Raw genomic sequence first — 115,343 nt, forward strand, 5'->3', positions numbered from 1 at the left:
CGAGCTGGCTGATAAAGGCACGCTTTTTCTCGACGAGATTGGGGAGATTTCAGGGCCTTTTCAAGCGAAGCTGCTGCGGGCGCTACAACAGCAAGAGTTTGAGAAGGTGGGGGGTACACACACGATAAGAGTCGACGTTCGGATCATAGCAGCCACTAACAAGAATCTAGAAGTGGCCGTTTCGGAGACGCAATTCCGCGCGGACCTCTATTACCGCCTGAGCGTCATTCCGCTACTGGTCCCGCCACTGCGGGAGCGCCGCGACGACATTCCATTGCTCGCGGCTGGGTTTCTCCACTCGTTCAACTCCGAGAACGGTCGATCGTTAACTTTCGATTCCAGCGCGCTCGACGTACTGACGGGCTGCGAATTTCCTGGCAACATCAGAGAGCTTCAGAGTTGTGTTCAACGAACAGCCACCATGGCGATTGGTCCATCAATCACCAGTCGCGATTTAGCCTGCAAATCCGGTGGGTGCTTTTCCGCTCGGCTCTGGAAGAACAAGCAGTGGCAGCAGATGCCACAACAATCGTCCACTGATGAGCCGCATAGGGTATCAGGCGATGCACTATTTCAGCGAGTTCACCTGGACCACCCTTCCCACGCAACCAGATCTTCGAACTCGCAGTTTACGAGAAGTGAGCGAATAATTGATCGCGAGACCCTCATTGCGGCCTTGGAAAAGGCTGGGTGGGTACAGGCGAAGGCAGCGCGGTTACTCAAATTGACGCCCGGCCAAATCGGCTACGCACTCAGAAAACACGGAGTCGAGCTAAAGAAGCTATGATCGTACTTGACCGGAGGCGAGCTGCAACTTCATCAGGTCTGGTTTGTAGGCATGAGATCTCACCTTGCCCCGGCCATAATCCAGTTCGAAGCTCGTTTCGGCGCCCAGTGAGGACCGGAAGGAGCATGAGGCTGACGCTGGTCCGTGGCGGAAGCCGAGCGCAAGCGACGCCAGCATCTACCAGTGGAAAGCCAAGTTCGGCGGAACGGACGTCTCGGAAGCCAAGCGGCCGAAGACGCTGGAGGACGAGAACACGCGGGTCAGGCAGGCGAATGATCATGCGCTTCGTGCCGATTAAGACGCTGGGATTGACGCCACAGTCTCATTCAAACGGAGGCAAACAGCGGCTGGGACGAATACCGAAGATGGCAAGTCCGGAATTCCGCCCTCTCCTCGTTGCCAGGGAACGGCCGTCTTGCGGGTTCTCCGAACCGGCGCTTGGGCGCGCCGTGGCTGAAGGCGCTTCTTGCCAGACGGCCCTTTAAGGTCGTTGCTGTCCCGCAGGCCAATAAGATGAGCGGATCACCTGGGCGCTCCTGAACGAGGGCGAAATTGGCGTCCTGACCCCCAATAGCGATTACCGCGGTCGCCGTCTGATGGACGCCATGACCGCCAAAACGATCTGATCGGCGCAGGCCGGCAGAGGCAAGGTGCAACAACAGGCGATGAACCCATGGGACGAAATCCCGAAAGAAACGTGGCACTCACCGAATGTCGGCCTCGACGACACTCTGGAGTACTGTCGCCGCCATAAAGGGCTCTTATTGTGCTACCAGGTAGATGCGGCAAGACACAGGAAATAGGGTTGCAACGGCCCGCCATGCCGGTTCGGCCGACCCATTGAGAATGTGGATGCCCTTTATCATAACAATCGATTTCACCGACGCCGGTCAAGCTTGCTACTGGTGACACGGCGTCGGATCTGCTGAGAGTTATACGTTGAGAAATCGCTCCCGTGACGGCGTCGCTTCGGGAAGGCTCGCTGGCCTCCAAACGGAACCTTATAACGAGTGCTCATGACGACCATGATGAATAGTATCAGAAACGCAACCTCGACGGAAATAATGGGAATGCGAGATCAGGCATTGGCGTGGTGGCTACCGAAGCTGAAACACTATGCATCTTGTTTGCGGCTGCTAGAGAGCGCCTTACCCGTTCGTCGGCCTCACCTTGAGTCGCTTGCTGACCCGCCTGCTCCGGTCGGTTGCAGCACTTCTCATGAACATCTCAGGCAAAGTATCGAGTCGCGAATCGCAGAGATTGGAAGGTTAGTAGGCGAAGGTGAAAAGCCGGTCGAAGCAACCCGGCATCTCGCTGACCTGGCGAACGCGCTCATATTCGCGCAGCTCGGCATCTTTTCCAAAGTCAAATTGGTCAGTACCGAGACAGCCGGCGGCCTCACGAACCGTGCTCCCTTAGAGACGAGCGGGATCTATGAACCGGATGCGCTTTTGAGGCTTGGCCATTTGTTCGACAAAGCTGTATTGGCGTTAACTCCGAATTTGCGAACGCAAGCCAATAAAGCAGAGATCGCAAAACTTATCCTCGGCCGGGCATCTGAAAGCAAAGCCGAGCAATGTCTTTTCATTAGGCTTGTCATTGCGATTGTTGCCGCCGCCGAAGGGATGTAACGCCTGGCGGCCATTGTACGTTACGCAATATGATTTCGGCACCCGCAAAGCAGCTGTCGAGGTGCTCAACCTCGGCATTTGCTGTGTCTCCCGCCGTGGCGAGGTGCGGCGAAGCCAGACCTGAGCCTCCCCTAATTCGGTGGACACCGAGCTTAGGCAGCAAGAGGTGTCAGATGGCGAAACGGCAGCGACGGTCCTATTCGGACGAGTACAAGCGGCAAGCAGTTGACCTGGTTTTGTCGAGCCGGCGCTCGGCGAAGTCGGTCTCGAAGGAGCTCGGGCTCGACGGCTCGGTGCTAAGCCGATGGGTGGCGGAGCGGGGCACCGTGGCAGCCGGCGGCAGCGCCGAGGCTCCCACACGGCAAGCGGCGGTGCCGTCGGCGGACCAGGCTGACGTGATCGCGCGGCTGCAGCGGGAAAATGAGCAGCTGCGGATGGAGCGCGACATTTTAAGAAAGTCGATCGCGATCTTCGCTGGACCCAAGACATGAGATTCCGCTTCATCGAAGATCGCCGCGCGGATTATCCTGTCAAGGTCATGTGCCACGTGCTCGGGATCTCTCCTGCAGGCTACTATGCTTGGCGGGCGCGCCCGGAAAGCTCTCAGGCCGCTGCCAATCGCGAGCTGCTGGAGAACATCAGGCGGGTTCATCGCGACACCCATGGTCGCTATCGCAATCCGCGCATTCATGCCGAACTCAAGGCCCAGGAACACCATGCAAGCCGTGGCCGGATCGAGCGGCAAATGCGCTGCCATCTCGGCCGGCCTGCGGCGATGCCGCACCACCGATAGCGGGCATGGCTTCCCGATCGCGCCAAACCTGCTCGACCGGAACTTCTCGGCCGCCATGCGCAATCAGGTCTGGCTCGCCGACATCACCTATGTCTGGACCGGAGAGGGCTGGCGTACCTGGCCGCCATCATGGATCTGTGCACTCGCCGTATCGTGGGTTGGGCGATGGACGAGCATCTGCGCACCGAATTGCCGCTCGCCGCATTACGAATGGCCATCAAGGGACAAGGGCCCGGAGCCGGGCTGATCCATCACTCCGATCGCGGCACCCAATATGCTTCGACCGAGTACCGCCAGGCGCTGCAAGCCGCCGGCTTCCGGCCCTCGATGAGCCGTAGAGCCGACTGCTACGACAATGCCCCGATGGAAAGTTTCTTCCATACCCTCAAGACCGAACTGGTCCATCACCGCAAATATGCAGCTCGCGATGAAGCACAACGCGACATCTTTGCCTATATCGAGGGCTTCTATAATCAAACCCGCAGACACTCGGCCATCGGCTATATCAGCCCGATCGAGATGGAGCTAAAATCGGCTTGATCCCAGTCCACTTTTTTGGGGCAAGATCAGGCCGCGCTGCCACCGCGTCGCAGAGGGCACCAACCTCAATTCACTCCGCTCCGCTGCTAATGGATAGCACTTCGGCGCGAGGTCACTGAAACACCGCTTCATTTTCCACATGCCATCCGAGGTACGTCTTGCGGCGTTGTGCGATCCGCTCATGGCCCTGGAACCGGAAAAGCTCGCGTGTCGAATCAGGAGAGAAGCCAGAGGATAGCACGAAAGATAAGTATCCACGTTGTAAGGCAGAAAAGTACCCCGAACAGCCATACTCTCGCTCTGAATCGGCGGCGCCAGTTTACAAGTTCCGATGCACAACCGTTGAAGCGTCGACCGCGGACGACGTCAATCATTTCCCGGTAATTGCCAAAAACAAAATATGAGCGATTACTTCGGATGTACCTTATCCGATCTTGAGGTGAAAGGCACCATTCCCAGACGTACTGCGCCTCCTCCAGCACACTGTCCAACCTTGGCCTATACTTTCGGGAGTTGGGTGCACGCCGCTCAATGAGCGGCGAGTTGGAGTGAAGCGATCGCGGGCTCTCGGTAAGCGTGAACATTTGCCGAAACATCAAAGTGAACCTTTTCGAAATACTTCGGACGATGCGTACAATGTGACGTAACGAGAGAATCAAGAGGATCAGGCGCAGTGCATCATCTATTTCTGTACAAGGCCGGTGGCGGGGACCTCGAGTTCGAGTGCCAGCACCGGATAACGGCCGGATGTGAGCACGGGTACTGTGGCCGGCATAGGCCGGGCGCCGCTGGCTAACGGACTTTCAGCTCCTGAGGCAGCAGATAGTGCGTATATTGTTTATCGTATAAGTAGCGGCCAGTTGAGCTAGCCCCCGGGAACGTAGGACATGGGCGATGCGGCCTCGCCGAGAAAGAATGATCAACTGATTAGGAAAAGGCTTGAATCGCACGCGACTGGAGATCGTACGATGCAGGGAAATGGTGAACTGCGAGACGAGTCACAGGAAGCGGTGACCCAGCCCGGATGCCCCTCAAACTGCCGCTCGTGGCGCGGCTGACCGTGTAGGCGGCTGCAAATGGACAAGGTTTGAATGGCTCAAGATGAACCGCTTGAACGTTATTGTCGTAGCACTTGTATACGTTCAACTGCACCTGCACACGATATGACGATACCGCGCCAGCACTCAACGGTCCTAACCTCCTAGAGGACATAATGCATCAAAGGCAACTCAACTGGTGCCTCTGGATCTGTAAAATGAACTGCTGTTTGATCGCGTTCAGTATTGTTGCAGCGATGAGCATTTTGTCAGTACGGTGTGCCAAAGCCAACGAATCGCTTCCAGCTGCGCAGGAAACGCAGGCGTGTATGCCCGAGCGTCGTTCGTTTCTGTAGAAGCGACATACCTGATGCGATCGCAATTATTAGGTGTCTCAGACCTACCGTGGCCAGTACGAGCACGGAATGCCATCTCGTTATGTCTCGAGAGCGGCCGAACGGCTGTCAAAATGACTTGGCGGCAGATGGACCGAGAGCGGTATGCTGCCGTCTAACACTCTTAAGGCGACCCTTTTCCGGAATATGACGCGCGGTGACCGAATGGATAAGAACTTCCGATTTCGGCATTGCTGATTGAGTGTACTGTCTAAGTGGGTTGTAGTCTTGTTGAAGAAAACTCTCCGACGCCAGTCCAGCTGAACCCGATTATGTTTGACTGAGCAGTAGCGGAACTGGTGGACAGGAGCATAGATGAGCGGCTTTGTTAGCAGGTGTCGGAAAGTGGTTCGCCATGACAAAGCATTTGAGGATCGACGATCGGAACTGTTTCCAGTGTGCTGTGGTCTAAATGATCGCGTGAATAGCGCGCTTATTTTGAAAGCTGTCTGCCTTGTGAGTAGAATCCGGAAGAGTTTGCGTGTGGTTTGTTCATGCCTTAGCGGCCCGGTGAGCTGATAAATGAGCGGACCTTGCCCCCAAGTTTTATTCAGGTCTGAGTTCGTGCGGGCGGTTGGATCTGCCCATGTGGGCGGTGGTAGCGGCGGGAGCTGGCGCGGAGCCTTCGACAAAACCGCAGCGCCAGATCCCGTCGCGAAGTGCAGGTGGAGGCAACCTCGGATGGCGTCTTCCGTCCGAACTGGGAGTGCGGCCGGGCGTCGTATTGTCGGCCCGCCAGCACCGGAGCGCGACGCGGGACTGGGCGAACGAGGTCAAGAGTGTCTCATTCCACAGCTCATACCGCAGGCGGCCGTTGAACCTTTTGATGAAGCCGTTCTGCATGGGTTTGGCGGAGCGATGTAGTGCCAGGCGACACGGTTCTGATCGGTCCAGGTCAGGATCACAAGGCTGGTGAGCTCGCTGCCGTTGTTGGTCACCACCATCCTGGGCTTGCCGCGCCCGGCGACCAGCCGTTCCAGCTCTCGAGCGCCCTGGGCACCCGAGAGTGAGGTGTCGGCCATCAGCGCCAGGCACTGGCGGGTACAGTCGTCGACCACGGTCAGGATCCGGAAGCGCCGGCCACCGGTCATCTGATCCGACACGAAGTCGAGCAACCAGGGATCTTCGGGAGCAACGGCGCCGTCATCAGTGCTCGTGTGCCGAGGTCCGCTTGCGACCACCTCTGCGGCGCACCGCGAGCCGTTCCTCCCGGTACAGCCGGAACAGCTCCTTGTGATTGAGCAGGTAGCCTGTAGCGGAAGCGACGCGCGTCGGCCAGCCCGGGGTTCGCCGGGCTCGTGACTAGGGAGGCCTAGCCCAACCGGAGTTACGAGCCCGGCGTCGGCGCGATCCGTGAGGGACCGCGCCGACTGGTGATCCCGGCCGGCGGGCTTATGCAAGTGGTTCTTCCGCCAAGAGGAATCACTCGCTTGCCCGGCCGATAAATCACAGATGACCAGATGGGGTTCTACATGAAGTGCCGTCAGACCGATAGCCCGCCAGTGGCGGCGGCCAAGGCGTCATTCAGTGCGCCCACCGCCTATCGGATTGAGAGAGACCCCTGACTTCCATCGCAAAGGAAGGCTCCCCGCAGCCCGCGACGACCTGACCCGTTGAGCGAGGTGTTCCAGACCGAAATCGTCCCGATCCTGAAGGCGGCACCTGGCTTACGCCCGGTGGCGGTCTTCGAGGAGATGCTACGACGCATCCGGATCCGGTATCCGTCGTACCGCGACGTATCCGTGCCTGGCGCGCGATCCACGGGGATGAGCAGGAGGTGATCTTCCGCCAAACCACGAGCCTGGCCAGCTCGGCCTCTCCGACTTCACAGACATGGGCGAGTTGGTTGTGACAATCGCGGGAGCCCCGCTCGATCATCGTCTCCATCACTTCCGTTTGGCCTATTGCAGGTTCGAGCACGCCCACGTCGTAATTGGCGGCGAAAGCTTCGTTGACCCGGCCGAAGGCCTGCAGGGCCCTCTGGTCGCTCGGTGGGGCGCCATCGGACCGACTGTCTGTCGGCCACATTCTGCAATCTCGATCGTGATGCACGGGACGATCTGACGCAGCCATAAAGAGGTCCGTGATGGCAGCCGGGTACAGCCAGCCCTCTGCCGTCGGAACGTAGGTGATATCGGCGAGCCAGACCCGATTGAAAGCCGCGGCGGTGACGTCGCGTGCGATGAGGTTCGGAGCGATCGGCAGATCGTGACAACTATCGGTCGCGCGCGGACCCGACGTGGCGTTGACATGATCGCCCGGATGACATGCCGTCGCATCAGTCGTTCGATCCGGCCACGGCGGCGCCACGTCCCCGCATAACCCCGGACCGCCATAGCGTTGGCCGCTCTCACGATGGACCTGCCGGATCTCGGGCAACAGCATGGAATTGGACGTTGTGCGACCGCTCGCCGGGCGCTCGTGCCAGGCGTAATAGCCGGCCGGCGACACCTCGAGCACGGCACACATCAGCCGTACCGGATAGGCCTCCCCGTGATCTTCGATGAAGCGAAAGCTCATGTCCGGGTTCCGGCAAAGATCGCGATCAACTTTTCTAAAATGTCGCGCTCCATGCGCAGCCGTTCGTTCTCCTGGCGCAACCGGGCTATCTCCGAAGCCCGGTCCGCTGGCATCGGCGTCGCCTGCGTCGTGGCGCGCGACGCTGCCGATGCCGGTTCCTGCCGGAGCTTATCTGCCCAGCGCCGCGACACCGACCCGCGCAGATCGAGCTCCTTGACCACCGATCCGATAGACCGACGGCTCTAGCCCCCCTCAACCGCTTGCCGCTTATAGTCCTCAGTAAGAACCGACGTTGACGTTCCATTCGACACCTCCGGGCTCTCCGAGCCTTGGTGTCCACTCGTTCGGGGGAAGTTCACACGGCGGTGCCGAGGCGCGAGATGGCCTGCTAGCTTACGCCGCTGTCGGCGGTGCGTATCAAGGGCAAGAGCTGGCGGTCTGCAATCCTGTGCTCGAGGCGCCAAAACAGTAGGAGAGGCGATCGCAGACGGGGCCTGTCCAGCTAGTGAACTTGTCGCCTAAGCCATGGCAGACCGTACCAGCCTACTGGCCGATGCGGACCTCCTAGATCAGCCCTATGCCGCTGGCGTCCTCACAGACGCGTACATACATGCTCAGGTGAACGATCAGCAGACCATCAACGCGAGCGAGTGTGTCGCCGCCACCGCACAGATTACGGTTGAAGTGCCGCACTCACCGCGTCCGCCATGCCGGATTGAGAACTGCAGCAAACGTAGGGCAGGGGAGACTTACCTGTCGGCTGTTCTGCCGCGCTAGTCTCAAAGATCAAGGAGACGCGGCCCCTATGGCGCACAGGGGCCGGGCCGATACGCCTCGTCCTGACGTAATGCTGCCGTGTCTTGCAAACTCAGCCCCCGACTCGGGCACGGAAACGGCAGCTTTACGCGATAGCTTCAGACGTGATCTCCTTGCGCTCGCTATACTTGAGCAGGGATGAGGCGGAAGTGGCCTTCCTTGATGATCTGACGCCATCGGACGGAAATCGGCCGATGAGGCCGTCACCGGGGGATCCCTGTCAGGCGCCAGCCGCTTAATGACACGCGCGCCCTAGAAGCCGATGCGCCATCAATGATTTAGATGAGGCCTATCCAAACACTCGATTTTACGAAACTCGAACAATATCGGATAAAAAGGACGGGCATCTGATTTCGGGCGCGACCTAATTGCTTCTAAGAGGCCCCTTGAAGGACTTCGGTGCAAGTCACCTACACAAGGACGTCGATTGACCGAGGCCGCAGGCCGGAAGCAGAAGACGATAGACCAACCATGTTTCGTCCAAATTCACAAAAGGGCCGACCTCTCGACCCCTTTCGGGTCCCGAGCGCGCCCCAAGCAGCAACGGCGCCTATCGGCCTCGCTCCCCGCCAGCCGCGTTTTTTTTGGGATCCACCTGCCCGCATGACCACACGTCCTGATGCGCTTCAACATCGATCGTACGCTTTCATCGCACGCTCGTGACTCTTTAGACATTTACGCAGCCGGACTAACCGCGCGCACTTGAGTGCCGACAAAGGCAAAGGAGGGGCGATGGCCGCCCGTTTAAGTTTTCCTACAGCCCTCTCTATACTCTCAGTCTCGTTGTTCTGCACCGCGTCTCAGGCAAAGGACCGCCGCAACGTCACGGAACCGGCCGCCCCTGGAGAAGTATGCGCCCATCTGGAGCCATCGGGGGGTATTGACACCGCCAGATTGCAAACCGCGATAGATCACTGCGTCGCAGGGGCCGCGGTATATCTGCACCCCGGGACGTTTCTTTCAGGTCCACTCGAAATGACGTCCGGTACAACACTCTGGCTTGCTCGGGGCGCAACGCTGGCCGCTGTAACGGACCCCCAAGCATACCAAAAGAGCTCGGGACGATGTGGCCACATCACCAGGACCGGCGATGGCTGTCGTCCCCTCATCAACTTCTTGAATACCCAGGGCGGCGGCCTGTATGGGGAAGGAACGATCGATGGACAAGGAGGGGCCTTGATGGAGGGCACAACCGAGACTTGGTGGCAGCTGGCGCGTCGCGCACAAAGAGAGGGCGCAAGACAAAACGTACCTCGATTGATCCAAATGGATCATGCGCATGACATCGCCGTTCATGGAATCACCTTACGCAATGCAGCAAACTTCCACATTGCGATGAACTACGTCAAACGCGCAACCATCTGGGCCGTCATCATTGATACGCCCCCTGATGCCCGCAACACCGACGGAATCGACCCGGGAGCGAGCGAGGATGTGACAATCATCCACTCTTCCATCCGCACCGGTGACGACAACATTGCAATCAAAGCCGGCACAAACGGCCCCACGCGCTACATTTCCATTTTGGACAACCAGTTCGGCTGGGGGCACGGAATGTCAATTGGTAGCGAAGTGAATTCAGGTGTCAGCGACGTAACGGTTAGCGGCCTGACATTGGACGGCACGACATTTGGCCTACGAATCAAAAGCGATTCAAGTCGAGGCGGTCTGGTTGAGCGCGTGACCTACGAAAACGTATGCATGAGAGATAACAAATGGCCCATACACCTCGACACACACTACGATCCTTCCGCTCACGGTGCTAACGTGCCTGTTTATCAGCAGATCGTCTTCAAGCACGTCTATGGGACCGATGGCGCGCTCGTTATGCGAGGGTTTGATCGACACCACCCATTGGATATCTCAATGGAAGATGTGCACTTTTCCCGCCGTGCCAGTTGGCAAGTTGAGAATACAAATGTGACCTCGGTCAATGTACTTCCGTCGCTGCCAGGTGGCGTTGCGACGGCCTTCTCCACCGCATCGAACGCGTGCGCAGCTACTTTCCGCCCCTTCCCCGAAAGCGGCAGTAGCAAACACGGCGAGAGCACCGTATGGCCAGCAGCCCCAGTCGGCCGCTGATGATCACGACGGACCGGCCGGTTTACACGGCGCGATCGACAAGAATTCGGACCGCACCGTCTATACCGAGCACTGTATCTCACGATCTGCACGTGACTCTCACATGCTCACGCCTGTCAGATGACATTAGAGCACTACTGCCCTTCCAGGGCAGTGCACCTGCAGGCCCGCTGCTAAACCGCCGCACTACGTGAGTGGAACTGCTATCCCACACCTACGCTGCTATCGCGGTTGGGAGATCCAGCTCGTATCACGAGAAAAGAATGACTGGAGCGACCACTGCTTCACCTCGCGGCCACTGAGCTGGTGCGCATACCTTTCTCTGCCTGTAGGATCGGCACCGATACCTAAGGATCTATATTCCGCATAGTAGGCGCTCATTAGACTGCGGCTCTTGCCTGGGTCCCATTCTATCCACCCCTCGGCCATCACCGGCGCATCGATCTGCGCCGACAAGAAGATCACCGCAGCATAGGGTCGCCATGGCCGTCCGAGCGCAACGTTGCGTGCGGCTGAGTCAGCCGTGAGCGTGCAATGATCGAACACAAAGGCACTGTCTTCGTCCTCGGAGGCTCTGCTTTGTGCAGTATAGACGACTGCGTGATTCGCGACGCCGTGCAGCTCACACTTTCTGAAATAGGCCTTAGCATTGCCGAATATGAAATCGACGTGGCCCTCGATATAGCAGTCCACGAAGAACTGACGACTCATTCGGCCGTTGGCGCCCTTGTTAGCGAACAATGTGTCTTGCGCACCAAGTATCCTGACGTTTGCAATAACAACCTTATCGCCTGTCACAGACAATGCCACCGCCTGAGATGCTGGATTGGCTGGGTTGGCAGAATAATCATTACGAACGGTGAGATTTTCGAGCCGGAAGCTATCGCCCGACGCATCCAAAGTCGCCGAAAGGCGAGTCCCACCCGCGGTGCCGGCGCTGTTTCCATAGACAATAACTACCTCATCAGGCCTCTTGCCGCCTCCTCTGACATAGACATTCGGCTTCGCCACCCCAACCTTCCCGCGATATATCCCCGGCCCAACTAAAATGCTTCCACCAGTTGAAGGTAACGCGTCTACTGCTTCTTGTACGGACCTGTACGCACCCTCTTCAGATAGAGAGACCTTCAGCGCCTCCGCATGGACCGGCAGAACATTCCCAATCGCCGCAAATAGCGCGGACACGCTCAGCGCCTTATGCAACCTGATCACCTCCTGTTTAGGCGCGGCGCCTTACCGGCGCCCTCATCGTCCCACGAGCCGGGCCTGCTAACTTTTCCACCGGGTTTCTAACGACGATCGCCAGACGTCGCAACGCTTTCGGCACGCCCACCCAGCTTGCCCTATTCGGTGAAACGCATCATCAAGGAAGCGGGAAGGGGACAGCCATGTCGCTTTGCCCTTTCCTCAGCCTTCGAGAGCGCTCGCACCTTTGAGGCTACTCAGATTCTACAGTGTTGGCGCGGCCTGACGTTAAATAGCGGCTGATGAAGCGCTCTTGAGGCTTAGTCGCACGGTGCGACGCTCTTTTAGGTGCAGGCAGGTCCTCCGTCAAGCGCAACCCCACTTTGGCGAGGGCATCGAGGATTTCCTTGCTCTATAAGATTGCTAACGCAAACGATCATGCGACTCTCTAGCTTGCGCGATAGGCGCCGAAGGTTTGGCTACCGCGCACCTCGCGTAGGGCGGAGAGTAAGCATCCGGCGTAGTGCTCAGCGGAGAGATACGGGCAATTGCACACGATGACGTAATTGCGATCGGCGCCGGTCATGGTCGAGTCGCTCAGCCCCTCGACTTTCGCATTCACAGATCCGGCCGCGACTTTCCCGCACCCGGCTCTTCCCGAAGGTAACCCGCGTCATATTCGCGGCTGCGCCCAAGTGTGTCATTCGACCTGCAATATTGACGAGGGGCCAAATTTGCAGACGACGACGTAATTGCGGTCAGCGCTCACGAACACGAGCGCTCCGTTATCATCTGCCTCTCGCAATCAAGCGATCGGAGGAACTGTCATGCGGCAATTCGTCGGGCTAGATGTCTCGCAGAGAGAGACTGCGGTTTTCGTAGTCAATGAGACTGGTGAAGCTCCTTTTTTGAAAGAAAGGCCAAATTTCATCCCGGAGATCTGTCAAAGTTACTTCATAAACCTGCTCCACGGGCAACGCGCATCGGCTTTGAGACAGGCGCAATGGCGAGCCGGCTTTGGCATGAGCTTCGTAGGGTCGCACTCTTCGTCGTTTCCATCGATGCAAGGCATGCACATGCAGCACTGTCGGTCCGCATGAATAAGAGCGATCGGGACGATGCTCGAGGCCTTGCTGAACTGGTGCGGGTTGGTTGGTATCGAGGCTTCACAATCAAGAGCGAGGAGAGCCAGACGGTCGAGCAATCCTCGCCGCGCGATACCGCCTTGCGTCCATGCGCCGAGATATCGAGAACCAGGTTTGTAGTCTTATCAAGGAATGTGGGTTGCTTTTTCCACGCAATCGGCCAGCAGTTCCGCAACTTAGTCCGTGAGCTGTTGAGCCAAGGCCATCAGCTCCTCGCGGGGATCGAACGGCTCCTGTCGATCCACGGAAACATCTGCCAGCCGCAAAGTAAATCTGACGACGAGGTTCGCCGATTGGCGAAGTCGGACGAGACGACGCGTCGCCTGATGACAATTTCTGGTGTCGGCGTAGTCACCGCTTTGACGTTCCGCCATACGATTGATGACCCGTTTCACTTCCGATCGGCATCGACTGTCGGCGCCTATCTCAGCCTCACACGTCGGCGCAGCCAATCCGGTGAGTCTGATACCAGTGGGAAGATTTCCCGATGGGGCGACAGGCTCCTCCGAACGTACCTTTACGAGGCAGCGGGACATCACCAGCCCGGCGGACCGGACCGGGAACTTACAAGATAACGTCAGGCCGACGCGTTGCTCCAGTCGAACGATGTGCCATCGACCCAGATGCAGTGGAGGACGACGGCGATCTTGCGGGCGATAGCAACCTTTGCCTTTTTCATGCCGATTATCGGCCTACTAGAAGCTGGCTATCGATCCACTAGCCGCGCTCGCCCTGTCTGCGCAATCCCGACCTGCTCCGCCGGGCCGAGCGCTACTACTTTGCCGAATGGCTACAAAAAGACAGTTGACAACAATCCGCAATTGTTGGGCCGATTGACATCGATACACCAACCTGCTCGTCGGCGCGAGCTGGGTTGCGGAATATGGCGACCCCAACAAGCCCACAGAATGGGAATGGCTCAAGGCCTATTCCGCCTACCACATTGCCAGACCCGGACAAGACTACCCGCCTATCCTGATCGGCACGACGCGACGGGACGTTCGCGTCCATCCCGGCCACGCCCGCAAGACGGTCGCCAAGCTCCAGGGGATGGGCTACGAAGCTTACCTTTACCAGCCGGCCGCCGGCGGTCACGGCTATGGCAGAGATCACGAGAAGAATACCGACTTCCCGGCGCTGGCTTACTGGGCCTATCTGGCCGATCTCAAGTCAGTGAATACAACGACGAGCTTGCCGGAGAAGGGACGCGCGGCGGAATTCGAACGGACCGCGCGCCGACAATGCGGCATTCCATCGAAGTTCCATCGCACAGGCAATGGCGCCTCGAATCGCGCTGGAGGCCGTGGCTGAATTCAGCTTCTGCCTCCTGGACGGTCAACGAGCAGCAATTTCGGTCGGAGCTTCCAGTCGCGCGACATGCTGGCTCCACCAATCTTTTTGTTGTCTGACAGCTGCGCTGGTCTCAGGTCGAGTGCTTCAGTGCCGAACCACGTTTTCGTGCCCAATCAAGGATTCTGAATTGGAAATGCCATTGGCACGATCGTTGCTGTTCACATTGGCACGATCGTTGCTGTTCAAATGCAGCAACAGTGATTAGCGGAACGCATTTAGATGCACGAGACGACCGACGTGCTCCTTTGCTTAAGCCCCGACAAAGAGAGCGTGCTCCAATACAGCTAAGCGCGCGACGAGACCTTACCTATTGCATTCGCACATTCGCCAAATGTCCCAGTCAAACGGCCAAGGATATCGCTTCCGCGCCCCGCGACGTCTCGGCGCTACAGATAGCGAGAGTTCGTCGCCCTTTACCCTGAAATCTGGCCGCTGCTCAACGTCGACGTGGAGAAGAGCTTATGCCGCGCAAGGGTAAGTGGCTCTCATTCGGACCACGATCGTACTCGGCCTGCTTCTGGGGTGGGAGGCCGGCGTGCGGCGTGGCTTGATCGACTCGGTGTTCTTACCCGCGCCGTCGACGATGGCCGCGCAGATCGTAAAAGGGATGTCGACACTGGGCTTCTGCACCCAGCCGAGGTGGTACAGCCCTTCATCAATATATTCAATGAACTCCCGCGCATGCTGCTTGTCGTTCGGCCTGCAATATTGCAAGCGATGATGCAATTGCGGTCGGCGTCCGCGGCTCGAAAGGTTCGGTATCTTCAATCCTTCCCGCAATCTCGCGAACCGGAGGGGGCTATGAAGCAATATGTTGGGCTGGATGTCTCGCAAAAAGAAACGTCAGTATGTGTGGTCGACGAAGTGGGTCAGGTCTTGTTCGAGGGAAAGGCCAAGTCCGACCCGGGTGCGCTCACAGCACTGCTTCGCAAGCGCGCGCCACAGGCGGAGCGCATCGGATTTGAGACCGGGGCGATGGCGAGTTGGCTATGGCATGAACTTCGTAGGGTTGATCTTCCGGTGGTCTGCATCGACGCGCGGCATGCCCACGCGGCTTTGTCCGTCCGCATGAACAAGAGCGATCAGAATGATGCTCGAGGTCTGGCCGAATTGGTGCGGGTTGGCTGGTATCGAGAAGTCAAAGTCAAGAGCGAGGAACGTCAAAAGATCCGCACGATACTCATCGCGAGATCTCGGCTCGTGGCCATTCGTCGAGATATCGAGAACCAGGTCCGCAGTCTAATCAAAGAATACGGCTTGCTCTTCCCACGAGCGATCGGACTGAAGTTTCGCAATCAGGTCTGCGAGCTGTTGGGCTAAGATCATCAACTCCTCGGTGTGATCGCGCCGCTTCTGTCGATCCATGAGCAGACCTGCAAGCAGCAAAGCAAGTTCGACGACGAAGTCCGCCAGTTGGCGAAGTCGGATGAGACGACGCGCCGCCTGGTGACGGTTCCTGGTGTCGGCGTGGTCACCGCCTTGGCCTTCCGCCATACGATCGACGACTCATCGCGCTTCCGATCGGCATCAAGCGTCGGCGCCTATCTGAGTCTTACGCCTTGACGCAACCAGTCTGGCGAAACTGATATCAATGGCAAGATATCAAGATGGGGCGACCGTCTTCTCCGCACTTACCTGTACGAGGCGGCGACCGTCCTGCTTTATCGAACAAAGAAATGGTCCTCTCAGGCTTGGGGCATGAAGCTCGCCAAGCGGATTGGCATGCGAAAGGCAAAGGTCGCCATCGCGCGCAAAATCGCCATCGTTCTTCACTGTATCTGGGTCGACGGCACATCGTTCGACTGGGGCCAGGCGAAGGAAGCCTGATCCGATCTGTAAAGTTCCTGGTCCGGTCTGCCCGACTGGCGATGTCCCGCTGGGACGGTGTTGTGGCGACCTCGGTCAATCGGCTGGTGGCAGCTCGTTCGCACTCCGCTGCAAACGTTGAGGTGCCCGACCCGGACATCATCATGAGGCGCTCTGCGACCTCGGAAAGGACCATGACCCAGCGAAGACATCAACCAGCCCCGGTGATCCAATGCCTAGCCAGCAAAGCACGTATCAGCCGCGCCCGCGCCGTCTCCGCAACCCGGACCAGCTCCGACGGCGCGAGCACTACCTCCGTGCCCTGGGCGAGTTCAGAAATGTAAGCTTGACAACAAACCGCAATTAAAGGGCCGATTGACACTGTGTCCATTCTAAGCCTAACGGTTCAAACAACCGCAGACTCGCAGATCACCCCGTCATCCGGTAGGTGGCCGACAGCTGCGCACCATTCGCAAAACTGGCTTCGGCCGCCAGATTCCGACGCCGCTCTACAATGGTAACCTCGCGGCCTTGCTCAGCAAGCTCCAAGCTGTTGTTAGCCCAATAGCGCCTGCGCCCAAAACGGTGACTCACATGTTGGTACCTGTCGTGGTCTCAGGAGGTTTGTTTCGCAAAAGGATGATGATCCGATAGATTCGCAAAGGCCTCGCTGCTAAATCCTGCATGCTGAGTGGAATTAGGCAACGTGACACTTCTACCAAGACTATCGGGGCGTTTAACGAGCTGATGGATCGCTAGGATCTCATTCAAACGATGTTCGATCGTGGTCGGGAATGGAACAACCTTGCGAGTCAATAGATCAACGTGCAGCGTCATGTTCTCGGAGGTGGCTGACAACCATCCATCTTCGGCATGGCGAATTTGACGCACTGTATGTATGCGCTTTTGATCGAAAGCAAGGAAAAGGACCGTCGCGCGCACCATGTCATTCACATGAACTTCGCGAAGATACCGGATGTGAGCTTCAGCGGCGAAAAGTGAGCAGTTTGTCTTTTTGACATAGAGTGATCCGAGCCCGAGTTCGATGCCAAACTCCTCAAATGCTCGATCCAACAAAACGTGGTAGTATGCCATATGCAAATGGCCGTTATGATCCATCCAGTCGGGCTCGACACGCATGGTGCTGGAGACAAAAGGTGCAGTCTGAATGTCGTGCATAGTTCGCTCCGAGGAGTGAGGGGAAGCGAGTAGCGCCATCGTCTACAGGTACAGGGCAATCAAGATCTGCGTTCAAGCGCAAACCAGCGCGGATCTACCGCCGGCTGTTCTCCCGCGATCATCTGCGCGGCTTGTCGTGCCGAGCCGCATGCCAAAGTCCAACCCAGCGCCCCATGCCCCGTATTGAGAAACAGATTTGAAATCGGCGACCATCCAATGATCGGCCTGCTGTCAGGTGTTGACGGCCGCAACCCGGCCCAGGGCCGAACGTCGCTTTCCAGATCGAGGCTTAAGAACTTTGCGGCTTGGCGCATCATCCCAGTTAATCGCCGATGATCGATGTCGCTGTCGAAGCCGACGAGGTCAGCAATCCCGGCTACACGGACCATGTCTTTGTACCCTTCTTTCAGCGGCGCGTAGACGATTTTCTGATTGAGATCCGTCACAGAGTGTTGGAGTGCCTGGGCTCCGCTCGCAAAGCGGGCCGTGATTGAATAGCCCTTCATTGGATACACCGGCAGGCCAAAGCCTGCGAATTTCGCAAAACGCGCCGCCGCAGAACCAAGCGTCAGAACAACGAGGTTTGTCTCAATAACCCCTTGGCTGGTCTCAATGCCAGACACGCGATTGGCGCGCATGACGAGTTTGCGTACATGTGTACCGAGTTGCCATGTTACGTTGGGTTGCTGCTGTAACCGGACAGCGAGTTCCTGGCAAAAGAGCCGGCAATCGCCGATTTGTTCGGTTGGAGTATAAATTGCGCCCGCAAACTCGTTAGGATGGATCTCTAGAGCCGGCTCCAGTTCAAGGCATTCGGAGGCCGTCAGTACCTGTTGTCCTTCCGCATTCTGAAGTGTTGCCTGACGCGCTACTTGTTGCCGGGCAGCGTCAAAACTGCTCCTCGTTCGGTGTAGGACAATCTTCCCGGCCGTGCGAAGCCCAAATGATAGGGCCTCGCGTTGGGCGAGCTCGGCTAGAGCTCCGCGACTGAGCGCACTAAGGGCGAGCTGCGCGCGTGTCGTTTCCGCTACCATTCTGTTATTGCAAGCCGCGAGAAATCTGAGGCCCCATCGAATAAAATCTGGGTCAAGGGTCGGCCTTATGCGGACAGGCGCCGCGGAGGACAGGAGTAGTCCTGGAATTTTTCGAAGCGTTTCTGGTGAGGCAAGTGGCGCCACAAAAGCGTATGATAGCTGCGCTCCGTTAGCGAAGCTTGTCTCGGCGGCCGGCTCGCGTCGCCGGTCAACGACCGCGACTTCATAACCGCGTTGGGCCAGTTCCCAGGCCGTTGTGAGACCGATGACACCGGCACCTAGAACACAGACTCGCATGAAGGTCATTCCGACGCATTGTTCGGGCTGGAATTAACCCGGCTCTTCTCGAGCGCGAACAAAAGAAATCTGGGTAAGGGCTAAATCTAGATACAGGACAGAAAAATGCCCCCGACAGGAATGCCGGGGGCTCAGTCGACAGACTAATCTAGGGAGGAGATAGTCTGAGCCACTTTCGCGGAAGTTAGAATCGAGCGCACGGACTCGAGTTGTTCGTTCGTGTAGGGAAGCAGCGGTTCGCGCGGAGCGCCAACCGGCTGTCCGAGGATCGTCATCACCGATTTTATGCCGGCGTAATAGCTGCCCACCTTGAAGCAACGATAGATGGCAAATAGTGCGGGCTCGAGGCGATCCATGGTCTGCGCATCGCCGGCCGCCGCCGCATCGTAGTAGCGACGCACGAGGCGCCCAGCGAGCTGGTGGGCCATCGCCACCACACCAGTACAACCGACAGGGAGTGCGGCCCGAACCATCGTCTCGTATCCGACGAAGACCGCGAGGCGATCTTTGACCGTCGCACAGAGTTCGGTAAGATGAACAATATCTGCCGACGAGTCTTTGATAGCGACGACGTTGTCAATCTTTGCGAGGGTATCGATCAGGCTAATGGGAAGGCTAATCCCGATCCTGACAGGGCTATTGTAAAGCATGACGGGCAGCTTTGTCGCGCCCGCAACACGGCGGAAAAACGTTTCGGTCTCCCGCGTGTCCGGCTTCGCATAGATGGGCGGAAGGGCGAGGATACCATCGCAGCCGGTCTCTTCGGCGTGTTTGCAAAGTTTAACGATCGTTGCATTCTGTAGGTCTGCGACGCCGGCAAGCACGGGCACCTTTTTCCCAGCGGCGACTACCGTAGCCTTGAAAAGCTCGGCTCGCTCTTCAACCGAGAGAGCGTAAAACTCGCCGGTACTACCAGCGACAATGATGCCGTCCGCGCCGTTCTTGATGTTGGACTGAATCAGCCCAGCGTGTTTCTGGAAATCGATTGAGCCGTCCTCTTTGAACGGGGTCACGACGACACTGTGAATTCCCTGCCAATCGGTCTTTTTCATCTTTCACCCTCTGGATCCGAACAATTCGCCGACAGGAGATTGTCGCTGGACGCGCAACATTGCACTGCCGACTTATTCAATACCTAAGACGGATGTCTAGCGCAACAGTTTTGTCATGCGACATTTGTAAAATGTCGTGGTGCGATTTATGTCTCTGTATTCGAACTCGTGAGAATTGTTTGCCGGTGAGAAGGCGATTGAGCGTCGTCGATCAAACTACCGAGAGCAAAAGTTGCGAGGGCCGCTCAACGACTTGCTTGAGTGCGAGCAACGTGCGCCGCAGATCCTCGCCTCTACAGGCACCCAAGCACAGACGAATGCCGTTCTCAGGCGTGCCTAGAAGGGTGGCAGAGCCAGGCGGCGTGACCAAAATCCCATGCTTCCGTGCGTTGTAGAACACGTCTTCAGCGCTCTGCCGGCCGTCGAGAGCGAGCCAGACATGATAGCCGCTCACCTCGCGCTGCGTCGGCGCTGGATTGTTAGGAAACACCTCTCGGAAAATCTCGAAACGACGATGCGCTTCGCGTCGTAGGTCATCGATGGTGCTCTGAAGCGCGCCGGATTCGATGAGATGGCTCGCGACTTCGAAAAGGAGAGGCGTCGCGCTCCAGGCACCGCCGCGCATAGCGAGCTGGGCGGTTTTGAGCAGCGCTGGCGGCACGGTGACAATTCCGGCTCGATAACCGAGCTCAAAGATTTTCGACAAGCTCGCCAGATAAACTGTACGGTCCGGAAGGAGGCCAGCGATTGGCTCCTGCTTATTTTGAGGAAGGAAGCCGTACACATCATCTTCGATGAGCAAAGCGTCACGCCGAGCGATGACCGCGGCGATGGCTCTGCGCCGATCGGTGGACATTGTCCGAGCGGTCGGGCTATGTAAGGTGGGCATCGCATAAACCACCTTGGCGCCAGTAGCTTCGAGCTTCTGGTCTAAGTCTTCGGGAACAAGCCCCTCTTCGTCCATCGCGGCGGTTACGAGGCTGAGTTCTCGAAGGCTGGCGGCGGGCTTGAAGCCAACGTAAGTGAGCTCCTCTACGATAACTGTGGAGCCTGGCTTGCAGACGATGCTCAGTGCCAAGTCGAGACCGTGCTGAGCTCCGTTGACCAAAAGCAGGTTGTCCGGCGAAGGCCGGAAATGTGGTGTTGAGATCCACTGAGCCAAGACATCGCGGTGCCTGGCTAGCCCGTGCGAGGCATCGTAAGCGAAGAAATCGCGCTTATCAGCGTTACTCGTCGTTTGGCTCAAACCATTGAGCAAGACATCGCGCTGACCGACGTCAGGTGCCAAATTGATGTCCAGTCGGACAGGCAAGTTAGGATGAACCGGTTCCTCGTTACGAGGTCGGGCAACGAACGTTCCCTGCCCAACGCGACCGGAGACAATGCCGCGGATGCTTGCCTCCCGGTAAGCCTTCGAGACAGTAGATAAGCTCCACCCGAGATGGTTTGCCAATGTACGATGGGGCGGCAGAGGGGTGCCGACCGCGAGCGATCCGTTCTGGATACTTTCCTCCAACGACTTCACCAGCGCAAGAGAGAGCGGCAAGTCGGGATCTAATTTTCCAGGAACCCACTCCAAAGCAACCGTGCTACGGCGGCCTCTCTTACTCTTTTGGGTGCGCGCGCCGATCAGGTGATTTTTGCCGCCAACTCGGCGAAGACGGCCGCTCTTCTCCTCCATAGTCAAGGGCCACCGTCTCCTTCGAGATCGTCCGGATTTTCGCGCAGGGTGTGATAATGCAATCTCAGAGCATGTCTTAGTACAAAGAAAAATGGATGACAAGCAAGGCCTTAGCTCGGCCCTGCTTGTCTATCCACTCAACAGTATTTCCCCGACTGCGGCACGAGCGAGAGGTCGATACCACGCTCCGAAAGGTATTTGGTGAAGCGAGCGCAGGACAGGCCAAGGGTGCGCTGCTGCATGGACCAGTTGGCGAGGAAGTTAATGAACCCCGCGTTGCCGTCTTTCCGCGGCAACGCCGCCATGACAGGATTGCGCAAGACTGGCGTCGGCACAATCGCCTTGCCAATACCTACCTTAGTCAACTGAGCCGCGTTTTGGTCTGCCAGGATGATGGCGTCAACTCGCTTCGACTGCATTTCAAGGACCGCTTGATCGCGAGTCTTGACGAAGACAAGCTTTGCCTGCGGCGTGAGGGTTTCCGCGATCGTCTGCATGGCACTACCGCTCTGGGCGGCAATGCGAACGTCCGGCTTGTTGAGATCGCGCCAAGTCTTGGGCTCAAACCCATCACGCGCCAGGATCGTCCAGATGCCCTCTACGACGGGCTCGAAAACATAGTCAACTACTACGCCGCGCTTGGGGTTTGGATTGACACCGAAGGCCACATCGAGCCGCCCCGCTTGGAAATCGGCGGCCAAGTTGCCCCATGTGGTTTCAACCCAATTGACCTTCACACCCAGCAGCTCAGCAATATCTTTGCCCATATCTGCGTAGGTGCCTGACCAATCGCCTGTCGTCGGGTTTTTGATGAAGTCGGGCTCCTCGCCAGACATCGCGGGGTAGTTGAGCACACCACGCTTCTGAATCTCTTTAATCACAGCGCCGGGATCTTCGGCTGAAGCCGGCACTGCAAGGTTACCAAAAGCTACGAGAAGAGCAGCAATGAACGCTGAAAGTCTGAACCTCATATCCGTTCCCCTATGCCAAGGTGCATGGTCGACTTACGACCCCGAGCCGCTTTGCACACCCGTTGGCGTTGACACGCTAATTGACTCGGTGCATTGTCATATAACGGAAATCCAAATGTCGTGCTACAAGCTTCTTGGCTTCGAGGACAAAATGCTCTGGGACAAGGCGGCACCTGGCAGTACCTCCCTTCGGAGGCGGCAAACTCCGTTTCTTGGGACCCAGCTTGTGAGCGGAGAGAACTGACTGTGATCGGATTGAGTTCATCTTTTTCGGTTATCGATACGCACACCGTCGGGCATCCAACCCGCGTTATTTTAAGCGGGATCCCGCCGCTGAACGGAAGGGACGTGCTTGAAAAGCGCGAAGATTTTAGTCGCCGGTTCGATCATTTGCGCGGGCTACTGTTGCACGAACCCCGCGGTCACGCCGCAATGTTTGGCCTGGTTCCGGTGCCTTCATCGAAGGCTGACTACGGCGCAATCTTTATTTCGTCCTACTCATATCTCGATATGTGCGGGCACGGCACCATAGGGCTAGCAAAAACGCTTGTTTCAACAGGTGAGATCCCATCGGGCCGCGAGAGTTTCACACTCGAAACGCCGGCCGGCGTAATAACGGTCGGGCTCATTTGGGATTCGAGCGGGCGGCTCAAGCATGTTCGTTTGCGTAATGTTCCCAGTTATGTCGGCATCGAAGGTCTCGAAGTCGATAGCGCCCAATTTGGAAAGATCCGTGTAGATATTGCCTATGGAGGCGTGTGGTATGCGCTCGTCGAGGCGAACCATCTGGGACTTCGACTTCGTCCGGAAAATGTCACATCGCTTCTGCAGACCGGATACAAGCTCAAGCAGGAAATAGCAGAGGCCATCAAGAGGCACCCTGACAGCGTGGGAGCGACATCTCCCAGTGTCCTCTTTTACGAGGAACTTTCGGCATTGGAGGCCACGCATTTTCTGGTGCTGGAGCTCAACAAGTTTGATCGCTCACCATGCGGGACCGGCACGTCAGCCCGTCTGGCGCAACTTGCTCATCGAGGGCGTATTACGGCCGACGGCGTGTACACCGCTCGTAATATCTTGGGAGTGCCATTCGAAGCGCGCATCGCAGAGCGTCAACCGGCTGCGATCGTCCCTGAAATTCAGGGTATTGCGCATCTCGTTGCGCAATCCACCATCCTCCTGGAAACCGACGATCCACTGAGCGCCGGCTTTCTTTGTAAGTAGGACGTCCAACGTTTCCTCGATCGGAAACCGCTGCTAGCCGAAAGAGTCGGAGCCCTCGATGGATATGTCTGTCGTTTACAACAACGCCCCCCTGCTGTGGTACGGCGTGCTTTACACGCTGTACTATACGCTAATTACTGTTACGGGCGGATTAGTTCTGGGTCTCGTTGTCGGCCTCATACAGTTTTCGCGATACAAGGCCTTGGTCTTCCTTGGCTGGCTGTTTGTGGAGTTTTTTCGTAACATTCCTTTGCTCGTGATCTTGCTTTGGACATACTACGCGCTGCCGATTTTCCTCAACATCAACATCGACAAGGGGATTGCGGGCTTCTTGGCTCTTACGTGCTACGGCGCTGCATTCTATGCGGAGATTCTAAGAGCCGGCATCCAATCGATCGATGTGGGGCAATCTGACGCCGCCGTTGCGCTCGGCATGTCTTACGGTCAACGCATGCGGCGGATCATTCTGCCGCAAGCTTTCCGTCGCATGATCCCACCACTGGTCGGTCAATCGATCATGCAGATGAAGAACACAAGCCTGCTCTCGACCATCACGGTTCCGGATCTGCTGTATCAAGCGGGGTACATATCGAGCTTCACTTACAAGCCGATGGAAGTCTACACCGCCGTTGGCATTCTCTTCTTGATCATGCTGGTACCGCTCACCGTTTTATCCCGCATGCTTGAGCGCCGTCAGAGCGCCGTGAAGTGAGGCCCGCTATGAACGCAGACCAAGCCCGCACCATTCTAGAACTGGAGGGGATCCACCTCTCGTTCGGAAGAAAGGAAATTCTTCGTGGAGTCGATCTTAAGGTTCGAGAAGGAGAGGTTGTCGTTCTGATCGGAGCCTCAGGCTCAGGCAAAACCTCGCTTTTGAGGTGTATTAACTTACTCAATACGCCGCGCAGCGGGCGCATCGCCATTAATAGTGAGCCGATCTTTGAGGCTGGTCCGACGGATAACGGAATCTCGAAGGTAGCCCCGACAGAGGTGAATCGAATTCGCGCGAAGACGGGCATGGTCTTTCAGCAGTTCAACCTCTTTCCGCATATGACTATTCTTGAGAACATCATGGAAGGCCCCGTGATCGTCAAGAGGGAGACGCCTTCGGAGGTTGAGACAAGGGCTCGCGCCTTGCTCGATCAGATGGGCTTGGCTGACCACGCATCCAAGAAGCCAGCGCAGCTCTCTGGTGGACAGCAGCAGCGCGTTGCCATCGCTCGAGCGCTTGCAATGCGCCCAACTCTCATGCTGTTCGATGAGCCGACATCAGCGCTCGACCCGGAACTGGTGGGCGAGGTCCTGAAGGCAATGGTTGAGCTCGCTCGCTCTGGCATGACGATGGTTGTCGTCACGCACGAGCTTGGCTTTGCGTTTGAGATCGCCAATAGGATCGTGTTCCTTGACGGCGGTGTTGTCGTCGCCGATGGCTCGCCACAACAACTTCTGCTTCATCCCGATCATCCTCGGTTGAAAGGTTTCGTGAATCGCTTCCACGAAACAGCTGACATGTTGCGCCCATTCCTTGAGGCAAAGTAGCAGAGCTTGCAGGTATGAGCGATCGCAACTCGAGCGAGGCCGCGAAGTTATTGGACCGTGGCCGCAGCGTATCCATCATCGGGGCCGGAGCGGTAGGCGTCTGCTGCGCAAACTATTTGCAAGATGCGGGCTTCGATGTCGTCATCATCGACCCCGTCGAGCCGGGAGATCCGCAACAGTGCTCATATGGGAACGCTGGCGGCCTGTCTCCGGGCTCCTGCATTCCCAATGCTATGCCCGGGATTTTGCGTGAGCTTCCTGGGTTATTGCTGGATCCAGACGGCCCAGTGAGCCTTCGGCTTCTCGATCTCCCGCACGCACTCCCATGGCTGTTGCGGTTTCTTTGGTCAAGCCGAGCGAGTCGCGTTGGCGAGATCGCCGACGCGATGATCGCGCTGAACCGTCTTACATTCGAATACTACAACCCTTTGATCGCCGAGGCGGGGTGTATGGATCTCATCCAGCATCGGGGGCAGCTGTTCGTCTATGAGGATCCAGCGGCGCCCGCACGGATGACCACGTCGACGAAGATGCGTCGTGATCGTGGTGTCAAAGTTGAGCTGCTGAATGAATCGCAGCTTCGTGAACTCGAGCCATCGCTGAGTTCTGCTTACAAGGCTGGACTCTTCCTTCCCGAACAGGGTCAGTGCGGAAATCCAGGTCGGCTCATCGCAAGCCTCTGGCGTTTAGCGGCACAGAAAGGGGTCCGGCAGCTGCGCGCTAAGGCGAAAGGCTTCACTTTTGGACCGAATGGTCCGGTAGCAGTCCTAACAGATGATGGGCCTGTGCAAGCGGACTACTTTGTCATTGCTGCCGGCGTCTTCTCTGGCCCACTCGCACAGCAGTTAGGCGTTCGCGTACCGCTTATTGGCGAAAGGGGGTACCACGTCGTTCTGGAGAACGTTGACGTCGGCCTGCGCGCAAACACTTGCTGTGCAGCTCGCAGGTTCGTCGCGGCTCCGATGGAAGGTGGCCTGCGTTTAACCGGCACGGCTGAATTCGCGAAGCCGTCGGCGCCCCCACGCTGGGAACGCTCAGAGATCCTCGTCCGACAAGCCAAGTTCATGTTCCCTTCGCTGGGAGAGTCGATCGTACAGCGCTGGATGGGCAGTCGACCAAGCACGCCGGATAGCATTCCCGTAATTGAGCGCACACCTCATCATCCCAATGCAATTTTGGCATTTGGCCACGGGCATCAAGGCTTGATGGCTGCCGCAACAACCGGAAAGCTCGTATCGCAGTTGGTCTCTGGCGAGACCACGCGGATCGATCTTTCGCCATACCGATCAAGCCGCTTTTGAAGGCGGTCTTGTCTTAAACGCTGGAGAAATGGACATGTACGACGAGAAGATTGAGCTCTTTATCGATGGCGTGTGGCGCCAAGGCAGCGGCGGGAAATCCCAGCCTCTTCTGAACCCGGCGACGGGCGAAGAGATCGCGCGAGTGCCACACGCGAGTGAGGATGATCTTGAACAAGCGCTGGTTGCCGCCGAGAAGGGCTTCCGCGTCTGGAAAGCAAGGACTGCGATCGAACGCTATCGTATTATGATGAAAGCTGCCGATCTGATTGATGCTGAGAACGAGCGTATTGCGCGCGTGCTTACCATGGAAAACGGCAAGCCGCTTGCGGAGTCGCGCGCCGAGGTCGGCTTTGCGGCCGACGCAACACGGTGGTACGCAGAAGAGGGGAAACGAGCCTATGGACGCATAGTCCCTGGCCGTCTTTCGAACCAACGGCAGATCGTCATAAAAGAGCCAGTCGGCGTCGTCGTTGCCTTTGCTGCGTGGAACTTTCCTGCATCGAACGTGATTCGCAAGGTCGCGGGCGCGCTGGGTGCGAGTTGCTCGATCATTCTGAAGACCGCTGAGGAGACGCCCGGCACTGCCGTTGCGTTCGCGCGCTGCTTCGAGAAGGCCGGTACGCCTGCAGGTGTCATCAACCTCGTTTTCGGCGTTCCAGACGAGGTCTCTTCCTACCTGCTAGCATCGCCGATCCCGAAGAAGGTCTCGGTCACCGGCTCGACCGCCGTCGGAAAGTTACTTCAAAAGCGCGCCGCGGAGACGCTCAAGCGCTGCACAATGGAATTAGGCGGCCACGCGCCAGTCATTGTGCATGAAGATGCTGACGTGGCTCTTGCAGTAGACACTCTCGTAGCTGCAAAGTACCGAAACGCCGGCCAGGTTTGTACCTCTCCGACGCGGTTCTTCGTGCACAAGTCGCTTTATGAGGGTTTCCTCAAGCTCTTCTGTGAAAAAGCAGCGGCTTTGAAAGTCGGTGATGGTCTCAGCACGGACACGCGCATGGGGCCGATGATCGCGGCTCGCCGTCTCGAAGCGGTGCAACAGCTCGTTGACGATGCTGTCGCGAAAGGAGCACGTTTGTTGCTGGGTGGTACTGCGTTGAAGCACCCTGGCTTCTTCTATGAGCCGACCGTATTGGCAGACGTTCCCGATAACGCACGCATCTTCTCGGAAGAGCCCTTCGGCCCGATTGCGTCCTTTCAGTCATTTTTGGAGTTTGACGATGTCATTGAACGGGCCAATGCCACACCCTACGGTCTTGCGTCGTTTGTCTTCACACGTAGTGGATCACTCGCGCAGAAGACTGAGCTTGCGCTAAATGCTGGCCTAGTTGGTGTCAACAATACGGCTATATCCACACCCGAAACCCCGTTCGGAGGAGTCAATGAATCGGGTTACGGCTCCGAAAGTGGCCTTGAAGGCTTAGAGGCGTTTCAACGCATCAAGTACATCTCAGAGTTGTTTCCTTCATAAGGGATGTGGAGGATGATTGGACGTTTAAGACAATGGCAGAGCCCACTTTTTGAGCGAGCAACTTCTCTCTTCCTTTTCCAATGAAAGGACCAAAGATCACGAGTGGAGCGAAGTCTACGGTTGAGGATCCTAAGCCCCTTCACAGTAGTTATCGCAGATGCTCGTGGTTTCTGTCGGAATGGTTCTCTGAGAAATTGCTTCCGAACCGCGCATTGGAGATGAAGGTCGTGACCTCACCGACATCTGCACTGCCTCGGTTCGCGGCGACTCGTTGGTGACAGTTCCAACTGAAGCTGTCCGATCATGTGATCAAGTGCTTCAAGAGATGGCTGAAGGTCTGGAAGTGTTGCGCCATTGCTCGTTCGTCGCCTCGAGTCAGAAACTTCTTGCATTACGAGCGGCAACCACTGAAGGTGCTACATGGAGTACCGTCAGACCGATAGCTCGCCAGAGGCGCGGCCAAGGCGTCATTCAGTGCGTCGACCGCCTATCGGATCGAGAGAGACCTTCGACTTCCGCCGCAAAAGAACGCTCCCCGCGGCCGGCGACGACCGGACCCGTTGAGCGAGGTGTTCGAGACAGAAGTGGTGCCGTTGCTCAAGGCTGCCCGGGCGTGCGGCCGGTTGCGATTTTCGGGGAGATGTTGCGGCGCCATCCTGAGCTCGGAGCCGGACTCACGCACGCTGGAGCGCCGCATCCGCGCCTAGCGAGTAGGGCCAGGGTTCGGACACAGAGCCGGGTTGCCTTGCCGCCGAAACAACTACGGATTCGCGCTGTCAGCGCAACCGGGCGAGTCGCAGAGGCGGCCAGCTACTAACTCGAGCCCGAACCGGTTCACTGCCCTGCTGCACCGTATCGACGAGGACGCTCTTCTTCGGGCGTTTCGACGACAAAAGCGGGGGGCCAGCGCGGGAGTCGATGGGGTAACGTTGCGAAGTACGAAGAGAAGCTCACGGATAACATCCGCGACCTCTACGGGAGGGTCCACACTGGTCGTTATCGTTCACAGCCGGGCCGTTCCACGCATCACTTGCTCTTGGGCACAGGCGCGGATATGACGCGAATTACCCTCGGGAAGAGCCGGGTGCCGGTCCGGCGCTATGAAATCGTGGATGGGATTGCTTGAGCCGAGCTACCGGCCGGTGCAAACCCGCCCAGTTTACGGGTCGGCTTGCAACGAAGCAGGTCAAGCAGCGGACGACGATGGATTGCAGTTTGAATCAACAGCGTAGAGGGTTTGGGGATGCAGTCGTCCGTGAAGAACGGCTAAGCGACTGAGCCAGAATCGCATTCGCCGTTGTGGACTGTTTTAGGATTGCAGGGTTTTGATGCTTCGAGCCTCGGAAGCCTGCAATTTCGTTTTGAGGATTCCATCGAGTCGCCAGTCATGATTCCGTCCTCGCACCGGAGGTAGCCATGCGACCGAAGAAGCCGAAAGTGACGAGATCGGGTGATCTGTTCCGGGCCACGCTGGACCAGATCATCAACATGAAGCACGAGCTTGTTCGGCTGGCCGGCAAGGTCGATTGGGACTGGATTGACGGCGAGATCGCACCGCTCTACAGCGAGAATGGTCGGCCGGGGATTGCGACCCGCTTCATGATCGGGCTGCTGCTGCTCAAGCAGATTTACGGCCTGTCTGATGAGGGGGTGTGCGAGCGCTGGGTCCACGACCCGTATTTCCAGTACTTCACCGGCGAAGAGTTCTTTCAGCACGCCTTCCCACACGAGCGAAGCGGCCTGAGCCACTGGTGCAAGCGGCTTGGCGACAAGCTGGAGCTGCTGCTGGCCGAGAGCTTGCGGGTGGCGCACGAGGCAGACGCGTTACGCAGCCAGGACCTCAAGCGGGGCACAGTCGATACCACCGTGCAGCCGAAGGCCATCACCTTTCCGACCGATGCCAAGCTGCTGCACGCGGCGATCAAAGATCGTGGTCGAGTAGCTCAGCCATTTGGCTTTCGCCCTCACAGATCCGGGCAGGCGGCTTTCCCGCACCCGGCTCTTCCCGAGGGTAACCCGCGTCATATCCGCGCCTGCGCCCAAGTGCGAGTGATGCGTGGACCGGGCAGACGGAAGCGTGCCGTCAGGGTCTCGAACTCCGACCAGCCCATGCGCCGACTTTTCTGGCTGCGCCGTCTCAGACAGCGCATCCACGTCCGACGCACTTCGCGGTAGAAGCCGTTGAGCGCTGGATAATTGTGCGGCCTGCCGTAGTAGCCATAGTGTCCTCGCAGAACAGCGGCGAACCACTCGTGCTGCGTGGCCAGTGACTCGTGCATGAGCCGCCAGGCGTCCTGGCGCAACGCCGTCAGCTTGCGCGTCAGGCGTTTCCCTTCCGTCTTGTGCTTCACCATGAACCGGCCGTCCCGGGTCCGCCCGCAGTAGTGGGTGAAGCCGAGGAAGGTGAAGGTCTCGGGCCGCCGCTCGCCGCGCCGCTGACGCGAGAGGGCCGCGAACCGGCCAAACTCGATCAGCCGCGTCTTGCCCTCATGTAGCGTCGGGCCGAAGTTGGCGAGCCGCGCCTTGAGGGCCAAGAGCATCTCCTGCGCATCCGCCTTGCTCTCGAAGCCCATGACGAAGTCGTCGGCATAGCGCACGGTCACAACGCGACCGCGTGCATGGCGACGGCGCCATTGGTGGGCCCAGAGATCGAGGACGTAGTGCAGGAAGACGTTGGCGAGGAGCGGGCTGATGCCCGCCCCTTGCGGAGTACCCCTGTCCGTTTCTTGCTTCTCGCCGCTCTCCAGAACACCGGCCCGCAGCCACAGCCCGATGAGCCGTAGAATGCGAGGATCGGCGATCCTGTGCGCCACCATCCGCAACAGCCACTCGTGGTCGACCGAGTCGAAGAAGCTGCGTATGTCGGCATCGAGCACCCAGTTCACACGCTGGCTCATGATCGCCGTATGCAGGGCATCAAGCGCCATGTGCGGGTTGCGCCCCGGCCGGAAGCCGTAGGAGAAGCCGAGGAAGTCGGCCTCATAGATGGCGCTCAACATCTCGGCCACGGCGCTTTGGACAATCTTGTCCTCTAGCGCCGGCGCCCCGAGAGGTCGCTTACCGCCATCGGCTTTTGGGATGTAGACTCGCCGCACCGGCTGTGGCCGGTAGCGACCAGTGTGGACTCGTGCGCAGAGGTCACGGATGTTATCCGTGAGCCCCTCTTCGTACTTCGCCACCGTTACCCCATCGACCCCCGCGCTGGCCTGCCGCTTTTGTCGTCGAAAAGCCCGAAGCAGAGCGTCCTCGTCGATGTGATGCAGCAGGGCCGTGAACCGGGTTTGGGCGGCTTGGCTGGCCGCCGCGTTCACCCGCTCGAGGTTCGGCGGCAAGGCGACCCGGCTCTGTGTCCGGACCCTGGCCTTCTCGCGCGGGCTCCCCTCGGGCTGGCCCCTTCCCTCCATACGTCTCGTTTCCTTCGACGACTTCATAGGTACTATGGACCAGTCCGACTCCCGACCTCAGCTCGGACAACGGCTCTGGCAGTGCCTTGCCGCTGTCCCCCACTGGAGACCAATCCAATGGACCCGGTCGGGCCTCTCATGTTCCGATGATTGCCTTCCATGCGTGATGCGGCCATCGACCCCGACGGAGCGGCATCGTCTCGCGTATCGACGATGCTCGTACAGCCTTCGTGCTTAGGGAACACACTCGGCCTCCGCGAACATCCACCTTTCGAGGCTCATTCCCGCACCCCGCATGGCTCCTGTCTACACTTCAGACCCCGCGTGCCCGCGACGCCCGCAAGACTCGGTCCTGGCTTGCCTGCTACGGCTTTGGCCGGATGGGACTTGCACCCACAAGCACTCATCAGCTTGGCATGACGTACTCCCCGGTGGTGGTGTAGCGAAGTGCAGTTCACCGCGTTCGCCGGCATGGGCCGGGCTGATCAGCTGGCGATAGCCTGAAGGCTGACGGTTGGATCATCGCTCAACGGCGCGATGGTTTCCAGCGTCATGTAGCGGGCACGCTGGACGGCCCATTCATCGTTCTGTTCGAGCAGGATCGCGCCGATGAGACGGACAATGGCGTCCTCATTGGGGAAGATGCCGACGACCTCGGTCCGCCGCTTGATCTCGCCGTTAAGGCGCTCGATCGGGTTGGTAACCGGTATGAGGTGTCTCGGTGCCTACGTTCCCGCTGCGATGTTCTACATCGTGGCGTATGGTGCGACCATCGGGACAGAGGCACCGGGAGCACGAAGTGCGGGCAGGCCGATGTATTCGATGAGCCGAGAGCTCGCGTTAGTAGCTGGCCGCCTCTGCGACTCGCCCGGTTGCGCCGAGAGCGCGAATCCGTAGTTGTCGTGTTGCCCGCAGCTCCCGTCATGGTCATGTATCTGGCAGGAGGTGCGAATGCGACGGGTGATTGGCATTGACGTCCACCGAACTTTCGGCGAGGTGGTGTTTTGGGAGGACGGCAGGCTCCGACATCCGGGCCGCGTCGATATGACGCGGACTGCGCTGGAGGGATTTGGCAAGACCCTGCTGCCCAGCGATGAGGTGGTGGTCGAAGCGACCGCCAACAGCATGGCGGTGTCGCGAGTTCTGGCGCCGTTAGTGGCACGGGTGATTATCGCCAATCCGCTGCAGGTAAAGGCGATCGCCCAGGCTCACGTTAAGACCGACAAGATCGATGCCGGCACGCTCGCCAGTCTGCAGGCGGCCGGGTACCTGCCGCAGATCTGGACGCCTGATGCGGAGACCGAACGCAAGCGTCGGCTGGTGGCGCGGCGCTATCAGGTCGTGCGGCATCGCACTCGGCTCAAGAACGAGGTGCATTCGATCCTGCGCGCCCACCTGATCCCGAAGTGCCCGCATGCCGATCTTTTCAACGCCCGCGGCCGGGCTTGGTTGGCCGCCCAACAACTGCCGGACGATGAGCGCGCGGCCATCGATCGGCACGTCCGTGAGCTTGACCGGCTGGCGGAAGACCTAGCTCTGCTCGATCGCGAGATCGCGCAGGACGCCATCGACGATCTCGCGGTCAACAGATTGATGACGATCACTGGCGTCAATCTGGCGGTCGCCGCCGGCATCGTGGCGGCGATCGGCGGCATCAGCCGCTTCGAGAGCCCGCAGAAGCTGGTGAGCTATTTCGGGCTGAACCCGCGGGTGCGGCAGTCGGGACTGCGAGCCGCCCATCACGGTCGCATCAGCAAGATCGGCCGTAGTCACGCGCGTGCCATGCTGGTGGAGGCGGCCTGGGCCGCGGCCAAGGCGCCCGGTCCACTGCATGCGTTTTTCGTGCGGATCCGCGCCAGGCGCGGCCATCAGGTCGCCGCGGTGGCCGTGGCTCGCAAGCTCACGGTGCTCTGCTGGCATTTGCTGACCAAGGGCGAGGACTACCTGTGGGCACGCCCGGCGCTGGTCGCCAACAAGACCCGCGCGATGCAACTTCAAGCCGGACATCCGCAACAGAAAGGTAGCCGACGTGGACCAGCCTATGCCTACAACGTCAAGCCGCTGCGCAACCGCGAGATGTTGATTGCCGCGCAGGCGGAGCGAAGCTACGAACGATTGGTGTCGCAATGGAAACCGCGGCGGCCAAAACCCGGCGCGCGGGCGCCTCAGCTCGGCAGGACAAAATAGGCAGTCCGGTGACGCTTGCAGCCGACGTCACGCTTCGCCACGAGGTCACCCGCGCCCGAGAACCATAACCGCCGCTGACGGCAAGTGCCAGCCAGGAAGCGGTCCCGTTCCACGCCAGCATGCCGCCGTGCTCGGGCAGGTCAAGGCCAAGCCTCGCGGTGGCCGCAAACGCGGCCAGCCTTGACCGACCCTGCGCGCGGCGGCTGCGAGATTGGTGGCCGGGACGGAAGAATGGCCCCCGGCCGAACAAAAGAATGGCAGGCGATCTCCGCAATCGTCGTCGCGGCGGCGGTCACAAAAAACCACTTGTCCATCTCATCCGTCGAGTGCAGCTTGGTCCGGTGCTGCGGTGGCAACGTCATGTAGGCCAGCACATCAGTCTCGGCCTCGTCGAGAAACGCCGCGAGCTTGGGCAGTTTGGGACGCAGCTGATCGGCAATGCGCCGCCATTGCGCTCGTGCCGCCTCGGCATCGTCCTGGGCAAACGCGGTGGCGATGAAGGCGGAGACGACGCGCCGTCCGCTCTTGCCGGCATGCGCCAGCGCGTTGCGCATGAAGTGCACGCGGCAGCGCTGATAGGTGGTGTTGAGCACCTTGGCGACGCTGGCCTTGATGCCCTCGTGGGCGTCGGAGACGACCAACTTGACGCCACGCAAGCCCCGGCGGGCGAGCTTGCGCAGGAACGCGGTCCAGAACGTCTCGGCCTCGGACGGACCGATATCCATGCCGAGCACCTCGCGCCGGCCGTCGCTGTTGACGCCGACCGCGACAATCACCGCGACCGACACGATGCGGCCATTCTGACGCACCTTCACATAGGTGGCGTCGATCCACAGGTACGGCCAGTCGCCCTCGATCGGACGGGCGAGGAACGCCTTCACCTTGTCGTCGATCTCGGCGCAGAGCCGGCTCACCTGGCTCTTGGAGATGCCGCTAGTGCCCATCGCCTGCACCAGATCGTCGACCGAGCGGGTCGAGACGCCCTGCACGTAGGCTTCCTGCACCACGGCCGTGAGCGCCTTCTCGGCCATCCGCCGCGGCTCGAGGAAACTCGGGAAGTAGGAGCCCTTGCGCAGCTTGGGAATACGCAGTTCGACCGTGCCGGCGCGGGTCTCCCAGATCCGGTCGCGGTAGCCATTGCGCTGGACCTGACACTCCTGGCTCTTCTCGCCGTAAGCGGCTCCGGTCTGCCCTTCGACTTCCAGCTCCATCAGCCGGTGGGCGGCAAAGCCGATCATCTCGCGCAACAGATCGGTATCTGGGGTCTTCTCTACGAGCGCGCGCAAGTTCATCATGTTGTCGGTCATCGGTGGTTCCTCGAATCAGGTTGGCTGTTGCAATCCAAACCTTACCGACGAATCATCGGTGACCACCCGCAGAGCCGCCCGCCCGCTACGGCGCTATTTGGGGGCGCACGTCCGGGCGGTTTTGCTCTACCGAGCTACACCACCACTGGGGACACGATCCGATCAAGGGGCTCAACCGTCTGGCGCGGAAGCTCGGGTCAAGCTGCGGCAGTTCTATCTTCGCATTGCCAAGACCGCGGCGACGATGGCGGGACGCTACGCCCATGCCAAGCAATTCAGGCGGCATCAGCGGCAGTTGCGCATCCTGCGCAGCCGGCTGGGCCGGATCATCCGCGATATCCGCCGCAAGATCGAAGGTCAGCCTGCGCTCGAGAACGCGTTCGCTCTCGCGCTCAGCCGAGCCTCGCAGATCCGCTCGCAGCTGCAGCGCCAGCGCGGCTGGAAGCTCTATTCCTTCCACGCCCCGGAGGTGGAGTGCATCGGCAAGGACAAGGCAGCCGCGCCTTACGAGTTCGGTGTCAAAGCCTCCATCGTCACCAACAACCGTCGTGCTCCTGGTGGCCTGTTCGTGCTGCACGCCAGGGCGCCACCCGATAACCCTCTGACGGTCACACCTTTCGGGACGTCATCGACAGCACCGAGACACACACCGGCTGTCCGATCGAGCGGGCCTATATCGACAAGGGATACTGCGGCCATGACGCGCACAATCCTCGTCGCGTCTTCATCTCCGGCCAGAAGCGCGGCGTTTCGGTGTCATCAAGCGCGAGCTGCGCCGCCGCTCCGCCATCGAACCCATCATCGGACACCTGAAGACCGATGGTCACCTCGGTCGCACACGCCCACGCCGATGCAAAGATCGATCAGGAGCGCTTGTCCAAGAAGGCGGCGTCCTCCCTAACGCAAAGGGAGCGACAGAGTCTCGCTTGGGCGTCCCCGGGCAAGACCATGGAAGAGATCGGCACAATTCTCGATGTTACGGCGCGAGCCGTGAAGTTTCATCTCGACAACGCGCGAAGAAGTTTAGCTGCGCCGACTGTCACACAGGCTGTGGCGCCTGCCGTTCGCTACGGGTTGGTCCCGTAGCAAACTTCGTGAAGCGTAGCCGCCGAAAGGTATCGGATTCGCGGTATCGTCGGCACGGTACCGTGCTGCGCCGGCAGCGGAGCTTTCGGCGCTGTTGGCCCCTCACGAACGGACATTTGGTTGTCGGTTCGACAGGCATGGCTCCTAAGACGCAAATAATGACAACCGGCGCCGGCATCTTAATCTCGTCAGCGATCCATCGCTGACATGCAGATGTATAACATCTGGCCGACGTCTCGCAGTGCACTTGAGTGTAATACAGCCCACCAGATCGCTGTGAGGGTCGATGAGTGCAATTCCGTTCCCGCGCTCAACATCCTGAAGGGCCATTTACCAATCAATGGGGCTCTCAGGAGTCCCCCGCGCGGATCAACCCGGCGCGAGGGACTCAGAGTTCGCTAAATAGTCACCCTAGTAGGATACGATTGTCCCCAAGTCATGCTGCTCCGCGATATTGAGTATTGCGGAACCTAGAGCGATATCATGCAATGCAAGGCCGACGTTGAAAACGACAATTCGATCAGCACTGCGAACTCTGCCGGATACCCTACCTACGATTACATCGCTGACAGATCCAAGAACTCGGGAAATGTCGGAATAAGGAGAGCCCGTAGCAATGATGTAGTTTTTGAATTGCTCGAGGTCATCAGTCAATAACAAATCCGAAGCCGTCGTTGTATCCTGTGACCATCCACGAACATGGACGGGTAGAACCAAGCTACCCTCCTTGACCCATCCGAATTGGAAGGCCACGTCCTCCAATCGGCTTGTTGCGGTTACTACGACATCGGCGGTGCGGATCGCGGCCTCAGCCTCTTTTACTCGAATTATCCTTGCCTCGCCGCGAATCTGTTCAGTCAAGTGGCTTACGGCAGCCTCATTGATATCCACGACTTGGATTTCGGCATCGGGGTAAATCAACGAAAGCATTTTCACGTGGTAGAGGCCCTGAAGACCCGCACCGATCATGGCTATCGTGTTCACGCGATCCGGCGACAAGTACTTGCAGGTGATGGCCGACGCTGCCGCAGTACGAACTGCCGTCACGTAGGCTGCATCCATCACGCAGATTGGCAGGCCAGTGTCCGGACTATTTAATACTAACAGCCCAGCGATGCTTGGTAAACCAACTCTCTGATTGCCAGGATAACCGGAAACCCATTTAAGACCGGCTCGGCGCTGCTTTGGAAGCCAACCTGCCATTGCGTGAATGAATGCGCCGCGCGTTGGGTGAACCCCGATCTTGGGTGGGTTCTCGAACGCTCCGTTACCGTGATCCCGAAGAGTTTCCTCGATAACGCCTAGCGCTGCAGCGAGCGGTAGGGTGGCTCGCACAACGTCACTTCGACTCAGCCATCTTACGACAGAGGTCGTCATACTATTTCGTCTCCTGGTGTTGAGGGTGACGCTGGATCAGCGCAGTCCCTTGGTGGCGAGTGTCGTCCGTTTTGCAAAGGATCTCTCGCGAATCCCGCCACCAGTATGACAGCGGCAGCAAGAAGCCGGTGGAGTTGCGAGGTGTTGCCGCGCGCCGGCAAGGAGCATCCGCGTCTCCTCTCGGATTTCGATGCCTCTTGCTCCTCTTCCTGCGATCGCAGGTCGCAACATGGCCCCGCAGAATGGCATGACTGACGACATCTGTAGCTTCGCCAGAGACGCGCTGCCACAATCCTGATCTGCGGCAGCCAACAGGATTGCTAGGGGCAGGCAATGTACTCGCGTCGCCTTCCGAGCATTGTCGTGAGGCCATTCGACAAGTTTGTCCGCAAGCCGACAACGCATACCGGAGAGCTAATATTTTCGATTACGTTCTACTTCCGTGGTCAGTGGCCTGCTTATTGCTATGACATGGCATGACAAACAGGAGATGAGATAGCTATCGCGGAGCAGGTGATCGAACAGAGCAATCGACGAGAGAAGAGAACATCCAAGTATGGATAGGTGCAAAGATGCTATCGTATAATCTCACCGGAAAGACCGCGCTTGTAACCGGAGGCGCCTCCGGGATTGGCCTCGAAGCGGCACGCCTTATGGCCAAAGCTGGCGCTAAGGTGGCAATCAACTATCTGCCATCCGACAGCCGTGGCGAAGCCGCCCTAACGGATTTCCAGCAGGCCGGTCTCGAAGTAGTTGGAGCGCCTGGCGATGTTGGAAATGCCGATGACGCTTCAAGAATGGTGTTGAAGGCCATCGATCGCCTCGGGCAGCTAGATCTCCTGTTAAATAATGCTGGAACTCCGGGCCGCAGTACACCCGTCCCGATTGTCGATCTGGACCAGCTTACAGAGGAGCTTTGGACAACTCTATTGAGTGTCAATCTTATGGGTGTGTTTCGCTGTGCCAAAGCGGCTGCACCGGCGCTTAAAGCAGCCAAAGGAGCGATCGTGAACACAGCATCTGTTGCCGGTTTTGGAGGAATTGCAAGTACAGTCCCATACAGCGTATCGAAAGCCGGGGTGATAAACCTGACGAAGAACCTGGCACACGCGCTGGCTCCTGACGTGCGCGTTAACGCTGTCGCGCCCGCTACCGTCGACAGCTCTTGGCCGATGCACCGAGAGGAGGAGCGTCACGAGGTGGTGATCGAGAGAACCCCGTTGCGAAGAGTGTGCACGACGACAGACGTCGCAGGATTGATGATTTTCTTGGGCTTTTCCGGCAGCATGATCACAGGTCAAACTGTCGTCATTGACGGCGGCGCGCGTACCTAATGGGTCCTAATGGGTCGTGTCCCCATTGATGGTGTAGCTCGGTAGAGCAAAGCCGCCCGGACGCGCGCCCCCCAATAGCGCCGTAGCGGGCAGGGGGCTTTGCGGTGGTCCCCGGCAGTTCTCCGATAGGATCGGGCTGCGACACGCCAACGCAACCGAGGACCCACCCACCGATGACCGACGTGAAACCTGCGCACGTTCGTAGAGAAGACCTTCGACGCCGATCTCTTGCGCGAGATGATCGGCTTTGCCGCCCAGCGCCTGATGAGCGGGAAGTCGAAGCCAGACCAGGGCGGTCTATGGCGAGAAGAACGCCGAGCGCCTGGCCCAGCGTAACGACTACCGGGCGCGGATCTGGGAGACCGCGCCGGCACGGTCGAGTTGCGCATACCCAAGCTGCGCAAAGGACTCCTACTTCCCGGGCTTCCTGTAGCCGCGCCGCATGGCCGAGAAGGCGCTCCCTGCCGCGTGCAGGCAGTTTACGTGCAAGGCGTCTCGACCCGCTCTGTGGACGATCTGGTGCAGGCGATGGGCGTGACCGGCATCTCCAAGAAGCCTGGCCAGCCGGCTGTGCGGCGAGATCTACGACAAGGTGCAGGCCTTCCTCGGCCGTCCGATCGAGGGAAACTGGCCGTATCTGTGGATCGACGCCACCTACGTGAGGTGCGGCCGAACGGCCGCATTGTATCTGTCGCGGTGATCGTCGCGGTCGGCGTCAACAGCCGCGGCCGCCGCGAGGTTGTCGGCATGGATATCGGGCCGTCCCAGGCCGAGACGGCGATGAATGGGCGCTCCAGCGTGCCCGCTATATGACCTGAAACCCATCGCACCAATGAGCGATGATCCAACCGTCAGCCTTCCGGGACTCGCCAGCCGACCAACCCGGCCCATGCCGGCGAACGCGGTGACCCGCCCCCAGCTACACCACACCAAGGGACACGATCCGACTTGGCTGTTGGCCCGAGCTCCGTAGAGTTGATCTTCCAGTAGTCTTATCGACGCTCGGCATGCGCACGCGGCTTTGTCGGTGCACATGAACAAACGCGATCAGAAAGATGCTTGAGGTTTGGCCGCACTGGTACGAGTGGGCTGGTATCGAGAGGTCAAGGTCAAGAGCGAGGAAAGTCAGAAGATTTGGTGCGATACTCGTGGCGAGTCTCTGTTCGTTGAGATATCGAGAACAGGTCCGCAGTCTCATCAAAGGATACGGCTCGCTGTTCCTCCGTGCGATTGGACTGCAATTCCGCAATCAGACTCGCGAGCCGTTGGGTGATGACCTGCCACTGAGTATTTCCTCCATAAGGAGTTAGAGTCCGGCCCGAAGAAGGACGGACAGATGAAGCGAGCACGGTTCACGGAAGAGCAGATTATTGCGGTGCTGAAGGAGCATGAGGCCGGGGCGAAGACGGCCGATCTGGCTCGCAAGCACGGGATCTCCGAGGCGACGATCTACAATTGGAAAGCCAACTTCGGCGGCATGGACGTTTCCGAGGCGAAGCGGTTGAGGGCCCTGGAGGAGGAGAACGGGAAGCTGAAGAAGCTTCTGGCCGAGCAGATGCTCGATGCAGCCGCACTTCGCGAGCTCCTTTCAAACAAATGGTAGGGCCCGCCGCCAAGCGCGCTGCTGTCGCGCATCTGCAGGCCGTCATGAGCCTGTCGGAACGGCGGGCCTGCTCGATCGTGGGTGCGGATCGGAAGATGATCCGCTATCGCTCCAGCCGCCCACCGGACGCAGTTATGCGTGGCCGATTGCGCGATCTCGCCAACGAGCGGCGGCGTTTCGGCTATCGCCGTCTGTTCGTCCTGCTGCGGCGGGAGGGCGAGGGATCAACCGGCTTTACCGGCTTTATCGCGAGGAAGGGCTCACCGTCGGCAAGCGACGGGCTCGCCGCAAGGCCGTCGGGACCCGGGCCCCGATCCTTGTCGAGCCCAGGCCCAATGCCCGCTGGTCGCTGGACTTCGTCCACGACCAGTTCGCCAATGGCCGACGCTTCCGCATCCTCAACATCGTCGACGACGTCACCAAGGAATGCCTGGGCGCTATTCCGGACCCGTCGATCTCGGGGCGGCGCGTGGCCCGCGAACTCACGGCAATCGTCGAGCGACGCCGCAAGCCAGGAATGATCGTGTCCGACCATGGTACCGAGTTCACCTGCAACGCAATGCTGGCTTGGGGCGAGGACGCAGCCATCGATTGGCACTTCATCGTACCGGGAACGCCCATGCAGAATGGCTTCGTCGAGAGCTTCATGTATAGACGGCCCCGCGGATGCAAGGGATTTAAGCAGCACTTTGGATACCGGTCGGGTGCGTTCATGTATACGGCCTGTTAGTGCGACCGATGCCATGGCCGCTGGCCCTGATGGAGATCGCGGATCGAGGCCTCATCAACGGGTCGCGCTTGTTGCGCTTAAAGCTCTTCGGGCTTGCTCGATCCCCAGCTCCGCCGGTGTCCATCATGCTGTCATTTGCCCTCACCCCATAAGGTGGCCAACATACGAGGAAAGTCAGGCCGCGAGCTTAGGCCGATAGAATTCCCCCGTCGTCATCATCGCCCAGACGATCCGGGCTAACTTGTTGGCAACGGCGACGGCGACGACCATCGGTCGATGCCGTTCAAGCAGGGCTTCGATCCAGCCGCCTCCAACCCGGGAGCGTGCCTTTGGGTACCGAACGACGTTACGTGCTCCGATGACAAGCAAGTGTCTGAGATAGGAATCGCCCTGTTTCGTAATCCGGCCGAGCCGATCCTTTCCGCCGGTGGAATTCTGCTTAGGCGTCAGGCCAAGCCAGGCCGCGAACTCCCGCCCCGAGCGGAACATTGTCGCGTCGGGCACGGTAGCGGCGAGAGCTGTGGCCGTTATGGGACCGATCCCGGGGATGGAGGACAGCAACTTCGCCATCGGATTTACTCGCTGGATCTCAGCCAGTTCGCGCTCGATGGCCTCGACCTGCCGGCCCAATTCCTTCAGTTGGCTCACAAGGACGGCCAGCGCGATGCGGGCGTGGGCCGGTAGCGTCAGTTCCTCGTCATCCAACAAGTCCACCAGACCATCCACCCGTTGCCGGCCTTGCCCGACAATGATTCCGAACTCAGCAAAGTGAGCTCGAATGGCGCAAGCTGTCATGGTGCGTTGGCGGACCAGCAAGCCTCTTGCACGATGAAGCATTAAGAAGCCCTGGTTCTCGGCGCTCTTGATTCGAACGAACCGCATATTGGGACGACTAACCGCTTCGCAGATCGCGGCCGCGTCAGCGGCGTCATTCTTAGCCCCTCTTCGTAGGTAGGGTTTAACATAGGCCGGCGGAATCAATCTGACATCGTGTCCACACTGCCCAATCTCCCGCGCCCAGTGGTGAGCAGTCGCGCAGGCCTCGATGCCGACCAGGCAAGGTGCGAGCGAGGAGAAGAAAGACACGATCTCGCCTCGCCGGAGACGTTGGCGACCGGCCACTTGGCCTTGGCTATCAACTGCATGGATGTGAAATACGTGCTTCGAAATGTCCAACCCAATTGTCGCGGCTTCCATTGGTCAATTGCTCCTGTTAGCGGTTTCGTCCATCGCTAGTATATCGCCGGCGCCGAGGGAGCGGGGCCGTCTTCCCCATCAACGGCCGGATGCGCGACGAGCTACTCAACGAGACTCTGTTCTTCGATCTCGACGACGCCCCGACCAAGATCACCAATTGGATCGCCGACTACAATCACCAGCGTCCCCACTCGTCGCTGAAATACCTGACCCCCGCGGCCTACGCCGCCCACCTCACCGCAACGGCCACTTGGCGTATAACACTCCGAGACACTGACTGCCGCTGGATGACAATTCAGTGGCAGGTCAGCGCCGCTTCTGTTGATCCATGAACAGATCTGCGAGCAACAAGGCACATTCGACAGCTAAGTCCGCCAGTTGGCAAAGCCCGATGAGGCGACGCGTTACCTAATGACGGTTCCTGGTGTTGGCGTGGTAACTGCCTTGACGCTCCGCCATACGATCGATGATCCATCGCGCTTCAGATCGGGATCAAGCGTCGGTGCCTATCTGGGTCTTACACGGCGGCGCAGCCAATCTGGCGAAGTGGACATCAACGGCAAGATATCCCGATGGGGCGACCGTCTGCTCCGGACTTACCTGTTCGAGGCGGCGACGGTGCTGCTTTATCGCACCAAAAAATGGTCTTCTCTCAAGGCTTGGGAAATAAAGCCGCCAAGCGAATTGACAAAAGAACGGCAAGAGTCGCCACCGGTACAAACGATTGCAGTCCAGTTGCTCCCTCAACTGGCATTCCGAGCGGATGCCGTAAAACGCCTGCAGCAGAAAGCGGTCAGCATTGCTCCGGTGGGATCGAAGGACATCCCTCGTTGGCGTAGAGCCTCCCAAGGTTGCGGTTCAAATCCCTCAAAACATCCCGAACCAGTTCCCGGACCTTCCGCGGCAGATGGTTCGCCGGCACACGCGTATCCGGCGCGATGTACAAAATAGGCCGCCTTGATCCGTAAACTTCCCACGCATCACCGCCTCCACCGGATCGAGATGATAAAGTGAATCATCAAGCCCTCGTCGTGGCGAGGGAGTTGTTTAGCAGACTGGTAACCCGCTTCCCACACTACCTCGCGACAATTTGAATCCATCAGCCATTCGTCATCGAGACCCCCGCCTAAACTCAGCTCGACATAGGCTGATACTTCGACTCAGCATTAGCAAGCTCCGAGTAATCTAAGAGCTCGAATATTTCCTCTAGCGGCGCAATTTGCGGATCGATGCCAACGACCCCCTCGTCAGCCGCAATTCTTTCGCAAACGCTCCGTATCGCAGCTATCGATGCTCGAAGCGGCTGATTTGCCCAGATCACAGCTGCTATCTGCGCATCCCGGAACGTTGAGCTCGGCGTTTTATGGTATTTGGTAGGGACGATTACAAGCGGCAGACGATTATCCCAACTCTTCGCAAACGACAGAATTTCGTCCGCCGTACTCCTGCGCGAGTGAATAAGAATGGCATCGGCGCCTGCATCGGCATATGCGCTCGCGCGCAGCAGCGCGCTCTCCATTGGCTGGCCCGCGATCAGTGCTTCTACCCGCGCTACCAGGACAAAGTCTTCAGCAACTGTATCCTTTACTGCTCTCAAACGCCCTGAGAACTCGGAAACGTCTGCCAAACGATGCCTGTCACCAATAAGCGAGTTCATCTTAGGAAAGCAACTATCCTGCAGGGCTACTCCAGCGGCCCCACGTTGATGAAGCTTCTGTGCCAGGAGGCGCGCGCTGTTGAAATTACCAAAACCGCTATCACCATCTACCAACACAGGCCGATCGCACGTGTCAACGATACGCTCGACTACATCAACAACTTGGGTCCAAGATGCCTCATTCGCATCCCGGTATCCAAGCGCGGAAGCAATAGACAACCCAGACGCCCAGATCCCTTCAAATCCTGCTCGCCCTGCGATCGCAGCGGAGAGCCCATCGTGCGCTTCGATAAGGAAGGAGAGCGCATTATTGCAACACACGAGCCGGCGCAGCATGTCCGCAGGAGTGCATTTTGGGTCATTTGACCTTTTAATACTGCCGTTCATTCCCGCCATGATTATCTCCAAGGGCCCTATTCATGGCCCAGTTGTCCTCAAGCATCAAACGCACAGCTTGCTAAGGAAATCCGTTTTCAACTTGCCTTACCTGCCGGTTGCGGCCCGTCGCAGTGGTCGATAGGCGCTCATCATCCGTTCTCGCCGGTATACGCTTCTGCCGGTGCGCCCGCGCAAGGGTCGCGCCTCTGATCATCTTTATTCTCCGGCTCCAGCCATTCAGGGCCGCCGCTTCTCTAGCGCTTTTCGTAAACGCACGCTCGTCGCTCCTCATCCGGCCTTGTGGACGACTTCAGCCCCGACCGTGTACCGCTGCAAACGGGGTGCCACCGCGCTCCGCTTGGCCAATTGGGACGCCTTTCAGCCTGGTATGTTCTTTGCTGCTATCGGTTAGCTTGGGACAGGCGACTGCCCCGCACATCACAGGCACGCCCCTCTGCGATCGTTAGCCCGCACGGATCGGCGTTTCGGTACCACGCTGTGAGAGGACAACAATTATGACAAAGTACTTCTCCAGAGCTCCGTACCGGACTCGGCGGGTCAAAGCCCCTGACGCGCCCATCTTCGGTTCCTGAGGTCAGCGCTTTGCGTCCGCCAAAACGACTTCGCTATCGTCGCGAGTGGTTGACCGGCCGGCTGCTTCCTGACTGTCACTCCAAGCAACCTTCGGAGACCCCCATGTCCGCCAAACGAATGTCTTTGCTTCCATCCTCCGGGACGGCAACAGCCCGCGAGACAGCAACCCGCGCTGTGGCCACCGGAGCCAGGATTATCGACCTCTCCGCCGGCGAGGTTAGTATTGAGCCGCCATCCTCCGTGCGGGAAGGAGCTCTTGGTGCGGTCAACGCGGGAGTGAACCGGTACACCGATTCAATTGGTATGTTGCCGCTTCGAGCGGCCGTTGCCGAGGACCTCTCGCGCAACACCGGTTTGACCTGGCACCCAGACGAAGTTGCAATCACGGCTGGTGCCAAGCAAGCATTGCTTAACGCGTCGTTGGCTCTTCTCGATCCCGGCGATGAGGTCATCATCATACGCCCTTACTGGCCTACGTTCGCAGCCCAAGTTCGGCTCATCGACGCAACACCAGTGTTTGTCGATACATTCCCTCCTGACTATCTCCCCAACGTTGAAACAATTGGCGCCGCCATCACGCCTAAAACAAAGGCCATCATCATAAACTCCCCCAACAACCCAACTGGTGCTGTCTATGACAGCTCAACTCTTTGCTCAATTGGCGCCGCTGCAGTTGAGTATGGGCTTTGGATCATTTCCGACGAATGTTACTCAAACTTCATATTTACAGGCGCGCAGCATCAATCAATCCTCACAGCGCATCCTGGCGTTCGGCCCCGAACGATATTGGTCAACGCCTTTTCTAAAGCACTCGCAATCACCGGTTGGCGTGTTGGCTATCTAGCGGCTCCGCCCGAGATCATCTCGGCCACTAAGCTGCTGCAGAGCCACACCACCTCGAACCCCAACGTTATCGCGCAGCACGCAATCCTACATCACATCCAGACGGCCGACGGTGAGTTTGCTTACCGAATGCACGAGCGGCTTTCGAAGGTCCGCCGATTGGGCCTGAGCATTCTCTCGGAACTGACAGGCGCTACCGCAGCGAGGGCCGACGGAACATTCTTCTTCTACCTCGACCTGGAACGCCTGCTCAAACGTTCCGCTCGCACCGAGCACAGCATCGACCGCGCGGCACAACTACTTCTGACGGAAGGGGGGGTATGTTCTGTCGCAGGCAGCGCCTTCGGTGACATGAGCGGCCTCCGCCTGTCGTTTGGAGCTCCGCCCGACCTCGTAGAAGCAGGGCTCAGACGCACCGTCCAGACTTTAAACGGCTTGAGTGCAGAACTCGACTAGATGAAACACGCATTTGGACATTCATAGATGCTTGCTGACACACGTGCAGTGATCCTTGCCGCAGGGATAGGTTCCCGACTTCGCCCCCATACAGAGTTTACGCCTAAGCCCCTAGTGAGGGTGAACGGGGTTCCCATTCTGCACAACGCCCTCCGTCAATTGTCCGATCTGGGCGTCCGCGAAGCGGTGATAGTCGTCGGGTATCGCGAAGGCGATATTGTTCGCTCTTGCGGCGACCGCTTCGGGAATCTCGAGCTCCACTACATACATAACGAGGTCTTTGATCGAACAGGAAGCGCCTATTCGCTGTGGCTGGCCCGGAGCACAATGATGGGGGGCGACATACTATTTCTTGAAGGAGACGTCTTCTTTGAGCGAACGGTCCTGGAGCGCACTGTTTCATCCGTTTCACGTGATAGGCAGAATGTTGCAGCTGTTGCGGCGTTTGATGCAGCGATGACCGGCTCCGCTGTCGAACTGTCTGGTGATGGTTCCATCACGACATTCTCCCTGAATAATGTAGCGGCAGAAGCACAAGCGAGAGGTCTATTCAAGACCGTGAACATGATGCGGCTGTCAGCGAGCGCCTCACGCGAACTCATCGTGCCGGCACTTCAAAGGGCTGTCGAGCACGGCCATCTAAACTGTTTCGTCGAGGAGGTGCTCGCAGATCTAGTGGAGGATCGCACCCTGCAACTCTCAGCAGCTGATTGCACCAATACACGTTGGATAGAAATCGATTGTGTCGAGGATCTGCGCTCGGCGGAGGCGCTCTTTGGATGGCTGACAGGCTGAGTGGTTCGAAGCGCTCCGCGTCTCCCGATCACGTGAGATCATTGTCATGTTAGGATATCTGCTCGACTATGCTAACGCCATCACCGCGCTAGGTTACATCTTTGCCACGCTAGGTCTGTTCTTGGCGCTGAATGGCGAGATAGAGCTCGGCTTGGCGGCAATGCTCTGGACTTGGTTTTTGGACCATTGGGACGGCCACATTGCCCGAAAGACAATTGATTCCCGCCGTTCAGGCATGGCGGAGTTCGGTAAGAGTTTCGATGGGTTCTGTGACTTTATCCACGGCGTCGTGTTTCCTGCCATCGTCCTAATGATCGTTGCCCCAGCGACGCTCCTATCTCTTTTCGCGAGTGCCGCTATCATCGTAGCAGGCGCAATCAGGCTAAGCTATTTCGAAACTTTCGGGCTCACAGCGGGTGCACAATTCGTAGGGGCCCCAATTTCCTGGAATACACCGCTTCTCGCGCTCATCGTACTTTTCCAACCAATTTTCGACAACACCTTCCACATTGTCATTGCCACCGCTTTGATCGTGATGTCACTCTTGCACGTGACTACGGCGGTCCGCGTCCCAGCTATCCGCGGTGCTGCCGTTCCGATTGCGACGGTTCTGGCCGTCTTGGTCTCGATCGCGCTAGCAGTTTCCGCCTACATTTCCGTTGCTCGGGACTGACCCGAGCCCGAATATAGGGATTTGGTGGCGCACCGGAACCGACGCCGATCACACTCGGTGCCGGCGAGGCAAATAGGGACCTCCGATGGACAGGCAGAACGATCATTTAACGCTTGCAATCTTTCACACGCCACGCGACCATTCCGCCATCCCGCAACACGTGCAGTTGCAATTCGTAAGGCCCGACAGATCCCCTTGCGGTTGAAATCAACGGTGTCAGATGGCCCGTGTAGAGCTAACCACACAGGCTTTTAGGACCACCGACAGATGGCGGAATGGCAGGAATGCTGCTGTTGTTCGCACTCTGAGTGCCAGCATCGCAATTAACTGGCACGAAGCTCTCTTGAAAGGCCTTGCATCGGAGGTAGCGTCACATTCTAGGATCTTCGAATGAAGCAATGAAGCAATATTCCTGGCACAATGAAATGAAGCTACTCCATAGTATTCGGGCCACGGTATCCTTGGCTGCGGCCCCTCACGTCTTTGTCATCCGGGATTTCTCGTTTCATCCGCCTCGGCGCGATCCCACGCCAGATAGTCCGCTCCAGCAGTGGAGAGTGAATACCGGCCAAGTCACACGCGCTCTAGCAGGCTCCCCGGCTGCTGCGCTGATCTCTCTTTGACAGAGCCGGAGGCGAAGCCGGACTGATGTCGGGAATGTCGACATTGGCTTCGCTTTTTGCGGCAAACTCCTGACCGCAAGAAGCCGTGGGCGGCTCTCCCGTTGCCTACGTTCGCGCGATGTGTAGCAGCATCGCTACGTACCGGCTCGACCTAGCCCGGCTTCAGAGAATGGGGCCGGGCCTTTTTCTGGCTTTCTGCTGGTAGATGCATGTCTTGTCGACTGGCGACTGCCGTATTATCTCGCCAGAAGCCGACTTACCGGCGGCACTCCGTGCACATGGCATTGTACATAGTCCGCCGCTCGATAAGGCGCTACTCCGCCTGGTCTTTGCTTAGGCCGCTGATCAATGCCATTCACTCCTCTTTCTTGGCCTCGTTTGCCTGAAGGGAGCGCGAACCCCCAGCCAGACCTTGCCCGAATGCAATGCCATATTCATTTCACACAAAAACGCTAATCAGCAGCGCGACCAGAACGCTTGGACGACGCGTACCGGTGAGGTATCCGGCCAAAGACGACAAGCGGCTCTACGCGCGTATTTCCTGTTCGAGCTCCTTCCTGAAAAACGAAGACGAGGCGGCCTTCCAGGGAATTCAGCAGCCGGCAAAGGCCACTAGTTTTGATGTGCGACTGCCGCTACCCGCTAGGCGGGTTCTTTGCAGGAACGACCCCGGTCCGAACGATTACGAAACCGTCCTTCTCGATAGTTCCTCGCCGCATGGCAAAGACCTCGTCATCGTACTCTTACAGAGCCCTCTAACGTCGCCGTGCGGAAGGCACCGCAACCAACACTGCAGAATCGGTGCGTTGGAGATGCCGAAGCGAACATGGCGGGCTCGGCCATTCAAGAAACGACACTCAGCGCTCAACTGCCGCCTAGCCGGGAGCACTAAGCGGGCCGCAGTGGTTTCCGCGCTCGGCACAAACCGCGCACTTATGCTGCGAATATGACGTGTCGGTCAACCGAAATCAACGGTACCAATAACTGCGGTGATCCGCCAGGTTACGCATGGCTCGTATCCTGCAAGGCTTCCGCTGCTATCGAAGTTCGCGCCCGCCGAGGCGCTACAAGGAGCTTTGCGTGACGCCTGATCTGGTAGGCCGCCAAGATGTACAGGATCGACCGCCGTCGCCCGCCGTGTGTCCATCTGGCAATACGTGGCGTACCCAGGCAGCCGAGCGAAAAACACTCGTACTAACTGGTGCTTCGCGTGGTATAGGCCACGCAACCGGCAAAGTGTTTTCGGAAGCTGGATGGCGGATCATTACTTGTTCCAGACAGCCATTCGACGGTGCCCGATGCCCTTGGGACTCGGGATCCGATGACCATGTTCAAGCCGAATTGAGCGACTATCGAGCGCTGCCGCGGGCCATCGCTGAGATCAAGGCGCGCATCAACGGCGGGCGCCTGCATGCGCTTATCAACAACGCGGGTATTTCCCCGAAGGCCGCTGACGGCAGCCGGTTGAATTCACTTAACACTTCGGTCGACACTTGGATGAGAGTGTTCCACGTCAATTTGCTCGCACCGATTATGCTCTCGCAGGGGCTTTTCGACCAACTAAAGCTCGCTTCCGGTGCAATCGTCAATGTCGCCTCGATCGCCGGATCGAGAGTGCATCCTTTTGCGGGCGCCGCTTATGCGACATCAAAGGCGGCGCTTTCGTGCTTGACCCGCGAGATGGCGTACGACTTTGCGCCTTACGGAATTCGTGTCAACGCCATTGCACCAGGCGAGATCAAGACGGACATATTGTCGGCCGAGACAGAAGCTAAGCTCGCGCCGATCATCCCGATGAGCCGTGTCGGAACACCAGATGAGGTCGCGAGGGTGATCTTCTTCCTGTGCTCGGAGGCTGCAAGCTACGTCACAGGTGCCGAAGTGCCGATCAATGGCGGACAGCACGTGTAATCAGGCGCCAAGGCAACTTGCCGCACTGGATTGATGAGTTAGCCTCTCTCGCTTCGAACGTAGCGCTCTCGCAGCGCCCTCGACAATAGTGGCTCAACCCGAAGGATAGAACCTGCGGCTTCGCGCGTCCGTGCGTCCGTGCAGGACCATGCCACAGCTCCCATGCGTCCGCGCCACGGCCGCAGTAATGCCCAGCGGAAGACCCTAAAAGCGAGCTATGTTGAAAGCTGCTGCCGTTACACGGGCCCCCACCGCACTTAGTCAGCCGCGGCTGAGGATCGTCTCGTTTGAAACAACGCTTTGAGTAAAAGCAGTGTATCGGGTTTGCGACACCAGGATCGTCGACACCATCTGTTACCGCTTCTTTTCTGATCCACTGTGCACCGGCACAGTCCTTGCAAACGGCTTCCAATGCGGCCTCGCGAACATAGATCGCGAGAAAGACGCGCCACTCAAGGCGTCCGATCGATAAGACCAAGGCAACGAGGAATTCGCATGAGCCGAACGACCAACCAGAGCGTCGCGGAGATCAAGGCCCGCAACAAGCAACTGATCGACGAGGTCTTGAAGGTCTATCCGGAGAAGACCGCCAAGCGCCGCGCCAAGCACCTCAACGTGCACGAGGCCGGCAAGTCCGATTGCGGCGTCAAGTCGAACCTGAAGTCCATCCCCGGCGTGATGACCATTCGCGGCTGCGCCTATGCCGGCTCCAAGGGGGTGGTGTGGGGTCCCATCAAGGACATGATCCACATCAGCCACGGCCCGGTCGGCTGCGGCCAATATTCCTGGGCCGCACGCCGGAACTACTACACTGGCACGACTGGCATCGACACCTTCGTCACGATGCAGTTCACCTCCGACTTCCAGGAGAAGGACATCGTGTTCGGCGGCGACAAGAAGCTCGCCAAGATCATCGATGAAGTCCAGGAGTTGTTCCCGCTCAACCACGGCATCACCATCCAGTCGGAATGCCCGATCGGTCTGATTGGCGACGACATCGAAGCCGTCTCGAAGGTGAAGTCCACGGAGTATGACGGCAAGACCATCGTCCCGGTGCGCTGTGAAGGCTTTCGCGGCGTCTCGCAGTCGCTCGGCCACCACATCGCCAACGACGCCGTGCGCGACTGGATCTTCGACAAGGTCAACCCGGACGCCAAGCCCGCCTTTGAATCGACGCCCTACGACGTCGCGATCATCGGCGACTACAATATCGGCGGCGACGCCTGGTCCTCGCGCATCCTGCTCGAGGAGATGGGCCTGCGCGTGATCGCGCAATGGTCAGGTGACGGCAGCCTGGCCGAGCTGGAGGCGACGCCCAAGGCGAAGCTCAACGTGCTGCACTGCTACCGCTCGATGAACTACATCTCCCGTCATATGGAGGAGAAGTTCGGCATCCCCTGGTGCGAATACAATTTCTTCGGTCCCTCCAAGATCGCGGAATCGCTGCGCAAGATCGCCAGCTTTTTCGACGACAAGATCAAGGAAGGCGCCGAGCGCGTCATCGCGAAGTACCAGCCGCTGATGGATGCGGTGATCGCGAAGTACCGTCCGCGCCTCGAAGGCAAGACGGTGATGCTGTTCGTCGGCGGCCTGCGTCCCCGCCACGTCATCGGCGCCTATGAGGACCTCGGCATGGAGGTCGTCGGCACCGGCTACGAGTTCGGCCATAACGACGATTACCAGCGCACGGCCCAGCACTACGTCAAGGACGGCACGCTGATCTATGACGACGTCACCGGCTACGAATTCGAGCGCTTCGTCGAGAACATCCAGCCCGATCTCGTCGGCTCCGGCATCAAGGAAAAGTACGTGTTCCAGAAGATGGGCGTGCCGTTCCGCCAGATGCACTCCTGGGACTATTCCGGTCCTTACCACGGCTATGACGGCTTCGCGATCTTCGCCCGCGACATGGACATGGCGATCAACTCCCCGATCTGGAAGAAGACCAAGGCACCCTGGAAGGATGCCCCGCGGCCGAGCCTGATGGCGGCGGAATAACTGTAAGCGCCGGCTCCTCCCGTTTGGGGAGGGGCCGGGGCAAGCGATCGAACACGACATCCAACGAAGGTGCCACCATGACACAGAATGCCGAACACGTGCTCGATCACTTCGAGCTGTTCCGAGGTCCGGAATACCAGCAGATGCTGGCCAACAAGAAAGCCCTGTTCGAGAATCCGCAGGATCCCGCGGAAGTCGAGCGGATCCGCGAATGGGCCAAGACGCCGGAATATCGCGAGAAGAATTTTGCCCGCGAGGCCCTGACCGTCAATCCGGCCAAGGCCTGCCAGCCTCTCGGCGCTGTGTTCGTGGCCGTCGGCTTCGAGGGCACGTTGCCCTTCGTGCATGGCTCGCAGGGCTGCGTCGCTTACTACCGCAGCCATCTGTCGCGCCACTTCAAGGAGCCGAGCTCCTGTGTCTCCTCCTCGATGACGGAGGACGCGGCGGTGTTCGGCGGCCTCAACAACATGATCGACGGTCTCGCCAACACCTACAACATGTACAAGCCGAAGATGATCGCTGTCTCCACGACGTGCATGGCGGAAGTGATCGGCGACGACCTCAACGCCTTCATCAAGACCACGAAGGAGAAGGGATCGGTCCCGGCGGAGTACGACGTTCCCTTCGCCCATACGCCGGCCTTCGTCGGCAGCCACGTGACCGGCTACGACAACGCGCTCAAGGGCATCCTGGAGCATTTCTGGGATGGCAAGGCCGGCACCGCGCCGAAGCTCGAGCGCAAGGAGAACGGCAAGATCAACTTCATCGGCGGCTTCGACGGCTACACCGTCGGCAACATCCGCGAGATCAAGCGCATCTTCGAGCTGATGGGGATCGAGTACACGATCCTCGCTGACAACAGCGACGTGTTCGACACCCCGACCGATGGCGAGTTCCGCATGTATGACGGCGGCACCACGCTGGAGGACGCCGCGAATGCGATCCACGCCAAGGCCACCATCTCCATGCAGCAATACTGCACCGAGAAGACGCTGCCCTTCATCGAGGGGCATGGACATGAGGTGGCAGCCTTCAACCATCCGGTCGGCGTCAGCGCCACTGACGAGTTCCTGATGACGCTCTCGCGCATCACGGGCAAGCCGATCGCGAAGGCGCTGGAGCAGGAGCGCGGCCGTCTGGTCGACGCCATGGCCGATTCCAGCGCTCATATCCACGGCAAGAAGTTCGCGATCTACGGCGATCCGGACCTCTGCTACGGACTTGCAGCCTTCCTGCTCGAGCTCGGCGCCGAGCCGACCCATGTGCTCTCCACCAACGGCAACAAGGCCTGGGCGGAGAAGATGGAGGGGCTGTTCGCGAGCTCGCCGTTCGGCAAGAACTGCCATGCCTATCCCGGCAAGGACCTCTGGCACATGCGCTCGCTGCTGTTCACCGAGCCGGTCGATTTCCTGATCGGCAACACCTACGGCAAGTACCTGGAACGCGACACCGGCACGCCTCTGATCCGCATCGGCTTCCCGGTGTTCGATCGTCACCATCACCATCGCTATCCGGTGTGGGGCTATCAGGGCGGCATGAGCGTGCTGGTCAAGATCCTCGACAAGATCTTCGACGAGGTTGACAAGACGAGGACGGACTACAGCTTTGATATCATCCGCTAATACCGCGAATGCGGTCTGCCGCCGCCTAGAGCAAGGGGCGGCGGCAGGCACGTCTAACCTGATCGCTCCTTACTGCGACACAAGGCTGGGCCAGCGACTAGGGCGAGGATGCAGGTATGCGATTGGCGCCAAGATGCAGCATGAAGGCTTCGGCCGCATGGTCCTGATCGGCGGCCGTCTCATCGTCGTCAACAAGCAGCTGCGCGACGTGCACCGGTTCGGATTCGACAATCTCGGTAAGCTCGCGGCCGAGGGCGGCAAATATGTCGCTGGTGGCGTCGAGATGATCCACACATTTCCAGATGTGGCGAACTATTGAGGCTTGAGCATGAGTGATCTTGAAACACCGAAGGCCGCGATCAAGAAGCTGTCGGCCAAAGCGACGCAGGCCAAGATGGATCTCCGTGAATTGTCGGAAGAGCTGCCGATCAACTGGACTTCGATCCTGAGCGTGGCGCAGCAGGCCCATGATGCCTTCTCCGAGCTCAAGCGTCGCGAGGACCTCAAGACGCTGGAAACGGCGTAACGGGATTTTCAACCATGTCCTACGCAACCCGCGACGGCCGCGACTGGAAGCCGGATTATCTGGTCTCGATCGATGCCGGGAAATGCATCGGTTGCGGCCGCTGCTACAAGGTCTGCGGCCGCGAGGTCATGACGCTGAAGGGCATCAACGAGGACGGCGAGATGGTCGACCTCGACGACGACGATGACGCGGTCGAGAAGAAGGTCATGGTGATGAACGACGACGGCGCCTGCATCGGCTGCGGCGCCTGCGCACGGGTCTGTGCGACCAACTGTCAGACGCACACTCCGAGATAGACCGAAGCCGGACCGGAGCGGCGATGACCAATAATATCACTCGCTCTTGGTCGTCGCTCTAGGATTCCGGGCAACATCTTCCGCCTCGACAGGTCATTCGTTGAGGCAAGTGTGCCTGCGTGCCGGACGCGGCTCTTGTAAGCCCATCGCACTCTTTTGCTACAATATCTGCGCGACGAGTGCTACGCTAGCGCGCAAGGCGGCTTCTAGAGGAGCGAGTGGGATCACCGTCCGCCAGACATGGCGGCTCTCATTGCGGTTCTTCACAGCATCATCTCGCAAGCCCATCATCGACCGCTATTTCATATAGGACTCGCCTGAACGCTTTTGTCGCATCGAGGACATGATGATCAAACCTGCCGGCCCGCTGGAGCCTCTTGTTACATTTCTGTCTACAGTGCTGACTTTCTATCATCTCTTTCCACATTCGCGATTCGTCGCACGGCGCTGTTCGACATTAATTCTCGCGACACTGCGTGCGGTACTGCGACGGCGGATCGACGTTGTCGAAATGCGAGCTGCCTGCTCGCTTCAATGCACTTCCTAGGACCTTAGCCGCATCCGCAAGATAGGCACAGGAGTGCAGATAGCGATCGAGCACCGGCAAGACTTCTTCGCCCTCCCCGGCGGCTGTCATCACCCGGTTAATCGAACGTTCAAGCGGACATCTCTCGCCGGCGACTCCGGCTTTGGGCTTCAGAGCAATTCACTGCGAAGGTCTGAGCGTCTCGGGTTGGAGTCTCGCCCTTCTTGCACGACGTTCAACAGCTGGGCTTCTTCGTCCGGGCGGCCAGCGCGACGTTATCGAGCGACGTCATGCCTGTTGCGGCGCAGTCCGCTCGCCCACCCGAAGGTCTGGATCGCCATTATGCGAGGCGTTTGCTGCCGAGCGGTGCGCAGCGCCCGACACCACCGTGCCAATCCGCTTCCCCAGCGCCGCCGAAGCCACGTCGCAGATCCGACAAGTGTCGCAGACGGAACGGCCGAGTGGCGAAGCGAATGTCGCAATTCCAGGCTTCTGCGATGTGGCACAAGAGTTGCGATAGTTTGATCTAAACCGTAGAGCGAGCAGCTTTGATGATCAACCTGACGGACAGCACGGTGAAGGCGGTAAAGGCAGCGATATCCGCGGCGCCCCAACCGGCGAGCGGCTTGCGCGTTTCGGTCGAAGCCGGCGGCTGTGCCGGATTCAAATACATGATGGGCCTCGCCGCCGAACACAATCCTGGCGACACGGTTGTCGAGCGTAGCGGCGTGAAGATATTCGTCGACTCCGAGAGCCAAGAGCACCTCAATGGCACCACGATTGACCTCGTCCTGACTCCGGACGGATCCGGCTTCACCTTCGATAACCCCAATGCAAAGTCACGCTGCTCCTGCGGCAGCTCGTTCGGTTGAGCGGCGCTGCCCTTCGAATTGCAGGAGTCGAGTGTGGAATTCTCCCCTAAAGTCGCCCCCCACAGGCGACATCCAAGCTTGGCTGAGGCCGGCCCCTCCCGACCGGCGGAGCCGTCGCACGTGCTGCGCGTGGCGAACGTGGAGGCCAAGGAAAAGCGAGACGCAGCGCATTGTCACTGGCCCACCCGACCAAGACCAACGGGATCGCCTGCGTCCGGCAAATATTCACGTAAATCCACCGAAACAGAGAGCGACGACTTCGTCGCGGCAAGACCGCGACGCGGCAGCTCGCTCAACGAGCAGGTCAGCTTATGAGAGTTACGATCCGCCGCTCTATCGAGGCTGGTCTGTCGATTTACGTGCCGAAGAAGGATCTCGAGGAGCCGATCGTCGAAGCCGAGCACGCATCGTTGTGGGGCGGGTGGATCAAAATCGCCAATGGCTGGGTGCTCGACCTGCCGCAGATGGCTTCCGACACCCGCCGGCCGATCACGATTAACGCCAGGAAGAGGGGCGGTGAGGCAGACTGCTGCCGCCGGTTTGATGGACACCAAATTTAGGTTTCATTGAGCCGGGCTGATGAAGAGACGGAAGTTCAGTCGCGAGTTCAAGATTGAGGAGTCAAGCTGGTCAGCGAACGCGGGGTTTCGGTGGCGCAGGCCGGCCGCGACCTGGACGGTCATGAGAATGTGCTGCGCAAGTGAGAAGAAGTTCGGCTCTGGCCCGGTGCAGGCCTTTCCCCGCCACGGGCAGATGAAGCCTGAGCAGCAGGAGATCGAGCGGTTGCGCCGCGAGGTCGCCAAATTGAAGGCCGCCTTTGTCGCGAAGCACCGGACGATCTGGCCGCATGGCTGCGCGATGCGCTGGAGTGTCGCGGTCAGGCTTCCATGCCTGGCTGAACCGCTCTCCCAGCGCCAGATCCCGCAGCGACGAGGAGCTCGGCGGCAGGGTCAAGGCCAGCTTCGCCGCCAGCGACCGCACCTATGGCGCACGCCGGGTGTGGCGTGACCTGCTCGCCGACGGGGCGGATTGCAGCCTGCACCGGATTGAGCGGCTGATGCGCCTGCAAGGCTTGAGGGCACGGCCGCGACCTCGGCGCTTGCCCGAAGGACGGCGGCAATCGACAGCTCGAGACGGTGCCGGCCACCCTTCCGGACCGGCAATTCGCTGCCGAGCGTCCGAACCAGAAATGGATCGACGACTTCACCTATCTCTGGACGGCCGAAGGCTGGCTCTATGTGGCAGCGGTGATCGACCTGTTCTCACGCCGCGTGGTGGGCTGGTCGATGAGTGCCGCCATGACGGCGCAGCTCGTGACGGACGCATTGTTGATTGCCGTCTGGCGGCGCGGCACGCCGGATGCGCTATTGCATCACTCCGACCAGGGTAGCCCAGTACACCAGCGAACAGTTCCAGCGCCTGATGGCCGACCACGGCATCATCTGGAGCATGAGCCGCTCCGGCAACGTCTGGGACAACGCCGTAATCGAGAGCTTCTTCTCGTCGCTCAAGACCGAACGGACGGAAGTCAACACCTACAGGGCCAGAGACGAGGCACACGCCGACATGTTCAACTACATCGAAAGAGTTTACAACACCACCCCGCAGACACTTGACCATCGGCTATCTCAACCCGGTTGAGTTCGAGCGAAAGGTGGGACTCGCTTAACCCGGTGTCCATCAAACCGGCAGCAGCTCAGGGTGCTTGAACAGAAGCAGCACCAGCGCGGACCGAAGGTCTACTCGCTGCACGCCCGGAGGTGGAGTGCATCGGCAAGGGTCAGGCACGCCGGCCCTACGAGTTCGGGATCAAAGGCTCAGTTGCCGCGACACTATCGCCAGTTCGTCACCCTCGTGAAGGCACTGCCCGGCAACTCTATGACGGCCATACGCTCAATACCGTCATCCCGGACATGGTGGCGCTGATCGACAACATCATCATCGAGCCTTGTTCTCGACAAGGCTACCGCGGCCACAATGCACCGCCCGACTACAAGTTCAGGATGTTTATCTCAGGTCAGAAGCGAGGGGTGACGCCAAATATGAAACGCGAGCTGCGCCGGCTTCCGCCGTCGAGCCGGTCATTAGCGATCTCAAATCCGAGCACCGAATGGGCCGCAACTATCTCCGGCATCATCAGGGCGACGCGGCCAACGTTGTCCTCGCCGCCATCGGCTACAACTTCCGCCGCCTAATCCGGTGGCTCGCTCTCTTGCTGTCCCAAATCCCCGCATCGCTCACGGCTCGACTCAGCTCGTCACCGGCTGAAATCGACGTACTTCACGGAAGACTCTGCCGCCGCGAGCGGCACCCCGGTTAACGATCGGGTAGGAGGAAGCCTTGCGGCTTCCCCCTCCCACACCACCGTACGTACGGTTCCGTATACGGCGGTTCGTCAAGCACGATTGAGATGGCGGTGCAGCCCGATGAGGGACGGCAGACCGAGTTGGGTGAAGAAGGCGGCGCGATAGGCGTCGTTCATGTGGCTGGCCCCGGCATTCCACCAAGGGCCGTGGCCGTTGTAAGCCGACCGCCATGCTCGCTCCGGATCGAGCCCGCGTTGCATCAAGCGTTTACAGCGTGTCCGTGGTCGTTTCCACTGACGCCAGAGGACACAGCGCAATTTGCGCCGCATCCAACCGTCGAGCTCCTCGAACACCCCTTTAGCCTGCGCCAGCCGGAAGTATTGTAACCAGCCGCGCAGGATCGGGGTCAGGGTTTTGACGGTCGATGCCAGTGTTCGTCCACGCCCTTGGCGCAGTGTCATCTTCAGCTTGCTCCGCAGCCGCGTCACGCTTTTGGCCGCCACCCGAAGGCGCGGTTGCTTGTGAGCGGTCATGGTGTAGCCGAGGAAGGTCCGCACCCAGGGGCGATCAACCGCGCTCTTCGCTTCGTTGACCTTGAGCCGCAGCCGCTCGGTCAGGAATCGCGTGATCGATGCCATCACCCGCTCACCGGCCCGCCGCGTCCGCACATAGATGTTGCAGTCGTCGGCGTAGCGGCAGAAGGCGTGGCCTCGTCGCTCGAGTTCCTTGTCCAGATCGTCGAGCAGGATGTTCGACAACAGCGGTGACAGGGGGCCGCCCTGCGGCGTGCCCTCGCTCCGTACCGTTGCGACCCCGCCCGTCATCAATCCAGCCTGCAGGTAGCGGCGGATCAACCGCAGCACCCGTCTGTCTGCAACCCGGCGCGCCACCCGTGCCATCAGCACGTCATGGTTCACCCGGTCGAAGAACTTCTCCAGATCGAGGTCGACGACGAAGCGTCGGCCTGCGGCCACATGCGCTCGCGCGGCAAGCACCGCATCGTGCGCGCTGCGCCCCGGACGGAAGCCGTACGAGGCTTTGGAGAAGCCTGGATCGAACAGCGGCATCAGCACCTGATGCATCGCCTGCTGGATCAGCCGGTCCACCACCGTCGGGATGCCCAGTTGGCGCATTCCTCCGCCGGGCTTGGGGATTTCCACCCCGCGCACCGGCTGCGGCCGGTAGCGGCCTTCCAGCAGTTCTTCTCTGATGCGCGGCCAATGATCCTTCAGGTGCGGCTGCAACTGCTCCACGGTCATCCGATCAATGCCCGCGGCGCCCTTGTTCGCCATCACCCGTTGGTAGGCCGCCATCATGTTCGCACGGCTGACAATCTTCTCCATCAACCGCACTTCCACCTCCGGAGGGGAAGGTTGCGATCTTGCCGTGATGTTTGATGCACCCATCTCCTGCTCTGGCGGCTTCCGGCCGCTGCCCTCGGAGCGGGCATGACGCATCTCAGCGCCATCGTCTGCATCTGCTATCATCATCGACAGACCGGCCTCCTCCGGTACTCGACGTTCGGCCCTTCGCCGGCTTGGTGCTGCCAGCTACTACGGCCTCTGCTGACTTCTGCCGCCCCATCCCGACGTCTTGCGGCGCCGGTAGCACACCCGTTCCCGGGGGGCAGGATGACAGACCTCCCAGGGTCAGTCGCGTGACCTTCGTGCCATATACCTGTCGCATCTACGGCCGCACCCTCCGGGTGATATCGGGCTTCGAGAGTTTGGGCTCCCTCGCCCGGACGCGGACGCCTCCTATGCGCTGGCTGTTCGTCAGGCCGGCACTTTGCTTACAGCTTCCTTCAGACCCCGCCTCGCGACGACGCCCTTGCTGTTCGGCTAACGGTTCCCATCACCTGGGTCCGTAGAGGACTTTCACCTCCAAGTCATCGACCGGACACCACTCCGGTCAAATCGCGCCAGTCACGGCGCTCCGCGCCATGCCTGGCGCACCCAATCAGGCCACGCCGGCACTGCCGGCGTGGCCTAGTTGGTGCTGCTACTGCTGTTTCTCCTCGAGGACCTTAATGATTCGGCTGTTGAGAATCTGATCGTACCCTAAACGCCGGTCTGTGCGGACGACATAGTGCGGCGGCTCCGTTACCTCGTAATCAGCTGAGCCAGAGCATGGATTTTTCCACGTAAAGCTGAACTCGCCAACACGAATCGCGTAATCTAGAGTTCCGTTCAAAGGTCCAGCAGCCGGATTTGAAAACCAGAAGGTGACCTCACCGGCATCATCGCTGGCGTAGGTCACCGTTCCCTCGGCACTGCGAAATGCCTCAGACCTCGCAACAAATCTGATCGTCTTTCTGGGGGAGAGTTCGGCCGGAGGGAGGCAGGTCCAGAGCCCAGCGTCCAGTGTTGACGTAAGCAGCTTCAGCGTTTGCTCGGTCTCGTTGGTGATGGACCATTTTGTACGGGGCGAGATTGGTAATAATAGCGTGTCCATGGCTGGACTCCTTTCGAGGTGAAGATCCCCCTTGCACTGAGCTATAGCAACCGGCGTGCCAAGAGCTCGGCCGGAATGATGCCGAGCAAACAAGCGGCTTTCCAGTTTCCTTCGTTGGCATTTCGCATGCTTGGCGGAAGCCTTTACAATTTGTTCCTAAGTCGACAGTGGAGAGTAGGCTTCCCTCGCAGCGGCCGCTGATCCGGGGCGGGCTCCTCCGCTTTTGGCGAGCCACACCGGAGTGCCCGTCACCGCAAGCCCATGCTCAGCTGCTCCCGTCTGCAGGCTCTACGGCTTGCGACCAAGAGGGATTATCAATAACAAGGCGACGCGTTATCTCGAGACGTATGTTGCCCGAGAGCTTCGTGCCGAACCTCGGGGTATCACACCAAAGAGCCCGGCGTTGCTTGAGCGGTGGGTGGCGTGAAGCTCAACAGGGACACGCCACTGATTGAAGTTCGAGCGCAGAACGCATTCGCTATCGAGGCGAGAAGACCTTAATCCCATTCCTCTCTGTGCCTCAATCCAGAACGCGAGAAGACGCGGGCGCGCCTCGGGAGTACGTCTACCGGCCGCGCCGCGTGCGATGTCGCGGACAGTCGCGGGTCGATTAGGCCGGCGATCTAATTAGTTTTAGTCTAGCAGCTGATCGCTCCAATCTAGTCGGACACGGCAGACGCCGCATCGGCTGCGACGAGGACTCGTCCATTGCGACAATTCTCATGGTCGAAACAGTAGTCTAGGCGAGGCTGCGCACGGACGACCATGCGGCCTTTGCAGCCTATGTTGGCACGCTCCTTGCCCTCATCTCGGTGTCATCACCGATCTCTGGTGCGGTCGGGGCGTTTGGCGATGTTGAGCAATACGGAAGTGAGATATGTCAATAGCCGAGGTAGAGCGTTTCATCACCGACGTATCAAATGATGCAAATTTACTCGAGAAGGTTAGGGCGAGTGCCACCGGCCTTGCGTCGCTAGTAGCGAGCGCAAATAGCCGCGGATATACCTTCACGCTTGACGAAGCTAAAGAATACCTTCGATCAACCAAAATACTGGCGCCGACCAATAAGCAGTTCGACGCGGCGACCGACGCCACCTCGAAAGCTGTGCAGACGGTTAAGGTTGCCACCTCTGTTGTGGAGGCAGTGGAAGTTACCACGAGCGCAGTACAGGACGCGGAAGTGGCCACTACCGCCGCAGCCGTAGCCGAAGTCGTTGTGGTGCTAGTGTAACCATTTGTTCGCTGGTGAGCGCTCGGTGCGGGGCCAATGCGTGCCGACGCACAGAGGCCATGAAGGTCGTCCATGAAGGTAATGCCATCTCGTCTGCAAAGATGCGGCTCGGCGCTCCATACTGTAACTGCCTCTGATGCCGCGACACACTATCGACAGATATTTGATCGCCGCACTCCCGAGCAGTTGCGTACCTTGTCTCACATCAAACGCTTCATGGAGCGGCTGGTAGGGGACATGGAGTTCCGAAAAGAACTTTCGAACAATATCGACGCTCCACGATTGGTAAGCCAGCTTCACGGTATTGAACTCGATCCGATCGAAATGCTGCCGCTCTGGCGCAATACGCATTTAAAATATCGCTTCAAGCCGGAGTGTGCGTCTTGGCCGCTGGCTCTGATGTGGGATGACTATATACGCGAGATGTTGCGTCATCGCGACTTGTTGCGCGACGAAGGCGCGATGACGACGGTCAACCCTCGCTTTCATGCCTGGCGCGAACGCCAAATCCGCCGCTGCAACTGTGAATTGGGGGTATCGGCGGCGTCGATCACGCATCCCGTGATTGCTTTCGAGCTAAGTGAAGGTTGTACCGTCGGCTGCTGGTTCTGCGGCCTCTCGGCCGGACGTTTCAAAGGGTTTTTCGAATACAGCGAAGAGCATGCGGAACTCTGGCGCGGCGTAGTCGGCATAGCGAACGAGATGTTTGGTTCGGCAGCCCGAACCGGCTTCTGCTACTGGGCTACGGATCCTATGGATAACCCGCATTACGATCGTTTTTTGCTTGATTACTATCAGATCACGGGAGTGCTGCCGCAAACAACGACGGCCGCCCCGCTCAAGGATCCGACGCTTACCCGGCGCGTACTCGACCTTTTTAAACAGTATCGTACTGTGACGAATCGCTTCTCCGTGTTGAGCACAACTCACCTTAATCAGATTCACAGCGCCTTTTCCCCCGAGGAGCTACTGGGCGTCGAACTCATCCTGCAAGGAAGGGGCGCCCTTACAGAAAAAGCGTTGGTCGGGCGGGCGCGCGAACGAAAGAAGAGGTTTAAAGGAGCCAACAAAGACGATGTAATTGGCGCGCCGGAAGGCGATCATACTACGATCGCCTGTGTTTCCGGATTCCTTGTGAATATGCTGCGCGGGCGTGTCCAGCTAGTAACGCCGGTGCCAGGCAGCAGTCGCTGGCCTCTCGGCTACCGTATCGTGGGTGAATGTTTCTTCAGGACACTCAACGAATTCCGCGACGGGCTGCAGCGATTAATCGATCAACATATGCTCGAATGCCTCCCTCTCGACAAACCGATCAGCTTCCGCAGAGACCTTCAATACAAGTCAGGGACTGGACATTTTCATCTCCGCTCACGCAACATGCAACACCGCGTCATCGACAATCTCGGTCCGATTTCGGTTGGTAACCTGATCGAGCGTGGCAACTGCACCCCGTCCGAGTTAGTCAAGAGGGTCACCTCTGATGGAAAGAGCGTGCTCGCCGTCGCTGACCTGCTGGATCAGCTATACTCCGCTGGAGTAATTGCGGAGGACCTCGATGATCGTTAGGCTGCGAGCCAGCAGGCCCGCCGGCTCGCCGCTAAGCGGCCATACACGCGGCTTCCAGCACGCGAGTGTGCGCTTTAAGAAACCCGAGTTCGCCTGAAGAAGCTGCGGCTCTTCCCACCCGGCAGCGCGGTCCCCGGGAACACGCAGCTCGAAACGTCGTAGAGCAACCGATGTCACCTTCGCTGTGAGAGGAGCCGCTGACACGCGCCTTTGCGATCGACGTTAGAGGTTCGGCGCCATCGCGAGCCCCTGGCCCACCGTGTGACCAAACCAGGGCCTGCACCCACACTAACGCGCAGGCATTCTCGACACCGGTCTCGATTAGAGTGCCCGTCGCAAGGCATCATCGTACAAATGCGTATAGTTGCCTCAAGAACGGAAACATGAGATGGGCATTGATGTGCAGATTGTCCTAGTCAACATGCCGATGTCGGCGGTTGAACGGCCATCGCTGGCGCTTGGTCTACTGAAGTCGGCACTGTCGGGGGCTGGACTGCGATCGAACATAGTATATGCCAACATTTGGTTCCTAGAATATGTAGGCCTTCTCGACTATTGTCTCCTAGAGAGCAGCCCGCCCGAGGAAGCGCTGGTCGATTGGCTGTTCGCAGGTGTTGCCTTCCCCGAGTTCGAACCTGATCACGAAGCATTTCTCGACAGGTACTTCAATCGTAACCCCGGGCAAGCTGGAAAGCGCGTGGCCGAGCTTCATGCGACTTTCAAAACGCTGCGGTCGATTATGGGAGAGTTCATTGATTGGACGGTTGATAAGGTGTTGATGTATCGCCCTGCCGTCGTGGGGTGTACCTCTACCTTTGCCCAGCACATCTCTTCCCTGGCGCTGCTTCGCCGATTACGCGAGCGCTCATCGGACATTGTCACGCTGATGGGGGGAGCAAACTGCGAATCGGTGATGGGGCGAACAACTCATGCTCGTTTCCCATGGGTCGACTATATCGTATCGGGGGAAGCGGACGCACTGATGGGGGCGCTGTGCCGCGACATACTAAATCGAGGGAAGCACATTCCCCGGGCCGATTTGCCATTTGGGGTCTTGGGTCCGGCGCATCGCGAGGGCGGCTATCCCGAGACGTCAACGCGCTATCTAGTACCGAGGGCGACAGTTAAAAGCCTGCGAGGTTTGCCGTTGCCCGATTTCTCTGACTATTTCACTGAACTAGACCGATCGCTCTATGCCGACCGCATCCATCCCGGACTGCCGATGGAATTCTCTCGTGGCTGCTGGTGGGGCGAGCGCAACCCCTGCACGTTCTGCGGACTGAATGGCGCAGCGATCACTTACCGTCATAAGCCAGCCGATCAGGCGGTGGAGGAAATGATTGAAATGTCGGCGCGTTACGGCTCGTCGCGTATCGAAGCAGTCGATAATATTCTGGCGCTTGACTACTTCGAAAAGGCGCTGCCCCACCTCACCACATTATCCAGAAAGCTCGCAATCTTTTTCGAAGTTAAGGCCAATCTGAAGCGCCACGAAGTAGAGACGTTGGCGCGCGCCGGCGTCCGCTGGATCCAGGCAGGTATCGAAAGCCTGGACACCCGTGTTTTGAAGCTGATGGGCAAGGGAACGACGGCGGCAGCTAATGTTCAGCTCCTGAAATGGTGCCGTCAGCACGGTGTGCGGGTCAGCTGGAATGTGTTGTGGGGCTTCCCAGGCGAAAGTGATGAATGGTATGCTCAAATGGCCGCTTGTTTGCCGCTGTTGCATCATCTGCAGCCCGGACGTACAGTGCGACTGCGATACCAGCGCTATAGCCCCTATCATGATGCAGCCGATAAGTACGGCCTGAAACTGCTCCCGGCCGTATCATATCGGTACGTCTATCCGCTGTCGGAGAACGATCTCGCTGATCAGGTTTATTACTTCGAAGATGGTGAAGATAACGATCTCAGCGATTTTTGCGCGGAGGGCGATTTGAACCGCAGGCCCGGGCTGACGGCCGTTACCCGTGGTGTTGATGACTGGCTTAAATCTTGGTCTTCGCCGAAGCAACCCATGCTGTCTATGCGTGACAGCGGAGATGCGCTCACCGTCGAGGACACTCGTACCATAGCAGTGGAGCGCAAACATCTCGTGAAAGGTCTCAAGCGCGAAATTCTTCTAGCCGCGGACGAAGGCGTGCCTGACGCGCTTCTGCGCAAAAAGCTCGGGATTGCGAATGTAAGACAGCCTGAGATTGACGCGGCAATAGCCGACATCAGCGCTCGCAAATTGGTCATACGACTCGATGACCGGTTGGTTGGCCTTCCCCTCTGGCATCCATATAAGGCAATACCCGCAACGACCGCGTTCCCTGGGGGCTATTTCGACCGACGTGTACTGCTCAGGGTGTCACCCGAAAATGACGTGTGCAGGTGACAACTGTGGACTGCCCAGCTGAAGTGAGACACGATAATTACAGTGACAGGCATTTCGAGGATGACCTGTGGCAGGACGAGAAAAGAAGCGTCAGTTTCCGACAGCGTACAAATTGAAGGCGATCAAGCGGGTCGAGCGGGGCGAAGGCGTCCTTCCTGTGGCCCGCGAGCTTGGGATCTTCCGTAAGATTCTCCATGACTGGATCAAGGCCTGGAACGCCGATGGCCGGATGGTTTGAACCGGAAGCCAGGACTTAAGCCCGGCCCCCGCAAGCTCAAGCCGCTGGCGACATACGACGACAAAGCGCTCCGCCCTCGCGCGCGCGAATGCCCGCATCGCCGAGCTCGAACGGCTGGTGGGCCGCCGGCAGATGGATCTCGATTTTTTTCAAGCCTTGCGCGCATTGGAGCGGCCGGCGGCGCAAGGCAAGCCCGCATCCGCATCATCGAAGTCATCCAAGCCATGACATCGGAGGCAACCGATTCTCACGCCGACGTGCAACGCTTCTGCAATCTGGCGGGCCTGCCGCGCGCGACGCACTACTGGCCTGTCAACAGGCGCAGTCGTCGGACCGCCGAGTGCGAGTTGCGCGACCAGCTCCAGCGCATTTGCCTCAAGCATCCTTTCTACGGCTACCGACGTGTGGCGGCCACTTTGGGGCGCCAAGGTTCGTAAATGCCAAGAAAGTCCTGAGGCTTATCCAATCTTCTCGCGCAGCGCAAGGCGCCCTTCCTGAAGCCACCTGCGGCGCGGCCAACGGCCGTTCTCGTCCTCCCCAATCTGGTGCGCGGCCTGGTACCATCGGCCCCCGATCGAATCTGGGTCGCTGACATCACCTATGTGCATCTCGCCAGGACCTTCGCCTATCTCGCCGTCATTCTTGACGCGTTCTGGCGCAAAGCTGTTGGCTGGGCCTTCGAGGACACGCTCGATGCCTCGCTTGCCATCGCCGCGCTGGAGAAAGCCATCGTCGCTCGGGGACCGGCCACCGGCAGCCTGATCCACCACTCCGCCCAATACGCCTCAATCGCCTATCGCCAGCGACTTGCCGATCGCGACATCACCATCAGCATGAGCAGGCCCGGAAACCCGTTCGACAACGCCAAGGCCGAAAGCTTCATGAAGAAGTTGAAGGCCGAAGAGATCAACGGCAACACCTTCATTGATCTCACGGACGCCCGGCGCCGGATCGACTGCTTCATCGCCGAGGTCTACAACAAGGAGCGCTTTCATTCGGCGCTCGGCTACCAATCGCCCCTTGAGTTCGAAACCGCGTTCGCGCAAAACAGGCACGATAACGCATCATGGCAACCGCACTGTCACTGTAATTATCGTGTCTCACTTCGGGGGTGCAGTCCAACTGTCTTGTTTCTTGATTCAGCTGACAGCACACCTATATTCCTCTGGAGTCCGTCCTCGTCGGCCTCAATGGCCTCACCGGAGGCTTACCCACCGGCATGAGTAGCTCAACTGCAAATCGCTTGCAGAAGCGCTCCATTACATCTTGCTTAGAATGAGTTCGATCGAAAATCCAAAATCGCGAACTCCCGCCTCTGGATGGACCACCTCCGGCTTCATGAAAAACCCAATCTCGTATGATTACTCCTAGAGTTGCAATGATCGCGTTCGCCAAACAGGGCGGCCTTCAATGGAAGAATACGATTGACCCATTGTTTGAGATGAAGGGCCGATCTTCGAATTGATCGAAGACTGTGTGCTCTAGGTTCCATGGCGACAAACAATTTCGCTCGTCGCAAAAGCAAAAGCGAGTAGGGGCCGGCGTTGGACCTATTTTGCGCGCCGATCGGCCATTCTGCAGGCGAGATTACAATCCCTAAATGTCAACCTCATAGATCGCTCGCGCGGATCAGGTGCTCAGCAGGGCGCCTCTAGTGATTCTTCGATTCAAGAATTCGTTGAATAAGCATATCAGCCAGAGTGGGCAATTGAAAGATTCGCCCGCTGCCGACCCATGTATGCGGGTTATTAGCTCAAGCCTCGATCACCCTCACACCGATCTTCTACGCTGTAGTCCATTGAATCCACAAACACGTCTACACATTACATTCCCGATTACAGTACCCTACATAGGCTTGCCAGCTACCCAGTCCCAAGCGCATCCCTAGTCACGCTCGGCCTCCAATTTGGCTGAGGGAGCCGCTTGCACATCCATTCCATACCCGAGATGGGGGAACGCGCGCACCGCCTGGCACCGGCGGCCACACGCCCGATGGCCCGACGGTCACAACTACATTTTCAACCTGCCAGACCGCGCTATCGGCAAAACGGACATCATCCAACGAGACACCAAGCGCATGGTTCGGGTCCAGCCCTCGCATCACCAATGTTCCCCCAGTGCCATGCACATGGCGCAGAACGATTTGCCGATAGACCGGGATGCTGTCGCCATGAGCATGAGTATCATAGCGTGTCTCGAAATTGATCGGCCACCGATTGTCGCGTAGGCACACGTTCTCAAACGTCACGCGCTCCACCACACCACCCCGGCTCCTATCGCTCTTGATGCGCAAGCCCGACGTTGTGCCATCCAGGGTAAGGTTGCGCACCAGTATATCGCTAACACCAGATTTTAGTTCGCTGCCGATGGACATGCCGTGTCCCCAACCGAAATAGTTATCAATGATGGAAACGTAGCGCGTCGAACCGTTATCTGCCTTGATCGCTACATTATCATCTCCAGTGCGGATAACGCTGTGAGTTATGGTCACATCCTGGCTGGCACCGGGATCAATGCCGTCGGTATTGCGCGCATCGGCCGGCGCGTCAATCGTGATGCCCCAAAAAGTGGCCCCTTCGACCCGGTGCATCGCCACGTGGAAATTGGGCGCATTGCGCAGCGTGATCCCGTGCAACGTAATGTCTTGCGCGTGATCGATCTGGATCAGGCGAGGGGCGTTCTGATTTCCGCCCTCGGTTTGTGCGCGGCGGGCCAGCTGCCACCAGCTTTCAGCGCTACCCACCATGACCTCGCCACCCTGGCCGTCGATAATGCCATCGCCATAGATGCCGCCGCCCCGCGTGTTGGAAAAGTTGATGAACGGGCGGCAGCCGTCACGCCTGCTATCGATGCGGCCACAATGTCCTAAGCCCTTGTCGTAAGCAGTTGGCTCAGCGGTCGCGAAAAGCGTGGTGCCCCGCTCAAGCCAAAGCGTGACGCCGGATTTCATCTCGAGGGGACCTGACAGGAACGAGCCGCCTGCCAAATACACCGTTGCGCCAGCGGGGCAATGAGCAATGGCCTTCTTAAGATCGCTGGTGTCGTTCTTACCAGAAGGCGTCAGGCGGGCGCAGATATTACCGGGTGCAACAGGTTCGGTCACAGCGCGGCGGTCTTGGGCCAAGGCGGAGTGACACAGGGTCACGGCGGCAACGATGGACCACACTGCCAAGGAACAATAATGATCGGCCATGATTATCTCAGCTTTCTTTCCTCAGTTGTGTTTCCCACCATGTGACCCTCGGGGAGATTATGGCGTAACCCGAACGCACGAATACCCGCATTAGTCTGCCGTTTGAATCAAGAGCGCTATCCTAGGCAGAATTGCAAGACATCGGGCGATTGTTATCTCTTGGGGGTTGCTTTGGTCTCGCGTCGCCGCGAGCGGCTTCTGACTCGGATGTGGGGCGGGACGTCTTTATATCCCTCTTCTTGGTTAGCTCTCGACGCTCACCAGCTCGAACCTGTTGCGGAGCTCGCGCGCACTTCAACTGCCAAGACTTCACCGCTCCTCAACAAGGGAGGGGTGCAGGTCAGGCCCCCCGGCCAAGCGTTGCACTATGAAGCGTCAACACTAGAGAGCTCGCGTTGACCAGCAGTCCGTTCAATGCGACGATTCATGCGATCCCTTCTTTGGAGGAGACCTATTCTCCTGAGATCCGATTAGCAACAAGCGGGCCATGGTCGCGAAAGGTGAAAACCATGATACTCCCTGCAGCACAGCGTTCTTTTCCGCGTTATCGTCTCAAACATTGTCGGTCGCCTCACATCAAAGGTCGGAAGTCACGCGAGTACGTCGCTTCAGTTGCAGCCGTCGTACCATCGAAGGGCCCACCCGACGGATGCGGCCCTTCGCGTCGTAGCTCAACTCGCCGCGGCCCCTCGGTTTGGTCGCCAAAGGGTCTGCATTAGAACAGGGCGAATCTGCTTTCTTGCAGATCAAGTTCGCCTCGGTGAGGACGTTCCCCGCTATCGGCAAGCAAAGCGCGCGCGCCGCAAAGCCTTCCTACTTGCAGACCTTCTTGCAGCGACCGATAAGGAACGACTGAACGCTGGCTGAAATTCTGAGGTTGCTGGCGGCGGTAGCAAATGCCGTGATGCAGGCGGCGCGATCACCTCCGGCACCGCTTAAACGAGCTTGCGCGTTCAAGCGATCGACATAATTCTGCAGGTTCACGTTACAGATCATCGAGGGTTTCCCACTCTCGAGCATCAGAGCGTGATCTTGGGCATTCCAAGCCCCCGTCAGGTCTAACTTCCCCTCGCAGCGCGAGTGTCTGACCGTGATGTGCAGCCCGACCGTCTCGTTGAAGGTGGTATGAATGTCGGGACTATTTTGCGTCAACTCGCAGATCCAAAGCTTGCTTAGGCCGAGGCCCTTGCAGAGTCCGGAGTTGGCAGCGTTGCCGTAAAGTGTGAGAGCATCGCAACTTGGCACCTTCGACTGGGCGAGCGCCGTTCCGACAAGCGCAAACCAACACGCGAAGGCTGCGGAGGCTCGCGCGATAGAACGAATGCGACCTCCTATAATCGGCGTTTTCTGGTAATTGGGGCTTCTCCAGGTGTTACCGTCTGAACTCTTTCGAGCGGCTCCGTGGTGCCCTGCGAGCCTCCAGGGAATCGGACCGTTTCTTACGGAGGCTGTCCAGAGTTGACCCGCAGCCCGCTCAAGGCGACTATTCATGTGACTACCTCTTTCTAGTTTGGAGCAAACCCATTCTCCTGGGACCGGATTAGCAAGAACCGGGCCAGGCTGCGAAAGGCGAAAACCTTGATATTACACGCGGTGCGGCGCTTTTTCTCGAGTTATCGTTTCGGACATTGTCGGTAGCCTCATCAATTGTTGGAAGTCACGCGAGTACGTACCTGCGCTAGCAACCGTGGTTTCCGCCGGAGATTGCAGCGCGGTCGCGCGTTCTTAGCAAAGGCCAACGGCTCGTTGTAGCTGAGTTTGTGCTGAGCAGCGGTGGGTATCCTTGGGAAGGATCATCGGGCATTACGAAGAAGATCAACGAACGGCGGCGCCCAGGCAGCTTATCGGGTGGGTGGTGCGAATGAACATCATCTGTACCGCGTGTTCATGAACACGCAAATGGCCGCAAATTCAACACGAGCAAGAATTCATTTCGGAAGACCAAGCAAACACGCTGTTTCGCCGCTGGAGGTGCCGGCAATGGATCACGTCGAGCCGGATGTCCTTATCAGTGTGCCACGCGCCACGGAAAGCAGCCTCCCACGCAACATTTACCCGCTCCTTGGACAGCCGACGACTACGGGAATGAACCATGACTCAGCAAGGGAACGCTCGCCGTGGAGTAACTCCCGGTGGCAAGCGATGAAGACGCACGGATGACGTGGCGGAGACTTTAGGTCTGACCGCATGCGAGTGGGATTGCGTATTAGCTGGGCTGTAGTCGCCCCTAAAGAATACAGCATCGCGCCGATAGTGCGGCAGGACTTGCTGGCCAAGCAAGGCTTGGCGGTCCCCCAGCTAGCGGAGCAAGCGCGCAGTGCCGCCCTGTCGTCAGGAGCTGAAAGCTGAGGTGCCGCTTTACGGGCTCAGAGCTGTTGAGTGGATTGGCGCGTTCGCCAGAGAGCGATTCCATGATGCCTGTCGCAAGGAGAGGCGCGGATTGGCCGAGCGCTTGCTATCGCTAATGGATCGAAGCGGTAAAGCTTGTCAGGGAGCGCGGTTGTCGGTGGCGCAAGCCGGCCGCGACCTTGGGGTTCATGAGAATGTACTGCGCAATAAGTGAGGGAGTTTGGCTCTGATCCGGTACAGCCGTTCCCCGGCCATGGGCAGATGAAGCCCAAGCAGCAAGAGATCGCGCGGCTGCGCTGTGAGGTCACTAAGCTGAGGGGACGGGCGGGATACCCTAAAAAGCGGCCGCAGCCTTCTTTGCGAAGGAAGCGACATGAAGTTCGCCTTCGTCGCGAAGCACCGGCGATATGGCCGGTGCCTGGTTATGCGATGCGCCGGGGGGTTCGCGGTCGGGCTTCCATGCCTGGCTGAACCGCTCTCCCAGCGCCAGATCCCGCAGCGACGAAGAGCTCGGCGGCATGGGCAAGGCCAGCTTCGCCGCCAGCGACCGCACCTATGGCGCACGCCGCGTGTATCGTGACCTGCTCGCCGACAGGGCGGATTGCGCCTGCACCGGTTGAGCGGGTGATGCGCCTGCAAGGATTGAGGGCACGGCCGCGACCTCGGCGCTTGCCGAAGGACAGCGGCGGTCGACAGCTCGAGACGGTGCCGGCCACCCTTCTGGACCGGCAGTTCGCCGCCGAGCGTCCGAACCAGAAATGGATCGCCGACTTCACCACGCCGCGTTTGTCTCAGACGTTGCCGGAGTGGCCCATGCTACAAATGATGCTGTGGTCGGCCATCAGGCACTGGAACTGTTCGCTGGTGTACTGGCTGCCCTGGTCGGAGTGATGCAACAGCGCATCCGGTTTGCCGCGCTGCCACAAAGGTACAGGGTAGGGGGTATAGGCGCGCGAACGACGCAGCTCCTTCGGCAGAGTCAACCAAACGACATTCAGAATTTCGTCGAGGCCTTCGCGGATGCTCGCCGCTAGGCCGGGCCATTGCGGGTCGGTCGACGCTTGAGATTGCGGACCAATTTTTCGGCCTTATCGGCGTCATCGACTCCCGGGCGTCCACATCCTCGGGCGCGACGTCGCCGAGGAGGGCCAGGGCCTCGCCATCTCCCGCGAGTAGGAGGGAATGCACGCCCGTGCGCAGGACCTGGTCACCCAGGAACTGTGACTGCGCTCCGATCTCTACATCCGCCGCTCGGTCGAGCACCAGGTCGAAGTCGAACGCTGGACACGGCTCGATCTCCAGCTCGTTCGTGACGCAGGCCGCCACGGCGTCATCGATCTTGCTTCCGATCCGGCCCTGCAGCCAGATCAGGGCCACCCCGTCGTTGCGGAGGTAACGCGACGTTGCGACTGGCGGATCGCGGACATCGTCGGCGGAGAGGAGGCGACCACGTCGTACCACCGCCATCGGACATCAACCGCACCAAGCCGCTGATCCTCCTGCTCCTCACCACATCGGCCGCGTCTAACGGACGACCTCCAGGCCAAGGTCGGCCGGCGGCGGCTTCCTGATGCTCGACGAATTCCCCGCGCTCGGCCGGCTTGACTTCTTTGAGTCGGCGCTCGCCTTCATGGCCGATTACGGCAACAAGAGTTTTCTGATCGCCCAGTTGCTGAACCAGATCGAGAAGGCCTGCGGGCCAAACAATTCGATCTCGACAATTGTCACGTCCGGGTCAGCTTCGCGGCCATTGACGAAAGGACAGTCAAGCGGGTGCCGACGTAAGGGGATGGCGACCGAGATGAAGGTGATGAAGAACCATGCCGGCAGCCGCCTCGCACCTTGGCTTGATCACCTCATGGTGTCTCGGTAGGAGACCGCCCGGCCACTGCTGACCCCCGGCGGGATGATGCAGCTCCCACCATCGCGTCATGATCTGGCGACTCTCCATCCGATCCGCACCAAGAAGGGCGCTATTACGACGATCACAGCTCCAAGAGCGCATCCTGGCGCCGCCGGTGCTGAGCAAACCCAAGGACAATCGACCCGACGATCGGAGCTCGCGGCCCCTGCCGTCGCGCTCGCCTGCGGCGCCGCTCGCGGCCGACGATCAAATGGACGTAGAGGCGGATCCGAAGACGGCCGACCGACGGCGGCAGCCGGACCTTGATTGCCATAGTGGGGAAAAGAGGGAGCCGCTCGACAACGAATTCGCGCCGGACCTTCCTACGATCTCGACGACGATGCCGCGCAGATCTTGCGCATGAACGACCTGATGCATGGCGTAGCGCGCCAGGCATCGATCGATTGCGCGCCGATCTCCGATTGTGAGGCTGGTGCGACGGCACCAAATAAGAAAAGCCCAGGTCTATCTCGATCCGGAGGTCATGAAGACCCTATCATCCTACGCTGCTCGGTGCGAACAGCCGATGTCACTCGTCGCCGAAGCTGCCATCGCTTCCTTTCTGTCGCCGGACGCTGACGGACGGCGGGAGGCCGCCATTGCTAAGCGGCTCGATCAAGTCGATCGCCGCATCGCGCCGCTTGAGCGCGAGATGGGATTTCGGTCGAGACCCTGGCATTGTTCATTTGGTTCTGGCTCAGGGCAACATCGCCACACCCCGGGGCCGGCTGCAAAGGCGGCGCGGGCGCAGGGAGCGCGCGGTTGGACAATTTCATAGCGGCACTGGGAGCCGGCGGCTCAGTCAAGGGCTGAAGCTGCGGCAGGAGATCCCGGAGTATGTTCAAGAGGGAGATCCGATGTGAGATGGCGGCCAAATAAATCGGAATGGACATCAACTGCATGTTGACCGGGACGCCGGACCACGCGCTGCTCCACTAACGGCGTCGCCAGTTGCTACCGTTGCCGTTTCCGTGCGGCAGATTGACTTGGGCCCGCAGCCCGCAGCTCATGTTCGTCAAAGTAACTTCGCCGCCGTGCGCCCGAATCGCCGACCGGGCAATCGACAGGCCAAGGCCTATCCCTCCATTCTCGTTGTAGCGTGATGAATCCAGCCGGACGAACGGCTCAAACACTCTCTGCAACTGATCGCTGGGCAAGCCAGGTCCCTCGTCGTCAATCGTAATGCAGACGTGCTCATCGGCAAGCTCCAAGGCGACACGTGCGCAGTTGCCATACTTGACGGCATTGCTCATGAGGTTGGTTAGGGCGCGTCGCAGCAGAGCCGGTCGGCATCGATAGTGCAGGTGGCCGTCCGCAGCGACGCCGACGTCCCATCCGACCGCGGCGAGATCGTTTGCGACGCTTTCTATCAGAGAGACTAGATCGATGATCCGCGACTCGTCGGGCACGATTTCGTCACGCGCGAAGCTTAGCGTCGCATCGACGATGTGCTGCAAATCGGTCAACGACCGGACGATAACCTCTCTGGCCTCCGCATCCTCGATCATTTCCGCCCGCAACCGGGCCACCGTGATTTGCGTGCGCAGGTCGTGAGTAATGGTTGCGACCATCGACAGCCGATCCTCCAGCAAGCGCGAGAGCCGCTGCTGCATGAGATTGAAGGCATTCACCGCCCGAACGATCTCGCTTGGTCCCGACAGCCGTGATAGCTCTACCGCCTCTCCGCGCCCGAAACTATCCACCGCGTCGACCAGAGCCCTTAATGGACGCGTGATCCAGCGGGCTTCCAACAGTAAGACCAGCACGACGTACAAAACGCCCGGCAGTGTATAAGATCGCAACATGTTCAAACAGGGGGCTTTCGGCAGCCCCAACGTCGCTATTCGGCTGAGCAAAGTGCCGTCTGCCGGTTGAACAAAGACTCTGGGGTGCTGGACGGCGCGGTCGAAAAGGCGGTCGGCACGGAATACGGCGAGGGCCCCGACCTGGGCCATGAGGAGAGAGGCGACTACAAAGAACGCAAGTCGGCCAGCCAACGAGCCAAAGAACATGCCGATCATGAGGCCTCTTCGACGTCGGCGGCAAGCAGGTATCCAACGCCCCAAACGGTCTTGATGAGTTGCGGATCTGCAGGATCGCGTTCGACTTTGCGGCGCAACCGGCTAATCTGATTATCGATGCTGCGATCGAACGGCTGGGCGCCACGGCCGCTTGTGAGATCGAGCAGGCGGTCGCGAGAGAGAACAAGTCGCGGCCTCTCCACCAGCGCGAGCAGGAGGTGGAATTCGGCGGAACTGAGCATCAGGGCGACCCCATCATCGCCGATCAGCTCGCGCCTGCCGATGTCCAATATCCAGCGATCGAAAACGTACCGTTTGGTCCCCGTTTGTCGCTGCTTCTTCGGCAACGTATTTGCACGGCGTAAGACGTTCTTCACGCGGGCAAGCAGCTCGCGCGGATTGAATGGCTTGGTAACGTAGTCGTCCGCTCCGACCTCCAGGCCGACGATGCGGTCCGTATCATCGGCCAAGGCGCTGAGCACGATGATTGGGGTGTCATGCGCCTCGCGAATGTGGCGACACAGGGACAGCCCATCCTCGCCAGGCATCCTTATGTCCAGCACAATCAGGTCGATGGCGTTCTTTTCTAGCTGGTCGCGAGCGGCTGCCGCAATCGCGGCCTGGCTGACGCGCATGCCGTGCTTGCGCAGGTAGCTCGCCAGCGACTCTCTGATATCGCGATGATCGTCAACCACCAAGATGTGCGGCTCGCTCATTGTGCTCCCTTTCCTCCTCATTCCTTAGCGCAGACACATGGCGTCACCACGGGCAAATTTGTAATAGAACTGTAATAAAATGTCGCGCAGGCGGGCAGGTGTTGGCGCATCCATTTCCGGAGGCTGGCGGGAGGCAACTGGCGCCGGCTCCGCTGGCATTGGGCCTCGCCGGAGTCAGCAGAAGAAAGGCGCAATTGCCGCCAACTCGAATCAGCCGTCCGTGCCGGCGACACCTTGCGACAACTTAGTGCGAATTAGGCAAACCTGCCTTACCGCTCGTGCGATAGAAACCCGTCGTTTCTGAAGGGCGACTTGAGGTTGCGTTTGGGGCGCATATCGTCGCTTCAGAAGGAGGAGCGCGATATGCAACCAATCATGATGCGTAGATTTCCGATCGTAGTTGCAACTACAATCGCAACGTCGTTCCCCGCACTCCCAGCGGATATGGCGGTGAAATCCCGTCCAGTCGCCTATTCAACAGCCTATGACTGGACCGGATTCTATGCCGGCGTGAATGCGGGTGGGGCCTGGGGTGCCTACGATCCAAGAACCTCGGCAACCGTCAGCAGCGTTTTTGCGGTTTCCCCATTCAATGGCGCGGGGGCTCAGAAGATCAGTCCCGCCGCGTTCTCTGCGGGCGAGCAGACGGGCTACAACTGGCAGGTCGGCCAATTCGTGCTTGGGATTGAGGCTGGACTGGACTATCTGCACCTCAACGGGACCGCCAACAGCGGCGCCGTGCCCTCCATGCATAATCCGGCCACACAATTCGTCATCAGTTCCTATGCTCATAGCGACTGGCTGTTCACCTTGAGACCACGGGCCGGCGTGGCCGTGAACGAATGGCTTTTCTACCTGACCGGCGGTCTGGCGTTAACCAACATCAAGGGCGATTTGCTGGTTACAGGGACCGCCCGCCGCAAGAATGGGTTGGCATCCATCGGTTCGGAGTCGGCATCCATCGATCAGGACAAACTGGGTTATGCTGTCGGCGCCGGCGTGGAGTGGGGGGTCAGCGACCGGCTGAGCCTGAAAGCCGAATATCTGTATGCCAGTTTCGGCCGGGTCGTCGCCAGTCAGACCTCGAGCAACTTTGCGCTACAACAATTCACCCAGAGTGAAGCGTTGAGCGCCGCTCTTGTTCGGCTGGGACTCAATTACCGGTTCGGCGACACGACGCCATGGTCAGGCACGAATGCGGTGACGGAAAAGGCAGCGGGGACCTTCTCCAATCTGGAGCTGGAGGCAGGAACACGGGCATGGTTCAGTTCGGGGCGTGTCGGCGCGCCGCAGCCATTGTTCGATCGCAAAGGTACCCGTCTGATGTCCCGGCTGATCTTCAGCGGGCTTGACGGGGCGAGCGGGGAGACTTTTGCGCGCATCGATCATACCAACGGATTTTTTGCGAAGGGCTTCCTAGGGGCGGGCGGGATCACTAATGGCAGCCTAAACGACGAGGACTTCCTATCAACCACTCGCGGGTATTCTAATACCTTGTCGAGCGCAAAGGGACACATCGGCTATGGCGTGGTCGATATTGGCTATTCGATGCTGCGCACACTGACGGCCAAGCTCGGACCGTTCGTCGGCTACAATTACTATGCCGAGGATATCAACACGTATGGCTGTCGGCAGCTTGCGCACAGTGGGCTCTGCGCAGATGATTCAACCAGTTTCCTGGGCATAGCCCAGGATGGGCACTACGACGCTGTGCGGATTGGCCTCAACAGCCAGTTCGTCCTGGCTGACAGGCTAAAGCTGACCAGCGAGGCAGCCTATCTGCCCTGGATCAACTTTATCGGGCAGGATGATCACAATGCACGCCAGCTCTTGCTGCCGGAGGAGGCATCGAAAGGCACCGGGATGATGCTGGAAAGCATTCTCGGGTATGACGTGAGCCATGCTTGGAGCGTGGGCATCGGCGCGCGTTATTGGGCGTACAATATGAAGAACGGCTCTACGACGTTCAACAACCTGTCGCTTGCGTCTCGGTTCGTCGACGTCCCGCCAACGCGCACGACCTCCGAGCGCTACGGCGTGTTCGTCCAGTCGAGCTACAAATGGGGCGATGCCGTGCCCGCAGCCTCGTCGACTATACCGGTAAAGGCTCAGGCGGCCGCGATGAACTGGACTAGCATCTATGTCGGCGGTCATCTCGGCGGTGGCGTCAGCAGAGATTCCTGGTCGGATCCGTTTGGCCTGACGCTTACCGGGACCGGAGGCACTAACGCCGCGGGTTTCGGCGATACGATCCGCGCGACCGGACCTGTCGGCGGCCTTCAGATTGGCGCTAACCGGCAGATCGGCAACTGGGTAATCGGCCTAGAAGGTAGCCTGAGTGCAACCGACCTGCGGGGGGAAAACACCTGCTTCTCCGGACTCGGCGGCATCAACTGCCAGCACGTCACCGACGCGATTGGCACTTTAACTGGTCGGCTCGGGTGGGCCTGGGATCAATCCCTAATTTATGCCAAGGCCGGTGGGGCATGGGCTCATAGCACCTACAATCTGCTTGGCAATACTGGTGCCCTCTCGCTTGGGATCGGGAGTGCCAGCTCCACGAGATCTGGGTGGGTGGCTGGTGCCGGACTAGAATATGCCCTGACGAATGGCTGGACCACCTTCGTCGAGTATGACCATCTGGGCTTCGATGCCGCGACCATCGCGTGGCCGACGGTAGCAGTCATCAATGCGCAGACTATCAGCGTCGGCCAGTCGGTCGATCTGTTCAAGCTGGGTGTGAACTACAAATTCGATTGGGCGAAGTCGGGAGATGCCGCGCGGTGAAACTGAGCCGATCCCACGGCTGTCTGAACAGAATCTCCGCATCAATAAGCGGATGACGTTGCGCCTCAGCCGCTCTCAGTTACGACACACCGACGCTGTAATGTAGCGCAGAATTTCGCGGATGTGGCGTATGGACAGTCTCTCGGTTGGCACCTCGATCCGGTTAGGCAAAACCAGCTACCCGGGTTGCAGCCTGTCAGAGGCGCGTGCCTCGGCACCCAAGACGGAGTTCGAAGAGATGCCGCTCAAGGTACACCAACCAATCAGTGCGATTGCGGCAGCCATGACGGCGACCAGATCATGGCGGCGATCGATGGCGAAATCGGTGCAGAAACACGCCTGTTTCTGCACATCATCTTCGTAAGTTCAAAGAAGGCAGCAGCGCGAGTTGGCGTCTACGCAGGAGGGCGACCTAGTCTGCACCGCGCTCCCGCGCCGCTAGCGAAATCAGTACGAGACGACTCGAATTTGTCCGGCGAGCGCTGTCCCTGCCCACGCTACTAACTCGGCCGGCTAGCGTTCGTCTGCCTAAAGCTGACCAGCATAGCCCGCGCGATGCTCATCCGCGGGACATGCCCCCCAAACCGTAGCAACCAGCGGGTTCATTTAAAGCTACCTGAACTGGTAATCAACCTGAGCTCGCGCCAATGTCTTAGCTTTCCGTCCTGGGTTCTATCGCCCAATGGCTTAATACCGTGCAGAGGCGCCTTTCCTCGGACGTGAGCGTCCCAATGACCGAGTGAGTGACAGCAACGGCGCTCACCCTTGTAGGACAGATACTAACAAGAAATTGAGACCCTATGTCACCACTTGAAGCGATCACCCGTTGGGTGGAAACACAAGACCCAGAGGTCCAAGGTGACATCGGGGCCTGCGCAGGATTCTATCTATTCGAAAGCGACGACGCGTTTCTTGAGCTGGGAAAGCCCAAGCAGGTTGAAGCTCTCAAGCAGTGGCTGAGCGAGTCAAATGTGCCCGCATACCGCGCCGTAGGCCGGGCCCTGCGGTTTCGGGCCTGCTTCGGGTATTTCATCGGATGTTGGTTCAGCGATGCGGAGTGGAAGGCCGCAGAGAACTTCCTGCGGAAGGTTATCGCAGAGGCTACCAGCGCCCCCAATTCGGAGGATGCTCGGTTCGCTCTCGCCCTTCAACAGAGGCTGAACGCTCTTCCCGCGCGAAAGAGGAGGTGGCGCCATGTCCGTGCGTCGTGGCGCGAGCTTGTCCAAGCCCATTTGTCGGATCAGGCGCTGCGCGATTGGAGCCTTGCCGAAGACTAGCGACCCTGGTCGGAGTGATGCAATAGCGCATCCGGCTTGCCGCGCGAGGTGCCCGGAACGATGTGTAAGGAGGTTTCTGTGAGCCGAGGTCTCGCCCGATCTCATGCTGCAGTTGGCCGCGGCGCGAGCCCAAGGCCGTCTGAAAGAATACTTCAATCGAGCGGTGATGGCGCCAAAGCTGATCGTCATCGACGAGATCGGGTACCTGCCATTCGGACGTGAGGAAGCCAATCTGTTCTTCAACGTGGTGGCCAAACGTTACGAGCGCGGCTCGATCGTGCTCACCAGCAACCTCCCGTTCACGCAATGGGCTGGCGCCTTCGCCGACGATCAGACGCTGACGGCCGCCATGCTCGACCGCCTGCTGCATCATGCCCACATCGTCCAGGTCAGCGGTGAAAGCTATCGCTTGCGCGACAAACGCAAGGCCGGTCAGGCCGCCAGGAGGGTTACCGGAGAAAAATAGGACATTGTGCTGGTCAGCCGCTACGGGCTCCGCCCTCCGCAGCTGGCCAGCACAATATAGCGCCGGGGTGGGTCAGAATTACTTCGGCGACTTCCGCGAAGGTGGGTCAGATTTATGTCGGCGTTGACATCGAGCAGACCAACGACGCCAAGTTCTGCCTGCGGGTCGTCAACGAGCGGAAGGGGCGCGGCGTCAACGACATCCTGATTGCCATGGACGATGCTCTGAAGGGCTTCCCCGAGGCGATCACATCAGCCTACCCGCAGGCGCTGGTGCAAACCTGCATCGTGCACCTGATCCGCGACAGCCTTGCCTTCGTCTCCTGGAAGGACCGCAAGGCGATCCTGCCTTCAATCAGGGCGATCTATCGGGCTGAGAGCGCCGACGCGGCGGCGCGGAGTTCGAGGCCGAATGGGGCAAGCGCTATTCAGCCATCAGCCGGATCTGGCGCAATGCGTTGGAGCACGTGCTGCCGTTCGTCGCCTTCGCGCCGGGCCTCCGCAAGAGGACCTACACGACCAATGCGGTCGAGGCACTACATCGTTCGCTGCGCAAGACCCCCGCGGCAGCTTCGCGGCCGACGAGTCGGCGCTCAAGCTGTCGTATCTCGCTCTCAGGAACGCCGGCGTTCATTAGCGGCGACCGGTCCAATTGACCGCCGCGATGGGGCAGTTCGCTATCCACTTCGGCGCGAGGTTTCCCGGAACAGCGCGCTGATGATCACAACCGACTTCACCGCGCCAACCATTGACCGAGTGGACGGAACCTTCGCCTGTCAAGCCCCGCGCCTGCGGCGCGCCGCTGCGCAGCTTCGGGGCTTGACCGCTCGGTCCGGCCAAGCAGAATTATCGGCCATGCCGTCGATGCCAGCTCTCAATGTCTCAAACGCCAAACCCACCTTCACAGAGCTTGCTTACACAAACACTTCGAACATTCCCTTCCGCGCCGCCAGACGGCAATCAACAATGCGTTCGTCACGAACTGCGCCGTCATGGCCGCGCTCATCGACCAGTCCACCACGCGGCGTGAGAGCAGGTCGATCACTGCTGCCACATAGAGCCAGCCTTCGGCGCCAGAGATCGGTGAAGTCGCTGACCCATTTCTGGTTCGGACGCTCGGCGGCGAACTGCCGGTTCAAAAGGGTGGCCGGCGCCGTCTCGAGCTGTCGACCGCCGCTGTCCTTCGGCAAGCGCCGAGGTCGCGGCCGTGCCCTCAATCCTTGCAGGCGCATCACTTGCTCAACCGGTGCAGGCGCAATCCGCCCTGTCGGCGAGCAGGTCACGATACACGCGGCGTGCGCCATAGGTGCGGTCGCTGGCGGCGAAGCTAGCCTTGCCCATGCCGCCGAGTTCCTCGCTGCGGGATCTGGCGCTGGGAGAGCGGTTCAGCCAGGCATGGAAGCCCAACCGCGAACCCCCCGGCGCATCGCATGGCCAGGCACCGGCCAGACCGCCGGTGCTTCGCGATGAAGACGAACTTCAAGTCGCTCCTACGCGAAGAAGGGCCGCGGCCTTCCTAAGAAACAGCCAATTGGCCGCCCGGATCCACTTGCAGGACGGAGCCGAATGACGTGGCACGTCGCCTCAGATTGGCGACGACGCGGCTGCGATATTGTTCCTCGTAGTGATCAGCACCCGGATCCCTGTAGGTCATGCCGTGCCGGGGTGTATTGTAGAACAGAACTGCTATTGTGCGAGCGGTCGCCATCACCGCCTCTGCCTTGCCGACGCGCAAAGCCAGCCGTCGACAAAATGCGCCAAGCGCCGTAACGCTCCGCTCAACCGTCGTCGCTGCAAAGCGCAGCAGCGCCACTGCCCGACTGGACTATCGCCGCGTGCGTGAAGATAGTTCCTTGCCACCGCAGATCTTGTTACCGGCGTGAGGCAGAGCCAGGAGGTGAAATGCTTAACGCTCGGGCCAGTCTTCAGATCCGTGCCGCACTCGCCTATGAGCTTCAACGTATAGCGCGACAATCTGGATGGGAAGCGCGCGACAATCAGGGGTTCTTCCGCACATTTGGTGCAGCATGAGCGATCGATGGTTGGATTGGTTGCCCGATCGTTCTCAAGCAGCCAGGAGGACGCGTCGACGCAATAGCGGGTAGCTTGCCCGGCCATACATTTGTCGCTTGATGGCTTTGATCCTGCTGATCTGGCCTTCGACCGGACTGGTCGTCCAGCAGGTAGTTATTGCCGCTCGGACTGCATCGATGTCGCGCGCGATGCCGTTGGCGAAGCTCTTGAGCTCGCTGTTGCCTGCTTGTGCGATCCATTCATCGAGCCCGGCGATGTCGCTACCACTGAGAAGGGAAACAAACCGCTTCGCCAGATCAGCCGCCGTGGCGAGTTCCTGAGCTTGCGCAAACAGATGGCCGAGGAACAGCCTGGCTTCAGCGTCGATCTGATCCGGATCCTGGCTCAAATACCAAGCACAGCGACGACGCGTGGGAGCTTTCCAGGTCAGATGTGGTTGTGCTGTTCCTCCCGCGTCTGCATGTGCACGCCTGTCAGCGGCCCATCGCGCGACGGTCACACGACTTCCAGTATAACCCTGTTGCCGAAGCTCCCGCCAGAGCTGCTGGCCCACTTGGCAGCCGGAGGCCCACCGCGCTTCGAGCCATGCCTCGAAGGGCGCGAGAAGATGTGAAGGTCTGTGAGGACGCGAATGCTCCGGTTCGCCGCCAGCGGCCAGCCAGCGCTGAACAGTGCGCCTGTCGACGCCGAGCAGTTGGGCGATCCTGGATGTCGGGCAACCTTGCTCGCGCAGGCGGCAGATTTCATCCCAGCGTTCGCGTCGCGCAGCCTTTCGATCCGCCCGCAACTGTGCAAGGCCGGACGGCGGCACGGAAGCGCTGGTCTTCGCTCGTTGCGCGGACGCCATGATTTGCACGGCGGCGGCTACGTTGTGACGATGGCGGCCGACCGCGTGGCGCAGGGCCTCACCCAAGCTGTTGAACAGGTGCCATCGGTCCGCCACCTGCACCGCGTCGGGCGCGCCGCAGCGTGCGCCATCAGCATAGAGTCCCGCACGATCGCGGGCGACGACCTTGATCCCCGGCCAGCGCTTCAGCCAGCTCGCAACACTGTCAGCGTTACGATCGGGAAGCAGATCAAGCACGCAATTGCGCTCCAGATCGCAGATGATCGTTCCATATCGCTGGCCACGACGCCAAGCCCAATCGTCGATTCCGACGACGGTCGGAGCAACGAAATCCGGCAACGGGGCCGAGTGAATCATTCGGAGCAAGGTGTCGCCGCTGACCGGCATGGCCAGTTTGCGCGCCAGGCGTGAGCCGGGCTCTCCGCCGACCGCAAAGCCGATCGCCAGTTGGCTCTCGCCGAGGCGGGTTGTGCGTCTTGCTTTCGGCCGCACCGTTGCCGGTAGTCGCTCGGTGAATATCCGACGCGGGCATTGCAGATTCGCGCATCGAAATCGTCGCGCGTGAAGCCGGATTTCGACAACCCGACCCTGCCAGGGCAGATCGGCTAAGCGTCGCACGTAATGGCTGTGGACGCGACCCGTCTGGCAGCCGCAACAGGGACAGAGCGAGACCGCTGACTTCGGCCGAGCTACGAGCACCACCCTGTTGGTCTGGGGAAGGATCTCGACAATCGAAAGCTCGGAGGAAACCAGTGAGCGGAAGGCTTGGAGCAAGGCGAATCACGGGCGTCGACTGCGATTCCGACCTTATGCCCTTATTTGCACTGTCCGTGAATCCTGCACCCTGCACCAAATGTGCGGAAGAACCCCTGATTGCCGCGCCGCATTCAACGCGAGCGATGGGCCGAATCCATGTATCTCTGTCAGATCAACGCCGACGACGCCGTATAGCGCGGTCCTGACGTCGAACGGCGGTGTGCCTGCTGGGTCTTTGCCCGCGGCCTGGAGAGCTTGCCGATCGGCTTGGCTCCTTTGTCAGTCAGCGCCGTGATCAAGGATTCCAGCTTGCTGTCACAATCGAGCATCTTCGCCTGGTAGGTGTTGTAGAGCTCTAGCGACTGAGTCAGTGCGAAGGCATGTTCGTCCCCGATCTGCCTATCAATGCGGCGCGGATGGTGTCGATGGAAGAATTACAGCGCACGTCACGGTTGGTCGCCAACACGTCAGGATTCCGCTCGCCTGCGAATAGCTCGGATAATCCGCATCCGAGTCGCGCCTGCGATGTCGGAGACAACTTGATGAAGTTGCAAGTTCATCTCTCATCAAGGCCTTCTGCGTGTGCTGGATATGAGCGGCTGCATATTCGACTAACCGCTCTCGCTAGCGGAGATAGGCGAGTAGCGTCGCGATATCGGCATCAGGCCGGAAGCTGCCGAGCAGCAAACCGTAGGAATGAAGCTGGCGTGGCCAAGCGGCGTCACTGGCATCCGTTTTGCGTCCAGGCACGTTCTTGGCGTAACGTGCGTTGACGAGAATGACCTCGAACCCTCGCTGTTCGAGTATCTCGTAGACCCGGGATCCAATAGACCCCCGTCGATTCCATCGCGACACTGATCACGCCGCACGCTTTGAACCAATCCGTCAGTTCGTGCAGGTCCTGCGTGAACGTACCAAACGCACGCACCGGCTGATCGGTGCACCCTGGCCATGTGAATTTTTGACCCAATGTGGAGCGTCGCGGCTCCGACGTTGACCGGCTTTAATTCCGAGCGGCACCGGCAGGCGTCCTCGGCATTGCAACTCCTCCTTCCAGTCATGGGAATGAAGGGTCTGGGTTATGCCAATCGTCATCTTCAATCGGGATCGCCGTCCGAACAGCGTCACCATTCTCAGGTTCCCATCCACCCATGGACCAAGTTTGTTAACGGGGACTGTGCCTCCAATAAGCTTACGGTCGCTACCCTCCAAGTCGAGAAGATAGCATCGGCGCTGGCTGTTTCTACCGCGCACAGGCGGGCCGGGGCCGTGATGGATATCCCGCTCGGCCTCCAGCTTGGCGACCTCACGGCGCAACCGCTCGAGCTCCTGCTGCTCAGGCTTCATCTGCCCATGGTCGGGAAAGGTCTGCACCGGGTCAAAGCCGAACTGTTTGATCCACTTGCACAGCACATTCTCATGCACATCCAGCTCGCGGCCGGCCTGCCCACCGACACCCCGCGTTCCCTGACAAGATTGACCGCCTCGATCTTTAACTCGCGACTGAACTTCCGTCTCTTCATCGCCCACCTCAGACTTCAAGAAACACGTAATCTCGGCATCCACCAAACCGGCAGCAGCTCACTCCGTCGTAGAGTGAACTCATTTTTGCAGTTAAGCTTCACTGCTGTTCATTTGATTTTCATGCGCGGTAAGATCGAGTTGGCGGTTCCCGCCTTTTGCGGCCCAAAGCGGCCGGCCAGACTGTGGCATTCGCAGCGCGGTTTCCCGCAAACGAGCTCGCCTGCAGTACAAAATCCGCCCATCTTCCAATATGCGTCGGCGCAAGGCATGCTCGGCTCCGCAGGATCCAGTCCTTCGAGCGACACACAAATGCGTGGACGCGATGCTGGCATAGAGATTGCTGATGCGCTTACAGAACTACGCTTGACCAACTGCAACTCTGCAATTCTATCCAGCCTCCAATGGGAATGACCGCATGCACGCTTCAGCTAAATACGGCACTAGCAGGATTGGCATGCTCGCTCGTCTCGGCGATACCATGCCGGCCATCGCCGGGCACAACGGCTGCGGCACTTCAGGCTGCGGCGGCCAGGCAAAGTGCAAATCGCAGACAAGTCAAGGGGATCTGCCGGCCCGCATCTGGGACAACGTGAAAGCCCACCCGCGCTATAGCGAGGACGCGGATCATAACTACGCGCAAATGCACGTCGCTGTAGCGCCCGCTTGTAACATTCAGTGCAACTACTGCAATCGCAAATGCGACCGCACTTGCGAGCCGCGCCCGGGCGTGGTCAGTGAACCGCTATCGCAGGAACAAGCCGCCAAGAGGGCATTCGAGTTCGCCTCAATTCTCCCGCAGCTGACGGTGTTCGGAACCGCCTGCCCGGGCGATGCATTGGCGAATTCCGAGAGCACCTTCAAAATGTTCGAGTTAATCAAGAAAACGTCGTCCGGCAGCGCGATTTCGGTTGCTTGAGGAGACATCCATGCCATTCAAGATCATATCCTCTCAATGTACGAGCTGCTCCGCGTGCGAGCTGGAATGCCCGAATGCAGCCATTTTCGAGCACCGAGGCACGTTCGCAATCGATCCAAAGAAGTGCACTGAGTGCATCGGGCACTTCGACCAGCCGCAATGTGTGGCCGTTTGTCCGGTCGACAGAACATGCATCATCGATACCTCGCTGCCGCGCTACCAGGCACCTGCTCGGAGCGCATGAAATCGCGCAGCCCGTTGGCCGCTCCGCGGCTGTAGCGACGGGAGCCTCCCTATGAACAACGACGCGTACGACGGCGAGGAGGTCGAACTGACCGCACCGCCGTTCTTCCGCTATGGTGAGAAGGTGCGGGCGACGCGTACCATTTGAAATGATGGGACGTTTGCCGGCAAAGAGATAGGCGACATTATCGCTATGAAGTGCGAAATCGGCTACGTCGTGTCCATCGGCGCCTTCCTCCAGAGATACTACATCTATGCGTTGATTTTCATGCAGAGGCCACCGCGTCGGAATGAGGTGCAAGGAGCTCGACCGCGTTGCGCCGAGCGACAGCGTTCATGATGCCGCACCGGCCATTGACTGTCGATGCCGCCCCTGACTCATACACTCAACGCGCAGTTTGCCGACATTTAAGGGCCTCAGCCGGATTGCGCAACGACTGCTTCTCTTCCAAGGCCTCAGCTGACGATTTTCTCGCCGGCCCCGGCCAATGGGCGAATTACATTGCAGTGGGGCGCTCTGATGCGCGCTTGCCCAATTGAGCGAGGGGGGGGGGCGCTGAGTCGCTTCCGGGACAACGCCTCCTGCCGCGCGGGGCTTGATAATGATGTCGAGGGCCACAGACAGACCCGAGCTGAACGACTCGGCGCATCTGGACGCCTTTAGTTGCAGCGAGTGTCCGGACGATCCGCTTTGACGCTGCCGCGATCACGCCCTGCAGGTACTGGCTGAAAGCCGCAGCACCAGATATTCTCCTCGTTCTGAAGTCGAGACTTATGTGCTGCATGCGCCGGCGTCCAGCTGCTGCGCTGGATTAAACGGGAGGCACAAATACGTTTTAAGCACAATAGCAGGCGAATGTAGGTTCGATCAGGTCCGGCGAGCACGTCCGGGGTTCGACGCGCGGCGGTGCCTCCGCGGCAGAAAGAGTGGGCCCGCCTGCACAGACTTCCCGTGCTTTCCTGACCAATGACTAGCCAACAGGGCTTTCGCGATAGGGCACGCACTCGTCAGCCCATACGAGGACGACCAGGGATGTACCAGAGCATTAGCGCGGTCAGTCGCCGCCGCATCGACATCGGCTCGCTTTATCCCGTCGGCTTGTCGTTGGTGCGGCGAGGCGCACCAGAACGTGACGGACGCCCTGCCATCCGGACGGCGCCTCACGCTCGCCTTGCGGCAGGACTCTGGTGCGCACGGCCAGCCGAAACACGCAATTTTCTCTACTCCGCAGAGCAACTTGTCTGATACCTAATAGCGCCCTGGCTTCTCTGGCTGCGGCGCAGCTTGCAACGCCGGAGTGGCCCAACCGCTTTGCGAGCTCGCTCGGCACCTTAGTCCGTGCGCAGGCAACGGCACATCAATTGCAATCTCGATGCAGCAACACGGTGGGGGATGAGATTCGCCTGGCGGCTCGATACCCCTACCGAACCAGCGGGTCACTACGTCTGAGAAGACCCACTTTCACGCGAGAAGCGCGGTACCACTGACCGCCGCTAGATGGAGTATAACATGTCGTCACTGAGACAAATCGCATTCTACGGCAAAGGTGGTATCGGAAAATCGACCACGTCACAGAACACGCTCGCGGCGCTTGCCGAGATGGGTCACAAGATCCTGATCGTCGGCTGCGATCCCAAGGCGGACTCGACCCGCCTGATCCTGCACGCCAAGGCGCAGGACACCATTCTGAGCCTCGCGGCCAACGCCGGCAGCGTCGAGGACCTCGAGATCGAGGACGTCATGAAGGTCGGCTACAAGGGCATCCGCTGCGTCGAGTCCGGCGGTCCGGAGCCCGGCGTCGGCTGCGCCGGCCGTGGCGTTATCACCTCGATCAACTTCCTGGAAGAGAACGGCGCCTATGAGGACATCGACTACGTCTCCTACGACGTGCTCGGCGACGTCGTCTGTGGGGGCTTCGCAATGCCGATCCGCGAAAACAAGGCGCAGGAGATCTACATCGTGATGTCCGGGGAAATGATGGCAATGTACGCGGCGAACAACATCTCCAAGGGCATTCTCAAATACGCCAATTCCGGCGGCGTGCGCCTCGGCGGCCTGGTCTGCAACGAACGCCAGACCGACAAGGAGCTGGAGCTCGCGGAAGCGCTGGCCAAGAAGCTCGGCACCCAGCTGATCTGCTTCGTGCCGCGCGACAACATCGTACAGCACGCCGAGCTGCGCCGCATGACGGTGCTGGAATATGCGCCGGACTCCAAGCAGGCAGATCACTATCGAAATCTTGCATCAAGGATCCACAACAACAAAGGGAAAGGCGTCGTTCCGGTCCCGATCGGCATGGACGAACTTGAGGATATGCTGATGGAACATGGCATCATGAAAGCAGTGGACGAGAGTCAGATCGGCAAAACCGCCGCGCAGCTTGCGACGCCATAAGCATCCTGCCGGCCTCCTCGCCCAGGGGAGGCCGGCGATACGGCGGGCCTGGATAGGCTGGGATACACTCTTTGACCAAGAGGCAACCCCATAAAATCGACGCATCGGGCCCAGTATCACCTCAGCCGAAGTCGTAGTGCAACAGGGCGGATTCGACGTCTAGCCTGCCGATAGTACGCAGTCTGGCCGAGGCCGACCTGAGCGCCGAAGACGATGTCGATCGTCATACACTCGCCTCAATCTTGGTCGTGCTGCATTAGATGGCGGCTCGATCGTAGAGAGCATTGTCCTTCCCGAGAACGCCCTTAAAGCGCTCCTCGCCTGCCACGTCCCAAGGGCCCCGGTTGGCACCTTCACGTGGGCATCAACCTCGGACGCCGATCAGGAGACCGTCGTGCTTCGCGGCCTCCTGCTTGCGCAGCGCTCGACGATCGGCGACGTCGGCTATTAAGCCGGCAGCAATAGTGGCCCGACGCGCAATGGAGCCGAACCACATCTGTCAGGATTCCGGACTGCGCGAGCGTCCGGCGCTTTTGCGCCTCCTGACGCGCCATTTTGCACCACTGACTGTCTGGAACACCGCAAATATGCGCTCAAGCCATTCTTCTATCGCCTACTCTGCGAAAGAGGCGCCTCCGGCGAGGTGCACCATGTCGGTTTGCACGCAATGCTGCTTCAGGCGCCGCTTCGACAAGGAGAGCGGCGAGAGCCGCTTGCCTCACGCAAATCGGACCGTTAACGATGCGACTGTGCCTCAAGCGATGGGGAGTCTGGCACAGCGACACAAGAATTCCGCCACCTGCGCGGTGCCGGCCCTGTCTGACACGCTAGCACGTCATTCTCGCTGAGTGGCTAACGTCCCGAAATCGCGGCGAGTCACAAGCAATCTGCTTGCCGGGGATTCTGTGACCCGCCTCGATCGCGCACGTCCACCGCCGTACCGCCAAATTCACGCTCCTTTCCGGGCTCGCCCCCTTGCGACAGATGTGTGTTGCCACTGTCGCAACCATCTGTCGAGACCTCGCAAATGTTGTGACTAATCATCGTACAGCTCAGCAAGGCGGCATCTGCCGAAGATTCCTTCGCATTATTCGACGTCGACTACGATCCGAAGGTGGTCAACTTGGCCCGCTATTCTCGGACGAATGGGTCAGTATCTCGCTAGGCAGGATTTCGCTGGTGCGGCGGATGCGATCGTCGCGAAATGGTACAAGACTGTCCTCGAGCGCGCTTATGCAGACTTCGTCATTTCGCCGCCCATTGAACGGCGCGTGTTTCAAAGTTCCGACGGATGCTGTCGCGCCGCAACGACGCCTGTGCCTGAGTTGGTGGATCCGCACACTCAAATAGACCGCATTGCCGCATTCTCTACCGCGCTGCGCTGCCTACTCACTACATCCGCTGCCTAACCGAGATTTTGTACCACCTTCTCTGAATACCACGGTGTTTGAGTTGGTATGACAATTGCTGTTCCCTGCTGAACCGAGTGTGGAGAATAGCTTTGGAGAAGATCATGCGCCTGATCGTCTGCCTCAAGCAGGTACCAGACTCCGGACAAATCCGCGTCCATCCCGTGACTAACACGATTATGCGTCAGGGCGTTCCAACCATCATCAACCCCTACGATCTCTTTGCATTGGAAGCCGCCCTTGAATTGCGCGATCAGTTCGGCGGCGAGGTCACGGTGCTGACCATGGGCCCGCCTTCAGCCGAGGACAGTCTACGCAAGGCGCTGACCTTCGGCGCCGATCGTGCGGTGCTCCTGACAGATCGACTTTTCGCCGGCGCTGATACGCTAGCCACCACCCACGCGCTGGCGACCGCCATCCGCAAGCTCGAGGCCGAGTTCGGCGCGCCCGATCTCGTCTTCACGGGCAAGCAAACCATCGACGGCGACACCGCACAAGTCGGCCCAGGACTCGCTAAGCGGCTTCGTCTATCTCAGCTTACCTATGTTAGCAAGATTGTCGCGCTGGACTTGCAAGCTCGCACTATCGATGTCGAGCGACGCTCCGAGGGCGGCGTCCAGCTGCTGCGGACTCGGCTTCCGTGCCTGATCACTATGCTGGAGGCGACGAACCAGATACGCCGCGGCGCGATGACCGATGCGCTGCGCGCGGCGCGCGCAGCAATCCTGAAATGGAACGCGCAGGAGGCTGGCGTTGATGACACTACAAAGTGCGGCTTGCGCGGTTCGCCCACCATCGTCAAGCGCGTTTTCGCACCCGCTGTCCGCAAGGAGAAAGCCACGTTGATTGAGCCTGATGAGCGGCCAGCCCATGCACTGATCGCTGCCGTCTTCGAACGCCAGCCCGCGCTCGCGATGGAGCTCACGGCCATTGAGGTAAAGAAGGAGGCGACATGAGCACTGCACCCAAAACTGGCGCTTCACCTTCAAGCCGCCCCGCGACAAAGACGCAGCTATCAGAACGATTCAAAGCCTACAAGCATGTCTGGGTCTTTATCGAGCAGGAACGCGGCCAGGTCCACCCTGTGTCCTGGGAATTGATGGGTGCTGGCCGCAAGCTTGCCGACAAGCTCAACGTTGATCTCGCCGCGGTTGTGATCGGGCCAAAAGGCAAGGCGTCACAGGCCGCCGCGGCCGACTCCTTCTGCTACGGCGCCGACCTCGTCTACATGGTCGCCGATACACTGCTCGCACATTATCGCAACGAGCCCTACACCAAGGCACTCACCGAGCTCGTCAACACCTACAAGCCCGAAGTCTTGTTACTGGGGGCGACCACGCTGGGCCGCGATTTAGCGGGTTCGGTCGCGACGACACTGCTCACCGGTCTAACCGCCGACTGTACAGCGCTCGACGTCGACCCCGACGGCTCGCTCGCCGCGACCCGTCCGACCTTCGGTGGCTCCCTGCTCTGCACGATCTACACGCTCAATTATCGTCCACAGATGGCTACAGTCCGCCCGCGCGTGATGCCCGCACCCAAACGTAGCGCGAGGCCGATCGGCCGCATCATCAGCCGGCCGCTCGGGCTTGTCGAAGACGACATCCTAACGAAGGTTCTGTCGTTCCTACCCGATCACGATTCCGCAGGATCAACTCTCGCTTATGCCGATGTTGTCGTTGCCGGAGGCCTGGGCCTGGGTTCGTCCGAGAATTTTCGACTTGCGCGCCAGCTCGCCGCCGTGCTTGGGGGGGATTTTGGTTGCTCGCGGCCGCTGGTGCAAAAGGGTTGGGTCACCTCTGACCGGCAGATCGGCCAGACTGGCAAGACTATCCGCCCAAAGCTGTACATCGCCGCCGGGATCTCCGGAGCTGTTCAGCATCGAGTTGGTGTCGAAGGCGCCGACCTGATTGTCGCCATCAACACTGATAGGAACGCGCCTATTTTTGATTTCGCGCACTTGGGCATCGTTACCGACGCAATCCAATTTCTGCCGGCCTTGACCGCTGCGTTCCGTGCCCGGCTGTCATTACGCTCGCGCGACAAGGTCGCGAGTTCAGACAAGGAGAGCCCTCGTGGTCACAGAAAGATTTGACACCATCGTCGTCGGTGCAGGCATGGCCGGCAATGCGGCAGCGCTGATGCTTGCCAAACGCGGCCTGAAGGTCCTCCAGCTCGAGCGCGGCGAATATCCGGGGTCGAAGAACGTGCAGGGTGCGATCCTCTATGCCGATATGCTGGAGCCGCTGATCCCCAATTTTCGTGAGGATGCGCCGCTAGAGAGGCATCTGATCGAACAGCGCTTCTGGATGATGGATGACCGTTCGCACACAGGCCTGCACTACCGCTCCGACGACTTCAACGAGGAGAAGCCCAACCGCTATACTATCATCCGCGCACAGTTCGACAGGTGGTTCTCGCAGAAGGTCCGCGAAGCGGGCGCCACGGTACTATGCGAAACAACAGCCACCGCGCTTGTGCAGGATGCCGAGGGCAAGGTGATAGGCGTGCGGACTGACCGCGCCGACGGGGAGGTCCATGCGGACACCATCGTCCTTGCGGAAGGTGTCAACGGCCTCCTTGGCACGCGAGCCGGCCTGCGCAAGCGGCCGGCACCGGACTCGGTAGCACTCGCCGTGAAGGAGATGCACTTTCTGCCCCGCGAGACCATCGAGGCCCGCTTCAATATTAAGGGCGATGAGGGCGTCGTCATCGAAGCAGCGGGGACCATCTCCTGCGGCATGACGGGCTTGGGCTTCATCTACGCCAACAAGGAATGCATTTCGCTCGGCATCGGCTGCCTCGTCGCGGACTTCCAGCGCTCTGGCGAAACGCCGTATGGTCTGCTTGATCGATTCAAGCGCCATCCTTCCGTCGCACCGCTGATCGACGGTTCGGAGGTAAAGGAATACGCCGCGCATCTCATTCCGGAGGGTGGCTTTAAGGCTATCCCGCAGCTCTATGGCGAGGGTTGGGTCGTGGTGGGCGACGCCGCTCAGTTCAATAACTCTATTCATCGCGAAGGCTCTAATCTCGCAATGACATCAGGGCGGATCGCCGCCGAGGCGATCATCCAGATCAAGTCGCGCGGCGACCCGATGACAGGGAGGAACCTGTCGCTTTATGAAACGATACTGAACCAGTCGTTCGTCATCAAGGATCTAAGGAAGTACAAGGATATGCCGGCGCTGTTGCACACCCACTCGCAAAACTTCTTTCTGACCTATCCAGAGCTCGTCTCGAAATCGCTACAAAACTTCTTGCGAGTCGACGGGACATTGAAAGCCGAAAAGGAAGCGGCGTCATTAAGATCCTTCGTCAAGGCGCGCTCGTGGACTGGGCTACTCGCCGACGCCGTCCGGCTTGCGCGCGCTTGGCGCTAAGCAGTCTGTCACATCACACTGAGGGGCAAACAATGTCGACCGAGCCAGCCGTGCGTGTTGAAGACCGGCTATTCCACAATCGCTACCTGATCGACCCCGAGCGGGCACACATCAAGGTGCGGCCCCACATAACGCCGTCCCTGGAGCTCGTGCGCATGCTGAGCGCCTGCCCGGCTCACTGCTATACGGCTAATGAGAAGCACCAGATCGAAATCACTGTCGATGGCTGCATGGAGTGCGGCACTTGCCGAGCAGTCTGCGAGCCGCGTGGCGACATCGAGTGGAACTATCCGCGAGGCGGCTACGGCGTGCTGTTCAAGTTCGGTTAATCGACTTTGCTCACGCTGGCGGCGCGGCGTCTATAGCCGTACGTTCGAGCTGCTAATTCGAGCTAGATCGTCCGCAATGACCACGACTACGTCGGCGATGTTGCCCTGCAGAGCCCGTGATTGCCTTCCGGCCTATCGAGGCAATTTGTGCGTCCTCCCACCGGGGTGTTACAAGCGGGGCGCGTACTGAGTAAAGGTCTGCATTTTCCGGACAGCGGCTGCCGACCGGCGACGGGCCTTGGCTTAGCCGTCGCCACGTGAGGCTATACTGCCATGTGCGTCGCGATTATGTTGCAGCGCTATCAGACTTGCGTAGTCTGAGCGAGCGAAGCTTCATTGTCGCGGTCAGCTTCTTCGGCTTCGCCGGGCGAGTATTCTGGAGGAGGGAAATGCCACTCCTGAACCGCTTAACCGATCAACCTCTGTCATCACGCATTCCCCTGGTCAGTGTTCTGAAGAGAGTGGTTGATAGCCACTTCAGCCGCTAGCGCCGCGCGCCTGGCCCTCGGCAGTCCGGGGAGAAGGCGACCGCAATGCCGAGCCAGCCGGCGCGCTCAGCAGCAAAAACAGGGCTCTATTAGCTTCATATTTAGCGGCCAGTCGGCTGCGTCTCAACCCCGACATGACCAGCGTGCCCTTATCGGTTGAGAGCGACCATGACCAGCTTCTGCCGCGGCGCCTGAGCGAAATCTCATAATAGGAAAACAGGTCGGACATTCGAGAATCATGTGGTCTGCGCGCGATGAACTTTGAGCCTTGTCCGCTTCGCCGCGCGTCCTCCGCGGACTGAACCCCCGGAAGCGTGTTGCGGGCCTGCTGAACGGTTCATTCGGCAGCTTGCATATCTTTTGCGAGGAAAATCATCAATAAGTGCTCATACGACGCCGTAAATCGTCCGAACCGCCGGTTGCACTCGCCTCGCTCCCGGTGCACCGCTTTTGCGGCGTTTGCTATCGTGTGAGATACCCGCAAGGAGGCATTTTTGTCATATTTGCAGGCGGCGGACCAGTCGACGTTTTCCAGTTCGTCCGCCGGCGCTATCATTTCGGCCGATGTTTCGGAGCCGAACGTGTTGGACGCAACGACGACTGCTCTTCTTCGCGCCTTGCTTGACGAAGTCTGCCAGGGCTTGCCCGGCAGCGAAATTGGTCTGCGCGCCCATGTGGCGTCCAAGATGCTGGCAGCGGCCAGCATGGGTGAGAAGAGGGCGGACCAGCTTAGACAAGTGGCCCGGGAGGCGCTTCGATCAGCCCCAACGATGTGGCGGCAAGCCTGACCGGTCCTGGGATGACGTGCCAGAATACAAGGTTCATGGTCATTGTCGGCGAGCCGTAAGACACCGCCCATAGCCAAGGCCCGATATCGGCTTTGCTTGACACCAATGGATTTAAGAGCCTCCAAGGGCGTCCTCCAGGATGGCTTTCAGGCGCGCTGCTCCCTTCATCAGTTCGCGATCGAGGTCGTGTTTAACTGCGGACACGTAATCGGTTCCGAGCTCGACCGGGTGGCTGGCGTCGTTGTGATCAGGCGTGCCAGGCGGGAGTACCTGATAGGCCTTTATTCCAAGGGCATGGGTGTCGTTGGCCCAGGCGGCAATACGCGCTTCATCATAGGGAGGCGCCTCGGCGGCCGGCAACGGCGCCGCATCGAGAGCGTCGGCATAGTTTCCCCAGGAATATGCCTGGAGGTCGATCAGCGAATCGTCCCACATGCTGTGAAACGTCGATGACCGCGTGTACGGCGCTCCGTCGGAGCGCTTGGTCCGCAAGATCACGTGGAGCTTGTTGCCGCCGTGGTCGCCGTTGCTCTCGCTTGTGTGTAACGGCTGCTCCAAATCGCCAGCTAAATGAACGACGAGCTTGAGTGCGCGCAGCCTGTCGTCCTTGCTGCGCGACCGGTCTTTCAGGATCGCAACCGCCGCCGGCAAACCCTGGATGATACAGGTCCCCTGATCGTTCTGGGCCTGGCAATCGAGGGACGCATCATACGCGGGGCGTGAGATGTCGATATCGACGAAGTGCCAACGGTATGTGCCCTTGCCTTCCGGCGTGAATTTGTAGTCGTCAGCCCAATTGGAGATCGAGGCCAGCGAGGCTTCGCCGATCAGCTTTTTGAGTTCAGTTTGCGCGATTGCCGTGAGGTGCCGCTGAGCCAGTTCCGCAATGATGGAATGGCCGAGTTGCCCCCAGGCTAAGGCGGAAGAAGAGGCCGTGCAGGCACCCAGCAGCACAGCGCACAGGGGAATGACGACGCTAAGCTGTCTCACGCATTTCTCCATCATCGTATAGATAACTGCCCTGACGATATGCTTCGCAATCGGCTTGTGATCCATCGGGCCGCACACTTTATCCGTCGAGCCAACGGCGCGTTCCCGCGTTCTCCGAGGTAGGTCCACCGCGCTAGCGGGAGCGACGCTCGTTTCGGGTGCGGCGCGATCGCCGCCGCAAGCCTCTTTGGACCAGAGCGATGACGTAGATGCCCCAAATGATCAGCATGCCGCCAAACCATCCTGTTCTCCTGCTGGCAGCATCGCGCTAGGGCACGTTGACGGGGGGCATAGCTGCCGTCGGCAGCGGCACGAATCCGCGCCGCGGCAGCCCGCCGGCCGCCATGACAATCGCAACGGCTACAACAAGAATGAGCGAGGCACGCATGACATCGACAGTACTCCGACTCTTGCATCGCAATTATGAAGCCGCTCACATCCCGCCCGGCACGCCATCCGTCCATGATGATCGGCTGCTGACGTGGTGGCCGTTCTAAGCGTCAGTCCTAACGCAAATTCGCGCTGAAACACTGCTCACCTGAGACATCGGGCGCTCGAAACCTTCGATCTTCGGTTGCAGACGCCGCAACTCGACGTCAAAAATCGGTTTAAGATTACACGCTGCCGATGAGGCCCGAAAGCAAGGAACGCAACTAAAGCGTTGCGCTCGGATTTAGACGATAATCGTGCGCACTTTCGACATGGGCCGCGTGCATCATGGCCGCGCCAGCTTAGCGCTCGGCGTCGCTCGTCCCGCTCAATTTGGATCGCCTTGATGCATCTCAAGCCGTCACCTTGAAATCCATTGCAGGATGAGGGTGTAGCCGAGCCACCTGCCAGCCAGGGCGCTGAGGTTATGGCCCCGGACTCCTAGGCACTCCGGGGCCGCCTTTTTTTGGGCTGTACTGTTCCGCCATTGCTGAACGAGGTCCCCTGGACATCTGCACCCCCAGCTTATTTCGACCGCATGAATGAAAGCTGGTGGTGTTTCGTGAGGCGGGAAGGGAGTGGAGATTGCCGTCGCCATAGCGTCAACGCCCGTCCGGCCTCCGTTGCCAGACGAGCCAGGGCTTGCGAAACGCCTCCTGAAGGAAGCTGCGGCGCGGTGGGAGGCGCGCGTGACCTTGAGTTCCTCTGCCGCGCGCGACTTTGAGGCGAACTGCTCGGTTCGACCTGATCGTTCAATCAGCCGCTGAGCCGTCAGAAAGCCGCCAAATCAATCTTGAAGGCCATTACGACGAGGAGAGAGATCAAAAGGCCTGCTCCGCAAAATATACCAAGGATCTTGAGAGTATCGTCCTCGACTGGAGTTCTAACCGTGCGGGAAACAACCCTCGCAATTTGTGTGATCATCCTTCAACCCCAAAAAACTAAGGCAGATGAAAAGCAATTGAGACCGGCGATAGCGTGACGCATTGAACGCATGAGCCTGCTCTGCCTGGACCAGATGTCTGGGTGGCGGCTTTGATTTCAGATCGTTTTCATATGCCAGCAAAAGTGTTGTTGAAACGATACGTCCATTGTCGTCTCGTATTGGCCCGCAGAGGTTACGCCTAATAGCCTTGGATGCCCATTGGCATTTTCGAGCTTTGCCTTGGCTGCACCTTTTCTCGAACGCGCTGCGGCCGCCGGCCTATCCAACAAACGAGCCGGCTTACGGTGAACGTCTCCAGAGCGCGCGATTTGCGCCGGCACGCTCGGTCTTGGCTGGAGCGCCTCGCTCAATTTTTGAGTTGGGCTCACTCGCGAGGGACAAATTTTGACTAACCGGATCATTATTCCTGTTCCCTATGTTGTGCCGATGGCAGAAGACGTGGAGAAAGTTGATGTTTTCCAAGTTGAAGTTGCGGATCGGCGGCCGCCTCGCAGCCGGTTTTATTGCTGTGTGCGCGATCATCGCAGTCTCCGTGGGATATACCGTGATGGCCGTGAGTGGCGTCTCCCGCACCGTGGACGAGATGGTGGCTGTGCGGACGCCCGTTGCGATCGCCAGCACCGAGCTGGTGGGACACGTCCCCGCGACGCTGTCGGCCCTGCGCGGTTACATTCTCAGCGGCAATTCACAAGGCAAGCTCGACCGCGCCGCCCTTTGGAATGAAAGCGAGACGATCCTTGCCACCCTGGACGAGATGTCGGCCCACTTCTCCAGTGCCGACCAGAAAAGCTGGGCCGAAGCCAAGAGGTTGCTCGCCGAATTCCGCGCCGCCGAGGACAGGGCCGAAGCGATCGCGTTTACACCTGAGGCCTATCCGGCCACCAAAGTGATGGTGGCTGAAGTCGGACCGGCCGCCGATACAATTTTTAACGAGACGACTCGCATGATCGACGAGGAGGAGGGCCTTGAGGCGACAGCGGAACGCAAAAGGCTGCTCAAGACAATGGCAGACACAAGGGGGAACTTTGCGGCCGCCACCTCGCTCCTGCGCATGTACCTGATATCGGGCAAGAAGGCCGACAAGATGAAGTGCTTCAAGCCCTGGGAGCTGTTCGAAAGGGGGCTGGCTGACGTAACTTCCCAGGCGGCGCTTCTCACCCCTTCGCAACAGGACTCTCTTGCCAAGATTGGCAAGGCTCACAGCACCATCCAACCCCTTTACGAGAAGATCTTCGCGCTTCGCGATTCCCCGGGATGGAACGTACCGGGCGATATTCTTGCCACGGAAGCCGCCCCTCGGGCCTTAAGGGTTCTCGACCTGATCGAAGGACCCAAATCAGACGACGGCACCAGATCCGGAGGCCTCAAGTCAGCTCAGAAGGCCTTGCTTGCGGATGGCGCCCATCGCATCCAGGCTGATTTGTCGCGCCTTGCCCTGGTCCTTTGGATCCTGCTCGCGACCGGTCTTGGGGCTGGCGCGGCCATTGCGCTACTCACTGGCCGGGCGATCGCGCGCCCAATCCGCGGAATGACAGCGGCCATGGGAAGGCTCGCTGGCGGCGACACGTCGATTGCGGTACCAGGACTTGGCAAGACAGATGAAATCGGGGAAATGGCCGAAGCCGTCCAGGTCTTCAAGGACAACATGCTCGAGACGGCTCGGCTGCGCACCGAGCAGGCGCAGGCCGAGGCGCGCGCCGCAGCTCAACACCAGGCCGAACTGCACCGGCTCGCAAGCCACTTCGAAAAAGCCGTCGGAGAGATCATCGAAACGCTTTCGTCTTCCTCGACGGAGTTGGAGGCAGCCGCAAGCACGCTGAGCCGAACCGCCGAAAGCACCCAGCAGCGATCCACGGTGGTGTCCGTGACCGCAGGCGAAGCCTCCGTGAACGTGCAGTCAATCGCGTCTGCAACGGAGGAGATGGGAGCCTCGATGTCGGAGATCGCGCGGCAAGTTCAGGACGCCACGCGCATTGCAGGAAGCGCTGTTCGGCAGGCCCACGACACCAACGACGGCGTGAACCGGCTGTCAAACGCCGCAACACGAATCGGCGACATCGTCGCTCTCATCGACGGTATTGCGGGTCAGACCAACCTGTTGGCCCTGAACGCCACCATTGAAGCCGCGCGCGCCGGTGAGGCCGGGCGCGGATTTGCGGTCGTCGCGGCGGAGGTCAAGGCTTTGGCCCAGCAGACCGCAAAGGCGACCGGCGAGATCACGCACCAGGTCGGCGGCATTCAGGCCGTGACAAAGGAGCTCGTGCTCGCGATGCAGAGCATTAGCGGCACCATCAGCCGCATCTCGGAATCCTCTTCGGTCATCGCCTCTGCCATCGAACAACAGGGCGCCGCAACGCAGGAAATTTCCCGGAATATTCAAAAGGCGGCACAAGGAACGCATCAGATCGCATCGAGCATCACAGACGTGAAGCAGGATGCCTCAGAGACCGGTTCGGCTTCGAACCAGTTGCTGGCCTCCGCGCAAACGCTCTCAGCCGATAGCGCCCGGCTTAGAAGCGAGGTGGCACAGTTCCTGATGATGGTGCGTGCGGCCTGAGAAGCGTGGAAGGTGCTTTGATGAACAGTCTCTTCAAGCCTGCGCAAGATGAGGATTTCGGCGCCAACGTGATCGCATTTCCGCTCCATAGGGCGACGCACCCGGTCGCCGATGCACGACGCTACGGCGGGAGCTTGCGGCAAAACATCGAAGCCTTGAAAGGTCATCTGAGGACTCTCGAACAGGTGGTGCTCGTTCTCGAGGACCCGCAGGAGCGGCAGAGGCTGAAGTGCAGGATCGACTCCCAAGCCGCTCTGCTCTCGCAAAGGCTCGACCAATTGGCCGCGTTCGATCGCCTTTTACAGGTCTGTTGCGGGCAATGACGCAAATGCGCGTGAATGCCGCTTGCTCCGTCTTCGGTTTGGCGGGACGTTGCGCCCCTTTCGCTTCTTTCCCGCGCCGTAGACAAGGCCCGGCTCGCTGGATGCGCGCCTGCAGCGGCTCGAGATCGCTCGCTTGCCTGCCGGCACTGAGCCGCTCAGCGGCTCCTCTGGATAAGCCCAAGCCTCGTAAGCGGCCGGATGCTCCTTTTTTGCAAAATCCGAATTATGGCCCTTACCCAACCTTACCCAAACTCGGTTTCAAAAACCGCTTAGCCCGTTACAATGGCGCATAGCCTTCGCCTACTGCGGCCTCTGCTAGAGGAGGGGGCGCGTGGTTTGCGGGCCAAAGAGCCCATCGGAGGGAATCATGCCAAGGAGACTAGCCGCTGTTTGCGGTCATTCGGCTCGTTTTTTCAAAAATGCTTTCATTTGCTCTATCGTTTTGGCCGGGGCGACACTGGCTGCCAGCCAGGCCAACGCAGACGACGTCAACTGGCGGCAATTCGAAGGCACGTCCATTGTCTGGGCCTACGATATTCACCCCTATGCAGACGCCGTCGCGGCCCAATTGCCGGAGTTCGAGAAGCTCACCGGCATCAAAGTGACGCCGGAGCTTTATCCGGACGACGCCTATTGGAATAAGCTGACGATCCAGCTCAGCACGAAATCGCCAAGCTGGGACGTTGTCGGCACGGGCATCCAGCCCGCCTGGGATCTGGCCCCGGGCCAGCTGCTCGAGCCGCTCGACCGCTATCTGAACGATCCAAAACTCACCTCGGCAGCCTACGACTACAAGGATTTCTTCCCGGCCTTGCGCGATGCGCTGACATGGAAGGTGAAGGATGGTCAGATCGAGCCCGGAAGCGGCCAGGTCTGGGCGATCCCTCATGGCTTTGAGAACATCCAGCTGTTCTATCGCAAGGATGTCCTGGACAAGCATGGCATCAAAGTCCCGAGCACCCCGCCGGAAATGTCGGCGGCTTGCGAGAAGCTCAAAGCCGCCGATCCCACCATCACGCCTCTCGGCGTTCGCGGCGTAAGGTTCTGGAGCAGCATCCACACGGCTGCGATCTCGATTGCGAGGTCCTATGGCGTGCACGACTTCGTCGTCAAGGACGGCAAGCTCGAGACGGGCCTGGACTCGCCCGAGTCGATCGCCTTCCACAAAGACTATGTCGACATGATCAAGAAATGCGCCGCGCCCTCCTTCGCCAACGACAATTGGTACCAGGTGGTCGAAGGGATCAATTCAGGGCGGACCGCCATGGCGATCGATTCCAACATGTTCGGTTTCTGGAACGACGTCGCCGGCAAGCCTGCGTCGGGCAAGATCGCCTTCGCGCCGCCCTTGCGTGCACCGAACGGCAAGAACTTCGAATCCAACATCTGGATCTGGTCTCTGGCCATGAACGCCGCTTCCCAGAAAAAGGGCGCGGCCTGGCTCTTCATCCAGTGGGCGACCTCCAAGCAGGTCGAGCTGAACGGTGCCGTTGCGGGCAAGCTCGTCAACTCTCCGCGCGCATCGACCTGGAGCGACAAGGCCTGGCTCGAATACGCCGCAAAGCCTGAATTCAACAACTTTGTCGAGACGTTCAAGACGGTGCAGGACAGGGCGCAACTCGCTTTTACGGCCCGCGTCGGCTTCGCCGAGGCGATGAACGCCTGGGCGGTCGCGATGCAGAAGATGGTCAACGGCGCGGACGTCAAGGCAACGCTGACCGACCTTGCTTCCGAGATCCGCTCGGCGATGTGAACTGCCAAAGGAGCGGCAGGCCCGCCTGCCGCTCCCCTTTGAAGTTCGAAATCACTTGAAATGAACGTCAGGATCAGACGCAACCGTGACGCTGCAGTCTTCAATAAGCCAACTCGCCTCGGCGCAAGACGGCCTCGCCAAGAGAGCCGGCCGGCCGCGCCTTGACTGGTGGAGCATCGCCGCGATTGCGCCGGCGGTCTTGATCCTTCTTGGCTTTCTCTTCCTGTTCTTCTACGGCGTGTTTCAGTCCCTGACGGATCTTAAATTCGGCCGGCCGTTGGTTCACTTCACGGGCCTTGCCAATTACGCCGCCTTGATCAAGACAGACGATTTCTGGAACAGCGTCCGGGCTACGCTCGTCTACGCAGGATCAGCAGTCCTCGCCGAAGCCCTGCTCGGCCTTGCGCTTGCCAAGCTGTTCGCCACCGAGGTGTTCCTTGCCCGCGTGATGCGGCCGGTCATTTTGTTGCCGCTCGTGCTTCCGCCGATGAGCGTTGCCTTGATATGGACGACAATGATGGATCCGCAGAGCGGCATCCTGAACTATCTGCTGTCCCTTTCAGGAATCGGGCGGTTCGCATGGATTTCCGATCCCGCGACGGCGATGATCTCGCTCGTCCTGATCGACGTTTGGACCTACACGCCGTTTTTCACGCTGATCATTTTCGCCGGCCTTCAGGGCATCAACGAGGAGATCAGGGAGGCCGCGCGCGTCAACGGTGCAAAGGGCTGGGCGACCTTCCTGCACATCGAGCTGCCGTTGATCGCCCCATACATCCTTATCGCTGCGGTCTTCCGCCTGATCGAATCTCTCAATCAATTCGACATCATCTTCGGAACGACGCAAGGCGGCCCCGGCAACAGCACCTCCGTTCTTTCCGTGCGCGCCTACATCACCGCCTTCCAGAATCTCGCCTTCGGCCGCGGCGCCGCCCTCATGGTCGTCAACTGGATTGTCATTCGGCCCTTTAATTGCGGTTTGTTGTCAAGCTCACATTTTTGAACTCTCCAACAGCAAGGTGGTAGCGCTCGTGCCGTCGCAGCTGGTCAGGGTTGCGGAGACGGCTCGGGCGCGGGTGATACATGGTTTGCTGGCCAGGCATGGGATCGCTCGGACCGGTTGACGTCGTCGCTGGGGTCATGGTCCTTTCCGAGGTCGCGTAGCGCCTCATGATGATGTCCGGGTCGGGTGCCTCAACGTCTGCAGCGGAGTACGGTCAAGCCGCCACCAGCCGAATGAACGAGGTCGCCACAACACCGTCCCAGCGGGACATCGCCAGTCCGGCGGACCGGACCAGGAACTTCACAAAATCGTATCAGGCTTCCTTCGCCTGGCCCCAGTCGAACGATGTGCCGTCTACCCAGATACAGTGAAGAACTAGGGCGATCTTCCGCGCGATAGCAACCTTTGCCTTTCTCATGCCAATCCGCTTGGCAAGCTTAATTCCCCAAGCCTTGAGAGAAGACCATTTCTTCGTCCGATAAAGCAGAACTGTCGCCGCTTCGAACAGGTAAGTTCGGAGAAGACGGTCGCCCCATCGGGATATCTTTCCATTGATATCCGTTTCGCCAGACTGACTGCGCCGCGGTGTAAGACCCAGATAGGCGCCGACGCTCGATGCTGATCGGAATCGCGATGGGTCATCGATCGTATGTCGGAACGTCAAGGCAGTCACCACACCAACCCCAGGAACCGTCATTAAGCGACGCGTCGTCTCATCCGACCTCGCAAGCTGTCGGACTTCATCGTCGAACTTGCTTTGCTGCTTGCAGATCTGCTCGTGGATCGACAGAAGCGGCGCGATCACACCGAGGAGCTGATGACCGTCAGCCAACAGGTCACGGACCAGATTGCGGAATTGCAGGCCTATCGCGCGTGGAAACAGCAGCCCGGATTCTTTGATCAGGCTACGGACCTGGTTTTCGATATCTCGACGAATGGCCACGAGCCGGGATCTCGCGACGAGTATCGCGCGAATCTTCTGACTTTCCTGGCTCTTGACTTTGACTTCTCGATACCAGCCAACTCGCACCAGTTCGGCCAGACCTCGAGCATCATTCTGATCGCTCTTGTTCATGCGTACCGACAAGGCCGCGTGGGCATGCCGAGCGTCGATGCAAACCACCGGAAGATCGACCCTGCGAAGTTCATGCCACAGCCAACTCGCCATCGCGCCGGTCTCAAAGCCGATGCGTTCCGCCTGTGGCGCCCGCTTGCAAAGCAGTGCCGCGAGCGCCCCCGGGTCGGACTTGGCCTTCCCTTCGAACAAGACCTCGCCCGCTTCATTGACCACGCACACCGAAGTTTCTTTTTGCGAGACATCGAGTCCGACATATTGCTTCATGACAGGTTCTCCGAATCGGTTGATTGCGAGAGCTCGATTCTAATGGAGCTTTTCGTGCCACGAGCGCTGACCGCAATTACGTCATCGTCTGCAATATTGGCTCTGACTCACTTTTGATGCAGTTTGGGAGATGTCTGGCGCTTTGATTGGGGGAGAATCAGCGCGATGCAGCAAGCACTCCACCGCTCCAGTCTGGTGCCGCGTGGGTTTGTTGTAGAGAGTGCGTACTACGAGGGTGATAAGGCCATTGTTGTGGTCCGGGCGTCCGGAAGCGTTGGTCTGTGCCCATCGTGCGGAACGGTTTCGCGACGTGTCCATAGCCGCTATCGACGCCGCGTGACCGATCTTCCACTCGCGGGGCGGATCGTCCAGCTCCTGGTAATCGCCCGCCGCTTCCGCTGCGATGCCGTCCTGTGCGGGCGCCAAATCTTCACTGAGCGCTTCGCCGAGGGGATACTGGCTCCATCAGCGCGACGCACGGCGAGGCTGGACTCTATTGTCCATCACCTCGGTCTGGCGCTTGGTGGTCGACCGGCGGCAGGCTTCGCAAAACGGCTGATGCTGCCGGTGAGCAAAGACACGCTCCTGCGCGTGGTCCGACGTCGTAGCCGTCCGCCGGCCGACCCGCTCAGGGTTATCGGCATTGATGATTGGGCCTGGCGGCGCAATCACCGATACGCCAGCATCATCTGCAACCTGGAAAAGCGTCGGATTGTCACGCTACTGCCGGATCGGGAGCCCGCAACCGCCCAAGCGTGGCTCGCTGCGCACCCCACGATCGCGATCGTCGCCCGTGACCGTGGTGGAGGATATGGCGAAGCCGCAGCAAAGGCCTTGCCGCACGCGGTGCAGGTGGCAGATCGTTGGCATCTGATGGAGAACGCCAGTCGAGCCTTTCTCGACGCCGTCCGCAAATCGATGCGACCGATACGCACCGTGATTGGCGCGACGACGATCGATCCCAAGCTGCTCACAGCCGCCGAGCGCCTCCAATATGAGGGCTATCTGCGCCGCGAGGAGACCAATGCAGCCATCCTGGCTCTGTCGAAGAACGGCATACCGATCAAGCAGATCGTGCGCCGGACTGGCCATAGTAGGAAGCTGGTGCGGCAGGTCATCCGCGGCGAACGACATGATGTCTTCCGGACCCGGCAGAGCTCACTCGATCAGCATCTGCCATGGCTCGACGACCAGTGGGCGGCCGGCTGTCGAAACGGCGCTGAACTTTGGCGCCGCCTGGCGGCCCGTGGCTTCCGAGGCTCGCTCCGCGTCATCAGCGAGTGGGCGACCCGTAGACGACGGGCTGAAAAGGCCGACGTAGAAAACCTGAAGCGGATTCCGTCAGCCAGAACGATCGCACGCCTCATGACAGTCGGGCGGGATGTACTCACGAAAGCGGAGACCGTCACGGTCGCGGCGATCGAAGCTGGCGTACCAACCCTGGTCGAGGCGCGCGAGATCATCGCTGAATTCCACTTGATGATCCGGCGCAAAACTGAGGAGGGGCTCATCCCATGGATCGAGCGCGCCCGCGCCAGTCTCGTCGCCTCGTTCGCCAGCGGCGTTGCGAAAGATGAAGCGGCGGTTAGGGCCGCAATCACTTCGCTCTGGTCCAACGGACAAACTGAAGGTCAGATCACGCGCCTCAAGCTCGTCAAACGTCAAATGTACGGTCGCGGGAAAATCGATCTGCTTCAAGCTAGACTAATCGGCGCAGAATAATCGGAGCTGCACCAAAAATGCGTCAGAGCCAAATTTGCAAGCCGATTGACACCGTCGGCTGAATGGGGCGCAGCGAAGAAGGACCTGCCTATAGACACAAAAATCGCCGAGACAATCGAGGCTCACATAAAGGGCTTGGCGATCCTGTCAGAGCACAGCTGAACGCTCGGCTCTCGCGAAGTTCTTCTTTTGAAGGTTCGCATGCACCCGCGTTTAGTCTAGCGGACTGGAATTGCAATTGGCGGGGCGATCCGTGCCCGAGCTTGGTTATAGACCTCAACCACGCCCGGCATGGCGACGCTGACGGCCATGCCGAACGGAACCTGCTCGTCTATCTTGCTGCCTCGGTCAGGCTCACGCTGGATGATGAGCTCGATTTCGGAATCCTCCGTCAAAGCTGGCGCCTTGTCTCCCACCCAGCGGCGGGAGAAAACAGTTCCCTTGCTCGCCTGGTTGAGATCGGGCTGCGTCTTCGACGGTTGGACGCGAAACTCGTCGATCTCGTCTGAACCCGCTAACAGCGAGAGCTTCACTGAGCGATACGATTGCCGGCCAGGATGCACAGGTGTGAACCACGCCAGCGTCGCAGTGATCGAGTGCGGGAGAGATTGGCCACTCATGCAAGCCGGCAACGGAACGGCAATGGAGCGTCTCGTTTCCTGCGCGAGCGTTCCGACCGCCCAGAACGTCGCTCTGTCCGAAGCGCAATAGATCGCATCTTCTGGACTGACGACGCCGTAGCCCAGAAAGCGGCGGATATTGTCCTTCTGGCGGACGAATTGCCTCGGATCAGCTGGACCTAGCACGCTCTTGATGAGCTCGGCACTGTCTTCGGGCCACGAGGCCGTATGCACCAAGAGCGCTTTGAGCAGGGCAGCGCGCTGGTGATGGGGCAGCGACAGAAAGTCCTGCCCGTACGTGATTTCCAACGCATCGTGAATTCTATGAGCCGTTCTGGAGGCCAGAGCTGCTGCGGCGCTCGTGCCGGACGTGTAATGCTCCCAATTGCTGCCGCCCTCGCGCGGAGGAGCGGCAACCTTGAGCCCATGTGGTCGAGCCGGTCCACTTGGCCTCACAGCAAGTGCCGTTCCACTTGCGACCATCATCAAATGCTCCCGAGAGCCAGGCATCAAGATATCGGGTTTGACACCGTTCGCAAATCCTGGACCCAATCCGCTTGATGGGTTGGTGATGATCATCGGGTGATAGGGATCGACCCTGCCTCTGGCACTGCGTCGATCGGCTGCACTAACCGCGTCGATATTGGCAGAGCCCACCGTAATTCCATTCACTGTTTCGGATGGTGAAAGGAGCCGACGAGACGTAATCAGTCGCGACAGCGCCGAGAGCGTATGTCGGGCGCGATCGGGCTGGTCCGTTGCTTCATATGCAGCCATCGTCGAGACAGACGATATCTCGAAGGGGCTGGGGTGGTTGCCGGCACTTACACAGAACAGAATTCCGTATTGATGCGCCAATCTGTCGAGCAACCTGGCCCAGGGCGAAAGCCGCCCATGGAACGGCTTCCGCAGGTTGCCGAGCGACAGATTGACAATGACGACTGACGGCGCCGTGGGATCGTCGTTACGCCGCATCGAGACCACCGCCTGATAGACCAGATCGACGATCAGCCGGTCATTGGGAAATTGATCGGCCGCCCCCAATAGCGGTATGCAATGGATCCGGCGCGCCAACGGAGGCTCGTTCGTGTTCCGATCGCCATGCACAATCAAAGAGGCCATAGCCGTGCCATGGGCCCGCTCGGCGACCACCGCGGCGCTCTCCAGATCAAATTGATCGTCGACATTCATGCGATCACGAAGCAGCGGATGCTGGGAAACAGGCACGCCATCCAGCAAGGCTAAAATCGGTTGGTCTGCAGAAGGAAGCGGACCCTGGCCACCTTGGAGCCGAGTAGCGTCATCCACTTGCACCGGCGCAATGATACTCTGTGGCCGGATGTGCATGACAGGATCCATGCCGCTCAGTCCGCCCACGGAGCGCTCCGTAATTCCGCGGAGAGCAGCAACGGGCAGGTTCGCCAGCAGCGCATGATAAGCGATACCGGGGATGCGGCATTGCGAGACGAGAGTGCCGCCGACCGCTCTAATCTCATTGACAACTGCTTGTTCGTTCGACGCCGCCATGTCCTCCGATGATCGAAATACAAGCTCGACCTCAATAGGAAGAATCTCGTCATCTCCCATGAATTCGATCTCGTGCACAAGGATCTCTCGGTCGCCCTCTTGAACGCGATCCGCAGGTCCCCACACCCTGATATCACGGAGCGTTGCAAAGACATCTCGCCAGGGCGCGAACCCCTCGCCAATTGCTTGCCCGGAGATCCACCTCGTCCAGAGTGATAGGATGTTCCGCAAAGCCGTGACATCTGGCACAAGAAGATAGGCCTCAGGCGACTTGTCTTTCTCGTCGGCCTCGAGCTCCTCTTCATCTATGAGCTCCAGACCCGGAACTCTTCGGATCGCGTTTGCAAAGTTAGCAACTGCTCCCCGAACCTCGAAGACCAGCAGCCGCTCCGGCGCGAGCGAGGAGGGGTCTGCACGCAAAGTCAGTCCTGCAGGGTCTCGACCTAGAACTTGTTCGAGGCGCCTGAAGCGAGGACCGAACGCTGCATTCTGTGCAGCAGGAGTGAATTTAGCTGGTCTGGGGACCGGCTGCGGTCTGCCTTTTGGCCTTGCCGACTGATTGCCCGGCATTAGCCGCAGCAGGGGCTTGGTTGGATCGGCCGCCATGGAGGTTCTCTGGCTTTACTCTCGATGACCAAAATTCGAGTTCTGTCCGGATTGCAGAATCAATCGAGATGTCACCAAGGCCAAGAATTTGCCGGCGTCGCACGTTTTGGCAAAAATCAAGCACTTCAGCATAGGAGGTTGCATCGATTGTCTGTGCGAGGTCGAAGGCGGACAGCGAGGGGCGCTCTGGCCAGCCGGTATAAATACGCTCTATGAAATGTGCAATTTGCGCAATTCGCGGAGCAGGAAATGCAATCTTCAGCTGGAAACGTCTCCACACAGCGCGATCAAGCAGTTCGGCATGATTGGTAGCAGCAATCGTGACAACGTAACTCGGAAGTTTATCGATTTGCATCAAGAGGAATGAAACGACGCGCTTGATTTCACCCGTTTCGTGATCATCCCCACGCTCTTTTCCGATCGCATCGAACTCGTCGAAGAATAATACGCAAGGCTGGGTTCGCGCATAGTCGAACAGCGCGCGAAGACGCGCGTTTGTTTCGCCTAGATAGCTTCCTACGAGCGCATCGTACCGCACCACGAAAAACGGCAGAGAGAGGCCCTCCGCAATGGCTTCTGCAAAGGAAGTTTTGCCGTTGCCTGGGGGGCCAGACAGGAGAACCCGATGCCGCGGCTCATATCCACTTGCCCGAAGCACGTCTGCCCGCACATGCTCCTCGATCAGCTGCATCCCTTCCGCGCGCGCAGGCAAGGGTAGAACCAGCTCGTCGAGTGATATGCGTGGCGCAACCTCTAAGATCGTGTCGCGTCCGGCAGCTTGCGGAGAACGCTGAGAGGCAACCAGACTCGGCGGCGTCACAGCAATCGTCTGCAGCGCTCGTTCCAGCCGATCGGCAAGAGCGTGATGGCTCTTAGCGCGTTCATCGGCAACCATGGCTTCCACCGCCGAGCGCATCATCGGCTTATCGCCGGCAACGCCGGCGCGCACGAGAGATATAAGTAAGTCGCTCTTGGCCATGACGGACAGCCTATTACAGGATTGCGGGCCCAGACTGCTAGAAATGGCGCCAACTTGTGAACAACTGGCCGGGGACCAGTGTTCCATGCCGAGCCGTTCACCATGCCTATCTGGCATGAATTAACATATTGAAAAGCTGCGACAAACCTAAGGGAGGAGGCAACTGGTGACCGGGCAAGGCCGTTTCCGCACGCCCCTCAGCCTGCTTGCCTATCGACCAAATTGCCTTGTCGGCGCCGCACGCGTCATAAGAAGCACTAAGGTTCAACTGATCACCCGACGGTAGAACGTCGCAGCGGTCGAACGGCCCAATCGGCGCTCAATGCGGTCAGCGGCGTCGTTCGACTGTTCCCTATTTGTTTCCATTTGTCAAGTCGCAGCCCTAGCCGGGCTCATTGGCAAAATGACGATCTCCGAGCGCGGCCGCCCCCCAAAGCGGTCAAAAGCACCGCCTCACAAGAGGAAGCGACGACCATAAATCGCCAAGATCGCCATCCAGCTGCGATCGGAAATGTCAGCTCTGCAGCCAAGCTAACGTCGCAGCCTCATTCGGCACAATCGCTCGGAAAAGCGCCGGCCGCCAGCCATTCGCTGGTTCACCGAATGAAGAGGTGCTGATCTTCTGCTTTAGAGTTCGCGCAACGACAACGTTTGGTTTCCCCGCGATCGAGGCCTTGAATGATGCCAAATAGCTTTGAGCTCTGCGAGAATATCTGGCATTGAGGCCAAGCCGGCTGAAATGTCGGCGCACGAGCTCACCTTCCTCTTGAGGCAGCCCGCTGCCATCATCGATATAGTAACTGACACTCACTCCTTGTTTTTTGAATGACAGGCTTGCTTCCAGGACGGGCGCATTGTTCGACGGTTCGACGCTCGGGTGAAGAAACAATCGTTGTCCAGTCGTCTTGGACTTTACCGCATTCGCCTTCTTGCGATTGCAGGGCGTACAGATCGGCACGAGGTTACGTGAGTGAAGCGAAAATTCAGGAAAACGAGCTTTCGGCAGGAAGTGATCCAGATCAGGATTGGTGTCGAGCGAGCAATACGGGCAGAGATCCAGGTCGGCAGCCGGCAGCGTATCTATCATTTTGGCGAGTAGCCGCTTTATGGCCGCGCTTCGTTTGTCGTAAGCCTCGATCAAAGCCGTCCGTTCGCTTGCCGTCGTCGCGATGGCTCCTAGCTGGTGAACATCCGGGCAGACTGCCTCGTACTTAACACAGGCCGCGCCGACCTCCTTCTGCATCGACTTTAGCGCGGCTCTGCGCGAGGGGGCGCTCACAGCTGCGAGGTCTGCGAACGAGGGAACCGCAGCGTCGTCGTAAGCTCCGATGCATCTCACGGTTCGCCTGCCCCGTCGTCAAGTCCGCCCTCAAGGGCGTAAAGATAAGATTGAGCCGGCACGCCAAGTGGAAATGGGAATAGCGCCTCTACCGCCTCGGCGCTGCCGTGCCTCTCGTAGAGCTCGCTCAGCACGTGAGTAAAATCGCGCTCAGGATCTGCAAGGCCGAGAACGCGACGCGACAACTCGCCGAGGTCTTCTCCGAAACTCTCGAAGGTCAACGCTTTGATTTCCGGCGTATCGGTGTTGTCGCGCCCGAATACCCGTACAGAACGGCTGGGGATTTGCTGCAGCAAAATAGGCGAGTGCGTCGCGATCACCGCATAGGAATCGAACTCGCGCAGCGTCTCGTTGAGAGCTGCGATGACGCTCGTAAGCAGGCCGGGATGCAGGTTTGTCTCGGGCTCATCAATCAAAAGAAGCGATCCTTCCTCGATAAAGCCGACAATATTGCTGAAGATTGCCGCCACCAGACGCTGACCAGCGCTCAGCTGGCGCACCGCCGCGCTGCGGATTGCATCGTCGTCCGTCGTCAACGCCTCTGCGCGCGCGGGATCCAATAGCGTCGAAAGAATACGCTGCAGGACATCCGTTCTTTCGCTTTGTACCACGGGCTCGAGAGCCTCGCTCAACATGCGATCGATTTCGTCGGCATTGATTGTGCCTTGCGGCGTACGAAGGCCGCAGTACTTGTAAGAAGCGCGAGAGCGATAGGCAACGCCAAGAAGACGGGGCGCACGGGCAGGCTCCCTCGGTAGCGGAAACTCGTCGAACGCATTGTACGAGATCGTGATCACTCTGCTGATGTCAGGCTGAGGCAAAATGTCCGATTGAGGCATACGCTGCCGTGTCTCTTCACTAAAGACTTGCGGAGGCATAACAGTAGCAGCCAAACTCGACAGCAAACGTGTCTTGCCCGTGCCGTTGCGCCCGATCAGCAGTCCTGTTTGGCAGCCCTTCGTGGCTAGAAAAGTCAACGTCCAAAATGTGGGGTCCGGAAGCGCCATCGAGTAACATTTCAAATCGAAAGACGGGCGCTACGACTTCTTCGCAAGGAGCTCCGACATAGACACCGCCCCGCTTCAGTGCGTGGCGCGATGAAGCTTCCCGCAAGAACGACTTATTCCACAGGCTCTCGTTTGAGACGTATTCGCGTCGCTTCGGCCTAAAAACAACGTCTCCAATAGCTTTCAAATACGAGGCCTGCAGGCGTCGAGGAAGATTTCCGACCTTTCGATAATAGGCGATCGATTCCCCCAGAGACGCTCTCCGAAGCGGTAGAGCGTCAAGGACGACCGGAATGACCTTGCCCCCAAATTTTATCCAGTTTTGAGTTCGCCCCGGTCGTTGGATTTGCCCGGTTGGGCGGTGGGAGCGACGGGAGCTGGCGCGGAGCCTTCGGCATAGCGCAGCGCCAGATCCCGGCGCGGGTGGCAGGTGAAGGCGAACTCGGACGGCGTCTTCCATCCGAGCCGCGAGTGTGGTCGTGCGTCGTTGTAATCGGCGCGCCAGCATCCGAGCGCGACGCGGGTTTGGGCCAGCGACGTGAATAGCGTCTCGTTCAGCAATTCATCGCGCAGCCGGCCGTTGAAGCTCTCGATGAAGGCATTCTGCATGGGCTTGCCCGGCGCGATGTAGTGCCAGTCGACACGGCTCTGGTCGGCCCAGCTGAGGATGGCGTTACTGGTGAACTCGCTGCCGTTGTCGCTGACCACCATCTTCGGCTTGCCGCGCTCCATCACCAGCCGGTCCAGCTCCCGCGCCACGCGGGTGCCGGAGAGCGAGGTGTCGGCCACCAGCGCCAGGCATTCGCGGGTGCAATCATCGACGACGGTAAGGATGCGGAAGCGGCGGCCATCGGTGAGCTGATCCGACACGAAGTCGAGCGACCAGCGGTCGTTCGGCGCCATCGCCACCGTCATCGGCGCCCGGGTCCCGATCGCCCGCTTGCGGCCGCCACGGCGACGCACCGCAAGCCTCTCTTCCCGGTAGAGCCGGAACAGCTTCTTGTGGTTGATCACGTAGCCCTCCCGCTTGAGCAGAACGTGCAGGCGCCGATAGCCGAAGCGACGGCGCTCCTGGGCGATCGCCCTCATGCGCCGGCGAAGGCCGGCTTCGTCCGCCCGAGTTGTCTGGTATCTCATGGTCATGCGGCAGCAGCCGATGGCTTTACACGCCCGCCGTTCGCTCATCCCGTGGGCATCCACGAGATGCGCGACAGCTTTCCGCTTGGCCGCGGACGTCACCACTTCTTTCCCAAGAGGTCCTTCAAGGCCGCGTTGTCCAGCATGGCGTCGGCCAGCAGCCGTTTCAGCCGCGTGTTCTCGTCCTCCAGCGTCTTCAGCCGCTTGGCCTCCGAGACCTCCATCCCACCGAACTTGGCTTTCCATTTGTAGATGCTGGCGTCGCTAACGCCATGCTTGCGGCACAGATCGGCGACCGATACGCCGGCCTCATGCTCCTTCAAAATCCCGATGATCTGTTCTTCCGAAAATCGGCTGCGCTTCATGCTCTGGTCCTTGTCGTAGGCCAGAGCGAACTTCAAACTGGATTAAGCCCGTGGGGCAAGGTCAGGAAGGTTCCTGGCTCGAAATTGGTCGCCGTTGACAGCCAGCCTAATGGCGCCGAGATCAATCAGTTGGTCGGAAGATCGATGCAACTTTACCAGGAAGCGGCACTTCCATCCGAAATCATCCCAATTATCCTGATAAAGGCTGACATACGGATACGTCAGTTTTTTGAGTTCAGGCACGCTCCGCGACTGATAAATTAAAAATTGCATTCCAAACTCACAGGTCCGCGGGCAGTTGCACCCGAACAGTTTGGCGCGTTAGGAGCATAACACTCGTGTTCGTCGCGGATATTCTCGAAAGTTCGGGAGGACACGATTGAGGTGCTAACCAATTCTCTCGAGGTCGGCGAGGCACTTGTCGAGGTTGCTTTTAGCGTCCTGGAGGAACTTTCTGGTTTCGGCAAGCCGTCTGAAATCGGGCTTGACCGGCCCCTCGCTCACGGTGCTGAGCTGGTGGCAGACAGTTGCAAGATCGCTCGAGACGTCTTCGAGCACGAAAGCAAGGTTCTCCAGCGGCAGGAGCTCGGAGAAGAACGTCTTTGATGCAGTTTCGTCCTGGCCTGAAGGTGCTTCAAACTTGACTTCGACCAGCGGCACCAGGATTTCGCGATCATCGCGCGCAGCTCGACCCATGCTCATGATGAGCGAGCTGAACGTCGTCGAAACGTAGGTCAGCCGGTCGAGCAGGGCGTTTCCATACACGACGACCGAATCCGACCTGCCTTGCGGCTCCTCGGTCTTCAAAGAATCGAGATCATCATTCGACATGTTCGGGGTCCTCTCCTGCGGCCAGGTGCAACATG

General features: G+C 59.3%; 73 protein-coding genes and 28 pseudogenes (2 of these 101 cut by a window edge). 66 read left to right on the forward strand and 35 right to left on the reverse strand.

Annotated features, from left to right (window positions below; translation table 11 throughout):
- The 4 genes and pseudogenes from nifA to BDOA9_RS35080 all read left to right on the forward strand — a co-directional run.
- Positions 1–787, forward strand: partial view of a nif-specific transcriptional activator NifA gene (gene nifA / locus BDOA9_RS35065; RefSeq protein WP_244521651.1) — the 3' portion only. 725 nt of this gene lie to the left of the window's left edge; only the last 787 of its 1,512 coding nucleotides appear in the window; the start codon falls outside the window, past its left edge; its stop codon occupies positions 785–787.
- 118 nt (positions 788–905) lie between these two features.
- Positions 906–1,055, forward strand: a pseudogene (locus tag BDOA9_RS39765) (transposase); the annotation flags it as partial.
- Between the two features lie 748 nt (positions 1,056–1,803).
- Positions 1,804–2,418 (forward strand): hypothetical protein, encoded by a 615-nt coding sequence (locus BDOA9_RS39770; protein WP_025038595.1) that lies wholly within the window; start codon positions 1,804–1,806, stop codon positions 2,416–2,418.
- 173 nt (positions 2,419–2,591) lie between these two features.
- Positions 2,592–3,751, forward strand: a pseudogene (locus BDOA9_RS35080) (IS3 family transposase).
- Positions 3,752–5,729: 1,978 nt separating this feature from the next.
- Here BDOA9_RS35080 and BDOA9_RS35085 read toward each other — a convergent pair.
- A pseudogene (locus BDOA9_RS35085) lies at positions 5,730–6,434 on the reverse strand (integrase core domain-containing protein); the annotation flags it as partial.
- Between the two features lie 209 nt (positions 6,435–6,643).
- On the opposite strand from BDOA9_RS35085, the pseudogene BDOA9_RS35090 reads away from it, so the two are divergent.
- From BDOA9_RS35090 to BDOA9_RS35100, 3 genes and pseudogenes are all read left to right on the forward strand, one after another.
- A pseudogene (locus BDOA9_RS35090) lies at positions 6,644–7,252 on the forward strand (IS21 family transposase); the annotation flags it as partial.
- A gap of 424 nt (positions 7,253–7,676) precedes the next feature.
- Positions 7,677–7,949: a hypothetical protein gene (locus tag BDOA9_RS38515; RefSeq protein WP_152033741.1), complete on the forward strand. Its 273-nt coding sequence runs from the start codon at positions 7,677–7,679 to the stop codon at positions 7,947–7,949.
- 1,545 nt (positions 7,950–9,494) lie between these two features.
- A complete protein-coding gene (locus BDOA9_RS35100; protein WP_025038599.1) occupies positions 9,495–10,601 on the forward strand; it encodes a glycoside hydrolase family 28 protein in 1,107 nt (368 codons plus the stop codon).
- Positions 10,602–10,823: 222 nt separating this feature from the next.
- Here the strand turns inward: BDOA9_RS35100 and BDOA9_RS35105 are convergent, their stop codons facing one another.
- Complete coding sequence (locus BDOA9_RS35105; protein ID WP_152033742.1) at positions 10,824–11,804, reverse strand: pectinesterase family protein; 981 nt, start codon at positions 11,802–11,804, stop codon at positions 10,824–10,826.
- Positions 11,805–12,613: 809 nt separating this feature from the next.
- Here BDOA9_RS35105 and BDOA9_RS35110 point away from each other — a divergent pair.
- The 3 pseudogenes from BDOA9_RS35110 to BDOA9_RS37335 form a co-directional block, all read left to right on the forward strand.
- A pseudogene (locus tag BDOA9_RS35110) lies at positions 12,614–13,461 on the forward strand (IS110 family transposase); the annotation flags it as partial.
- Positions 13,462–13,771: 310 nt separating this feature from the next.
- Positions 13,772–14,077: pseudogene (locus BDOA9_RS40290) on the forward strand (prolyl oligopeptidase family serine peptidase); the annotation flags it as partial.
- 1,008 nt (positions 14,078–15,085) lie between these two features.
- Positions 15,086–16,111, forward strand: a pseudogene (locus BDOA9_RS37335) (IS110 family transposase).
- Between the two features lie 594 nt (positions 16,112–16,705).
- Here the strand turns inward: BDOA9_RS37335 and BDOA9_RS37345 are convergent.
- The 5 genes from BDOA9_RS37345 to BDOA9_RS35155 form a co-directional block, all read right to left on the reverse strand.
- Positions 16,706–17,269, reverse strand: a complete 564-nt coding sequence (locus tag BDOA9_RS37345) for a thioesterase family protein (protein WP_152033743.1) — start codon at positions 17,267–17,269, stop codon at positions 16,706–16,708.
- A gap of 59 nt (positions 17,270–17,328) precedes the next feature.
- The gene (locus BDOA9_RS35140) at positions 17,329–18,609 is read right to left on the reverse strand and encodes a D-amino acid dehydrogenase (protein ID WP_082847994.1); all 1,281 of its coding nucleotides are present in this window, start codon (positions 18,607–18,609) and stop codon (positions 17,329–17,331) included.
- A 134-nt stretch (positions 18,610–18,743) separates the two neighbouring features.
- Positions 18,744–19,652: a 4-hydroxy-tetrahydrodipicolinate synthase gene (gene dapA, locus BDOA9_RS35145; RefSeq protein WP_025038608.1), complete on the reverse strand. Its 909-nt coding sequence runs from the start codon at positions 19,650–19,652 to the stop codon at positions 18,744–18,746.
- Between the two features lie 211 nt (positions 19,653–19,863).
- Positions 19,864–21,333, reverse strand: a complete 1,470-nt coding sequence (locus BDOA9_RS35150) for an aminotransferase-like domain-containing protein (protein WP_025038609.1) — start codon at positions 21,331–21,333, stop codon at positions 19,864–19,866.
- Between the two features lie 137 nt (positions 21,334–21,470).
- Positions 21,471–22,304, reverse strand: a complete 834-nt coding sequence (locus tag BDOA9_RS35155; RefSeq protein ID WP_025038610.1) for a transporter substrate-binding domain-containing protein — start codon at positions 22,302–22,304, stop codon at positions 21,471–21,473.
- Positions 22,305–22,550: 246 nt separating this feature from the next.
- Between BDOA9_RS35155 and BDOA9_RS37350 the strand changes: the two genes are divergently transcribed.
- The 7 genes and pseudogenes from BDOA9_RS37350 to BDOA9_RS35190 form a co-directional block, all read left to right on the forward strand.
- Complete coding sequence (locus BDOA9_RS37350; protein WP_244521629.1) at positions 22,551–23,528, forward strand: proline racemase family protein; 978 nt, start codon at positions 22,551–22,553, stop codon at positions 23,526–23,528.
- A gap of 58 nt (positions 23,529–23,586) precedes the next feature.
- Entirely contained in the window at positions 23,587–24,240 is a 654-nt protein-coding gene (locus BDOA9_RS35170) for an amino acid ABC transporter permease (RefSeq protein WP_025038613.1), read from the forward strand.
- Positions 24,241–24,248: 8 nt separating this feature from the next.
- The gene (locus tag BDOA9_RS35175) at positions 24,249–25,067 is read left to right on the forward strand and encodes an amino acid ABC transporter ATP-binding protein (RefSeq protein ID WP_025038614.1); all 819 of its coding nucleotides are present in this window, start codon (positions 24,249–24,251) and stop codon (positions 25,065–25,067) included.
- A 14-nt stretch (positions 25,068–25,081) separates the two neighbouring features.
- Positions 25,082–26,368 carry an NAD(P)/FAD-dependent oxidoreductase gene (locus BDOA9_RS35180; protein ID WP_025038615.1) on the forward strand — a complete coding sequence of 429 codons (1,287 nt, stop codon included), beginning with the start codon at positions 25,082–25,084 and terminating at the stop codon, positions 26,366–26,368.
- Positions 26,369–26,402: 34 nt separating this feature from the next.
- Positions 26,403–27,842, forward strand: a complete 1,440-nt coding sequence (locus BDOA9_RS35185; RefSeq protein ID WP_025038616.1) for an NAD-dependent succinate-semialdehyde dehydrogenase — start codon at positions 26,403–26,405, stop codon at positions 27,840–27,842.
- 420 nt (positions 27,843–28,262) lie between these two features.
- Positions 28,263–28,546 (forward strand): annotated as a pseudogene (locus BDOA9_RS38520) (IS21 family transposase); the annotation flags it as partial.
- Between the two features lie 712 nt (positions 28,547–29,258).
- Positions 29,259–29,772: pseudogene (locus BDOA9_RS35190) on the forward strand (transposase); the annotation flags it as partial.
- 91 nt (positions 29,773–29,863) lie between these two features.
- Here BDOA9_RS35190 and ltrA (BDOA9_RS35195) read toward each other — a convergent pair.
- Complete coding sequence (gene ltrA, locus BDOA9_RS35195; RefSeq protein WP_025038618.1) at positions 29,864–31,273, reverse strand: group II intron reverse transcriptase/maturase; 1,410 nt, start codon at positions 31,271–31,273, stop codon at positions 29,864–29,866.
- 458 nt (positions 31,274–31,731) lie between these two features.
- Positions 31,732–31,947: pseudogene (locus BDOA9_RS37360) on the reverse strand (transposase); the annotation flags it as partial.
- Between the two features lie 268 nt (positions 31,948–32,215).
- On the opposite strand from BDOA9_RS37360, the gene BDOA9_RS35205 reads away from it, so the two are divergent.
- Positions 32,216–33,433, forward strand: coding sequence for an IS110 family transposase (locus tag BDOA9_RS35205; protein ID WP_192859695.1), 1,218 nt, complete (start codon positions 32,216–32,218; stop codon positions 33,431–33,433).
- Positions 33,434–33,738: 305 nt separating this feature from the next.
- Here BDOA9_RS35205 and BDOA9_RS35210 read toward each other — a convergent pair.
- Positions 33,739–34,740, reverse strand: a pseudogene (locus BDOA9_RS35210) (IS256 family transposase); the annotation flags it as partial.
- A gap of 152 nt (positions 34,741–34,892) precedes the next feature.
- Here BDOA9_RS35210 and BDOA9_RS37365 point away from each other — a divergent pair.
- Together BDOA9_RS37365 and BDOA9_RS39960 are read left to right on the forward strand one after the other, a co-directional pair.
- A pseudogene (locus BDOA9_RS37365) lies at positions 34,893–35,576 on the forward strand (IS5/IS1182 family transposase); the annotation flags it as partial.
- Entirely contained in the window at positions 35,560–35,826 is a 267-nt protein-coding gene (locus BDOA9_RS39960) for a helix-turn-helix domain-containing protein (RefSeq protein WP_025038623.1), read from the forward strand. The pseudogene BDOA9_RS37365 and the gene BDOA9_RS39960, both read left to right, overlap by 17 nt.
- 411 nt (positions 35,827–36,237) lie before the next feature.
- Here the strand turns inward: BDOA9_RS39960 and BDOA9_RS35225 are convergent, their stop codons facing one another.
- A complete protein-coding gene (locus BDOA9_RS35225; RefSeq protein ID WP_025038624.1) occupies positions 36,238–37,203 on the reverse strand; it encodes an ornithine cyclodeaminase family protein in 966 nt (321 codons plus the stop codon).
- A gap of 572 nt (positions 37,204–37,775) precedes the next feature.
- Between BDOA9_RS35225 and BDOA9_RS35230 the strand changes: the two genes are divergently transcribed.
- From BDOA9_RS35230 to BDOA9_RS37370, 4 genes and pseudogenes are all read left to right on the forward strand, one after another.
- Complete coding sequence (locus BDOA9_RS35230; RefSeq protein WP_025038625.1) at positions 37,776–38,537, forward strand: SDR family NAD(P)-dependent oxidoreductase; 762 nt, start codon at positions 37,776–37,778, stop codon at positions 38,535–38,537.
- A 381-nt stretch (positions 38,538–38,918) separates the two neighbouring features.
- A complete protein-coding gene (locus BDOA9_RS35235; protein WP_445291837.1) occupies positions 38,919–39,350 on the forward strand; it encodes a transposase in 432 nt (143 codons plus the stop codon).
- A gap of 143 nt (positions 39,351–39,493) precedes the next feature.
- Positions 39,494–39,823 (forward strand): annotated as a pseudogene (locus tag BDOA9_RS40295) (IS110 family transposase); the annotation flags it as partial.
- 50 nt (positions 39,824–39,873) lie between these two features.
- Positions 39,874–40,786, forward strand: a pseudogene (locus tag BDOA9_RS37370) (IS3 family transposase); the annotation flags it as partial.
- Positions 40,787–41,044: 258 nt separating this feature from the next.
- On the opposite strand, the gene BDOA9_RS35255 reads toward BDOA9_RS37370, so the two are convergent.
- Positions 41,045–42,067: an IS110 family transposase gene (locus BDOA9_RS35255; protein ID WP_025038627.1), complete on the reverse strand. Its 1,023-nt coding sequence runs from the start codon at positions 42,065–42,067 to the stop codon at positions 41,045–41,047.
- Between the two features lie 59 nt (positions 42,068–42,126).
- On the opposite strand from BDOA9_RS35255, the pseudogene BDOA9_RS37375 reads away from it, so the two are divergent.
- Positions 42,127–42,312 (forward strand): annotated as a pseudogene (locus BDOA9_RS37375) (integrase core domain-containing protein); the annotation flags it as partial.
- A gap of 157 nt (positions 42,313–42,469) precedes the next feature.
- A pseudogene (locus tag BDOA9_RS37380) lies at positions 42,470–42,739 on the forward strand (transposase); the annotation flags it as partial.
- Positions 42,740–43,199: 460 nt separating this feature from the next.
- On the opposite strand, the gene aepX reads toward BDOA9_RS37380, so the two are convergent.
- Entirely contained in the window at positions 43,200–44,120 is a 921-nt protein-coding gene (gene aepX / locus BDOA9_RS35265) for a phosphoenolpyruvate mutase (RefSeq protein ID WP_340162413.1), read from the reverse strand.
- A 678-nt stretch (positions 44,121–44,798) separates the two neighbouring features.
- On the opposite strand from aepX, the gene BDOA9_RS35270 reads away from it, so the two are divergent.
- The 13 genes and pseudogenes from BDOA9_RS35270 to BDOA9_RS38540 form a co-directional block, all read left to right on the forward strand.
- Entirely contained in the window at positions 44,799–45,995 is a 1,197-nt protein-coding gene (locus BDOA9_RS35270) for a pyridoxal phosphate-dependent aminotransferase (protein ID WP_025038630.1), read from the forward strand.
- Positions 45,996–46,022: 27 nt separating this feature from the next.
- Positions 46,023–46,790 (forward strand): phosphocholine cytidylyltransferase family protein, encoded by a 768-nt coding sequence (locus BDOA9_RS35275; protein WP_025038631.1) that lies wholly within the window; start codon positions 46,023–46,025, stop codon positions 46,788–46,790.
- A gap of 46 nt (positions 46,791–46,836) precedes the next feature.
- Positions 46,837–47,463: a CDP-alcohol phosphatidyltransferase family protein gene (locus tag BDOA9_RS35280; protein WP_025038632.1), complete on the forward strand. Its 627-nt coding sequence runs from the start codon at positions 46,837–46,839 to the stop codon at positions 47,461–47,463.
- 1,631 nt (positions 47,464–49,094) lie between these two features.
- On the forward strand, positions 49,095–49,997 hold the full coding sequence (locus BDOA9_RS35285) for an SDR family NAD(P)-dependent oxidoreductase (RefSeq protein ID WP_082847996.1): 903 nt from the start codon (positions 49,095–49,097) through the stop codon (positions 49,995–49,997).
- Between the two features lie 495 nt (positions 49,998–50,492).
- A complete protein-coding gene (gene nifD, locus BDOA9_RS35290; protein WP_025038634.1) occupies positions 50,493–51,995 on the forward strand; it encodes a nitrogenase molybdenum-iron protein alpha chain in 1,503 nt (500 codons plus the stop codon).
- A 77-nt stretch (positions 51,996–52,072) separates the two neighbouring features.
- Positions 52,073–53,617 (forward strand): nitrogenase molybdenum-iron protein subunit beta, encoded by a 1,545-nt coding sequence (gene nifK / locus BDOA9_RS35295; RefSeq protein ID WP_025038635.1) that lies wholly within the window; start codon positions 52,073–52,075, stop codon positions 53,615–53,617.
- Positions 53,618–53,747: 130 nt separating this feature from the next.
- Positions 53,748–53,936 (forward strand): annotated as a pseudogene (locus BDOA9_RS39785) (DUF269 domain-containing protein); the annotation flags it as partial.
- A gap of 9 nt (positions 53,937–53,945) precedes the next feature.
- Entirely contained in the window at positions 53,946–54,143 is a 198-nt protein-coding gene (locus BDOA9_RS35305) for a CCE_0567 family metalloprotein (protein ID WP_025038637.1), read from the forward strand.
- Between the two features lie 14 nt (positions 54,144–54,157).
- Complete coding sequence (gene fdxB / locus BDOA9_RS35310; protein ID WP_025038638.1) at positions 54,158–54,439, forward strand: ferredoxin III, nif-specific; 282 nt, start codon at positions 54,158–54,160, stop codon at positions 54,437–54,439.
- A 1,077-nt stretch (positions 54,440–55,516) separates the two neighbouring features.
- The gene (locus tag BDOA9_RS35315; RefSeq protein WP_025038639.1) at positions 55,517–55,837 is read left to right on the forward strand and encodes a HesB/IscA family protein; all 321 of its coding nucleotides are present in this window, start codon (positions 55,517–55,519) and stop codon (positions 55,835–55,837) included.
- A 311-nt stretch (positions 55,838–56,148) separates the two neighbouring features.
- Entirely contained in the window at positions 56,149–56,397 is a 249-nt protein-coding gene (nifT, locus tag BDOA9_RS35320) for a putative nitrogen fixation protein NifT (RefSeq protein WP_025038640.1), read from the forward strand.
- Between the two features lie 19 nt (positions 56,398–56,416).
- Positions 56,417–57,506: pseudogene (locus tag BDOA9_RS35330) on the forward strand (IS3 family transposase).
- 20 nt (positions 57,507–57,526) lie between these two features.
- A pseudogene (locus tag BDOA9_RS38540) lies at positions 57,527–58,157 on the forward strand (IS5/IS1182 family transposase); the annotation flags it as partial.
- Between the two features lie 75 nt (positions 58,158–58,232).
- On the opposite strand, the gene ltrA (BDOA9_RS35340) reads toward BDOA9_RS38540, so the two are convergent.
- Complete coding sequence (gene ltrA, locus BDOA9_RS35340) at positions 58,233–59,486, reverse strand: group II intron reverse transcriptase/maturase (protein WP_082847823.1); 1,254 nt, start codon at positions 59,484–59,486, stop codon at positions 58,233–58,235.
- Positions 59,487–60,144: 658 nt separating this feature from the next.
- Positions 60,145–60,597, reverse strand: coding sequence for a hypothetical protein (locus BDOA9_RS35345; protein WP_025038644.1), 453 nt, complete (start codon positions 60,595–60,597; stop codon positions 60,145–60,147).
- 877 nt (positions 60,598–61,474) lie between these two features.
- Here BDOA9_RS35345 and BDOA9_RS35350 point away from each other — a divergent pair.
- From BDOA9_RS35350 to BDOA9_RS35370, 5 genes are all read left to right on the forward strand, one after another.
- On the forward strand, positions 61,475–61,828 hold the full coding sequence (locus tag BDOA9_RS35350) for a Nif11-like leader peptide family natural product precursor (RefSeq protein ID WP_025038645.1): 354 nt from the start codon (positions 61,475–61,477) through the stop codon (positions 61,826–61,828).
- An 81-nt stretch (positions 61,829–61,909) separates the two neighbouring features.
- Positions 61,910–63,394, forward strand: a complete 1,485-nt coding sequence (locus BDOA9_RS35355) for a radical SAM family RiPP maturation amino acid epimerase (protein WP_082848037.1) — start codon at positions 61,910–61,912, stop codon at positions 63,392–63,394.
- A 388-nt stretch (positions 63,395–63,782) separates the two neighbouring features.
- Positions 63,783–65,771 (forward strand): RiPP maturation radical SAM C-methyltransferase, encoded by a 1,989-nt coding sequence (locus BDOA9_RS35360; protein ID WP_025038646.1) that lies wholly within the window; start codon positions 63,783–63,785, stop codon positions 65,769–65,771.
- Between the two features lie 67 nt (positions 65,772–65,838).
- Positions 65,839–66,009 carry a transposase gene (locus tag BDOA9_RS39790; RefSeq protein ID WP_244521632.1) on the forward strand — a complete coding sequence of 57 codons (171 nt, stop codon included), beginning with the start codon at positions 65,839–65,841 and terminating at the stop codon, positions 66,007–66,009.
- A 494-nt stretch (positions 66,010–66,503) separates the two neighbouring features.
- The gene (locus BDOA9_RS35370) at positions 66,504–67,232 is read left to right on the forward strand and encodes an IS3 family transposase (protein ID WP_082847999.1); all 729 of its coding nucleotides are present in this window, start codon (positions 66,504–66,506) and stop codon (positions 67,230–67,232) included.
- A gap of 665 nt (positions 67,233–67,897) precedes the next feature.
- Here the strand turns inward: BDOA9_RS35370 and BDOA9_RS35375 are convergent.
- Both BDOA9_RS35375 and BDOA9_RS35380 read right to left on the reverse strand, forming a co-directional pair.
- Positions 67,898–69,202 carry a glycoside hydrolase family 28 protein gene (locus BDOA9_RS35375; protein ID WP_025038647.1) on the reverse strand — a complete coding sequence of 435 codons (1,305 nt, stop codon included), beginning with the start codon at positions 69,200–69,202 and terminating at the stop codon, positions 67,898–67,900.
- 813 nt (positions 69,203–70,015) lie between these two features.
- A complete protein-coding gene (locus BDOA9_RS35380; RefSeq protein WP_152033746.1) occupies positions 70,016–70,354 on the reverse strand; it encodes a hypothetical protein in 339 nt (112 codons plus the stop codon).
- 1,316 nt (positions 70,355–71,670) lie between these two features.
- On the opposite strand from BDOA9_RS35380, the pseudogene BDOA9_RS39795 reads away from it, so the two are divergent.
- Positions 71,671–72,328, forward strand: a pseudogene (locus BDOA9_RS39795) (IS3 family transposase); the annotation flags it as partial.
- A gap of 17 nt (positions 72,329–72,345) precedes the next feature.
- Here the strand turns inward: BDOA9_RS39795 and BDOA9_RS38550 are convergent.
- Both BDOA9_RS38550 and BDOA9_RS38555 read right to left on the reverse strand, forming a co-directional pair.
- Positions 72,346–72,477: pseudogene (locus BDOA9_RS38550) on the reverse strand (IS3 family transposase); the annotation flags it as partial.
- A gap of 15 nt (positions 72,478–72,492) precedes the next feature.
- Positions 72,493–72,656: pseudogene (locus tag BDOA9_RS38555) on the reverse strand (IS256 family transposase); the annotation flags it as partial.
- Positions 72,657–72,928: 272 nt separating this feature from the next.
- Here BDOA9_RS38555 and BDOA9_RS39800 point away from each other — a divergent pair.
- Positions 72,929–73,859: pseudogene (locus BDOA9_RS39800) on the forward strand (type IV secretory system conjugative DNA transfer family protein); the annotation flags it as partial.
- 530 nt (positions 73,860–74,389) lie between these two features.
- On the opposite strand, the gene BDOA9_RS35405 reads toward BDOA9_RS39800, so the two are convergent.
- A complete protein-coding gene (locus tag BDOA9_RS35405) occupies positions 74,390–75,475 on the reverse strand; it encodes an ATP-binding protein (protein WP_025038653.1) in 1,086 nt (361 codons plus the stop codon).
- The gene (locus BDOA9_RS35410; RefSeq protein ID WP_025038654.1) at positions 75,472–76,191 is read right to left on the reverse strand and encodes a response regulator; all 720 of its coding nucleotides are present in this window, start codon (positions 76,189–76,191) and stop codon (positions 75,472–75,474) included. The genes BDOA9_RS35405 and BDOA9_RS35410 overlap by 4 nt, the downstream gene beginning before the upstream one ends.
- Before the next feature lie 363 nt (positions 76,192–76,554).
- On the opposite strand from BDOA9_RS35410, the gene BDOA9_RS35415 reads away from it, so the two are divergent.
- From BDOA9_RS35415 to BDOA9_RS40300, 4 genes and pseudogenes are all read left to right on the forward strand, one after another.
- Complete coding sequence (locus BDOA9_RS35415; protein ID WP_152033747.1) at positions 76,555–78,978, forward strand: outer membrane beta-barrel protein; 2,424 nt, start codon at positions 76,555–76,557, stop codon at positions 78,976–78,978.
- A gap of 800 nt (positions 78,979–79,778) precedes the next feature.
- Positions 79,779–80,255 carry a hypothetical protein gene (locus tag BDOA9_RS35420; protein ID WP_025038656.1) on the forward strand — a complete coding sequence of 159 codons (477 nt, stop codon included), beginning with the start codon at positions 79,779–79,781 and terminating at the stop codon, positions 80,253–80,255.
- Between the two features lie 97 nt (positions 80,256–80,352).
- A pseudogene (locus BDOA9_RS35425) lies at positions 80,353–80,721 on the forward strand (ATP-binding protein); the annotation flags it as partial.
- A gap of 116 nt (positions 80,722–80,837) precedes the next feature.
- Positions 80,838–81,342 (forward strand): annotated as a pseudogene (locus BDOA9_RS40300) (transposase); the annotation flags it as partial.
- Positions 81,343–81,657: 315 nt separating this feature from the next.
- Here the strand turns inward: BDOA9_RS40300 and BDOA9_RS39810 are convergent.
- From BDOA9_RS39810 to BDOA9_RS38570, 4 genes and pseudogenes are all read right to left on the reverse strand, one after another.
- Positions 81,658–82,236 (reverse strand): annotated as a pseudogene (locus tag BDOA9_RS39810) (DDE-type integrase/transposase/recombinase); the annotation flags it as partial.
- Positions 82,237–82,682 (reverse strand): annotated as a pseudogene (locus BDOA9_RS37420) (transposase); the annotation flags it as partial.
- A gap of 103 nt (positions 82,683–82,785) precedes the next feature.
- Positions 82,786–84,375 (reverse strand): ISL3 family transposase, encoded by a 1,590-nt coding sequence (locus BDOA9_RS35430; protein WP_082848001.1) that lies wholly within the window; start codon positions 84,373–84,375, stop codon positions 82,786–82,788.
- Positions 84,376–85,632: 1,257 nt separating this feature from the next.
- Positions 85,633–85,880: pseudogene (locus BDOA9_RS38570) on the reverse strand (transposase); the annotation flags it as partial.
- A gap of 416 nt (positions 85,881–86,296) precedes the next feature.
- Here BDOA9_RS38570 and BDOA9_RS35450 point away from each other — a divergent pair.
- The 11 genes from BDOA9_RS35450 (at position 86,297) to BDOA9_RS35480 (ending at position 94,556) form a co-directional block, all read left to right on the forward strand.
- On the forward strand, positions 86,297–86,797 hold the full coding sequence (locus BDOA9_RS35450; protein WP_042337043.1) for a hypothetical protein: 501 nt from the start codon (positions 86,297–86,299) through the stop codon (positions 86,795–86,797).
- A 10-nt stretch (positions 86,798–86,807) separates the two neighbouring features.
- The gene (locus tag BDOA9_RS37425) at positions 86,808–87,041 is read left to right on the forward strand and encodes a 4Fe-4S binding protein (RefSeq protein ID WP_082848038.1); all 234 of its coding nucleotides are present in this window, start codon (positions 86,808–86,810) and stop codon (positions 87,039–87,041) included.
- A gap of 192 nt (positions 87,042–87,233) precedes the next feature.
- The gene (locus BDOA9_RS40305) at positions 87,234–87,380 is read left to right on the forward strand and encodes a hypothetical protein (RefSeq protein WP_445291838.1); all 147 of its coding nucleotides are present in this window, start codon (positions 87,234–87,236) and stop codon (positions 87,378–87,380) included.
- A 1,170-nt stretch (positions 87,381–88,550) separates the two neighbouring features.
- Positions 88,551–89,435, forward strand: coding sequence for a nitrogenase iron protein (gene nifH / locus BDOA9_RS35460; protein WP_025038662.1), 885 nt, complete (start codon positions 88,551–88,553; stop codon positions 89,433–89,435).
- Positions 89,436–89,914: 479 nt separating this feature from the next.
- Positions 89,915–90,283, forward strand: coding sequence for a nitrogen fixation protein NifQ (locus BDOA9_RS40310; protein ID WP_445291839.1), 369 nt, complete (start codon positions 89,915–89,917; stop codon positions 90,281–90,283).
- A gap of 194 nt (positions 90,284–90,477) precedes the next feature.
- Entirely contained in the window at positions 90,478–90,600 is a 123-nt protein-coding gene (locus BDOA9_RS39965) for a nitrogenase-stabilizing/protective protein NifW (RefSeq protein ID WP_256375440.1), read from the forward strand.
- Entirely contained in the window at positions 90,581–90,844 is a 264-nt protein-coding gene (locus tag BDOA9_RS37435) for a nitrogenase-stabilizing/protective protein NifW (RefSeq protein WP_082848002.1), read from the forward strand. The genes BDOA9_RS39965 and BDOA9_RS37435 overlap by 20 nt, the downstream gene beginning before the upstream one ends.
- A 104-nt stretch (positions 90,845–90,948) precedes the next feature.
- Entirely contained in the window at positions 90,949–91,800 is an 852-nt protein-coding gene (locus tag BDOA9_RS35465; protein WP_025038663.1) for an electron transfer flavoprotein subunit beta/FixA family protein, read from the forward strand.
- Positions 91,797–92,939: an electron transfer flavoprotein subunit alpha/FixB family protein gene (locus BDOA9_RS35470; protein ID WP_025038664.1), complete on the forward strand. Its 1,143-nt coding sequence runs from the start codon at positions 91,797–91,799 to the stop codon at positions 92,937–92,939. Before BDOA9_RS35465 ends, BDOA9_RS35470 begins: the two co-directional genes overlap by 4 nt.
- Entirely contained in the window at positions 92,920–94,227 is a 1,308-nt protein-coding gene (locus BDOA9_RS35475) for an FAD-dependent oxidoreductase (protein WP_025038665.1), read from the forward strand. The genes BDOA9_RS35470 and BDOA9_RS35475 overlap by 20 nt, the downstream gene beginning before the upstream one ends.
- Before the next feature lie 32 nt (positions 94,228–94,259).
- The gene (locus tag BDOA9_RS35480) at positions 94,260–94,556 is read left to right on the forward strand and encodes a ferredoxin family protein (RefSeq protein ID WP_025038666.1); all 297 of its coding nucleotides are present in this window, start codon (positions 94,260–94,262) and stop codon (positions 94,554–94,556) included.
- A gap of 825 nt (positions 94,557–95,381) precedes the next feature.
- On the opposite strand, the gene BDOA9_RS39220 is transcribed toward BDOA9_RS35480, so the two are convergent.
- A complete protein-coding gene (locus BDOA9_RS39220) occupies positions 95,382–95,750 on the reverse strand; it encodes a hypothetical protein (RefSeq protein ID WP_192859683.1) in 369 nt (122 codons plus the stop codon).
- 193 nt (positions 95,751–95,943) lie between these two features.
- Positions 95,944–96,888: a S1/P1 nuclease gene (locus BDOA9_RS35490; RefSeq protein ID WP_025038668.1), complete on the reverse strand. Its 945-nt coding sequence runs from the start codon at positions 96,886–96,888 to the stop codon at positions 95,944–95,946.
- A 1,760-nt stretch (positions 96,889–98,648) separates the two neighbouring features.
- Between BDOA9_RS35490 and BDOA9_RS35495 the strand changes: the two genes are divergently transcribed.
- From BDOA9_RS35495 to BDOA9_RS35510, 4 genes are all read left to right on the forward strand, one after another.
- The gene (locus BDOA9_RS35495; RefSeq protein WP_025038669.1) at positions 98,649–100,754 is read left to right on the forward strand and encodes a HAMP domain-containing methyl-accepting chemotaxis protein; all 2,106 of its coding nucleotides are present in this window, start codon (positions 98,649–98,651) and stop codon (positions 100,752–100,754) included.
- Positions 100,755–100,774: 20 nt separating this feature from the next.
- Entirely contained in the window at positions 100,775–101,077 is a 303-nt protein-coding gene (locus BDOA9_RS35500) for a hypothetical protein (protein ID WP_025038670.1), read from the forward strand.
- 442 nt (positions 101,078–101,519) lie between these two features.
- Positions 101,520–102,830 carry an extracellular solute-binding protein gene (locus tag BDOA9_RS35505; protein WP_042337045.1) on the forward strand — a complete coding sequence of 437 codons (1,311 nt, stop codon included), beginning with the start codon at positions 101,520–101,522 and terminating at the stop codon, positions 102,828–102,830.
- 85 nt (positions 102,831–102,915) lie between these two features.
- Positions 102,916–103,833 (forward strand): carbohydrate ABC transporter permease, encoded by a 918-nt coding sequence (locus BDOA9_RS35510; RefSeq protein ID WP_042337047.1) that lies wholly within the window; start codon positions 102,916–102,918, stop codon positions 103,831–103,833.
- A 313-nt stretch (positions 103,834–104,146) separates the two neighbouring features.
- Here the strand turns inward: BDOA9_RS35510 and BDOA9_RS35515 are convergent, their stop codons facing one another.
- Entirely contained in the window at positions 104,147–105,175 is a 1,029-nt protein-coding gene (locus tag BDOA9_RS35515) for an IS110 family transposase (protein WP_025038324.1), read from the reverse strand.
- A 165-nt stretch (positions 105,176–105,340) separates the two neighbouring features.
- Between BDOA9_RS35515 and BDOA9_RS35520 the strand changes: the two genes are divergently transcribed.
- Positions 105,341–106,897 carry an ISL3 family transposase gene (locus BDOA9_RS35520; protein WP_025038673.1) on the forward strand — a complete coding sequence of 519 codons (1,557 nt, stop codon included), beginning with the start codon at positions 105,341–105,343 and terminating at the stop codon, positions 106,895–106,897.
- 218 nt (positions 106,898–107,115) lie between these two features.
- Here the strand turns inward: BDOA9_RS35520 and BDOA9_RS35525 are convergent, their stop codons facing one another.
- From BDOA9_RS35525 to BDOA9_RS35555, 7 genes are all read right to left on the reverse strand, one after another.
- On the reverse strand, positions 107,116–109,464 hold the full coding sequence (locus BDOA9_RS35525) for a S8 family serine peptidase (RefSeq protein ID WP_025038674.1): 2,349 nt from the start codon (positions 109,462–109,464) through the stop codon (positions 107,116–107,118).
- An 88-nt stretch (positions 109,465–109,552) separates the two neighbouring features.
- Entirely contained in the window at positions 109,553–110,629 is a 1,077-nt protein-coding gene (locus tag BDOA9_RS35530) for an AAA family ATPase (protein ID WP_025038675.1), read from the reverse strand.
- A gap of 514 nt (positions 110,630–111,143) precedes the next feature.
- Entirely contained in the window at positions 111,144–111,872 is a 729-nt protein-coding gene (locus tag BDOA9_RS38585; protein ID WP_152033751.1) for an HNH endonuclease, read from the reverse strand.
- 92 nt (positions 111,873–111,964) lie between these two features.
- Positions 111,965–112,975, reverse strand: coding sequence for an AAA family ATPase (locus BDOA9_RS35535; RefSeq protein ID WP_025038676.1), 1,011 nt, complete (start codon positions 112,973–112,975; stop codon positions 111,965–111,967).
- A gap of 312 nt (positions 112,976–113,287) precedes the next feature.
- A protein-coding gene (locus tag BDOA9_RS35540; RefSeq protein WP_152033764.1) for an IS3 family transposase occupies positions 113,288–114,477 on the reverse strand; the annotation gives its coding sequence in 2 pieces (ribosomal slippage) (positions 113,288–114,231 and positions 114,231–114,477; 1,191 coding nt in all).
- A 387-nt stretch (positions 114,478–114,864) separates the two neighbouring features.
- Positions 114,865–115,308: a hypothetical protein gene (locus BDOA9_RS35550; protein ID WP_025038677.1), complete on the reverse strand. Its 444-nt coding sequence runs from the start codon at positions 115,306–115,308 to the stop codon at positions 114,865–114,867.
- A protein-coding gene (locus BDOA9_RS35555; RefSeq protein WP_025038678.1) for a winged helix DNA-binding protein crosses the window boundary here: on the reverse strand, positions 115,298–115,343 show its 3' end. It continues 929 nt past the right edge of the window; 46 of the gene's 975 nt are visible here — the last part of the coding sequence; its start codon lies beyond the right edge, outside the window; it ends in the stop codon at positions 115,298–115,300. The genes BDOA9_RS35550 and BDOA9_RS35555 overlap by 11 nt, the downstream gene beginning before the upstream one ends.

It is taken from the genome of Bradyrhizobium sp. DOA9, from assembly GCF_000617845.2.
Lineage (GTDB): Bacteria > Pseudomonadota > Alphaproteobacteria > Rhizobiales > Xanthobacteraceae > Bradyrhizobium.

Bases quoted from the DNA above. Each gene is read 5' to 3' on its own strand.
- BDOA9_RS39770 (WP_025038595.1), top strand. From the start codon at position 1,804: ATGACGACCATGATGAATAGTATCAGAAACGCAACCTCGACGGAAATA.
- BDOA9_RS35100 (WP_025038599.1), top strand. From the start codon at position 9,495: ATGACGTCCGGTACAACACTCTGGCTTGCTCGGGGCGCAACGCTGGCC.
- BDOA9_RS37345 (WP_152033743.1), bottom strand. From the start codon at position 17,269: ATGCACGACATTCAGACTGCACCTTTTGTCTCCAGCACCATGCGTGTC.
- BDOA9_RS35140 (WP_082847994.1), bottom strand. From the start codon at position 18,609: ATGACCTTCATGCGAGTCTGTGTTCTAGGTGCCGGTGTCATCGGTCTC.
- dapA (WP_025038608.1), bottom strand. From the start codon at position 19,652: ATGAAAAAGACCGATTGGCAGGGAATTCACAGTGTCGTCGTGACCCCG.
- BDOA9_RS35150 (WP_025038609.1), bottom strand. From the start codon at position 21,333: ATGGAGGAGAAGAGCGGCCGTCTTCGCCGAGTTGGCGGCAAAAATCAC.
- BDOA9_RS35155 (WP_025038610.1), bottom strand. From the start codon at position 22,304: ATGAGGTTCAGACTTTCAGCGTTCATTGCTGCTCTTCTCGTAGCTTTT.
- BDOA9_RS35170 (WP_025038613.1), top strand. From the start codon at position 23,587: ATGGATATGTCTGTCGTTTACAACAACGCCCCCCTGCTGTGGTACGGC.
- BDOA9_RS35175 (WP_025038614.1), top strand. From the start codon at position 24,249: ATGAACGCAGACCAAGCCCGCACCATTCTAGAACTGGAGGGGATCCAC.
- BDOA9_RS35180 (WP_025038615.1), top strand. From the start codon at position 25,082: ATGAGCGATCGCAACTCGAGCGAGGCCGCGAAGTTATTGGACCGTGGC.
- BDOA9_RS35185 (WP_025038616.1), top strand. From the start codon at position 26,403: ATGTACGACGAGAAGATTGAGCTCTTTATCGATGGCGTGTGGCGCCAA.
- ltrA (WP_025038618.1), bottom strand. From the start codon at position 31,273: ATGAAGTCGTCGAAGGAAACGAGACGTATGGAGGGAAGGGGCCAGCCC.
- BDOA9_RS39960 (WP_025038623.1), top strand. From the start codon at position 35,560: ATGGTCACCTCGGTCGCACACGCCCACGCCGATGCAAAGATCGATCAG.
- BDOA9_RS35225 (WP_025038624.1), bottom strand. From the start codon at position 37,203: ATGACGACCTCTGTCGTAAGATGGCTGAGTCGAAGTGACGTTGTGCGA.
- BDOA9_RS35230 (WP_025038625.1), top strand. From the start codon at position 37,776: ATGCTATCGTATAATCTCACCGGAAAGACCGCGCTTGTAACCGGAGGC.
- BDOA9_RS35255 (WP_025038627.1), bottom strand. From the start codon at position 42,067: ATGGAAGCCGCGACAATTGGGTTGGACATTTCGAAGCACGTATTTCAC.
- aepX (WP_340162413.1), bottom strand. From the start codon at position 44,120: ATGGCGGGAATGAACGGCAGTATTAAAAGGTCAAATGACCCAAAATGC.
- BDOA9_RS35270 (WP_025038630.1), top strand. From the start codon at position 44,799: ATGTCCGCCAAACGAATGTCTTTGCTTCCATCCTCCGGGACGGCAACA.
- BDOA9_RS35275 (WP_025038631.1), top strand. From the start codon at position 46,023: ATGCTTGCTGACACACGTGCAGTGATCCTTGCCGCAGGGATAGGTTCC.
- BDOA9_RS35280 (WP_025038632.1), top strand. From the start codon at position 46,837: ATGTTAGGATATCTGCTCGACTATGCTAACGCCATCACCGCGCTAGGT.
- BDOA9_RS35285 (WP_082847996.1), top strand. From the start codon at position 49,095: ATGGCTCGTATCCTGCAAGGCTTCCGCTGCTATCGAAGTTCGCGCCCG.
- nifD (WP_025038634.1), top strand. From the start codon at position 50,493: ATGAGCCGAACGACCAACCAGAGCGTCGCGGAGATCAAGGCCCGCAAC.
- nifK (WP_025038635.1), top strand. From the start codon at position 52,073: ATGACACAGAATGCCGAACACGTGCTCGATCACTTCGAGCTGTTCCGA.
- BDOA9_RS35305 (WP_025038637.1), top strand. From the start codon at position 53,946: ATGAGTGATCTTGAAACACCGAAGGCCGCGATCAAGAAGCTGTCGGCC.
- fdxB (WP_025038638.1), top strand. From the start codon at position 54,158: ATGTCCTACGCAACCCGCGACGGCCGCGACTGGAAGCCGGATTATCTG.
- BDOA9_RS35315 (WP_025038639.1), top strand. From the start codon at position 55,517: ATGATCAACCTGACGGACAGCACGGTGAAGGCGGTAAAGGCAGCGATA.
- nifT (WP_025038640.1), top strand. From the start codon at position 56,149: ATGAGAGTTACGATCCGCCGCTCTATCGAGGCTGGTCTGTCGATTTAC.
- ltrA (WP_082847823.1), bottom strand. From the start codon at position 59,486: ATGGAGAAGATTGTCAGCCGTGCGAACATGATGGCGGCCTACCAACGG.
- BDOA9_RS35345 (WP_025038644.1), bottom strand. From the start codon at position 60,597: ATGGACACGCTATTATTACCAATCTCGCCCCGTACAAAATGGTCCATC.
- BDOA9_RS35350 (WP_025038645.1), top strand. From the start codon at position 61,475: ATGTCAATAGCCGAGGTAGAGCGTTTCATCACCGACGTATCAAATGAT.
- BDOA9_RS35355 (WP_082848037.1), top strand. From the start codon at position 61,910: ATGCCATCTCGTCTGCAAAGATGCGGCTCGGCGCTCCATACTGTAACT.
- BDOA9_RS35360 (WP_025038646.1), top strand. From the start codon at position 63,783: ATGGGCATTGATGTGCAGATTGTCCTAGTCAACATGCCGATGTCGGCG.
- BDOA9_RS35375 (WP_025038647.1), bottom strand. From the start codon at position 69,202: ATGGCCGATCATTATTGTTCCTTGGCAGTGTGGTCCATCGTTGCCGCC.
- BDOA9_RS35405 (WP_025038653.1), bottom strand. From the start codon at position 75,475: ATGATCGGCATGTTCTTTGGCTCGTTGGCTGGCCGACTTGCGTTCTTT.
- BDOA9_RS35410 (WP_025038654.1), bottom strand. From the start codon at position 76,191: ATGAGCGAGCCGCACATCTTGGTGGTTGACGATCATCGCGATATCAGA.
- BDOA9_RS35415 (WP_152033747.1), top strand. From the start codon at position 76,555: ATGCAACCAATCATGATGCGTAGATTTCCGATCGTAGTTGCAACTACA.
- BDOA9_RS35420 (WP_025038656.1), top strand. From the start codon at position 79,779: ATGTCACCACTTGAAGCGATCACCCGTTGGGTGGAAACACAAGACCCA.
- BDOA9_RS35450 (WP_042337043.1), top strand. From the start codon at position 86,297: ATGCACGCTTCAGCTAAATACGGCACTAGCAGGATTGGCATGCTCGCT.
- BDOA9_RS37425 (WP_082848038.1), top strand. From the start codon at position 86,808: ATGCCATTCAAGATCATATCCTCTCAATGTACGAGCTGCTCCGCGTGC.
- BDOA9_RS40305 (WP_445291838.1), top strand. From the start codon at position 87,234: ATGAAGTGCGAAATCGGCTACGTCGTGTCCATCGGCGCCTTCCTCCAG.
- nifH (WP_025038662.1), top strand. From the start codon at position 88,551: ATGTCGTCACTGAGACAAATCGCATTCTACGGCAAAGGTGGTATCGGA.
- BDOA9_RS40310 (WP_445291839.1), top strand. From the start codon at position 89,915: ATGGAGCCGAACCACATCTGTCAGGATTCCGGACTGCGCGAGCGTCCG.
- BDOA9_RS37435 (WP_082848002.1), top strand. From the start codon at position 90,581: ATGGGTCAGTATCTCGCTAGGCAGGATTTCGCTGGTGCGGCGGATGCG.
- BDOA9_RS35465 (WP_025038663.1), top strand. From the start codon at position 90,949: ATGCGCCTGATCGTCTGCCTCAAGCAGGTACCAGACTCCGGACAAATC.
- BDOA9_RS35470 (WP_025038664.1), top strand. From the start codon at position 91,797: ATGAGCACTGCACCCAAAACTGGCGCTTCACCTTCAAGCCGCCCCGCG.
- BDOA9_RS35480 (WP_025038666.1), top strand. From the start codon at position 94,260: ATGTCGACCGAGCCAGCCGTGCGTGTTGAAGACCGGCTATTCCACAAT.
- BDOA9_RS39220 (WP_192859683.1), bottom strand. From the start codon at position 95,750: ATGCTGGCCGCTGCCAGCATCTTGGACGCCACATGGGCGCGCAGACCA.
- BDOA9_RS35490 (WP_025038668.1), bottom strand. From the start codon at position 96,888: ATGGATCACAAGCCGATTGCGAAGCATATCGTCAGGGCAGTTATCTAT.
- BDOA9_RS35495 (WP_025038669.1), top strand. From the start codon at position 98,649: ATGTTTTCCAAGTTGAAGTTGCGGATCGGCGGCCGCCTCGCAGCCGGT.
- BDOA9_RS35500 (WP_025038670.1), top strand. From the start codon at position 100,775: ATGAACAGTCTCTTCAAGCCTGCGCAAGATGAGGATTTCGGCGCCAAC.
- BDOA9_RS35515 (WP_025038324.1), bottom strand. From the start codon at position 105,175: ATGAAGCAATATGTCGGACTCGATGTCTCGCAAAAAGAAACTTCGGTG.
- BDOA9_RS35520 (WP_025038673.1), top strand. From the start codon at position 105,341: ATGCAGCAAGCACTCCACCGCTCCAGTCTGGTGCCGCGTGGGTTTGTT.
- BDOA9_RS35530 (WP_025038675.1), bottom strand. From the start codon at position 110,629: ATGGCCAAGAGCGACTTACTTATATCTCTCGTGCGCGCCGGCGTTGCC.
- BDOA9_RS38585 (WP_152033751.1), bottom strand. From the start codon at position 111,872: ATGCAGAAGGAGGTCGGCGCGGCCTGTGTTAAGTACGAGGCAGTCTGC.
- BDOA9_RS35535 (WP_025038676.1), bottom strand. From the start codon at position 112,975: ATGGCGCTTCCGGACCCCACATTTTGGACGTTGACTTTTCTAGCCACG.
- BDOA9_RS35550 (WP_025038677.1), bottom strand. From the start codon at position 115,308: ATGTCGAATGATGATCTCGATTCTTTGAAGACCGAGGAGCCGCAAGGC.